The following is a 114329-nucleotide window of genomic DNA, read 5'->3' on the forward strand; positions in this document are numbered from 1 at the left end:
ATAAAGTAGCCTTTTGTGGTTTTTTGTGATGATATTAATGATGCCTATTGATCATGATTAAATGAGCAATTGGAGGAATGAATATGAATAGACTAGAATTAAAGCAGTTAGCCAATCATCACGGATTAGATATTTCAGAGAATACCGTCAAAATAAATGAATCAGGTGTTGATTTCCGTGTCGCACATGTCAAAGATTTTCATGGTGATCAATGGATATTAAGAGTGCCTCGCAGACCTGAATCAATGAAACATACTTTACAAGAAAAAAAGACATTAGATCATATGAGTAAGCAGGTTCAATTTCAGGTCCCTCAGTGGTCTATCTTTACAGAAAGTCTGATTGCTTATAAACAATTAGAGGGGGTACCGGCGGCTAGTATTGATGTGGAGAAGCAATCGTATGTGTGGAGTTTTGACCAAACGAATGTACCGCACGCCTATTACGAATCATTAGGAAGAGTTCTAGCGAATGTACATTCCTTAGATCAACAGCCTTTTAAAACAATCGGTGTGGAGATGCTCAGTGCTCATGAATTAAGAGGATCAATGAAACAGCGAATGGAACGTGTCAAATCGCAATACACCATTAACAGCGATTTATGGGAGCGCTGGCAAGATTGGCTAGCTAAAGATTCTTTATGGCCGCCTTTCGTGGGAGTGAAGCATGGAGATTTGCATCCTGGCCACATTCTGATTGATGAAAATCAATGTGTGACGGGTGTGATTGATTGGTCTGAAGTGGGGATTGGTGATGTATCTGTAGACTTTTTGTCGCATCAGCTTCTCTTTGGGAAAGAAGGGTTAACAAAACTTATCCATGCGTATGAAAAAGCAGGCGGGAGAACTTGGCCAGGAATGGATGAACATATAATAGAACTTCTGACGACAAGTGCGATCACTGTGGCCGAGTACGCACAGAGATCAGGATTGAAAGATATGCATGAAACTGCAGCGTACATGTTGGCAAACGAGAGCTAATCAATCAGAACGAATCCAAAAAAAGCCCCTGAAAAGGGCTTTTTTTAATCTAATTCATGAAAAAAATGTTTGAGTTGATCGATCAAATGATCCATAGTCAAAGAAAATAAAAGGCATAAGCACCTTTATCTGTCTTGAGGTATGAGTTACAATCTATCCAAAATCCATTAGAATAAAGAAAATGGATAAAGGAGCAACCACATGAATTTCAATTTAAATGAAGCTTTGGATATGTTGAGTCGAACTCCTCACACGTTAGAAAGTCTTTTGTCGGGTTTATCGAAGGATTGGCTTCACAGCCGGGAAGGGGAGGGAACGTGGAATCCAGTTGAAGTCATTGAACATTTGATTGAAGCAGAGAAATTCAATTGGATTCCTCGATTAAATGTGATTCTTGCTGATGGAGAGAATACACCATTTCCTGCGTTTGACCGCTACTCCCATTTGAACCAATCTGAAAGACAGATAGAACAAGCACTTTCTGAGTTTCATCATGTGCGGATGGAGAATGTGGCATACATTCAGCGTATGACACATTCAGGCCTTGATTTAGAGAAAAAGGGCGTTCATCCGGAGTTTGGGGTCGTGCAAGTGAGCGAATTACTTTCTGCGTGGGTTGTCCATGACTTCACACATATGTCCCAGATTGTTCGGGTCATGGCGGAACGATATCGAGCCGATGTGGGTCCATGGAGCGCTTATTTAGGAATTTTGAATAGGAAATAAATGTTTAATGACGCTTAGCGGCCCACTCAGATTGAAGCATGGCATATTGATATTCATCAACCCAATGTCCCTTAGACATATAATTTTGCAGCAAATGTCCTTCGCGTCTCATGTCTAAACGTTCCAGCACTCGAATGGATTTTTCGTTGCGCACATCGGTAAAGGCAATGATTTTATGTTTGTTTAGTGTTATAAAAATATATTCGAAAATTGCACTCAGAGCTTCATGAATATAGCCCATTCCTTGGTATTCAGGCGCGAGTGTAAAACCTATTTCAACAATTCTTGGCTCACTGTCAAGCGTATGAATGGCGCAATCTCCTATCAGCTGATTGGAGTCAGATAAGGCAATAGCGTATTGAAACCACGTCCCCGGTTGATTAGGTTTTTGTGTCATTTGATGTTGAACAAATGTTTCAGCATCTTCGTATGTGTAGTTTTCCCAGGATTGAAATTTTGCAATTGTGGGATTTGCTCGGTATTGATAAAATGCTTCAATATCCTGTCTATCGAATTGGCGAATAACAACTCGGTTTGTTCTTGTAAATATGCTGTTTGCATTCTTCATGTGTTAACCTCACTTTTTAATTTGTTCTTGATTTGAAAAAGTCTATCAGCCATTCAGATAGCTGCTGTTGTGCTTTGCTGACAAATCGATCTGCATAATAAATTAATTCCAAGTGACGGACAGGTGCTGGCTCAGCAATAGGAATCGAAACAATATTGGGCCACGTCGAATGTTGTTTTAGTAATCCTCTTGGCTGAATGGTTGCGCCGATTCCCGCTTCAACCAGCTGCAATAGCGAAGATGCAGACCCAACCTCCATGGCAGTGTCCAGTTCAACACCCTGTTCTTTACATACGTCATCTACTAAATCTCTTCCAAGATATCCCTTCGGATACATGACCAACGCATGCTGAGCCAGCTCTTTTAATGTCACTTCACTTTTTTGAGCCAAATCACTTTCTGAATGAACAAATAATTCGTAAGGCTCACTTCCAAGTGGAATTTGAACGAGACGCTTATCCGCAGGCCCTCGCAGTCCGATGGCGAGGTCTACTTTATGTGAAAGGACTTCTTCACGAACGAAGATATTTGAATATGCCTTCAGATTGGTTTCGGGATAAAGGGTTTTAAATTCTACAAAAAGTGGAACCAGCTGAAAATCAAGATCGGATGGGAGTACTGCGAGACGAACGGTTCCTCGTTTTTCTGATAATAGTTCTTTCATCGCATTTTTTGCATCTCTTTCAGCTTGAAGCATTTTCATGCCATATTGATAAAGAAGCGAACCAGCTTCGGTGGCCACGACTTTTTTGCCGATTCGATCAAAGAGCGGCATCCCAACTTCTGCTTCAAGCAGTCGAATTTGCTGGCTAAGTGTAGGCTGTGATATGCCTAGCTGCTCAGCAGCCTTTGTAAAATGCAAATGATGATATACAGCCATAAAATAGGTAATATGCCGGGTATCCATTTGTCCTCCTTTCATAAACGATAGTCTTTTCCTATCATCATAATACGATTTATTGTATTGATCAATGAATGCAGCAGATTTATACTCAAAGTAACCTTAACAAGATGAGAGAGAAAGAAGGGTATTGATGAAAAAAATATATTATTTAGCCGCTTTATTTTTAGCGGCATTAAACTTACGTCCGATCATTACTTCCGTAGCTTCCATGATGAGCATGATCCAATCGGAGCTTGGCGTAAACGCACTGACAGCAAGTCTTTTGACCACTTTGCCTGTACTTTGTATGGGGGTATTTGCTCCTGTTGCGACGATACTCAGCCGGCGTTTTGGTTTAGAAAGAACGCTGTTTTTCTCAATTCTGCTTATCACGATTGCCACCGCACTGCGTGGTACAAGCCAATCGGTTGCTATCCTTCTCATGACTGCGTTTGCAGGAGGGATAGGGATTAGCTTTGCGGGTCCTTTATTGTCTAGTTTTATTAAAAAATATTTCCCGAGAAATCCTGGTATCGTCAGTGTGTATTCAATTTCGATGACAATAGGTGCAGCGCTCGCTTCCGGCTTCACCATTCCGATTTATCTGCGCAGTCAGCATCATCTTCCATTTGCATTGTCCTGCTGGGCTATTCTAGGGGTGATTGCCCTTATTCTATGGGTAGGTTTAGCTCGCAGATATGAGCAGAGTGACCTTGTAACCTTGCCGTTAAAATTGCCGCTGAGAAATAAAAAGGCCATTCAATTCACCTTGTTCTTTGGCTTTATGTCCAGTATGTTTTATTCTTTGACGGCATGGATTTCACCGATTGCTCTTAGCTTTGGAAACAGTCCGCAATATGCTGCCATGCTTCTGACCATATTTACACTCATTCAGATACCGGTGGCACTACTCGTTCCAGCGGTCGTTACTCGATTAGGAAAACCGAAATTATTTCTCATCTTATGCAGTCTGTCTGAACTCATTGGGCTTATCATTCTTCTTCTGCCAATGCCGATCTTGCCAGCCGTCATTTTCCTAGGTATGGGTGCAGGTGGATTATTTCCTTTAGCGCTTATGCTCCCGATTATGGAGACGAGTACTCCGGAGGAAGCTGGGACCTGGTCCGCGATGTCGCAGATGGGCGGGTACATCGTGGGTGGATTCGGTCCGTTTTTCATAGGTTTGGTTTTCGATCTAAGCGGACATTTTTATGCTTCCATTGTGGCAATGCTTGTCATCGTCATGCTGATGATTGGCGTTCAGTTATCCATGAATCTCGGTAAAAAACGCGAAGTGGGATCCAATTAAAGATCAATTGATCGGCTCTTTTATATAATTGCACAATGGAAATCGCCATAGCCTATTCCTAAATAAATAGGCTATGGCGATTATTTTTTTAGAAGCTGCACCTGAACCATTTATCGTGCAAGATATTTTTCAACTTTACGGGTGGCCATTTCTGCAGCTTCCATGATCATTTCACCTAATGTTGGGTGAGGATGAATCGTCATTGCTAAATCTTCTGCTGTAGCGCCAATTTCTATAGAGAGTGCTAGTTCTGATATAAGAGTAGATGCTTCAGCACCTACGATTTGTGCCCCTAGAATAAGACCAGATTCAGCATGGGCTACAATCTTCACAAAACCTTCTGGTTCTTTTAATGCAAGCGCTCGGCCATTAATGGAGAACATTGCTTTCCCAATGACAGTCGGAATGGATTGTTGCTTGCAATCTGTTTCGCTTAGTCCAACACTCGCCAATTCTGGACTTGAAAAAACAACAAGTGGGATCGCTTTATAATCTATAATAGAAGGTTTACCAGCGATTGCCTCTGCTGCAACCTTCGCTTCATAGGAAGCTTTATGAGCCAGAGCAGGACCCTCGGTGATATCACCAATCGCATATATGTGCGGGATGGATGTTCTGCATTGTTCATCAATTTCAATACGTCCGTGAGGGGGAATAGACAACCCGATAGAATCAAGACCTAATGTTCCATCTGTATTCGGTTTTCTTCCGACAGTAATTAGGGCATATTCCGCTTTCACCGTGTAGCTTTCTTTCTGTTTCTCATAATGAAGATCAATTCCGCTCATATGCTGCTCGGCATCTGTGACGTTTGCTCCTGTAATCAGCGTGATGTTATCTTCTTTCAATTGACGAACGACAGGCGAGACAAGTTCACTTTCAAAGCCAGGCAATACTTGATTGCCACCTTCCAAGATGGTGACTTTTGTTCCAAATCTTGCAAACATCTGCCCTAGTTCAACACCAATATACCCGCCCCCAACTACGACAAGGCTTTTAGGGGTCTCGGGAAGGGAGAGTGCTTCAGTTGAAGACAATATACGACCTCCGAAAGGGAGTGATTTAATTTCAATTGGACGGGAGCCGGTTGCTAGTATAAGGTGTTTGAAGTTGATTCGCTTCTCACCTTTTGCAGAATGTTGAATGACCGCTGTATGCTGATCGATCAAGCTGGCCTCGCCTTCCAGTATGGTAACTCCCGCTGACTTTAACAAAAATTGGACGCCTCCCGCTTGTTTTTCCACAACAGCTTTTTTGAACGCTTGAGCTTCCTTGAAAGAGCCGCCTTCTTGAAAACCACCCCATTGTGTGCGGAGTTTGAACCGCTCTGCTTCTGCTATTAGCGCCTTAGAAGGGATACAGCCTACATGGGTGCATACTCCACCTAACTGATCACGCTCTACAATCGCTGTCTTCATGCCGAGATGAGCTGAACGTAATGCAGCCACGTAGCCTCCCGGACCTGATCCAATTACTAATGTATCTACTGTTTCTAAATGAATCATTTCTTGCACCTCCGCTTTTAAAATATGATGTTCATAATATATTATAGTCATCATATTTTGGAGAAGTCAATTCCATTTGAGTGAGGAAAGATGGTTTCCAGTCAATTGACACATGATAATATGATGAATATAATATTTTGATAAATACACTTAGAAAGAGTTAAAGTGAAGGAGGGGAGTGAGAAAATGCCTTATCCGAAAGGTCATAAGTCAAAAGTGAGAGAGCAAATCATTGCAAGTGCTGCACGAGCATTTCGAACAAATGGCATTCGTAATATTAGTTTGCCATTTATTATGAAAGGGGCAGGTCTAACTCATGGAGGGTTTTATGCTCACTTTAAGAACAAGGATCAGTTGGTCATAGAGACTTTTCATTTTGCTATTAATGATACGATCAAGCTGCTGCAAAGTGTTGCAGACAAGAAAGCAGACCAGCCTCGAATTCAGACGATCATTGAATTCTATTTAAGTTCTGTTCACCGCGATCAGACGGAGGTCGGTTGTATACTGCCTGCGCTCGCAGGGGAGATTTCTCAATTATCGCATGAGGTACAAAAAGCCTATACAGATGAATTGAAACGATTTATGATGTTTATAGCTGATGCAGGAAACATAGATCTCTCTAAGAGTTACGCACTAGTAAGCAGCATGATTGGTACAATCGCTCTTGCACGTGCTGTCAATGATTCGCATTTCAGTGATCAATTGTTACTGGCAGGGATAATGCAGGCAAAACGCGTTCTAGAGGAGAATTAACATTCAAATAAAAACATAGGGGATGTTGCGATGTTGATTAGAGAAGCAAGCATAGAAGATTATCCAGAATTAAGACAAATCTATTTAGAATCCCGACGCCAGAGCTTTCACTGGCTCAATCCAGAAGAACTCAATCTGCAAGATTTTGATCAAGATACGCAGGAAGAGCAAATTTTCTTAGCTGAGGAGAACAATAAAATCCTCGGCTTCATTTCTCTATATGTACCAGATCGTTTTATTCACCTCTTGTTTGTACATCCAGAAACTGCGGGCCAAGGGGCAGGCGATCTGCTGCTCAAACAAGCGATAAAAGTTTTGGGAACACCGGTCACCCTCAAATGCGTCTCCGAAAATCACAAAGCTTTATCTTTTTATCAAAAAAGAGGGTGGAAGGCTGTTGTAGAAGAAGGAGAACCTGGGGCGGAATACTGGGTGCTTATTTATGAATAGAAGTCTTTTTATCTTATCATTCACAGGGCCCTTTATAGGGCTTTTTTGCGGTTTCTTTTCGGTGTCGAATGGTTCATAAAATGATAATATATGTCATTATAGGGAAAATAGAGGAAGGGGTAGGGGCTGATGGAGAAAGTGCTTTCTTCTCACGTCGGTTTGAAAATCAATGAATGGTATTATCATATTCAAAGATTTAACGTACCGGACGCCGAAGCATATAAAGAGGAAATCAAATCAATGCTTGATCATATGGAAGAAAATCAAGATTTATTATTGTATTTCTCACTCATGGAGTTCAGACATAAATTAATGCTTGATTACTTGAATCCTTTAGAAAATGGGAAAGAGCGGGCCAACTTCAAGGAGCTCGCAATGAAGATCAAAAGGGACCAAGAGAAATTAACAGGATTACTCGAGTATTACTTCAATTTTTTCTACGGCATGTATGAATTTGAAAACTATGAATACCTAAATGCGATTACCTTCTATAAACGGGCAGAAAAAAAGCTGTCTCTTGTCAGTGACGATATTGAACGGGCCGAGTTCAATTACAAGATGGCTGAAATCTATTACCACATGAAACAAACCCACATGTCCATGCACCATATCGCACAGGCGATAGAATGTTATCGAGAAAAAGATACATACACTGTAAGAGAAATACAATGTTCTTTTGTAATCGGATTGAACTATATAGATATGGGCTGCCCCGAAAAAGCAATACCCCATTTTCAACACGCACTAGAAAAAGCCGCCGACAACTCAACAAAACGATTAAAAGGATCAGCACTCTATAATTTAGGGTTGAGTTATTTTCATCATAACGACCTTTCAATGGCAATTAAATATTTTAATGAATCTATTCATTCGTTTAAAGAACAAGGTTATGAGCATTTAAACAAAATTCTTGATCCGCTGGTCATGTTGACAAAATCATACTTTAAAAATGATCAGAGTGATTTAGGTTTATATGCATTAAACTATGGGTTTGAATTAGCTGAAAAATTAAAGGATGATATTTTTATAAATACATTCATTATGTTGAAATCACTATATATAGATAACAATGTGAATCGTATAACAGAGTCAATGGCTTATTTGGAATCAAAGTCTTTTTTTGCAAATCTTGAAGATTTAGCGAAAGATGCAGCGAAGCATTATAATAAAGCAGGAGATATAGAACGCTCAAACGAATTTTATGAGAAGATTCTATATTTCCAACACCAAATTAAAAGGGGAGACTGTCTTTATGAAATTTAAGTCAGTAGCAACCGTATTTATAATTGTCAGTGTGTTAGGTGCTTTTAGCTATGTTTCGTCAAACGATATCCATAATGAAGCCCAAAGAGGACATACATCTAGTATCGGTTATTTTGCTTAAACTAAAAAAGCCTTTTCAATGGCTTTTTTAGTTTTCAATGTGCTAAGCCTCAAAAAAATGAATCGTAATAGAAAGTGAGCGGCCGTTGTCCGTTCTTTTTTATTTTAAAGATTCAAATCTTGAAAAAATATGTATTTTCCATCATACATTCAATTATTTTTAATATCCTACTGCATTATATTTTAAAGGATGTTACCGTTGGTTGTAAGGAATGATTGGCCAGTCTTCCAATAAAAATTGGAGGGAAATCATGAATGACAAAATTGAAATGTTAACGAATATGAAAATGGTGTATATGAGAAATATAGGATCATATGGCAGCAAAGAGAATTTTGAGATGATGAAGAGATTTAAAAAATGGATCAAGCAACATCATTTAAATGATGAATTAAAGGAATATGGTATATATGGTGTTCTTCAAGATGATCCTGAGAAAATAACATCAGAAAGATGCAGATACGATCTCATGCTTATGACAAATAGAGATTTCTCAAAAGATCAAATGGTTCAGACTGGTCATTTTGAAGGGGGAACGTATGCTGTGTTTACAGTGACACATACAACCGAAAAAGTGAATTTGTTCTGGAGACAATTGCCCCAAATGATCCAAAACAATCAATTGAACATGCGTCAGGAACCTATCATAGAGCGATATAGAGAAGAAGAAGGCGTGTGTGAGTTCTTACTACCTATCTTTTAAACACTTTATCGAACTGCAATGAAAACAGACCTCTTATGGTCTGTTTTCATGATAATATATGTTTAAATATTCTACGACTCGCTCCTTTAAATAACGATACTGATCCTCATTCGTATCTTGAAATGCTTCTTCTCGATTTGAAGGTACATCCATATAAACGATTTCCTCAGAGAATTGTGAAGAAGTAAAGTCGATTCTTGTTCCATTCACTACGTTGTAAAAATGCCATCCATTGGGTAATGCAGTTTTGTTTATTTTTCCGCCTAAAAGATCATGTACGACTAAAGAAGTGACGCCACATTGTCCGTTTGCCGGGTTGTCTTTACTCCATTTTGAACTAGATTGAGAAGACCATGCTTTAAAAAGAGCATCAATGATTTCGTCTGTCGTGTAGAGGTTCATCATAAAAATCCTTTCTATTTAAAAAGTGAAATGAATGTAGTATCTGTTTAGTCTATAGTAGATTTTTTTTCAATCAAAATCCAGATATACTATGGCTAAACCAATATAACAATGAAGATTCATGACAGGAGGAGCTCGGTGTGGTATTTATCATAGGTATTGTAATCGCTTATATTGTTGCTATTTTAGGCTTTACTGTTTTCGTAGATGTAGGGAATGGGTTGGGGACGGCTCTCAGCATCATCGGGGGAATGGTCATTTTATTCATAGCTGGTAGATTGCAAAGACAAAAAGAAAAGAATGATCCAAACATATTATTAGATAAAATGATGATGCTTTTTCAAGAAGACGGTTTTCAGGCTTCAACATACATCTTTTCGCAAAATGTGGATAAAGGCTTTGCGATTGATGATGTGCGAAAGGTCATGCGCTTTATTACACATCAACCTGGCAGCTCATCTCGAAAATTCAGGTTTGATGTTACTGAGCTTTCCATGAAAGAGTTGAAACAAGTTGACATGTTAGAAGATGGTGTGCCGATTGAACAATCTGTTGAGAGTGATAATAATGAAGAGATCTCGACACTTGAATTGAGATTAACTATGAATGATCAGGAATCATCAACGATCACGCTCACCTTTCTGGCTTTTGATGTGCCTGTTCGTAAGAGTGACGCCGAATATTTGACTGAACGAGAAAATCTGAAGGAGATTTATCATGAAATTGATTCAATGATGAAATCTGCGGTTTAATAAATGACTGTCCCATAAAGAAGAAATCACCATTTGAGGTGGTTTCTTTTTTATGTCCATCAAGACAAAAGCTGGTTCAATCATTGCGGTTGAATGTTTTTCTCAAAAATGAATAAAGATAGACTAGACACGAAAACGAACATTGATATCGAAATGACTGGAGGAAACATACATGCAAAAGCTTTGCAGGGAAGTCTGGATCGAGGTCAATCTTGACGCGATTAAAAGAAATATCGAAGCCATTCAAGCGCATATTCCAAGGAAAAGCAAGATCATGGCTGTCGTAAAGGCGAATGCTTATGGACACGGTTCAGTTGAAGTAGCGAGGCAGGCACTAGAAAGCGGTGCGACAGAGCTTGCGGTTGCCAGCTTGGAAGAAGGCATTGTATTGCGGAGAGCAAAAATTGAAGCACCGATTCTGGTCCTTGGATTTACCCCGCTCGACTGTGTGAAAAGGGCTGCAGCCTGGAGAATTGACCTATCCGGCCTTCGAGAAGACTGGATTGTTCAAGCAAATGAGATCTTAGAGGAAGAAGAAAGTCAGCATCGCCTTGGGATTCATGTCAATGTTGACACAGGGATGGGACGATTAGGTGTACGGACAAAGGAAGAGCTGTTAGAGGTGGTGGAGGCGCTTGAAAAGAGTGAAAACCTGAGGTGGGATGGAATATTTACGCATTTCTCCACTGCGGATGAGCCTGACCCTGATTTCACACTGCTGCAGCACAGCATTTTTATTGATTTTCTTCGTTTCTTAAAAAAACAAGGCATTACACTGCCGACAGTACATATGAACAATACAGCGGCTGCCATCGCATTTCCTGAATTTAGCGCAGATATGATTCGGCTCGGCATCGGATTATATGGACTGTACCCTTCGCAATACATTGAGAGTTTAGACGCTGTTAAGCTGGAGCCCGCTCTCAGTTTAAAAGCAAGGATTGCATTCGTGAAGGAAATGGTGACAAAGCCAAGGACCGTCAGCTATGGGGCAACCTATGTAGCAAAACCTGATGAAGTAATAGCAACCATACCAATCGGTTATGCAGATGGGTACTCACGAGCATTATCCAATCGAGGATTTATGCTTTTCCGTGGAAAACGAATGCCGATTGCTGGCCGCGTCACCATGGATATGACGATGATCAGTTTAGGAGAAATGAAAGCAAAGCAAGGCGAAGAAGTTGTTATTTACGGCCGTCAAAAGGGCGGAGAAATTTCTGTCGATGAAATCGCCGAAATGCTCAATACGATCAACTACGAAGTCATCGCCACCTTAAGCCGCCGCGTCCCAAGATTTTACCGTCGAGGCGGAAAGATTATTAAAATATCAACGCCGGTGATGTATGTGTGAGGGTAAATAACAGGTGCAATTTGAGGATATTTGTTCTGGTGTACAATGATAAAAATTAAATTTTATTACAAATATGTCGATAAAAGGAGGGATATTTAAGATTTGGAGGAATGAAATAATGAAAAAAGGTTTATTCTTAGTGCTTTTGACCATTTTTATGATGGTCACAATTCATCCGTTAAAAGCTCATGCTGCTGAAACAAATGGGTGGACGAAGCGAGCGGACTTACCGGAAGAGCGTATCGGAGCAAGTGTAGGAGTAGTTGAGGGGAAAATATATGTATTCGGTGGAGCAAGTCAGCAGTCTAAATTCAACAATTCGACATATATGTATGATCCTAAAACTGATTTGTGGTCAGAAAAAGCAAGTATGCCTAGATTAAGAACAGGAGCTGCCTACGCAACAGTAGGTAAAAAAATCTATGTTATTGGCGGTCTTACTGATACAACTAAAACAGTTCACAAAACCATCGATGTTTATGATACGGAACTAGATCAATGGACAGAAGAACCGATTCAGATGCCTGAGAAATTTATATATACATCCTATATAAATGGTTCCTTAAGAGCAGTTACAGTTGGAGAAAAAATTTTTATAGTGGCATCTTTATCAAGCTCTCAAGTAAATTTTTACTCCTATGATACGGTAAGTGGAGAGTGGGAAAGCTTAGATAATTCTCAATTAACTTCTCGTCAAGGGAGAAGTATTGCAGAGATAAATGGAAAGTTATACATTGCTGGTGGTGAGGCTAATGTTAGCCGAACGAATGATAAAGATATTTTAGAATATGATATGACGCTAGGGAAGTGGCAACGCTTAAAGGATATTCAATTAAATTCTTTTGCTTATGAAGCTGCATATGCGACATACAATCATAAATTATTTATGATTGGTGGTCAGAGAATTGGAGATAGATCGAGTAAATTATTAAAACAAGTCCAGATATTTGATCCACAAACTAGTCAAGTCCAAGATTCTTTATATGAAATCCCTGAAGGTAGAGTTGGATCTGTGGCAGTTATTGCTGATGATCAATTATATGTTATTGGTGGAAGAGATTATGCTGAATCAATTGGTAGTTATTCTGTCAAAAACAATTTTAAATCTGTAATCTCAATTTCATTAAAAGATCTTCAAAAAGTGTCTAAGGATCAGGATGAAACAAAACCAGGTGATGGAACAAGCGAAGAACCGAAAGATCAAGACGGGACAAAGCCAGATGATGGCACAACCGAAGAACCAAAAGATCAGGACGGGACAAAGCCAGGTGACGGCACAACTGAAGAACCGAAAGATCAGGACGGAACGAAGCCAGGTGACGGCACAACCGAAGAACCAAAAGATCAAGACGGAACAAAGCCAGGTGACGGCACAACCGAAGAACCAAAGGATCAAGACGGAACAAAACCTGGTGAAGAAGCAACAAAAGGTATACTTTCAATTACGATGATAAATGGGCTTCAAAAGGATTATTTGCTTTCAATGAAAGAAATCAACGATTTTTTTAACTGGTATAAAGAAAGAAGTTTTGGAATTGGGATGAATTTCTATGAAATCAATGATGAACATAATAAAGGACCTTTCACAAGTAAGAAGGATTACGTCGTGTACCAAAATATCTTAATGTTTGATATCAAACAATACTGATATTCATAAATTGTAAAGCTGCTGATAATAGATCAGCAGCTTTTATTTTGATAAAATTGTTAAAATTAGGATCAACGTCATGAAAAAAAGCGGTATTTTTTAAAAAATCTGCTAAACATCCTATAAACACATCCGATAATAGAATTGTCAGGGTTGATAAGCCCTAGAATAAAGGACTTTTTTCAGACAAGGACGTCTGTCAGGTCCCACATACATGGAGGTAATAGGAAATGAGAATTAACCACAATATCGCAGCACTTAACACATTAAACCGTTTGTCTGCAAACAACGGTGCGAGCCAAAAGAACATGGAGAAGCTTTCTTCTGGTCTTAAAATTAACCGTGCAGGAGATGACGCAGCAGGTCTTGCCATCTCTGAAAAAATGCGTGGACAAATCCGCGGATTAGAAATGGCATCTAAAAACGCACAAGACGGTATCTCTCTTATCCAAACAGCTGAAGGTGCATTGACTGAAACTCACTCAATCCTTCAACGTGTTCGTGAACTAGTCGTACAAGCTGGAAACACTGGTACACAAGATAAAGGTACTGACCTTCAATCAATCCAAGATGAGATTAAAGCTCTACAAGAAGAAGTAGACGGTATCTCAAACCGTACAGAGTTTAACGGTAAAAAATTGTTGGATGGTACATTTAAAGATACTGGTGATCCTGCAACTACTAAAAGTTTGACTTTCCAAATTGGTGCTAACGCAACTCAACAAATTGATGTTAATATCGAAGATATGGGTGCGGATGCAATTGGTGCAAAAAATGCTGGAGTAATTGTTGCTGGTCAAAGTGTTAAAGACATTGATGTGACTAAATTTGCAGATGTAGCTGCTACTGCTGCGGGCGGTTTTGATGAGCAATTAAATATTGTTGATTCTGCAATCAACCAAGTATCTGCTCAACGTGCTAAGCTTGGTGCAGTCCAAAACCGTCTAGAGCACACAATCAACAACCTTGGTGCTTCTGGTGAAAACTTAACAGCTGCTGAGTCTCGTATCCGTGACGTTGACATGGCGAAAGAAATGAGTGAGTTCACGAAGAACAACATTCTTTCTCAAGCGTCTCAAGCAATGCTTGCACAAGCGAACCAACAGCCACAAAACGTACTTCAATTACTACGTTAATAACGGGCCCCTTTATGGGGCTTTTTTGTATTTATTAATTAAAAAATATGGATAACATTTAATTTTTTAATAAAATTTAGGAGTAAGGTATTAAACAGAATTGTGAATTTAGACAGATAAATTAATAAATTAATCTTAAATTAAGCTAAACATCCTTTGGAATAAACCGATATTTTAATTGTCAGGGTTGATAAGCCCTAGAATAAAGGACTTTTTTTAGACAAGGACGTCTGTCAGGTCCCAAATACATGGAGGTAATAGGAAATGAGAATTAACCACAATATCGCAGCACTTAACACATTAAACCGTTTGTCTGCAAACAACGGTGCAAGCCAAAAGAACATGGAGAAACTTTCTTCTGGTCTTAAAATCAACCGTGCAGGAGATGACGCAGCAGGTCTAGCAATCTCTGAGAAAATGCGTGGACAAATCCGCGGTTTAGAAATGGCATCTAAAAACGCACAAGACGGTATCTCTCTTATCCAAACAGCTGAAGGTGCATTGACTGAAACTCACTCAATCCTTCAACGTGTTCGTGAGCTTGTCGTTCAAGCTGGAAACACTGGTACACAGCAAGGTGAAGACTTAACGGCAATTAAAGACGAAATGGATGCTTTAATTGAAGAAATTGATGGTATTTCTGATCGCACAGAATTCAATGGTAAAAAACTTTTAAATGGTGCTTTTAAAGCTTCTACCCCACCAGTAAATACTGACCCATCTTTAGTTTTCCAAATTGGAGCTAATGCAACCCAACAAATCAAAGTGAACATCCAAGATATGGGTGCAGATGCATTAGGTGTTGATAATGGAACTGGTGGTATCGTTGCAAACCAATCAATTAAAGATTTAGATGTAACAGCCTTTGCAACTAATGCAGCAGATGCAACAGATGTTGGATTTGACACTCAACTAAAAATTGTTGATTCAGCTATCAACCAAGTTTCATCTCAACGTGCTAAACTTGGTGCGGTCCAAAACCGTCTAGAGCACACAATCAACAACCTTGGTGCATCTTCTGAAAACTTAACAGCGGCTGAGTCTCGTATCCGTGACGTTGACATGGCGAAAGAAATGAGTGAGTTCACAAAGAACAACATTCTTTCTCAAGCGTCTCAAGCAATGCTTGCACAAGCGAACCAACAGCCACAAAACGTACTTCAATTACTACGTTAATGACAGGCCCCTTTATGGGGCTTTTTTTATGCTTTTTTCTTCGCGTTTTCTCCAGTCTTATGATTCTTAACCCCCTATTATAAATCATGAAAAATGACCTTTAAATTTGGCATACTCTAGCGAAACGATCATAGTGAATGAGACTTTATCCTTATTTATTCCTTTTTTGTTAAACATATTCCATTAAAGTTCGATAAATGGATTGTAAGGCTTACAAAAAAATTCTAATTTAGAACTTTTGGATAAGGACGTCCAATTGGTTCAAACACACGGAGGTCATTTAACATGAGAATTAACCACAATATCGCAGCACTTAACACATTAAACCGTTTGTCTGCAAACAATGGAGCAGGGCAAAAGAACATGGAAAAGCTTTCTTCTGGTCTTCGAATCAACCGTGCAGGAGATGACGCAGCAGGTCTTGCCATCTCTGAGAAAATGCGTGGACAAATCCGCGGATTAGAAATGGCGTCTAAAAACGCACAAGATGGTATTTCTCTTATTCAAACAGCTGAGGGTGCATTAACTGAAACACATGCGATTCTTCAACGTATGCGTGAATTGACAGTTCAAGCGGGTAACGTTGGTACTCAACAAACAGAAGATTTAACAGCTATTCAAGAAGAACTCACTGCTTTGGTGGATGAAATTGATGGTATTTCTCAGCGTACAGCATTTAACGGAAAGAATCTGTTGGATGGTAGCGTTGAGGAAGGATTCCAATTTCAAATTGGTGCAAACATTGAGCAAAATATCAACGTACAGATTGGCAAAATGGATGCAGAAACTTTAACTGTAAAAGATATTGTAGTTAATGAAGAAGGCTTTAACTTTGACACCGAAGTAGCAAAAATCGACGCAGCAATCGGCGCTGTATCTAAACAGCGTTCAGCTCTTGGTGCAGTCCAAAACCGTTTAGAGCACACAATCAATAACCTTGGTGCTTCTGCTGAAAACTTAACAGCTGCTGAGTCTCGTATTCGTGACGTTGACATGGCGAAAGAAATGAGTGAGTTCACAAAGAACAACATTCTTTCTCAAGCATCTCAAGCAATGTTAGCTCAAGCAAACCAACAGCCGCAAAACGTACTTCAATTATTACGTTAATGAAAAAGCCCCTTAAAGGGGCTTTTTTGATTCAATTTAATGACAGAAAGTGCTCTAGACGGAAGTCAGGAACCGCTTCATGGAAAAAAGCTCGGTTGCCTTCATCGTTCTTTTGCTCCCATTGCTTCCACCATTCGGCTGTTTCTCCAGAGGGGTCAGCTTGAATCATGTCGTGCAGCTGTTCTAAGTTGATGATTTCTCTCGGTTCTGTTAAGAAAGAATGCATCCGGTGATACGCTTCAAGTCGTTTAGGCTGTTTTGTGACAATGGCGTATTGTACGTAGCGATTTAAAAATTCCTGTACGAACGTCAAGTGGGGGATGGTTGTTTCTCCTTTTAACTCGACACCGTCCCACTCCATATCAGCAATTGCACAAAGCCACCAGCCAAGTTCACTCGCTTGCTGCATTTGTTGTAATGTGTCCTTTTCAAAAGACAGCCGCTCATTTTTTTGTGCTTGTTTGAGCATTCGGTCAAGAGTTTGTGCTTCGAGGGCTGCCTTTGTCATGCCCTGTCCATGAATGGGATCTAACGTACACAAGGCATCGCCCATCACCAATAATCCACTTGGCCAATCCTGCATGTGTTCATAGTGATGTCTCACGCAAGAAGGAACTCTAAATCCTTTTGGTTTTGTAAAGGGCGTTAAATGGGTGATGGCTTCTGCTATCGCTGGATGGGTCAGTGCAGCGGTTTCTGAATCAAATTGATCTGCATCCGTTGTTGGATAATGTGAACCGCCAGCTGCAGAAAGAAGCACAGCTACTAAATCATGATCAACCCGTTCAAACAGTCCTGTTGGGATTTGCTTGTCTGGCTGGCCAACTACAACCATTGATTGCATGTACCGCGCACCTGGTGGTATTTGGTAGTATCTTGTGCTGTAGCCTAGAAACACACTTAACTCATCAGTCTGTGGTAAAGTGAGTCCAGCGTCTTTCAGCCATTTTGGCAATTTGGACATTCTTCCAGACGTATCAATCACTAAGTCTGCTTTCATTTCGTGAATGCTTCCAGGCTTTACTTGCCGGTTCTTCACGATGAGACCCATGACTTGATTTGTTCCTTCTTTAAACTGAAGCGAGATGGCTTCATGTTTATCTAAAAACTGCACACGGTCCTCTTTTACCATTCTTTGCATCAGCACCCACTCTAGCATCGCGCGTCTTGTGACGGCAGTTTCTTCTGTATCAGTGAGCGTTAATTCGCCATCTTTTGTGATAAATCGAGAGGTTTGATCCCTTGTATTAAATCCGCCCATTGCCAGTAACTCTTTTGTATAACCAGGGAATAGACGTTCAACGATTTGCTTGCCAAGTGGCAGCATTCTATGTGGATGAAAGGCTTGAGGAGTGCCAAGACGATTCTCAGGAGAGTCTGGCAGTTCATCCTTTTCAATAATCAAAACTTGATCATAAAACGTTGATAAAACTTTTGCAGCGAGCATCCCGGTGATACCTCCACCAATGACGATTGCCCGCTCATATTTCATGGGTTGTGTCACAACATGCGCCTCCAATGAATACACAAAATGGTTACATGACCATTTCATCATATGTTGATTCATTAATTATAGCAAATATACGTTTGAATATAGAAAGGAAATTACTTCTTTTTACTCGTAAATATGAAGAATTTCTTCTAATCATCATGATTATTTTAAAAAGTAACTATTAATTTAAGAAGAACGACCGATAAACTATATAAGGGGGTAGAGAATTTGGATATACTACAGAGTATTGTGACAGCAGCACCTTATATGATGCAGATTTTAAAAAACGAAGTGACGATGGGTGTCATTGATCGAGAGAAATTCTTGCTGTATTTGCCATCGAAAGATGTGGATTTTCAAATTCGAGCTGGAGAACTCATTAAGCCAGATGATTTAAATATGAAAAAAGCGCTCAGAGGTGAGACATCAAGTATGTTTGTGCCTGAATCGGTTTACGGAATACCGTTAAATGCAATGGGTCTGCCAATTTTTGATGAAAATCAACAGGTTATTGGCGCACTCGCTTTAGGTTTTCCACTTAAAAATCAATTAGAGCTTGAAGCATATATGGAGTCATTAAATGACATCATTCAAAGTATTCAAGAAAAGGTCCATGTGGTGGCGGCACATTCAGAAGAGCTTTCTGCGACAAGTGAGGAAATGACCTTACAAACGCAGCAAACACTTGAAAGCTCGAAAAAAACATCTGATATTACAAAAATGATTAAGGGCATTTCGAAACAAACGAGTTTGCTAGGATTGAATGCGTCAATCGAAGCAGCCAGGGCAGGAAAAGAGGGGGCTGGATTTAGTGTTGTAGCCAGTGAGGTTCAAAAGCTTTCAAGTGAAACTTCACGTGCAACAGAAAATATTGAAAGTTCACTGCAAGGGATTTCCTCTAATATACATACATTACTTGAGAGTATGGATCATATGAAAGGTTCATCATCAGAGCAGGCTTTACTTGTGACAGAGTTTAGTGAAATTGTGGAACGACTGACGAGCGTAAGTAAAGAAATGAAAGAATTCATGCAGCATGTGATGTCAACGTAAAAAACGAATCCAAAAGGGATTCGTTTTTTTGATACGCTATTTTCTTTTGTTACGGTCAAAGCGATAATCGTATGTTTCTCCCTTTACCACATTTAAAAATTCATGCCCAATTTGAACAAGCTGTCCATTTTTCCATTTGATGAGAGGGTCTTTATCAGGGTATTTCCAGTAAATCGTTTTCTTTCGGTGGGTGAGTTTGTTTTCAATTTCTGCTCTAACTGCGTTCTCCTTTAGTTTCCCTCCGCTATGTCGATAGGTGTTGATGATATATGTTCCGTCAGGTGATGTCATCGAGCGGATAAAGGTTCCGTGAGATACGCCTTGAAGAGAAAAGCATTTCCAGTAAATGATGCCAGCGAAGCTAAGGATTAAGATGACAAAGGTGATGGTGGTTTTCTTTTTTAACATGAATTCCTCCAGATGTAGATCACAATATTTCTAATTTATGAGAGAGAATACAAAAAGATTCATATAGTCCAAAAGTTCTATTCATTTCAATTATCGGTCATTTTTTCTCAAAATTCAACAGATAGCCGAAAAGATAAGGAAAATTTAAGGATGTATTAAGTCGATAGGTCATGCGAACTCCCTTTACAAAAGAATTTAAGATCAGTAGACTTATGCTCATATAGAGAAATGGGGAAGATGGAATGACGCAAATCATTGATACATATCAAAGTTATGAAGAGCTTGCCGCTCATGAAAGAGAGGGAATCGACTATCAAATTCTTCACGAGCGGAAAGGAGATCAGCTTTTGGTTTTGTCCCCTCATGCTGGGGGAATTGAATCTGGCGTGAGTGAGCTCATTCATGAAATCGCAAGTGATGATTCTATGTATTTATTTGAAGGCCTTAAAGTGAAAGGCAATCATGTGCTTCATATTACAAGCACACGTTTCAATGAGCCGGTCTGCCTTTCTCTAGTGCATGCCCATCATTACACGTTTGCGCTCCATGGCTACGGGGAAACGGAGGTGCTTCAAACATTAGTGGGCGGGACAGACAGAGAAAAAGCGGCAGAAACAGTGAAACGTTTAACGCTTAATGGATTTCCCGCAGTGCTGCTATCTGAATCTGATCGCTATTCTGGAACACATCCTCACAATATTAATAATCAATGTCTGACCGGAAAAAGTGTACAACTTGAAATTAGTCAGGCGCAAAGAAGAGCATTCTTTCAAGACTTCAGACGGCGCTATCGCCGTGAAACGCAAAATGAGCAATTTTATCGGTACACAAATGTACTCAAGCAAGTATTAAATCTTTATGGATAAACCATGTCGTCCTATGCAGAAGAGGCTTACGTTTGATAAACAGCTTCTTTTTCCGCGACCTTCTCGGCTTTCATTAAATAAGATGTAAACTCTTGTTGGAAGCGAATGCCTGCTTTCCGCTGTTCGAACAAGGCCAGCCGCTTTTCAGCGAAAGCCCAGGTGACATGAAATGTTTGCGCAATGTGCAAAATGGCTTGCTGCCGAAGGTTTGGAAGCTTCATTTGCATCAGCATAAAGGTCGGCACACAAAAGTGATACATGAATTGTTTAGCCTGAAACTCTTGCAGTTCTCGAAAGAGTTTGTGCATCTTGAAATGATTGCCTGCATGCTTCAGCACATGACAAAGCTCGTGGGCAAAATCCTGCCATTGTTCCTCTGACGATAGAGATCTGTTTAATATAATACTGTAAAGACCTTGATGTTTGATCATCATGCTGCCAGTATCCTCATAGTGGACCCATACATGAAATTCAGAAGCGATCCTTTGCATGTCTCTATAAGCAGGACCGCTTATTTGTAATTTGGCATATAACCGCTTAATCTCTTCTTCTAAATGGGTTAAAAAACCAGTCATTTAAAAACCTCCAAGCAAACGTATGTTCTGTTTTTGGCGTAAAAGAAAAGTCCATATAGGACTAAATAGCTAATGAAGCTATTACTTACTTTTAATATCGGCTTATTTTTAACAATTTTAACATAAAATCAAGGAAAAATGGAATTAATTCCTGTTTTTTTCTTCATTTTTGCGTTTTCCATTACTAAAAAGAGTGGATTGAATTCAAATTTTACCATAGTCTTATCACTAAAACAAACACAAGTTGTCTTACGAACGCCACCAATGGATGAGAAAGATCAATTCAATCTAGCAAAAGGGAGTGCAGAACATGGTAGAAATTTATCAAGATTTTATTCCAGTTGGAAACGGAAACCGCCCAGGATACGCCATGACACCGATGTATGTCACGGTGCATAACACAGCAAACACGTCAAAGGGAGCGGATGCAAAAAGTCATGCGGCATATGTGAAACGCCCAACGACAGCGGAAAGCTGGCACTTTACAGTGGATGATCATGAAATCTTTCAGCATCTGCCGTTAAATGAAAATGGCTGGCATGCAGGGGACGGAAATGGAGATGGGAACAGAAAGTCGATCGGCATTGAAATTTGTGAAAATGAAGATGGGAATTTCCAGCAAGCGGTCAAACATGCGCAATGGCTCATTCAAAAGCTGCTGAAAGAGCATCATATTCCACTAGCGAATGTGGTCACACATCAGCACTGGTCTGGAAAAACATGCCCGCGTCTGCTTCTCGCTACATGGGATGAATTTAAAAAAGGAATTGAAACGGCAGGAGAGCCTGAGACGGTCATCACGTATGTTGTCAAAAGCGGGGATACGTTAACGAGTATTGCCAAAGCTCATGACGTCACAGTTCAAGATCTTCAGAAGTGGAATAACATTAGCGACCCGAACAAGATTCAAATTGGACAGGTTCTCAAAATTTATCGAAATGATGGAAAAATGATGTATGAGCTGCCAGATGGGATTTTAAAGGTGACTTCGCCTCTAACGAAGGGAGAGCACGTACGCCTCGTCCAAAAAGCACTTGCTGCTGTTTATTTTTATCCTGATAAATCGGCTGCAGATAAAGGCATCGATGGTGTTTACGGAGAAAAAACGGCGAATGCCGTAGCGCGCTTTCAACTGGTGAACGGTCTGACAAGTGATGGGGTATACGGTCCTAAAACGAAGGAGAAGCTGCTTAAACTGTTAAATCAGTGAGTGTTTCTGTTTGTATGATTGGATGGCTGTTTCACTCTTTTCAATTAAACGCTTCGTATATGGGGACGGCTGATATTCGGCAAACTGAACATATCTCAGTTGTTTGATTTTCTTTTTCATTTTGGCACCTCAATCGTTGCAGCGTATAGTGTATTGTATGCAAGTCTATGTGAAAATGGAAGCAGGACGCGGATTTCGTTCCGCGTCCTTTAGTGTAATCAAGCCTTTTTATTTTTATACTCATCCAGAAGCTGTTCATTCTTTTTAAAAATTCGCTCAGTATGGGGGCTTACCTTATAATCGGCCATACTGATATGGCGTTTTTTCTTTAAAATCTTAAAAGGGTTTTTCTTAGGATTGTTGTTATCCCCTTGAAGTGCGTGGTCCATCTTCATCACCTTCCTCTTCGTCAGGCAAGATTAGGTCATAAATTGTTGTAAGTGATGTCATTAATAAATAGTCGAACTCCGTGACAATCTCATCGGAGGTGAGCTTAATGACAAAATGAGCATCTGCTACAGAAAATGGGATGAGCACCAAATGACCGAAATCATCGTAATATACTTCCTGCCTGTCAAGCTTCGCCTGAATAAGAGCCCGCTGGTCAAGTGTCCGAAGCAGGTCGTCTTTTTGTTCCTGCATATCGTATGGACAAAGCACCGCTTGAATATTCATCTTGTCGGCAAAAGAATAAATCAGCCGCTCAATTCCCTCTATATATGCCTCTACACTTCCATAATATACATGGATCGGTTCATTTTTCAATAGGTATTGGTACGTTTTTAGTTTATTGAGGTAAGAATGAAGCAGATCGTTATTTTGTTCAAGGAGTTGATGGGTGTCGGTTTCCAGCTCATGATTTCCGAGTTTCTTAATATAGGAGCTAAGAAAGATGAAAGCATCAGTTAATGCGAAAAATACGGCAATGATCAAGTAGTGCATCCAATCGGTGAAGATAGAAGAAGGGTCATTTGTCCAGTACACAACAGCTCCCGCTACATAAATCCAATACCACGTTTTACGAATGGCAAACATCTTTTCTTTTACTTTTTGTTCAAAGCGCCAAACCGCAAATACATACACTGCAAGAGCACCTAGCAATAACCATACAGTCAATTGAAAAAATAATAGCATGTTCTTCTCTCCCATAGACAGATGAATACTTGTTTATTTCTATGGATATGATTGGAAACCCTGCTTCATGAAAAAATGTCCTGCAGAAAAAGGGTTTTAAGTGTGTGGGCAAATAAAAAAAGACCTGTTAGACAGGTCTTTGATATTAGAGAATCGCATTTAACACAAAGTATATAAGAGCTCCTAGAGTTCCTGAAATCGGTAATGTAATCACCCAAGTGACAAGCATACGTTTTGCCGTACCCCAGTTAACCCCTTTGACTCTGTGTGCAGAACCTACACCTAGAATAGAAGATGAGATCACGTGAGTCGTACTAACAGGTAAGTGAATAAACGTCGCACCGAAGATAATAGCTGCACCCGTTAAGTCGGCAGATACTCCGTTTACTGGACGAATTTTCATAATTTTACCGCCGACTGTTTTGATAATCTTCCAGCCGCCGATAGAAGTACCGAGTCCCATTGCAAGCGCACAAGAGAATTGTACCCAGAAAGGAATGTCGTCTGTTGTATGCAAATTACCTGCAATTAAAGCCATCGTAATAATTCCCATCGCTTTTTGCGCATCGTTTGTCCCATGGGTATACGATTGCAGTGCAGCCGTTAAAATTTGAACACGTCGGAATTGTTTATTTGTTTTTGCGAGATTGTTGTTTCTAAATATAATTTTGATAATGGTATACACGATATATCCCAATACGAAAGCTAGGATAGGTGAAAGCAAAAGTGCTTGAATGATTTTAATGAATCCCGAATAGTTTAAAGCGCCAAAACCGGCAGAGGCAATAACCGCTCCTGCAATTGATCCGATTAATGCATGTGAAGAACTACTCGGAATCCCGTAATACCAAGTAAGCAAGTTCCATGTGATGGCCGCAATTAAAGCAGCCAAGATCACAACAGAGCCGTTTTGAAGTGTAAATGGATCTGCGATATCTTTTGTAATGGATTTTGCCACACCTGTAAATGTCATTGCTCCTAAGAAGTTCATGAACGCTGCCATGATGATTGCATGTCTAGGCTTTAATGCCTTCGTTGAAACTGAAGTCGCAATGGCATTTGCTGTATCGTGGAACCCGTTAATGAAATCAAAAGCAAGTGCACAAATGACAATAAGTATGGTAAGGATGAGTAATGTGTCCATGTTTAACTAACCCCGTTACGCATTCTTCATAATGATTGTTTCTAGATTGTTGGCAACACTTTGACAGGAATCAGCGATTTCTTCAAGTGTTTCGTAAATTTCTTTGTATTGAATCACTTTAATTGGATCTGTTTCTTTTCCAAACAAGTTCTTTAATGATTTACGATGAAGATTGTCACAATTATGTTCAATCTCTTTGATCTTGATTGCGTGCGGATGAATATCTTTCAAGCGATTTTCAGCTAGTAGATCAATTGTGATTAAAATTTCTTTCGCACACTCTCTGATGTAGTGGCTGAATTTGTCGATATGTTCGTCAGAGCTTGTAATTGAGTAAATTTCTAATGTTGCGGAAAAATGCTCAATTCCATCTAAAACATCATCGAGGCTATTCGTCAATTGAAGAATGTCTTCACGTTCAATCGGTGTAATAAAGGCTTTGTTCAGCTCTTTAATCATGGTATGAACATGATTATCACCTTTTGTCTCATATTCCTTCAATGTGTCAGAAAATTCTTTCAGAGTGGTTTGATTTGTTACTTTATAGCTAACAAAATACTCAGCAGTTTCATCTAAATTTTTAGCAATTTCCGTTAACAAGACGGAAAACTTGTCTTTTTTCCTTTTTAACATGTAAAAACCCTCCATTGTATAAATGAGACAATGCACACATCAAATAATTATATATTCTTTTGTCGAAAAAAAACAGGTGTAGTCGAAAATTTCTTCACTTTTTCTATTTGATCTTATTCTGACCTAAAGATGTGATCTCAACACACCTTTTTCTAAAAGGGGAAAAGCAACGAAAAAAGCGGGCCATATTTGGCGCCGCTTAAAGGCTAAGAAGCTGAATGAATCAGCTTAAACCGTTCACAAACAAGAAGCATATCCTCTTTGAATTCTAAACCGTATGATTGGAGTGCTTCTGTGAAAAATTCTTTATGTTCTCTGTACCAATAGTCATAAGATAAGTCGCCTTCACCCTCTGCTTGTGCAAATGATACGGGGACTTCATTCATTGGCATGACATCAACATGTGTAATTTCAATGATGGCTTTTGGCTCTTCTTGGCTGTCCAAAATGACCGCATATTGTCCGGGTTGTGGAAGCGGCTCCTGTTCCTTTTCATAAAAAAGGTGTCCAGAACAAGTGGCTGTTTTTTTTCCTTGCTTTACAAGATCAAGCAAATGATCAGGATCTGAGCCGAATGCCCACGCCGAAACAAACGCGTCAGCAGGTGCTTTTTCTGGTTTCTCTTTCCAATAGTCTTCCCAAAATAATCTGCATTTGTTGTTCAATGTTTTTCCCCCTCTTTGTTGTGTTTATTATACCTTGAAGCTGAATCGTTGGAAATGATGTGTCTTTATTCCTAATGAGTGAGTGCGTCATATGTTTTGAAAAACAATGTTTGATTTGGAAAATGTAGGATGATAGGATGAAAATTTTTGAAATTTTAGAATAATCTATTGTATTCTGGTCAAGAAGTCGGTAAGGTCAAAGTAAGAATATGGAAGGGGTGTTGTTCATGAAACGCATTTCTCTAACTGTTTTGTCCATATGTCTGTTTGTTTTCTCGTTTTTTCTGCCTGTCAGCCAAGTCAATGCGAACGAATCTCATGGGAGTAAAGTAGCTGTTGGTAAAGATGGCATGGTGGCTACTGCTCACCCGCTGGCATCAGAAGTAGGTGCTGATGTATTGAAGAAAGGTGGAAACGCAGTGGATGCTGCTGTTGCCATCCAGTACGCACTGAATGTGACAGAGCCAATGATGTCTGGAATTGGCGGCGGTGGTTTTATGATGGTTTATGATGGAAAGACAAAAGAAACATCCATCATCAATAGTAGAGAACGAGCACCACAGGGCGCAACACCTGACATGTTTTTAACGGATGAGGGAAAAGTCATCCCATTTGCTGAGCGGTCCACACACGGTAATGCGGTTGGTGTTCCAGGGACAGTAAAAGGTCTCGAAGCAGCATTAGATAAGTGGGGAACCCGTTCGATGAAGGAATTGATTGAGCCTTCCATTCAGCTTGCAGAGGATGGATTTGAAATCGATTCTGTTCTGGCAAAAGCCATTGAAGATCATCAAGAAAAGCTGAAAAAAACGGCCGCAGCGCCAATCTTTCTTCCAGATGATCAGCCGCTCAAAGAAGGCGATCTGCTTGTACAGCCAGGTCTTGCGAAAACATTTAAGCTCATTGCAAAAAAAGGAAGCAAAGCATTTTATGAAGGAAAAGTAGCAAAAGCATTTGCAAAGACAGTCCAAGATTTTGGCGGGACGATGACAACTGATGACCTCGGTCGTTATGAGGTCAAGACTGACAAGCCTATCTGGGGGGACTATAAAGGATACCAGCTTGCCAGTATGCCTCCACCAAGCTCAGGCGGTGTGTTTATGCTGCAAATACTCAAAATACTAGATCACTTCAATCTATCACAATATGACCCCAAATCATTCGAAAAATATCAGCTGCTAGCTGAAACAATGCATCTCTCCTATGCTGACCGTGCTGCATATGCAGGCGACCCCGAATTCGTAGATGTTCCACTAAAAGGACTACTAGACGATGATTACATTTCAAAAAGAGCTTCTCTCATTCAATTAGATCAAATGAACAAAAACCCGAAAGAAGGAGATCCATGGGCGTATGAGGAGGAAAAAAATCCATCCCCAATTGTCCCGCAGCCAGAAGATAAAACCATTGGCGAGACCACTCATTTTACTGTTGCCGATCAGTGGGGAAATGTCGTGTCATTCACAACAACCATTGAACAGTTATTTGGTACAGGGATCCTTGTTCCGGAATATGGCTTTTTCTTAAACAATGAGCTAACAGATTTTGACGCAAGACCAGGCGGAGCAAATGAAGTCCAGCCGAATAAGCGTCCATTATCCAGTATGACTCCAACCATCATATTCAAAGATAACGAGCCGGTCATGACTGTGGGCTCACCTGGTGGAACGACTATTATTGCTTCTGTTTCACAAACTATCCTAAACTTGCTTGAATACGACATGGAGCTGCAAGATGCGGTGGAAGAGCCGCGGATTTATACAAACAGTACAACTTCTTACCGTTACGAAGTAGGTGTTCCCCTTGATGTGAGAACGAAGCTAAATGATATGGGTCATCGTTTTGGCAGTTCACCTATTGATATAGGAAATGTGCAAGCCTTACTCATTGATCGAAAAGCAGGGACATTTACTGGAGTAGCTGACTCCTCGAGAAATGGAACCGCTGTTGGTGTCAATTTAAAGCTTTCTGCCGATTAAAAACCATTTCCCGGGAAAAGAAGCGCCTCTTCAAGATGGCGTTTCTTTTTTTGTTTAAATGAAAAAAACAGAGTTGACACCTGTGAATAGTTTGAATAATATATAGACTAACATCAATCATACATAGCTGATCGGACAACCGAAGGCTCTTGGCAATTTGAAGTACAGGACTGTGATGTATTTCAGGTGGCTAAGGGTCTTTTTTGCGTATGAAACGGCAAGGTTGGTGTCACTATTTTTAATAACGGGGGAGCGGGATAACATGAAAAAGTGGAAATGGGTCTGGGTCGTGACCATTATATTCGTCTTGGCTGTGACGAGTACTGCATGCTCAAACGCAAACGAAGCCTCGAGCCAAAAAGGAAAGGTTGAGCTGTTAAATGTTTCGTATGATCCTACACGTGAATTGTATCAGGAATACAATCAAGCCTTTCAGACGTATTGGAAAGACAAAACAGGTGAGGATGTCACGATCAAGCAGTCTCACGGTGGATCAGGAAAGCAGGGAAGATCGATTATTGATGGACTCGAGGCAGATGTGGCAACACTCGCTTTAGGGTATGACATTGATGCGATTGCAGATCGCGGACTGCTTTCAAAAGATTGGCAAAAAGAATTTCCAAATCAGTCAACACCGTATACATCGACCATTGTGTTTCTTGTGAAGAAAGGGAATCCTAAAAATATTAAAGATTGGGACGACTTGATTCGGTCAGGTGTGTCCATCATTACGCCAAATCCGAAAACGTCCGGCGGTGCGAGATGGAATTACTTAGCTGCATGGGCCTACGCCGATAAAACATTTCATGGGAATGAAGAAAAAACAAAGGATTTTGTCAAAAAGCTATATGAACATGTCGAAGTCCTTGATTCAGGTGCACGCGGAGCCACAACGACCTTTGTTGAACGCGGGCTTGGGGATGTGTTAATTGCATGGGAGAATGAAGCCTATTTAACGCAGCACGAACTAGGCAAAGACAAATTTGAAATTGTCACCCCATCAATTAGTATTCTAGCGGAGCCGCCTGTTGCGGTCGTTGATCAAAATGTGAAACGTAAAGGAACAGAGAAAGTGGCGAAGGCTTATTTAGATTATTTATATTCTGAAAAAGGGCAGGAAATTGCGGCGAATAACTATTATCGCCCTAGAAATCAAGAAGTCTTAAACAAATATAAAGACCAGTTTAAAAAGATTGATATGGTGACGATTGATCAAGCGTTTGGCGGGTGGAGAAAGGCGCAGAAAAGATTTTTTGATGATGGCGGATTATTTGATCAAATATACATCAGACAAAAATAGGGGGTGATGTGATGAAGAAAGCACATGCAGCCGCCAATAAAAGAAAACGTATATTGCCTGGATTTGGGCTGAGCCTTGGGGTGACGCTCGTTTATGTGAGTGCGATTGTCGTCATTCCTTTATCCATGGTATTTATTTGGACGGCTTCATTAGGAGCAGAGGGGATTTGGAAGGTTTTTACCGATGCAAGAGTATTGAAGTCGCTTCAGTTGACCGTGACGACTTCCTTTGCAGCTGCTCTCATCAATGCAGGGTTTGGTGTACTGATTGCCTGGGTTCTCGCCAGGTACACATTCCATGGAAAGAAAATCTTAGATGCTCTCATTGATTTGCCTTTTGCTCTCCCAACAGCTGTTGCGGGTATTGCCCTGACCACCCTCTATTCTCCTAATGGATGGATTGGTCAATTTCTGCATATAAAGGTGGCGTACACACCGATTGGGATTATTTTGGCACTGATTTTTATTGGCATTCCATTCGTTATCCGAACCGTTCAGCCTGTGATAGAAGGGCTGCAGCAGGAAGTTGAAGAGGCTGCGGCGATTCTTGGTGCGACAAGGAGACAGACCTTTTTTCACGTACTGCTGCCGGCCTTGTTTCCTGCGGTGATGACTGGATTTTCACTTGCGTTTGCAAGAGCGCTAGGTGAATATGGCTCTGTTGTGTTTATTGCTGGAAATATTCCGTTTAAAACAGAAATTACACCGCTGATGATCATGTCCAAGCTTGAACAGTATGATTATCATGGTGCAGCAGCGATTGCCTGCTTGATGCTGCTTCTTTCGTTTTTCATCCTGTTATTGATTCACGGCATTCAGTGGTATGTTGAGCGGAAAAAACAAGTATACGTGAGGTGAAACCATTGGAGAGAGAGCTTAGTCATCAGCACCATGTTCAGTATAAAAGTCCTGTAACCGAATCTAAAGGGGTGAAAATCCTCTTGATTACGGTCGTGTATGCTTTTTTGATTTTATTTTTACTCATACCGCTGATCGCCGTTTTTTCAAAAGCATTTGAGAAAGGATGGAGTTCATACCTTCTGGCCATCTCACATCCAGATACACTCGCGGCGATCAAATTGACTGTTTTCATTGTCGTCGTCACCTTGCCGCTTCAAATGATCTTTGGGGTGAGTGCTGCATGGCTTATCACAAAATTTAATTTCCGCGGAAAACGTTTGTTAACGACTGTGATTGATCTCCCGTTTGCCGTTTCGCCTGTGATTGCTGGACTTGTATTTGTGCTTTTATTTGGTTCAAACGGGCTTTTAGGACCTTGGCTTATGGCGAATGGATGGAAAGTCATTTATTCTGTACCAGGCATGATCCTAGCCACCATATTCGTTACATTTCCGTTTATTGCTAGAGAATTAATCCCGTTTATGCAGCATGAAGGCATTCATGAGGAGGAAGCATCGCTCACACTTGGTGCAAACGGATGGAAGACTTTTTTCTTTGTGACACTGCCGAATATCAAATGGGCTCTTTTTTACGGTGTCATTTTAGCCGGGGCAAGAGCGATTGGTGAATTTGGTGCCGTGTCAGTTGTATCAGGTCATATTCGAGGGATGACCAATACGATGCCGCTTCATATCGAAATTTTATACAATGAGTACCAATTTCAAGCCGCTTTTGCTGTGGCATCTCTCATGGCGTTTGTGGCAGTCATTACTTTAATCATTAAGCAAATCATTCAGCAGAGGGATCACCGGCTTGGCAAGCGGTCAACATAAATGGAGGGATCGGCCTTGGGGATTACAGCAAAACAAATTTCAAAACAATTTGGTCAGACAAAGGTATTGCAAAACGTGGATTTATCGATAAGAAATGGTGAATTGATTTCTTTACTAGGACCGTCTGGCTCTGGGAAGACGACGTTATTAAGAATCATTGCAGGTCTTGATTACGCCAATAACGGGCAGGTTTTATTCGGAGATCAGGATTACACACACATTCCAGTACGAAAACGGCAGATCGGTTTTGTGTTTCAGCAATATGCGCTTTTTCGAAATATGACGGTTTTTGATAATGTGGCATACGGGCTGAAAATGAAACCTAGAGGAGAAAGACTGCCTAAAAAAGACATCAAAGAGCGGGTACATGAGCTTTTAGAGGTTGTTCAGCTTACGCAGTATGAGCAGCGGTATCCAGATCAGCTGTCAGGCGGGCAAAAGCAGCGTGTAGCACTGGCGCGCGCACTTGCCGTTCAGCCGAAGGCACTCCTCTTAGATGAACCCTTTGGTGCTCTTGATACAAAGGTAAGGAAAGAATTAAGGCATTGGCTGAAAAAAGTTCATCGTGACTTTCAAATGACCACCATTTTTGTGACACACGATCAAGAAGAAGCATTCGATATTGCTGATCGTGTTGTGGTGATGAATGAAGGAAGAATCGAAAAAATTGGCACAAAGGAAGAAATGGCAGTGCAGACAGACAATCTATTTGTATCAGAATTTTTAGATATAGGAAGCCACATTTAACAAGCAGTATAGAAGATTAGAAGGAAGAGACGCGGTGATGACTGCGTCTTTTTTTATTTAAATTTCCCTAGGGAGATTGACTTATAATTTTGAATATTATAATATCTTTACAAAGGTAACAGTATTGAACATTTTTCAGAACGCATAATTGTAAGCGCTTTATAAAAGGTTCTATTCTAAAAATGTTCTTTCTTTTGTTACATGTGTTCATATTTATACCAAATGAAAGGGGTGGTTGTTTGAACAGCTTGTTTGAGTTAGATGAACAACTGATTAAGCTGCAGTTCGAAGCATCTTCGAGAGAGGAGGTGACCACATATTTAGCAGGGCGGTTAGAAGCTGGAGGGTACATTAAATCGAGCTTTTTACCAGCAGTGCTTGAAAGAGAAAAAACATATCCTACAGGCCTTCCACTTGCAGCCTTTGGGGTAGCGATTCCGCATACAGATCCTGAGCATGTGAACAAACCAGCGATTAGTGTAGCTACTTTAAAGGAACCTGTCATTTTTCATAAGATGGGAAGCCCTGATGAAACAGTGCAAGCCAAAATTGTGTTTGTCCTAGCAATCTCTGAGCCTAGCAAACAGCTTGTGATGCTGGAGAAGCTGATGACACTTTTTAGAAAAGAAGAAGTGATGACAAAGCTCTCACACATGACATCTTATGAAGAAGCAGTTGACGTGCTTCAGCAAGAACTAAACCAATAGTTATTCACGAAAATATGTAAGCGCTTTATCTGAAAAATTCAGGAGGTGGATGTATGATCAAGCAAGCCGTCGATTTTATATTAGACCTTGGACCAACTATTATGCTCCCGATTATTATGACGCTTTTCGGTATGATTTTAAGGCAGGGCTTTAAGAAATCCTTCAGGGCCGGTATTACGATCGGAATTGGATTTGTCGGTGTCAATCTTGTCATTAATTTGCTCGTGAGCGGACTTGGGCCAGCAGCAAAAGCCATGGTTAATTCCCTTGGGCTAAAGCTCGATATTTTGGATGTTGGATGGCCGATTGGAGCTGCCATATCCTTTGGTACACCTGTTGCCCCGCTCATGATTCCTCTTGTGCTTTTATTAAATGTCATCTTATTGTCCGTAAACTTTACGAAAACGCTGAATGTGGATATTTGGAACTTCTGGCATTTGATTTTCGCAGCCTCTGTTACTTACTACGCTTATCATAATATGTTCTTGGCTCTTGCTGTTGGCTTGATCGTCTCTGCGATCACGCTAAAATTAGCCGATTGGACGGCGCCGACAATCGAACACCATTTCGGATTAAAAGGCGTATCGATGGCTCATGCTGAAACGGTCAACTTTGCCCCGCTCATGTATGCGTCCAACCGCATCATTGATAAGATCCCTGGTTTAAACAAAATTCATGCTGATCCAGAAACATTGAAGAAACGCTTTGGCATCTTTGGCGAACCGCTTGTGATGGGTCTCATACTTGGTATCATTATTGGTCTTCTCGGCGGCTATGATGCAAAAGGTGTGATGACGCTCGGTATTCAAATGGCGGCAGTTCTTGTCTTAATGCCAAGAATGGTTGCGTTATTAATGGAGGGACTCATTCCAATCTCTGAGGGCGCTCGTTCTTATATTCAAAAGCGTTTCCCAGGGAAAAATGTCTATATTGGTTTAGATACAGCGATTGTGATTGGTCATCCAGCGAATATGGCGGTAGCCCTTTTAATGGTGCCAATTACGATTTTGCTCGCTGTTGTTCTGCCTTACAATGGCATGCTCCCGTTTGCTGACTTATCGGTTCTGCCATTTACAGTTGTCTGGGCAGTAGCAGCTGCTCGTGGAAACATTATTCGCGGTCTTATTAACAGTATTTTTACATTAATGATTGTCTTCTTTATCGCAACGAACCTTGCACCGCTTGCGACAACCATGGGGAAAGCAGTCGGCTTTGATTTCCCAGAAGGGGCAAACATGATTTCAGGTATTGATCTTGGTTCTCACGTCATTCCTTGGATCATGGTGAGACTTCTTGATCCGAGCAACCCTTACTTTATTGCAGCGATTATCTGTGCTTTGGCTTATGCACTTCTATGGTACTGGGTACGAAATGATATTAAAAAGCAGTATGCGAAAGAAATGGGCTTAGATCAGAAAGAACAATAAATGAGCTGGAGGGATTCTAATGGCGAAGAAAATATTAGTTTCATGCGGAACGGCAGTTGCAACATCAACGGTTGTGGCTAAAAAGGTAGAAGAGACATTAAAGGAAAAAGGATATGATGTCGTCGTGGAACAGTGTAAGGCATCTGAAGTCCCGCAAAAAGCGGAAGGCGCCGATTTAATTGTGACGACAACGCCTGTAAGTGATACCAAAGGGACACCTGTGATTCAAACATTATCCTTTTTAACTGGATTTGGTATTGAAGATGATATCGAGAAAATCATCGATCATATCAAGTAGAAGACTATTTCAAGGGGGAGCTTTCGGGCTCCTTCTAGTGATCTGAAAGGAGGAAGTCTCATGCAGCATCATGCTTATAGCCGAACGTCTGCAATGTTGTCTATTTTTCTTCCGGCTGTGCTCATCTGTCTGTTTTTTCTCTGGTCTCTTTATACGTTATGGTCAGCAGGACCTGAGCCTTTAGCTGTGTTAGGCGTTTATACGCTGCCTATTCTCATGCTCTCTAGTATCACAGGACTGAACCAGCCGACAAATGTCGTCATTAGTGAAGATCAACTGAAGATAGGGGCTTTTGGCAGATGGCACACATATGCAGTTTCTGATATTAAAGGAAAGCTATTTTTAAAGCCTTATCCTCATATTGGGAAAGTATATGTCAGGGTGGGGTCATCTCGTATATTCGGAGGGCGCTACTGGATATCAAGTGAGATGAGTGAGTACAAGCAGCTTGTTCAAACGTTACAGGATTTTGCGAAGGGTGATGAAAAGGAGGATGCTGCTACATGAAATCAGCTGTCTTTTATTCTTCAGAGGACATTCGGTATGAGGAGCGGAACCGGCCAGTCATCGGTGATGATGAAGTTCTGTTAAAGCTGCGAGCCTGCGGCTTATGCGGAACGGATATTTACAAAGCAACGCATGAGACAGTACCTCCTGGGACAGTGCTGGGGCATGAAATCGCTGGTGATATTGTCGAGACTGGCAAGCGCGTGACAAATGTCCAAACGGGAGACAGGGTTTATGTGGCGCATCATGTGCCTTGTTTCACCTGTGACTTTTGTCAAAAGGGATTTTATACGATGTGTCCGCAGTTTACAGCCACAAATGTAGAGCCAGGCGGGTTTTCAGAATATATCCGTGTACCTGCTTTGCATGTCAAGCACACGATGGGCAAGCTTCCAAAAGACGTATCGTATGAGCAAGGGGCGATGGTAGAACCGGTTGCCTGCTGTCTGCATGGGTTTGAACGAGCTCCTGTTCATCCAGGAGATTCCGTATTGATCCTTGGAGCGGGGCAAATTGGCTGTATTCAATTGCAGCTCGCCAAATATTATTTGGCTGGGAAAGTGATGATAACAGATGTGAATGAGAACAGGCTGCTGCAAGCGAGGAGTTTAGGTGCAGACGCCTCCTTCCATCCAGCAGCTGAGCCGGTTGAAAACCGGGTGATGAAAGAAACAGATGGAAAGGGAGCAGACCTCGTTATTATTTCTGTTGGGAGCAGTGCGCTTTTAAAAGAGGCGTTTCAGACTGTAGCGCGAGGCGGGACGATTTTGGTGTTTGCTCATTTTCCAAAGGGAGATGTGGCCATTCCTGCTGAACGATTTTTCAATGATGAAGTGAAGGTAGTAGGAGCCTATTCCTCGCATCCATATCATTATCGTGAAGCCCTTGAGCTTTTGAAAGCAAAAGTGGTCAACACTGAAAAGATGGTGACGCATCGTTATCCGTTAAGCCAGCTGCTTCAGGCGATAGAATGTGCAAGGCATCCTGAGGGTGAGAGCGTCAAAATCATGATGTATCCAGATGAATGAGTGTATGAGATTAAAAGAGAAAGAGAAGTTCTTTGGAAAAGGGCTTTGCCTTTCTCTTTTTTTCTGATAAAAGATGAAAACGCTTAAAAATGAGAGAGAAATGCTTGACTTCGATGACACTTAAACGTATGATAATTACAAATGTAACACATAAGAACAAATGTAAAGGGGAGAGAAGAAATGCAAAAACAAATCACTTTGCCTGAACAGATTAGTCATGAGAAATTAGCAGATTTATATAAACAAATGTGGTTAGTGAGATATTTTGATGAAAAGGTCGATCAATTTTTTGCAAAAGGACTTATCCATGGCACCACTCATTTATGTGTTGGACAGGAAGCGTCAGCTGTTGGATCGATTGCCGTATTAGAAGATAAAGATAAGATCGTCAGCACACACAGGGGACACGGTCACTGTATTGCAAAAGGGGCCGAGGTTAATAAAATGATGGCTGAATTGTTTGGACGTGAAACCGGCTATTGTAAAGGAAAAGGCGGCTCCATGCATATTGCGGACTTAGAAAAAGGAAATCTTGGGGCAAATGGAATCGTTGGCGGCGGTATCCCGCTGGCAACAGGTGCAGCGCTCACATCTAAAATGAAGCAGGAAGGCTTTGTTGTTCTTTGTTTCTTCGGAGATGGTGCCACAAATGAAGGCAGCTTCCATGAAGCATTAAACCTTGCGTCTATTTGGGATTTACCAGTTGTGTTTATTTGTGAAAATAACCAGTACGGCATGTCTGGCCCTGTGAAAGAAATGATCAACATTGAAGACATTTCAACAAGAGCAGAAAGCTACGGAATGCCAGGAAAAACGGTTGATGGAAATGACATGGTCGAAATTATGAACACAGTTGATGAAGCAGTCAGCCGTGCGAGAGCGGGAGAAGGCCCATCACTCATTGAAATGAAAACATACCGCTGGAAGGGTCACTCTAAGAGTGATGCGAAAAAATACCGTACACGTGAAGAAGAGACAGAGTGGAGACAAAAAGACGGAATCAAACGCTTTAAGTCTCTCTTAATTGAACTGAATGTTTTGACAGAAGAGCAGGCAGCAAGCTTACAGGAAGAAGCAAAGCAGGAAATTGAAGCGTCTGTCGAATTCGCCAAAAACAGTAAAGAACCGTCAATTGACACACTATTAGAGGATGTATACGCCTAATTAGGAGGGGAATCACGTGACAAAAACAACAGTGAGAGAGATTTCATATTTAGAAGCTGTTCGAGAGGCTATGAGTCAGGAAATGAGAGAAAACCAAGATGTCTTCATTTTAGGTGAAGATATCGGCGTATATGGAGGTGCTTTTGGGGTCACGCGCGGCATGATTGAAGAATTCGGTCCAGAGCGCGTTCGCAATACACCTATCTCAGAGGCTGCCATCGCAGGTGGGGCAGTCGGAGCGGCTTTAACTGGTATGCGTCCTATTTTAGAACTTCAATTCTCTGACTTTATCACAATCGCAATGGATCAGCTTGTGAACCAAGCAGCCAAAACACGATACATGTTTGGCGGAAAAGGAAAGGTGCCGCTTGTCGTAAGAACACCAGCAGGTTCAGGAACGGGTGCAGCGGCGCAGCACTCACAAAGCTTAGAAGCGTGGATGGCGCATATTCCAGGACTTAAAGTGGTTCAGCCTTCAACAGCCTATGATGCAAAAGGACTTTTAAAAGCGGCGATGGATGATGACAATCCTGTCATTTTCTACGAGCACAAGCTTTTATATAAAACAATCGGTGAAGTGCCTGAAGAGCAATATTCCATTCCTCTAGGGAAAGCAGATGTGAAAAGAAGCGGGAAAGACGTCACGATTGTAGCAACAGCGATTATGGTACACAAAGCGTTAGAAGCGGCGAAGGAACTAGAAGCTGAGGGAATCGATGTTGAAATCATTGACCCAAGAACACTTGTGCCATTAGATGAAGAAACGATTATCGAATCTGTGAAGAAAACAGGTAAATGTATTGTCGTTCATGAAGCGGTAAAACGAGGCGGCTATGGCGGAGAGATTGCAAGTATGATAGCGGAAAGTGAAGCCTTTGACTACTTAGATGCTCCAATTAAACGACTTGGCGGTCTTGCGGTTCCAATACCATACAACCCAACGCTGGAAAAAGCGGTCATTCCACAAGTGCCAGATATTATTGAAGCAGCAAAAGAGCTTGTGCGCTCTTAAGTAAAGGGGAGAAGATCATGCCAAAAGAGATATTTATGCCGAAGCTGAGCAGTACGATGGAAGTCGGCACCTTGCTTCAATGGTTTAAAGAAGAAGGGGATTCGGTTGAAATCGGTGAGCCTCTTTTTGAAATTATGACAGACAAGATCAATATTGAGGTGGAAGCCTATGATGATGGTATTTTTCTAAAGAAATATTATGAAGCCGATGATCAAATTCCAGTTAATGCTGTCATTGGATACATCGGAGAGGCAAATGAACAGGTGCCAAGTGAACCGCCAGCACAATCAGATGAAGATTCACCAGGCAGCAGCGAATCGTCTTCATCAGACGCGGGTTCATCCAGTTCTAGTGAAAGTGAAGCCCCAAAAACACCTAATGAAAAAGTACGTGCCACACCTGCGGCGAGAAAAACGGCAAAGGATCATCATGTAGCGATTCATGAGGTATCTGGCACAGGACCTAAAGGCAGAGTTCAAAAGCGTGACGTCGAGGCGGCCGTCCACTCTAGTGAGAAAGATCAGCGCGTGTCACCACTTGCAGAAAAAGTGGCTGCTCGTGATGGAATCAATTTAGCGAATGTTGCTGGATCTGGTGCACACGGAAAAATTATGAAGAGTGATGTAATGGCAGCAGCTGCACAAACAGCAGAGTCTTCTCCAGCGAAAACACAAAAACTAGCTGGCATGAGAAAAGTGATTGCTGACCGCATGTCACAAAGTGCCTTTACAGCACCGCACGTGACATTAACAAGTGAAATCGATATGACAAAAGCGAAAGAAGTACGCAAACAGCTATTGCCAGCGATTGAAAAAGAGACAGGCTACAGACTGTCGTTCACAGAAATTATCATTCATGCGGTCAGCAACGTACTCACACGCCACCCGCAGATCAATATGACGTTTGAACAAAATGAGCTCCATTTCCATGATGATGTGCACATTGGTCTTGCTGTCGCTGTAAAAGATGGCTTAATGGTTCCAGTCATTTCTCATGCGAACCAAAAAGGGTTAAAACAGCTGACAAAAGAGGCAAAAGAAATCGGCCGAAACGCACGTGACCAAAAACTGCTGCCAGACCAGCTGAAAGGGTCCACTTTTACCATTAGTAATTTAGGGATGTATGCCATTGATACCTTTACCCCGATTATTAATCAGCCGGAAGTGGCGATCTTAGGGGTTGGGCGCATTCAAGAAAAACCTGTTGTAGTAGATGGAGAAATTCAGGTGCGGCCGATGATGGGCGTTAGTTTATCGTTTGATCACCGAGTGGTAGATGGCGCACCAGCGGCTGCCTTTTTAACAGATCTTAAAAAAGTGCTTGAACAACCATTTGAATTGCTAATGTAGGAGATGAATCGGATGACGAAAACGTATGATCTGACAGTCATTGGCGGAGGGCCTGGCGGGTATACTGCCGCCCTTCAAGCAGCTGAGCGTGGACGGAAGGTCGCATTGATTGAAGAGGATTTTCTAGGCGGTACTTGTTTAAATCGGGGCTGTATTCCTTCAAAGACGCTGCTCAAACATGCAGAAGTCATTGAATCAATTGAGAAGGCGAAAAGCTGGGGAATTGAAACAGGTGACTTGGTCCTTTCCTTCGATAAAATGAGAAAGCGCAAAGATGACGTCATTGAAAAGCTCAGAGGCGGAATTGCCTTTTTATTAAAGCAAGGAAAGATTGATGTATATAACGGCAGAGGTACAGCTGTTACAAAGCACCGGATTGAGATTGAAAAGCAAGATGGGGCAGAATCGATCGAAACGAAAGAACTCATCATTGCTACTGGATCTTCACCTGCCATTCCGCCAATACCAGGCCTTAAAGACATTCAATTTGACACAAGTGATACGATCTTTGACATCCCAGATATTCCGGCTTCTGTCGTCATCATTGGCGGCGGTGTCATTGGACTTGAGCTGGCTTGTATCTTCCAGAGTCTTCAATCAAAAGTCACGATTATCGAAGCGGCTCCGTCTATTATTCCGCAAGAGGATGAGGAAGCATCTAAGCTGCTAGAAAGAGAATTAAAGAAAAAAGGCATCCATATCGCGAAAAAAACCACTGTGACAGAGGTGACAGAAAGCGAGGGAATCAAAGCAGTTCATGCATCAGACGATAAAGGAGAGACGCATATCTTTACGGCTGAAAGACTGCTTGTTTGTGTAGGAAGAAGACCTAGCGTTTCTGCTGTCAGCCAGCTTGACCTTCAGCTGGATGGTCCTTTTATCAAGGTGAACGACAAGATGCAGACAAGCGTGGAAGGTGTCTATGCAGTTGGGGATGTCGCTGGCGGCTATCAGCTTGCTCACGCAGCAATGGCAGAGGCCGCTGTTGCGGTCAGTAATATTTGCGGTGTGTCTGAAAAAATGAATGCTGATATCATGCCTAGATGTATTTATACATTACCAGAGGTAGCAAGTGTTGGTTTAACTGAAAAAGAGGCAAAAGCCAAAGGACTTAACGTGCGGGCAGAACGATTTGATTTAGCAGCAAGTGGTAAGGCACTAGCGGCAGGCGAGCAAACAGGTTTTATTAAATTGGTATATGATACAGCCTATGGTGAAGTGATTGGTGCGACGATGGTTGGCCCGCACGTCACAGAGATGATTTCAGAAGCTTCCTCCTTTATGTATTTAGAAGGAACAGCAGAAGAGATGGCGAAAATGATTCATCCGCATCCGACCATCTCAGAAGGTTTTTATGAAGCAGCACTTGATATCGTGAGTAAGCTGAGAAAATAATTGCCAAACAAGGGATAGGGAGGAGATGCATGTGCACGTCCAGCTTCATCAGAAAGCGGCACTTGTGACAGGTAGCACAGATGGATTTGGAGAAGCCATCTGCCTGGCTTTAGCCCGGGCAGGTGCACATGTTTTTTTACACACGTTTCATGATGAATCAAAGGCTAAAACCATTCGTGAAGACATTCAAAAAATGGGCGGTCAAGCGAGTATCATTCAGAACCCGCTGGAAACGCCGCGTGATGCCACACGGATGCTGAGGCAAGTGATTGATACATGCGGTAAACTGGATATTTTGGTCAATCAAGCTGAACAAGGAGCGGACGCGGAGCTTGATGACGTGAGTCCAGATGAGTGGGTAGATGAAGTGGAATCGGCTGTAAATACCGTCTTTCTTTCCAGTCAGGCTGCTGTATGGCATATGGTTGATCAGAAGCAAGGCTGCATCATTAATATATCGTCATCAGGCAGTATCACAGGTGATGGCGGGATCTCACATGCTACATCGAATTCTATGCTGAATGCCATGACAAAAGGGTTAGCAAGAGAATTTAAAGACAAAGGCATTCGGGTGCTTGCGCTGCTGCCTCCGCCTCTCGATTTGGTTCCTGATACAGAGCAAATCAAGGAGACTGTGGCCCATATGACGGTATTTCTCAGTACATCCTATGGTGCATTTACAGATGGCGCGGCGATTATGCTTGATGGAGGTGAGAGTGCTGGCTAATGTGCAAAAACCAGTTCTCATCGTTGGCGGAGCCCAAGGGATCGGAAAAGAAATTGCTGAGCGATTTTTAAAAGAAGGGCACCAAGTCGCCGTGTCAGATATAGACGAAAAGGGACTTTCGCTCTTAAAGACACAGTATCCTCAGCTGCTGATATTTCAAGCTGACGTTTCATCGTGGGAAAGTGTTCAGCAAATGATATCAGCAGCTGAAAGGGAGCTGGGCGGTATTGCTCACCTTGTGTATTCAGCAGGAATGACAAAATCACTGCCTTTTTTAGAAGTCGATTTTTCACTTTGGAAAAAGACACTGGCTGTGAACTTATATGGTCTTTACTATTGCATCAAAGCGTTGGCACCCTATATGTGTGAGCGGCAGGAAGGCAGTGTTGTCATTATTGGATCGGGATCGGCAATCACCGGATCAGGCGGTGGTATTCAATATTATGCATCAAAAGCAGGGGCTTTTGGATTGATGCGTTCGCTCGTAAAGGAACTAGGCTCGCATCATATACGCATCAATGTGATTGCCCCCCGTGTCATTGAATCTCAAATGCTTGATACGCTCTATCCTACTGTAGAGGAGAAACGGCAGCTGCAATCACTCATTCCCATCGGAAGATTAGGAAAGCCTGAGGATATTGCCGGACTCACTTTATTTCTCACACGTAGCGAGGGAAGTTATTTGCACGGACAAATTATCCTGTTAGACGGAGGGAGAACGTATCAGCCGAAATATACTGAGGGAAAAAGAGCGGAGAGTTAATCGCTCTTTTTGTCATTTTCATAACAATTGTTCCAATTGGAAACGAATGTTTGGTATACTGGTAATCATAGTATATTAAAAGGATGATGTCACATGCTGAATTGGGAAGAAAGACGACAGCTCGTCAAAGTTGCTCATCTTTATTATACAGACGGGTGGACGCAGCAGGAAATTGCAAAAAAGCTCAATGTCTCAAGACCAGTCATTTCAAAGCTCTTACAAAAAGCAAAAGATGTGGGAATCGTTGAAGTGTACATTAAAGACGAAAGCATTCATACGGTGGAACTTGAAAAGCAGCTAGAAACAACCTTTCAATTAACAGATGCGGTCGTTGTCCCAAGTGTCGGGACAATGTCTGAGATGGTGAAGCGGGCAGTCGGTCAAGCAGGCGCCTATTATTTGTCTAAAAACATGAAAGATGCGGAGAAAATCGGTATTTCATGGGGCACGACGCTTGCTGAGCTTGTCAAAGAATATCCTTTTGAACGAAGAAATGATGTGAAGGTCATTCCTTTAGAGGGCGGAATGGGCAGGCAGGCGGTCGACATTCATGCCAATCAGCTGGCATATGAGCTGGCAAAGAAAATGAACGGCACGTGTTCCTATTTATATGCCCCTGCGATTTTAGAAACAGAAGAATTAAAAGAACGGCTTATGGCGATGCAGGACATAGAAGCTGTGCTTGAAGAAGGTAGAAATGTGGATATTGCCCTCATCGGTATTGGCAACCCGCATAAAGGGTCAACTTTAAAAACAGTCGGTTATTTAAAAGAAGAGGACTTATCTGGTTTAAGGCAATCAGGGGCTGTCGGTGATATTGGCTTTCGTTTCTTTGATGGAGAAGGAAAACCTGTTCAAGATGAACTGAATCAAAAGGTCATTGGCTTATCGCTGGAACAATTAAAGAGCATCAAAACGGTCATCGCTGTTGTAGAAGGAACCCATAAAGCTGAGAGCATTTTAGGGGCTTTAAATGGGGGCTTCATCCAAGTACTGGTGACAGACGAACTAACGGCGGCAGCCATTTTAAAGGAAGCATCCGTTCAATAAAAGACTGGCAGCGTTCGAATGGTATAACAAGAGCAACATCAAACGAGAAAGGAGCTGTGTATCTTGAAGCAAACCGAAATGGAAGCAAACCTACACTGTACTCGGTGCCAAGAAGAGACCCTCCACAGCATCGTTTATGTGAATGATCAGATGAAAAGCGTTGAGTGTACAGAGTGTCATCAAAAGATCAGTGTGCAAGTCGACATCATGAAGGAATTTTACAAGGAAGTATACGAGAAAATAGCAACAAAGCCAAAGCGGATCACGCAGGAATATAAGTCGAACCTGAATGGATTTATCTCAAGACTCCCAATCCGCGTGCTTAGTAAGCCATACCGGCTCATGAGATATTTAAACGAATCATACAAAGTGATCAAACAATATAAAAAATGAAGCAGAGACCGTTTAGCGCTCTGCTTCAGCGTGTAGGCAAACCCTCGCATTTTTTGTCAGTCCTCTGTTCCTGTGCTCACGAATGTCACATTCTCTCCACTCCGGTACTCGTCTTTCCTAGACTGCAAAGGTTTTCTATTACGCTGAGAAGAAGGAAAAAAAGCAGAGCACTGATTAGTGCTCTGCTTTTTTCATATAATAATAAATAGGCAGTCCGGCCATCCCGATCAGCATGGAGATCAGGCAGCTTTTCCAATCGGTGATCATGGTGCTGATTAAAACGAATAATGAACCGATAATCGCAATGATCGGCGTCAGCGGGTAAAGTGGTACACTGTACGCACGCTTCATTCCGCTGTTTTGTTTTCTCAGCTTAAAGACGGCGAAAAAGGCCATGACATAAAAGATGTAGATCATGAAAATCGACACCTCAGACAGCTTCTCTGGATTACTGACGATCATAAACACAATGGCGATCAAAATTTGCACAAATACAGCGATCCAAGGTGTTTTAAACGTTGGATGAATCCGCGAAATCGCGTTGGCGAAAGGAATCTGCTTTCGTTCTGCCATCGCAAAAATCACACGTGGGAATGAAAGAACCTTTCCGTTCAAACAGCCAAAGATACTGATGATGATCCCAATACTAATGATTTTTCCGCCAATTGGTCCAAAGAGCATGGTAGCAGCAGTGCTTGTCGCATTTTCACCTAACTGGACAATTTGATCAGCTGGCAGCACGTGCAAAAGTGCGACATTAATAAAGAGATAACAAGCCGTCACGATTAAAATTCCGCCTGCCATCGCGCGAGGAAGCAGTTTCTCAGGGTTTTTCATTTCACCCCCAAGCGCAGCAAGTAAAATCCAGCCATCATAGGCAAACAGCGTAGCCAAAATCGCTGCACCGAAGTTCATTTGAGCGATACTATCGTTGACGGCCATCAAGATGTTTTCGTTACCTTTCCATATGCCAAACACAATAATCGCGGCAATTGGGACAAGCTTTCCGATAGTAGTCAGCCCCTGAACAAATCCGCCGTATTTTGTTCCCATGATGTTAATGATACATAATAATAAAACGGTGATAATGCCGATCGTTGTAGACCACAAAGTCGAAAGAGAAAATAAATTGGCTAATAATGAACCAAAATAAAGACCAAGTGCACCAATGATGGCGGGTCCGTAAATAATAATCTGCACCCAGCCGCATAAGTAGCCCCAAAATTCACCATACACTTCTTCAAGATAGGCGTACAAACCGCCGGTTCTCGGGATTTGTGTACCAATTTCAGCGACAGTCAGTCCGCCTGCAAGGGTTAAGATCCCACCTAACAGCCAAGCGAATAATGCGATGTCTGAGCTTCCTGAATAGGAAAGGACGTTGCCTGGCTTCATAAAGACGCCTGACCCGATAATGGTCCCGATGACAAGAGATAGGGCGAAAAATAAGCCGATGTCTTGTTTTAACGCTGGTTGTTCTTTGTTCATTACACACGACCTCCTGCATCACTTTCGTACGTTACTGTGACATGTATTTTGTTCATTGTAATACGATTTTAGGAAAACAAGAATTAAAAAAATTTTCTGATTTTCGTATTTGTATTTAAAAGTGTTCTTTTATTGGAGATATTAGGGTAAATGTTGTGTTAAAAACGAACAATGAAAGTTTATTTTTGATTTAATGTTAATTTAATGACCGAAAACCGAACATCTGGTAAACGTGCGATCAAATGGTTGACTTTTCTTGAAAAATGAACTATTTTATTCATAAGGATATTATCTCGAATTCGAGATAATTTAAAATAGGAGTGAAAATAATGAAAATCAATGGGATTCACCACGTATCTGCGTTAACAGCCAATGCTCAGAAAAATGTTGATTTCTACCGCCAAATCCTTGGCTTGAAACTTGTAAAGAAAACAGTCAATCAGGATGACCCGTCTATGTATCATTTGTTTTATGGAGATGAGGTCGCTTCACCAGGAACAGAGCTAACATTCTTTGAAATTCCAATGCTTGCCCGCCGTTTGGAAGGGACAAATGCGATCACAAGCACAGGTCTTCTCGTTTCTTCTGAAGAGGCACTCACGTTTTGGGAAAAGCGGTTTGAAGATAAAGGCGTGCAGCAAGAAACAGCTTCCTTGAGAGGCGGAAGACCTGCTTTGCGTTTTAAAGACCCAGAAGGGCAGCAGCTGTTTTTAACAGTAGAACCGAACGCACAAGAAGAAGGCTCACCGCCAGTGCATGACGATATTCCGGCAGAGTATGCGATTAGAGGTTTAGGTCCAGTTGAATTAACTGTTGCAGAAGCTGATAAGACGATCCGTGTTTTAACAGACATCCTTGGATTCACTGAAAGAGCACGTGAACAATCAAATGATGGTGAGATCGTGACCATTTTTGAATCAGGAAATGGCGGTGCTGGAACAGAAATTCATGTGATTGAAAAAACAGAAGGGCCTTCTGAACGTTCCGGCAGAGGCAGTGTGCATCACGTCGCATTTCGCGTGAAGGATGCAGAGGAGCTTGAAAAATGGTATGAAAAAATCTCAAAAGCAGGCTTTACGAACTCTGGTGTTGTAGAACGCTTTTACTTTAAAGCTCTTTACTTTAGAGAGCCAAATGGTATTTTATTTGAAATTTCAACCGATGGCCCTGGGTTTACAGTGGATGAAGGGGTGGACGAACTTGGTGATCAATTAGCCCTTCCACCGTTCCTAGAGCATAAACGAGCAGAAATTGAACAAAGACTAACGCCAATTCAGTCTTCATAAAAAAAACAGCTCATCAACTGAGCTGTTTTTTTATTAGGAACTGACCTGCTTAGATTCAGATTGTGTTAATGTGACCTGCTTTGTTTTTTGTTTTCCGTTTCGAATGAGGGTGATGCTCACGGTGTCTCCTACTTTTGCATTCGTGTATAGCTCATGACGTAATTCACTGCCAGTTTTGATTTGTTTCCCATTGATGCCGGTAATGACATCCTCTGACTTTAAGCCAGCTTTGGCGGCAGGTGAACCTGCGGCGATATCTTTGACGTACACGCCTTGATCGAGCTGACTGCTTTTAAGTCCGAGAGTTTCTTTTTGATACACATCTGGAACTTGTTCGAGATCCAGCATGCTGATGCCGATATATGGACGTTCAATTTTTCCTTTTGTGAGAAGCTGATCAGCGATTGGTTTGACATCATTGATTGGCAGTGCGAACCCAATGCCTTCAACACCTGTTTCAGAGATTTTCATACTCGTGATCCCCACAACCTTTCCGTCTGTCGTCAGAAGCGGACCGCCGCTGTTACCTGGGTTAATAGCTGCATCTGTTTGAATGACATTAATGCTGCTTTCGCCTGCTGATGTGTTCATAGAGACTGTTCGGTCGACGCCGCTGACAATTCCTTGTGTCACCGTTCTTGAAAGATCTTCACCAAGCGGGTTTCCGATCGCAATGACGGTTTCTCCAGCACGCAGTGATGAGGAATTGCCTAATGCCGCCACCTTCGTCACATGACTGCTGCTAATTTCTACAACGGCTAAGTCAGTGAGCGGATCAGCTCCAACCAGTTTTCCTTCAATGGTTTTGCCATCGTGTAAGGATACGGTTAGTTTATTTGCGCCTTCAATGACGTGGTTGTTTGTTAAGACATAGGCTTTATTGCCTGATTTTTTGAAAATGACTCCTGAGCCTGTACCGGTTTCTTCCTCTTGACTGCTTTTGTTTTGCTGTGATTCATCGAAAGGCGTACTGAAATCGCCAAAGCTCGTGTCTGTTTGAGTTTGCGCTTGGTAGTTTGTAATGCCGACAATAGCTGGTGATACATTTTCGACCATGCTGGAGATGCTGCTTGATGAATTTGATGTTTGGACGGCTGTTGCTTTTGACGAATTCGTGTGATTTGTCGATACTGCTTCTGTTTTTGCTGCCGAATCATTTGCGGTGCTGTCTGATGAATGCTGAGCATATGGCGTAAGAACGTAGACACCTAACGCTAATGTACCGCCTACAACACCGCTGACAAATGGCTTAAACCAGCCGTTTGGCTTTTTCTGTTTTTGAGGTTGTTCAATTATTTGTTTGTCATCTTTGTGCTCTGTCATTTCAATCACTCTCTTTCAATGATTTTTTCATGTATGTGTTTGGGTGTTTTACCGTATGTGGTGGGGACTGACTTTATCGTATGAAAAAAGTGTGGGATAAAAATGAAAACATTGTGGGAAATTGTTAAAATAAGTAGTAAATCTAAGCAAGATAGAGGAGATTAAACTGTGGAGACAATTGGAATCATTGGATATGGAAGTATGGCTGATATGATGGTCCAAAAGTGGCTGGAAAATGGGGTGCTGGATGCTCATCAAATCATGATCCATACAAGAAGTGAAACGGAGCGCCTTCATCAGCTCAAAGAAAAGCACCAAGAAATCAACATTTGTTCATTAGAGGAACTATCTGCGTCATGTGATATATTGTTTGTCTGCGTGCCGCCGCTTGCTGTACTAAATGTTCTGGATCAGCTGCCTTCTAAAGGGAGAGCGGTACATATTGTGTCAGTAGCAGCAGCTGTGACCTTAGAAAAGTTACAGGCGCATACAGCGCAGCCAGTATCCAGATACATCCCAACGCTCACGTCAGCTGTTGGGACAGGCGTATCACTTGTTGCGCATGGTGCAGCTCCAGGACGTGAGGACAAGGAGCGTTTGCACCGGCTGCTTTCAGCTTTTAGCATCGTGAGGGAGGTAGAGGAAGACCGGTTTGATGCGGCGAGCAATTTGACAAGCTCATCTCCTGGTTTTATCGCTGCTCTTTTTGAAGAAATGGCGAAAGCGGCTGTGAGAAATAGTGATCTTTCCTTAGAGGAAGCGAATGAATTTTTAACGTATGCCCTTTTAGGAACTGGCCAGGTCCTCGTAGAACGAGGCCTAACCTTTGCTGAAACTGTCGATAGAGTGGCGACAAAAGGGGGAATTACAGGAGAAGGTGCTGAGGTCATTCAACAGCAGGCACCTCAGATGTTTGATGATTTATTTACACAAACTATGAAGAAATATGAACAGCTGAAATCGCAGATTAACGAAGCGGATAAACACCACTAAAGACATAGTTAGTGGTGTTTTATTTGTTAAAAAAATCCTTTCTAAAAAAGCCGTTTGACCTGTATTATCTGAGTCTAAACTCCTTATTTTCAGACATTGTATTGAAAAATCAATCAAGTTCTCATATAATTTTTTAGAAAATTTAGAAAAATATACACAAATTTTATGTTTAATTAAAGGGGGATGGGAATGAAGCTCTATCTATCTGTCGATATGGAGGGAATTACTGGTCTAGCTGATCATACATTTGTTGATTCACGCCAGCATAACTACGAGCGGGGCAGACGCATTATGACGGGTGAAGTGAACGCCTGTGTAGAAGCGCTTGTCCAGCATGGTGCCACCGACATTTTGGTGAATGACAGTCATTCTAAAATGAATAATCTTTTGATTGAAGAACTGCATGAAGAGGCAGTTCTCATATCAGGTGACGTAAAGCCTTATTCAATGGTGCAAGGATTGGATCAAACCTATGATGCAGCTGTTTTTTTAGGCTATCATGCAAGGGCATCAATGAAAGGTGTGATGTCACACAGTATGATTTTTGGGGTCAGACATTTTTACATAAATGATCATCCAATTGGTGAAATGGGCTTTAATGCGTATGTTGCAGGCTACTATGGTGTGCCGGTGATTCTTGTTTGCGGGGATGATCAAGCAGCACTTGAGGCAGAAAAGCTGATGCCTGGTGTGAAAACAGTGGCAGTGAAAGAGACCATCTCAAGATCTGCTGTGAAATGCTTACCTCCTGCCAAAGTCAATCAACAAATCTCGCAGCAAGTGGAAGCCGCGATGAAACAGATTGATCAAATGACGCCGCTGACGCCTCCTGATCAGCCGCTGCTTAAGATTGAGTTTGCCAATTATGGACAAGCTGAATGGGCGAATTTAATGCCCGGTACTGCCATCATAGAAGGAACAACGACGGTGACGTACCAGGCAGACAATATATTAGAAGCCTATCAAGCGATGCTTGTCATGACAGAGCTTGCCGCACGTACAACATTTTGTTAAGCGAGGGGGAGACAGCAGATGGCCAGCTTTTTGCTCAAGCGTTTTATTGCGATGATTGCCACGATCTTAACGATTACGACTTTAACGTTTATTTTAATGAAGGTCATCCCAGGATCGCCTTTCAATGAAGAACGAAATACAAACGAAACCGTCCAGCGAAACCTCGAAAGCTACTATCACTTAGACGAACCACTCTATGTTCAATATGTCATCTATTTAAAATCCATTGTTACCTTTGATTTTGGTCCTTCCATTAAAAAGCCTTCTGAAAGTGTCAATGATCTATTGGCGAGAGGCTTCCCAGTCTCATTAGAACTTGGTCTTATCTCAATATTGATTGCTGTTATCTCTGGTATCCTGCTAGGGGTTATGGCTGCCCTCCGGCATAATGGTTTGATTGATTACATCGCCATGACGATTGCTGTATTCGGTATATCCATTCCAAACTTTATCTTTGCTACCTTATTAATTCAGCAGCTTGCTGTCAATTTGAAGCTCTTTCCTACAGCGATGTGGACAAGTCCAATGCATATGGTGCTGCCTACAATCGCCCTTGCTGTCAGCCCAATGGCCATTATCGCCAGGTTAACGAGGTCAAGCATGATTGAAGTGCTGTCGCAAGACTATATCCGTACGGCCAAAGCAAAAGGACTTTCTCCCTTTAAAATTGTATTTAAACATGCGCTTCGAAATGCACTTTTACCCGTTGTAACCATTCTTGGAACACTTGTCGCAAGTATTTTAACAGGAAGTTTTGTCATTGAAAAAATATTTGCCATTCCTGGAATGGGAAAATACTTTGTCGAGAGCATAAACAACCGTGATTATCCTGTCATCATGGGAACCACTGTTTTTTACAGCATTATTTTAATCACACTTCTCTTCATTGTCGATGTGGCGTATCGTCTCCTTGATCCAAGGATTCAGCTGCATCAGAAAGGAGGAAAGGCATGAGTATACACCTTCAGCATGATCCACCGAACAGGCATCCTGAAGTGCCGGACGAATGGTTTTCTCCACGAGAGCAAAAGAAAACAGAAGCCCATGCCATTAAAAGACCCTCTCTTTCCTATTGGGCAGATACATGGAGGCGGCTGAAGCAAAATAAGCTTGCGATGTTTAGTCTATCGGTTCTGATTTTTCTTTTTGTCATGGCAGTCTTAGGCCCATTGCTTGCGCCAAATAGTGTGACAGAGCAGCGTCTTTCGATGCAAAATCTGCCGCCCTCAGCTGCTCACTGGTTTGGAACAGATGAGCTTGGACGAGATGTGTTTACTCGCACTTGGTACGGAGCACGCATTTCGTTATTTGTGGGTGTCATGGCAGCCCTGATTGATTTTGCCATCGGTGTGATTTATGGGGGCATAGCCGGCTATAAAGGCGGACGCTATGACCATGTCATGATGCGGATTGTCGAGGTGCTCTACGGACTTCCTTATTTACTTGTCGTCATTTTATTGATGGTGCTCATGGGGCCAGGGCTTGTCACCATTATTGTAGCGCTCACTGTCACCGGATGGATTGGAATGGCAAGAATTGTGAGAGGTCAGGTTCTTCAGCTGAAAAGCCAGGAATATGTCCTTGCCTCAAAGACCTTTGGTGCCAAAAGCCTGCGGATCATTCGCCGCAACCTGCTGCCGAATACGATGGGGCCGATTATCGTCCAAATGACCCTGACTGTGCCGACCGCGATATTTGCTGAAGCGTTCTTAAGCTTTCTCGGTTTAGGTATTCAAGCACCATTTGCAAGCTGGGGCGTGATGGCCAATGATGCTTTGCCGACTGTGCTGTCAGACAATGGACATTGGTGGCGTTTATTTTTCCCGGCATTTTTTATTTCACTTACGATGTTTTGCTTTAACAATTTAGGTGATGGCTTGCAAGATGCGCTTGATCCAAAGATGAAGAGGTGATGGCGCTTTGAAAAAAGTTCTACAAATCATCGATCTGCACGTCAGCTTTCGGACATACGGCGGTTCAGTTCAAGCAGTACGCGGAGTGAATGTCGATGTATATGAAAAAGAAACCTTAGCCATTGTGGGAGAATCAGGCTGCGGAAAAAGTGTGACATCACAAAGCATTATGAGGCTTCTGCCTGCATACAGCGCGCAAGTCGATCAGGGAGAAATCTGGTTTCAAGACCGCAACTTGCTTTCAATATCTGAGAAAGAAATGCGCGCCATACGAGGTGTCGATATTTCGATGATCTTCCAAGATCCGATGACAGCACTAAACCCAACCTTGACAATAGGAGATCAGCTGATGGAGGCGGCGAAGGAGCATCAAAAGCTGACGAAAAAAGAAGTGAAAGAAGCCGCCATACAGATGCTTGATTTGGTTGGTATTCCGCAGCCGAAGGAGAGATTAAAGCAATACCCGCACCAATTCAGCGGGGGAATGAGGCAGCGGCTCATGATTGCCATGGCACTGATTTGTGAGCCAAAGGTGCTGATCGCAGATGAACCGACGACCGCACTTGATGTGACCATACAGGCACAAATTTTAGAACTGTTTAAAGAGATTCAGAGGAAAACAGGGGTTACCATTATCTTAATCACACACGACTTAGGGGTCGTAGCCCAAGTTGCCGACCGGGTAGCAGTCATGTACGGAGGGAAAATAGTTGAAACCGGAACAAGGCAAGATATTTTTTACAGTCCGCAGCACCCTTATACAAAAGGGCTCCTGCAATCCGTTCCAAGACTTGATATGAAAGATGAACTGATTCCGATTGAAGGAAGCCCGCCTGATTTATTTGCACCGCCAAAGGGCTGTCCGTATACCGATCGCTGCCCGGCTGCCATGAAAGTGTGTGATCATATCATGCCGCACGAAACGCAGCGATCACCTACTCATACAGTGCATTGCTGGCTCCAGGATGAGCGAGCGAACCAAGCGATGTTATCTTCAACACAAAGGGGGAGTTTTTGATGAGAAAAAAAGGGTGGATCATTAGTGTTTGTTTGTTCATCATCATGCTGCTCGCAGGATGTACAGCCAATGAGCAAGCAGGTAAAGGATCATCAAGCAACAAGAATGAAAAGAAAGTATTAACCTTAAATAACGAAAACGAACCGACGTCATTTGACCCGCCGATTGGTTTTAATAATGTATCGTGGCAAGGTCTGAATAACTTAATGGAAGGATTAACAAGACTGAATGAAAAGCACGAACCATCTCCTGCAATGGCGGAAAAATGGGAGATTTCAGAGGATGGAAAAACGTACACATTTCATTTAAGAGACGGCATCAAGTGGTCGAATGGTGATCCAGTGAAAGCGAGTGACTTTGAATATGCGTGGAAGCGTCTGCTTGATCCGAAAACAGGCTCTTCTGCATCGTTCTTAGCTTACATGATTGAAGGCGGAGAGGCATTTAACAGCGGAAAAGGAAAGAAAGAAGATGTAAAAGTCAGTGCTGAAAATGACAAAACGCTAAAGGTCACACTGGCATACCCGCAGAAATCGTTCTTAAATATGACCGCAAACCCTGCCTTTTTCCCTGTCAATGAGAAGGTAGCAGAGAAGGATCCAAACTGGGCAAAGGATGCCAAAACCTTTGTTGGGAATGGACCGTTTCAGCTGACAGAATGGAAGCATGATGAGAGCTTCACTATGGAAAAAAGTGAGACGTATTGGGACAAAAAATCAGTCAAGCTGGATCAGGTAAAGTGGCTGATGATCAGCGATCGAAACACTGATTATCAAATGTATCAATCGGGAGATTTAGATACTGCCTTCGTTCCAGCAGAACAAAGTGAAAATTTGCTGAAAAATAAAGATGTACAAATTGAAGATCAGGCTGGACTATTCTTTTATCGTCTGAATGTGAACATGGAACCTTTTCAAAATAAGAACATTCGCAAAGCCTTACAAATGGCGATCAATCCGCAAGATATCGTGGATTATGTAACGAAAAATAAAGAGAAGCCAGCTCGCGCCTTCGTTTCACCGGGGATTCTAGATTCAAAGGGTGAGGATTTCAGAGAAGCTGGCGGTGATCTTGTCAAACAAGATACGAGTGAAGCTGCGAAGCTATTAGAAAAAGGGCTGAAAGAAGAGAACTATTCAAAGCTGCCGCCCGTCACATTAACATATAGCACAAAGCCTGAGAACAAGAAAAAAGCTGAAGCCATCCAGCAGCAACTAAAAGAAGCGCTGGGTGTGGACGTGAAGCTTGCAAACATGGAAGCCAATGTATTTGCAGAAGATCAAAAGGCACTGAAATTCCAATTCTCACAAAGTTCATTTTTAGCAGACTATGCAGATCCGATCAATTTCCTAGAGAGCTTCCAAACAGGGAATGCGATGAACCGGACTGGATGGTCAAATGACACCTATGATCAGCTGATTAAAAAGGCGAGCCAGGAAGCAGATGAACAAAAGAGAAACAGCATCCTTCATGATGCAGAGGCACTTCTCATTGAAGAAGCACCGATCATTCCAATTCATTTTTATAACCAAGTTCATTTGCAAAAAGAGGGCGTGAAGGGAATTGTCCGCCACCCTGTTGGGTATATCGATTTGAAATGGGCACAAGTAGATGGAGAGTAATTGAAGGGAATGAGGGACACGGACGTTTTGAACAAAAGCGTCTCAGCACGCGGACAAACCCTCGCATTCTCTGTCAGTCCTGCGCTTCGGTGCTCACGAATGTCAAATTCGCTCCGCTCTGATGCTCGTCCTTCCTAGGGCTGCAAAGGTTTTCAGGTCACGCTGAATAGAAGACAAAGGACTAAAATAAAGATCATTTTAGCCCTTTGTCAACAATATAGGACGCTTTGAACAAAAGCGTCTGTTTCCTTTATTTGTTCATGTTATGGAGAAAATGCCCATAGATTGTAAGAAATAAAGAGAAAGAGGGGATTGGCATGAACCAGCTGCCAGCGGCGCTTCAAACAGGGGATACGGTGGGGATTATCGCACCAGCAAGCCCGCCTGATGAATTGAAATTAGCAAAAGGGATTGCCTTTTTAGAGAGCCTTGGGCTGAAGGTGAAAAAAGGGAAGTATCTCGATTCCCGGTACGGGTATTTAGCAGGGCGTGATCATGAAAGAGTGGAAGATCTTCATGGCATGTTTCAAGATCCAGAAGTCAAAGCAGTTATTTGTGCCTGCGGAGGGTACGGAACTGGAAGACTTGCGGAAGCCATTGATTATGACCTCATTCGCCGGAATCCAAAAATCTTTTGGGGTTATAGTGACATTACGTTTTTACATATGGCCATCCAGCAGCAGACCGGTCTTGTGACCTTTCATGGTCCAATGCTTTCCTCTGATGTGGGACTTGAAGAGGTTCATCCGTATACGAAGGATACCTTTTTGCAGCTGTTCACGCCGAAGGCCTTTACGTATACGCATCACTTGTCACCTCTTCATACCTTCTACCCCGGCACCGTGTCAGGTGACATCATAGGAGGGAATCTTGCCCTCATCGTGACAACACTTGGGACACCTTTTGAAATTGATACGAAGGGAAAGCTGTTGTTCATTGAAGATATTGACGAAGAGCCTTATAAAATCGATCGCATGATGCAGCACCTCACCTCTGCTGGAAAATTGGATGATGCGGCTGGATTCATCATTGGAGATTTTCATCAATGTGAACCAAAAAAGAAAGACCAGTCTTTAACGTTGGAACAGCTGTGGGAAACCTATATTGTGCCGCAAAAGAAACCTGCACTCGGCGGCTTTCGGATCGGTCATTCATCACCGAACTTTGCCTTTCCGATGGGCGTGCAGGCTGCACTAGATGCCGCAGGGAAAAAACTGCACATTTCTCCAGGCGTTGCAGCGAAAGAGGCGATCAAATGAAAATTGTCGATGTTCATACATGCAGAACGAGTGTACCGCTAAAAAAGCCTTTCAAAACCGCTTTAAGAACGGTGTATGACGCAGCATCTCTGATCGTCATCATCACATATGATCAAGGTGACGTCAGCTACGGAGAGGCAGTTCCCACATCGGTGATTACAGGAGAAACGCTGGAAAGCATCGACTATGCCATCTGTGAAGTGATCAGACCCATTTTGCTCGGGGTTTCCTTGGCAGAGTATGAACAAATCTTTTCTGCTATGAACCGCGTGCTCGCAAGCAATACAAGCGCAAAAGCTGCAATCGATATGGCCATTTATGATGGCTTAGCAAAGCAGGCAGGACTTCCGCTTTATCAATACCTTGGCGGATATCGTCATCAGCTTGAAACCGACTATACGGTCAGTGTAAACCGGCCGCTTGAGATGGCGGAAGATGCGAAGCAATACGCAGCCGAAGGTTTTCAGACGTTAAAGATCAAAGTAGGAAAAGATGATATACACACGGATATACAGCGGATCAAGCGGATTCGAGAAAAGGTCGGGCCAGACATTCAGATCAGGCTCGACGCCAATCAGGGCTGGACATGGAAGGAAGCGATCACAGCCATTCGAAAAATGGAAGCGCTGAATATTGAACTAGTAGAACAGCCAGTGCCGAAAGAAGATATCGAAGGTCTGCGCCGTGTGACAGAAGCAGTTGATCCATTGATCATGGCAGACGAAAGCATTTTCAGTTTTCATGATGCAATCAAGGTGCTTGAAACGAGAAGCTGTGATCTGATCAATTTAAAATTAATGAAATCAGGCGGCATAAAAGAAGCATTAAAAATCAATGCCCTTGCCGAAGCATACGGTGTTCAGTGCATGGTTGGCAGTATGATTGAGTCAAAGCTTGGCATTACAGCAGCGGCACATTTCGCCGCAAGCCAGCCGAATATCACCCGCTGCGATTTTGATGCCCCGCTTATGCTGAAAGAGGACATGATAGACGGAGGAATCGTGTACAAAGGAAAAGATATATTTTTACCGCTGCATCATGGGTTAGGCATTCAAGGGGTGAAAGGAGTCTCATGATGATATACGAATCAAAGGTTCCAGTCGCTAACGTTTGGACAGCGCCGCAGTCTCCCCGAGAAATCGATCGAAAGGTACTTCAGGACTCCATCAACATCAAAGAATGGATTGACCAGCAAACATATGAAGAAAAGCTGGCTTTATGTGAAGAAAATTTGATTCAATCTCAAGTACTGCTCGGCGGACAAGTGATTGGATTAGAAGAGACAGATGGCTGGATGAAAGTCGTCATACCACAGCAGGCCAGCCGGAAACATCCGCAAGGCTATCCAGGCTATATACCTGCTGAGCAATTAAAACAAGTAACAGAGGGAAGTGCGTCAGCTGCATCTCTTATCGTTTGTCAGAAAAAAGCCACGCTCTATCAAAACGGGGAACCTGATATGGAGATTAGCTTTTTAACAGAGCTGGCAGCCGCCAAAGAAACAGATGATCAATTTCATGTTGTCACGCCATTAGGAATAAGAGAAATCAACAAAGCGGATGTACGCCCAGTATCGCAAGCTTTCTCTATGACCGGCAAAGATGTCGTAGACGCAGGAAAACAATTTATTGGCCTTTCTTATTTATGGGGAGGCATGAGCAGCTTTGGCTATGATTGTTCAGGCTTTGCTTACAGCATGTACAAAGCGTGCGGATATCTTTTGCCGAGAGACGCAAGTGACCAAGCAGTTCAAGGAACGCCGGTTACATCAAGCCATTTAGAACAAGGCGACTTGCTGTTTTTTGCAAATGAAAACGGAAAGGGAGCGGTCCGCCATGTAGGAATCTACGCTGGGGACGGGATGATGCTTCATTCGCCTAAAACCGGCAGACAAATTGAGCTTCTTTCCCTTTCTGGCACTTCATATGAAAAGGAATGGGCAGGTGCAAGGCGGTATTTACCAAGTGAGAGGAGGAGCGATACATGACAGTTGAACCACTTTTACAAGTAAACAACCTTAAAAAACATTTTCACCTTTCGAAAGGGAGAACCTTAAAAGCGCTGGATGGTGTCTCTTTTCAGCTGAAACAAGGTGAAACCTTTGGTCTCGTTGGTGAGTCTGGCTGCGGCAAATCCACACTTGGAAAAGTGCTCATGCGTCTTTATGAACCAACAGATGGTGAAGCCTTATATGAAGGGAAAAGTCTTCACCACCTTTCTAAAAAAGAATCATTTGATTTCAACCGGCAAATGCAAATGGTCTTTCAAGACCCGTATTCTTCGTTAAATCCAAGACTGTCAGTAAAAGATATTATGCTGGAGCCAATGGAGATTCATCAGCTTTATGGCAGTCAAAAGAAAAGGATTGCCCGCGTGAAAGAACTGCTCGAAGCGGTAGGATTAAGCTATGATTTTGCCACCCGCTATCCGCACGAATTTAGCGGAGGACAGAGGCAGAGAATCGGCATTGCAAGAGCACTTGCCTTAGCGCCAAAGTTTATTGTCGCAGATGAGCCGATTTCTGCACTAGACGTCTCCGTTCAAGCGCAGGTCGTGAATCTGCTGAAAAAACTGCAAAAAGAGGAAGGATTAACATTTCTCTTTATTGCACATGACTTGTCAATGGTGAAATATATTAGTGACCGGATCGGTGTCATGTATTTAGGTCATCTCGTCGAATTGACGACCAGTGATGCACTATATCAAACACCGCTTCACCCATATACACAAGCCTTGCTGTCTGCAATCCCCATTCCAGATCCTGACGTAGAGGACAAGCGCAAAAGGTTTATTTTAAAAGGAGAAATTCCAAGTCCAGTGAACCCGCCAAGCGGCTGTGTATTTCGAACAAGATGTCCTGCCGCGATGGATGTGTGTGCTGAAAAAAAGCCGACATTACAAACGGTGGAAGAAGGACATGAAGTTGCCTGTCATTTATATAATAGAAAATAGGACAAGCTAGACAAAAACCAGCAAGTAGACAAGCTGTTCTACATGCTGGCTTTTTTAATAGATGAACGCCGAATAGGCAATGTGCAGCATCTGAAAGAGCCGCCGGATTTAATAATTTCAGAAAAGTCCACTTCAATAACGGTGTATCCGTGAGCGGTTAACGCAGCATTTGTTTCTTGGTTGCTGGGCAAGCTGATCACTTTTTTCTGCCCAATGGATAAAACATTTGGTCCAAGTGTGAATTGCTCTTGTTCGCTGATTTCAATCAAATCATAATACGTTTTGAGCCGCACGAGATCCTTTTGCTTGAACGCTTCAGGATAAATGATGATCTCGTCATGAGACAGAATATTCATCACACAATCAAGATGCAAAATGTGAGGAGGAAGGTGAATCGGAATGATGTCATGATCCGGCAGCTCCTTTTTGAGCTGGTAGATAGCGGCTGGACTAGTTCTTTTGCTCGTGCCAACAAACACACGGTTCTGATCCACAAGCACATCGCCGCCTTCAATCGTTCCGTCTGTCAAAGTGACAGCTGACCACCCTTTTGCCTGTGCCCATTCTTTTAGGTATTGTTCTTCCCCTTGCCGAACCGGAGCGGCCATACTTGAAACAAACAGTGTATGTCCAATCGTAAACCCAATATCCCGAGTGAAGACTTGCTCAGGGAAGCGGTCATTCGCCGGAAGCAGGATGGGCCGTACTTGATGATCTTTAAGGGTTTGGATCAATTGCTTATGCTGAGCGACTGCTTTCATTTGAGAAATATTTTCTTTCGCAAAATGTTTCTGGGTTTCGTTAATAATTTGTTTGATTTCCATATAAATAGGACTGCATAAAAGAACTTCTTCTAAATCGTTGTATTCACTCATGCATTGCGGCATTTTGTATAATTGCTCTGCTCTCATAGAATCCATTAAATGGCCTCCTTGTTCATTCATAGTTCTATTATTCCTTCTTCTAGCCATGGTTGAAACATTTCCGAAAGAAAATCTCTCACATAAGACTAAAGCAAAAAGTTTAGACAAACCTAAAAGAATAGTGTTTAATAAAAGTCGTTCCGCATCCACGAAAACAGCAAGAAGGAGCTATGATGATGAGTGAAGAAAATTTCAAATACTGCAAGGAATCGAAAGTTGTTAAAACAAGCAGGGTGTTCCCTCTCGATACGAATAACCACCAAACGTTATTTGGCGGGAAATTAATGAGTTATATAGATGACATTGCCTCCATCTCGGCAGCAAGACACAGCCGCAGTGAAACGGTCACAGCTTCAATGGATTCTGTTGACTTTTTAGAGCCGATTGGACAAAAGGAGTCCGTATGCTTGGAATCCTATGTCACATGGGTGGGTACGTCTTCTATGGAAGTGTTCGTCAAAGTCATTAAAGAAAACTTGATGTCTGGAGAGCGCAGACTCGCAGCAACTTCATTTCTGACATTTGTCTCATTAGATGAAAACGGAAAGCCTAAACGAGTCCCGCAGGTGATGCCGGAAACAGAGGAAGAAATCATGCTTCATCAAACAGCGAAGCAGCGGGCAGAGGAAAGAAAAAGCCGCCGAAAACATAGTAAGGCGCTTGCTGACGCACTTGGGACAGATAAGCCTTGGGCGTAAAAATCACCCTTTAAGCGGTGATTTTTTTCTGTGCCAGTATCTTGCAAGGCAAGATACTGTGTGGTAAGATAATGCTATCTTGTGATGCAAGGTACTGGAATCGGAGGAACAATCATGACAACATCCACACAAATGCTAAAAGGAATTTTAGAAGGCTGCCTGCTGTCGATTATTTCTGAGGGTGAAATTTATGGGTATGAAATGACGAAGAAGCTCGCGCATTATGGGTTTGATCAAATAAGTGAAGGCAGCATCTATCCGATTTTGCTGCGTATGCAAAAGGAACAGCTGGTGACCACCGTCACAAAAGCGTCAGCGACCGGCCCGAAAAGGAAATACTATACGCTCACACAAGCGGGAGAACAAGCGCTCACAGAGTTTATTGACCGCTGGAATGAGCTTTCAAAAAATGTAAACCGCTTATTACAAAAAGGGAAGTGAGATTATGGTATCAAAAGAAACAAGACACATTCTACTAGAGCTGCAACTTTATCTCATATCAAAGGGAAAAAATCAGGGTGAAATCGATGAGCTGATGGACGAACTGACAGCACATGCGGTTGAGGCTGAAAAAGATGGGAAAACAGGTGAGGATGTGTTCGGTGGAGATCCGCGGGGCTATGCTGATGAACTGGCAAAAGAGCTGTCAGGGAATCATAAAGACTGGGTGCCATTCGTCAGTGCTTTCTTAATTGGATCGCTTTTTTACATGATTTTAGCAGATGCAATCAGCCAAAACTTATCCTATTCTTGGTTTGCTTTGATTGGATATCCGCTCGTTTTAGTGGCCAATGTCATCATGATCATTGTGATGTTTAGAGCGTCCGCCTTTCAAACAAGCAGCCGGGTATTTCTCTACTTTTGGATGTTAGGAATCTTTCAGCTGACAGCGATGGTCACAATCAAACTATTGGATCAAAAAGTCGGCACACCACTACTTGTCCTTACTTCTGGCCAGAGGTGGGGCGTCATTTTGCTCATGCTGCTATGTATCGTTGTATTTAATGCAATCTTAAAGGCTAATGTCGTTTCATTGATTCCGATTATCTTTTTCGGACCGCAGCTCATCTTCGAATGGATTGGCTGGACGTCACCAAGTGTGATTTTGCTGCAAAGTCTGCTATCTATTGTGATTTTAATAGGGCTTATATTCATTGTACTGCGCCGGACAAATAAGAAAAATGAAAATACGAATGTAAACTGAGCACATCCTATCCGATGTGCTTTTCTTTTTCTAAAAAAATGTAGAAATGGAATTGTCTTTTTCATTACAATGGGGAGAGGACAAAAATGAAAAGGGGTTCTGTTTTTGGATATTGTATGGGGATATGTACTCGTTTTTGTATTGGCTGCCTTGCCTTTTTTTGAAGTGATTGGTGTCGTTCCATTCGCAATCTTAAGTGGGCTGCATCCTGTGACAACGGCTGTGATTGGATTCATCGGCAACTTTTTGACAGTCTTGCTTCTCATTGTGTTCGTCGACCGGTTTAAAGCATGGTGGTTAAAAAGAAAAGAGGAAAAAGGTGATGAAAAAGGAGAGAAAAAGCAGCTGCGGGCGAGAAAAATTTGGGAACGATACGGTCTGCCTGGGTTAGCACTCATAGGACCTTTTATCATCGGCAGTCATTTAGCAGCCTTGATGTGCATGAGCTTTGGAACGAAAAGAAAGCAAGTCGCGGTGTGGATGACTGTCAGTTTAATGATGTGGACAGCGCTGGCTGCAAGTTTAACCGGTGCGGGCTTCCATTACTTTGCCCCAGATTCAAATGGATTGTTCGGAGATATTTTTAGCAAGTAAAAAAGGGGGGATCATTAATGACAGTTCAAACAAGAACAGTATTTGAAACAGAGCGCCTGAAACTGAGAACGATGAATGAACATGATGCGTCATTTTTATATGACGAGCTGTTCCAGGATGAAGAAGTGATGAAGTATTATCCTTCTTTGAAGGATGAACAGCAGACAAAAGAGTGGATTGCATGGAATCAAAAAAATGACCGCATGTACCACACCTCACTATGGATCATTGAAGATAAAGAAACAAATGAACGACTTGGACAAAGCGGCATTGTCCTGCAAAACATTGAAGGACAAACCGAGCTTGAGATTGGCTATATGCTAAAGAAAGCGGCGTGGGGGAATGGCTATGCTGCTGAGGCTGCAAAAGGCTGCCTTACCTATGGATTTGAAGAAATGAAGGTCAGACGGATGGTCAGCCTAATTCGTCCTGAGAATGAAGCGTCGGTGAAGGTCGCTTTAAAAATGGGCATGAAAAAAGAAAAAACCATTTCAAAATGGGACCAAATCATTGATGTATACAGCATCACCCGTAACGGAGAAAACGGCTCGCTTACCGAATAAGCAGAGCCGTTTTTTTATGCACGCTGTTCTAACTGAAGCAAATATTTCTTCCGTTCAATCCCTCCGCCGTAGCCTCCAAGCTCACCACTTGTTTGAATCACGCGGTGGCAGGGAATGATAATCGCCAATTGATTGGCACCATTTGCATTACCAACGGCACGAACCAAATGCGGATCGCCTAGTTTCGTGGCTAGATCTCGATAGGATCTCGTTTCGCCTGCTGGAATGCGTGAGAGCTGGTCCCACACCTTCATTTGAAAAGGGGTGCCATGTAAAGAAAGCGGTACAGTAAACTTGGTCAGCTTTTTCTCAAAATATAAGGCCAATTCCTTTGCTAATTGCTGATGGACGTTTGTTTCTCCAACTAAAATGCGGGCATGATGCTTCTTTCTTAATGTTTCAATTTCTTTTTCGAGTCCCCGCCTGTCCATAAATTCCAGTAAATACACATGTGTGGCATCTGTCACACTCATCATGCGCCCGATCGGTGTGGAAATAAAATTAGCATAGAGAATGTGAATCTGCGCTTTTTTAGGGGGATTTCCCATGATTTTAGTAAATGCATCATTGAAGGCACTTGAAGATTCATAGCCGAAAGTGACCTGCTGATCGATTACTTTTTTTCCGTTCAAAATTTCTTTAAAGGCAAGTCCCATTCGGCGTGATCTTGCATATTGAACAAAGGTCATGCCGTAAATGTCTTTAAACTTTCTTCGAGCTGTGGCAGAGTGAATCCCTAATTGGCGGAAGTCCTCTTCCTTCCAGCGTTTCTCAGGATTTTTTTCTACTGCTGAAACGAGTGTTTTGACTTCTTCAGGAATGCTGTTAGGGTATGTTAATGGTGTGCAGCGCTTGCACGGGCGATACCCTGCCAGCAGTGCTTCCTCCGCTGTAAAGAAAAACTCACAGTTTTCAAATTTTGGCTTTCTGGCCGTACATGTGGCATGACAGAAGATACCGGTTGTCTTAATACAGGCAAAGAATGTGCCGTCATATTGCGGATTCTTGTCAACAAGTGCTTGATAAAATTCATGTTTTTGTTCATCGGTCATCATCATATGAAGCCACCTCTTGATTTTCTATAAAATGTTTTTCAGCATTGTTTGGGGTACGACGGATGATCTGTAAATACATCATCCTAAAGTTGGACGTTCATCGCATCAATCTGATTTCATTATATCAGCGATGTGATCATTGACGTATCCGTGCTTTAAGGAACAATCAAGCATCATAAACATGTCAATCTCCTCCTTTTCTCATTCCTGTTTTAGTTCATATATTTTAGCTGCTTCTGTTTCATTTCTTCATAAAATGCTTCAACTTCTTGTTCGTAAAGTACGGTCTCCATGTCCTTGTATTTACGCTTGATCGTCAATGTCATAAAAAATAAATGGATTGTCATATACGCTCATTTCCCTTCAGTCCGCAGCACGCGAACAGCCCGCAAATCTTCTTTATCAGTGGACCTGCTTCTAACACTTAGTATACGGCGGCTCCATAAAAATTCTTTCGAAAAATTAACAAGTATATTTGCATGTGGAAAGCAAAGCGGTAGACCGGTATTTCGGGGTGTGATACAATTTTGACACACAGAATCTGCTTTAAGTCAGATCTGCTTATTAAGAAATGGTTTTCTAGGGTTCCGTGCGGGTGGCGCAGTCTGGACCGAGAGAAAACACATAGGGTCTAGACAATAGACCGTATGGACACGGAGGGATAAAAGCCCGGGAGATTTGATCAAACGATCGATTTCCGGGCTTTTTTTATTGCTTGGAATCGTTCAGAAAGGAAGAGAATCGGATGAAATGGGGAAATGTATTGATTGCAGCCATCTTTGAAGTTGGCTGGGTGATGGGGTTGAAGTATGCTGACTCTTTATTGGAATGGGCCGCAACCATCGTTTGTATTGTCGTCAGCTTTTATTTACTCCTGAAAGCCACGACTGTACTGCCAGTTGGCACACTTTATGCTGTTTTCACCGGACTTGGGACAGCAGGTACTGTCATAGTAGGTATGGTACTGGGAGAGCCAGTACAGCTGGTGAAATTACTTTTAATCATGGTGCTTTTAAGCGGTGTATTAGGGCTTAAACTAACCACAGGTGAAAAGAAAGGAGAGACTGAATCATGAGCTGGCTTTTACTCATTGGTGCAGGCATTTTAGAAATGCTTTGTGTCACCATGATGAATCAATTCCAGAAAGACCGGCATGTCAAATGGATTTTATTCATTGCAGCTGGATTTTCGCTGTCCTTTCTCATGCTCTCTCTTGCGATGAATACAATTCCGATGGGAACGGCATACGCCATTTGGACTGGCATTGGAGCTGCTGGAGGAGCCATTGTCGGCATGCTGTTTTACGGTGAGTCGAAGGACGCAAAACGTATATTCTTTATCGCACTGATTTTATCTGCGGCGGTCGGGTTAAAAATCATTGAATAAGAAAAGGCTGTCATCTGTCTGCCAGCCTCAGCATGTAGACAAACCCACACATTCTTTGTCAGGCCTGCAATGGTTGTCTATCACGCTGAAAAAGAAGAAAAAGGGCTAAAATAAAAATCATTTTAGCCCTTTTTTGTTACATCGAATGATGATTGGAATCGTTTTCATTTTTGCGGTAAAGCTGACTCACTAGAAGAAAACAGACACCAAATGTGAGCAAAGGAATGAGTCTCTCACCGGCCATAAAAAGATAAATACCTGTGATCAGACATACGATGCCGAGCCAAAAGCTCACTTTACCAAACAAAGTCATGCTTTTCATCTCCATCACTCCTTTTGTGATAAAAGGTCTACTCACATTATATCACGCTAGGTGCAGAATTGAATGAATATTCAATAAAAAATAGACTCTTCATTGCTTTTTCTCTTTCCAGTCCAGTATAATATTTCATTAGAATGAAAACGCAAATGAGGTCATGATACATGAGAACATTGATTACAGAGAAACTTGAATTACACAGACAAAAGCACGAGCAAAAAGGCAGATTACTTGTCAGCTGCCCAGATCAGCCTGGTATTGTATCAGCTGTTTCTTCCTTTTTATTTGAGCACGGAGCGAACATCATTGAATCGAGCCAATACACAACCGATCATGAAAGCGGCAGGTTCTTTTTAAGAATTGAATTTGATTGGAAAGACATCTCGGCGAATATGGATCAATTGAAAAATAGTTTTGAGCCAATCGCAGCCTCATTTCAAATGACGTGGAGCATGTCGCGTGCAAGTGAGCTTAAAAAGCTGGCAATCTTTGTCTCAAAAGAGCTTCATTGTCTGCATGAGCTGCTGTGGGAATGGCAAAGCGGAAATTTAATGGCTGAAATCGCAGTTGTGATCAGCAATCATGAAACGGCAAAAGATACAGTAGAATCGCTTGGAATCCCATTCCATTTTGTAAAGGCGAACAAAGACATTCGCAAAGAAGCTGAAAAAGAGCAGCTCGCCTTATTAGAAGAGTACGACATTGATGTGGTTGTGCTTGCTAGATACATGCAAATTTTAACGCCTGGATTCATTGAAGAGCATCCGAACAAAATCATTAATATCCATCATTCCTTCCTGCCAGCGTTTATTGGTGCAAACCCATACAAGCGGGCATATGAGCGGGGAGTCAAATTAATTGGTGCGACTTCTCATTATGTCACCAATGATTTAGACGAAGGCCCGATCATTGAACAGGATATTGAGCGGGTCGATCACCGGGATGATGCGGAAGCCCTAAAAAATATTGGCCGGACAATTGAGCGCAGTGTGCTTGCACGTGCTGTCAAATGGCACCTTGAAGATCGCATTATTGTTCATGAGAATAAAACGATTGTCTTTAATTGACCGCTTGACTTTTCTTTAGCAATTGGTGATAATATAAAAAAATTAACGAGCGTTGAAAAGGAATAGTAAGCAGGAACTGATGCGTAAAGAGAGCAAATGATGTGCTGAAACATTTGCCGCAGACAGCTGCTGAACCTGCCCTTTGAGCCTTAGAGGAAAAATCTAAGCGCGTGCCTGGCGTTACAGGAGTTGAGTGGAATAAGCAGATCGCATGCTTATTCAATGAAGGTGGTACCACGGAAAATCCCTTTTCGTCCTTTACATAAGGAGAAATAGGGATTTTTTTGTGCCTAAAGGTATAGCGGAGGGAATCAAGGATGAAAAAGCAAAGGATCGTCATAAAAATTGGCAGCAGTTCATTAACAGAGCAAAAAGGAGCCATTGATGAACAAAAGATGCAGGATCATGTAAGAGCCATAGTAAAGCTCAAAGAAGCAGGTCATGAAATCATTTTAATTTCATCAGGAGCCGTTGCAGCAGGATTTGGCAGTTTAGGCTATCCATCAAGACCTGTGACCTTAAAGGGGAAACAGGCAGCCGCTGCCGTTGGTCAGGGTTTGTTAATGCAGAAATATACAGAGCTTTTTTCACAGTTTCATATGACACCTGCTCAAATGCTTTTAACACGTAATGACTTTTCAGATCGAACAAGATATCGAAATGCTTACGCAACGATGATGGAGCTGCTTGAAAGAAAAATCTTGCCGATCATAAACGAAAATGATTCAGTCTCCATCGAGGAGCTTACCTTTGGGGATAATGACATGCTGTCAGCTCTTGTCAGTGGATTAATCCATGCAGACCAATTGATCATATTAACAGACATCAATGGCCTTTATGATGCAAATCCAAATGAGCATCCTGAGGCGAAGCGATTTGATGTCCTGACCCACATTTCAGAAGAATTGTTTTCATATGCAAAGAGCACCGGTTCAAAGGTTGGAACAGGCGGAATGAAATCGAAGCTGTCTGCTGCACAAACGGCACTTTCACTTGGCGTGAAAGTCTTCATTGGCACAGGCACTGGAGAAGACAAGCTTCTTCGTATTCTTGCGGGTCAAGGCGACGGAACGTATATCGGTGAACAGGATTTATCAGCTGTGAACAACCGCCGTCAATGGATTCAATTCCACTCACCGGTCTCTGGGAAGATCATGATTGATGCAGGAGCGGAAGCGGCGATTTTGCATAATGGCAGAAGCCTTCTTCCGGCAGGAGTCATTGATGTCGCTGGTGACTTTTCTAAAGGAGAAGTCGTAGAAGTCGTCGGTCCAAACGGATTAGTTGGTAAAGGACAAACCTTGTACGCCTCCGATGAGCTTCTCGGCATTAAAGGAATGCGAAGTGACGAGCTTGCAAAAGAGAAGCCTGAGGTCATACACCGAGATCACTGGGTACAGCATGTACAAAACTGAGGAGGGAATACGATGAATGAAGTTCTTGAAAAAGCAAAAAAAGCAAGTGCAGCCAAAGATCAGCTGCTTCTAAAAACGACGGAACAAAAAAATGCTGCCCTGCACGCCATTGCCAGTGCACTAAAAGCATCTTCAGCTTATTTAATAGAAGAGAACCAAAAGGATGTTCAGGCTGCTGAAGAAAAGCAGTTCACGCCATCTGTCATTGACCGGATTACACTCACGGAAGAGAGAATTGAAGCCATTGCAGATGCGACCCTTCAACTCATTCAGCTAAAAGATCCAATTGGTGAAACGTTAGAAACCATTCAAAAAGAAAACGGTCTGTTCATCGAAAAGGTTCGTGTACCGCTTGGAACGGTTGGAATGATTTATGAAGCAAGACCAAACGTGACAGTCGATGCTGCGACCCTTTGCTTGAAAACTGGGAATGCTGTGATTCTGCGCGGAAGCTCCTCTGCTATTCATAGTAATAAAGCGATTGTAAAGGTGATTCATGAAGCGCTTCATACGACGGATATTCCAGTAGACAGTGTGCAATTGATTGAAGATACTGGCCGTGAAACGGCGAAAACGCTGTTCACCTTAAATGAATACCTGGATGTCCTCATTCCACGCGGCGGGAAGAATTTAATTGATCTTGTTGTGAGAGAGTCAACTGTGCCGGTGCTTGAGACAGGTGCAGGAAATTGTCATATCTACATTGATGAAACAGCGAAGAATGAAATGGCTGAGCGGATTGTGCTGAATGCCAAAACCCAAAGACCTTCTGTTTGTAATGCGATCGAGAGCATTGTCATTCATAAAAAATGGGCAAACAACTACGGTGCTTCCTTATTTGAAGCCCTTCAATCCAATGGGGTAGAAATACGCGGTGATGAAGCCGTTTGCGCGCTTGCTCCTAGTGCTACATTAGCGACAAATGAGGACTATGCAACGGAGTTTTTAGCACCGATCGTCAGTATTAAAATTGTAGAAAACATAGAACAAGCGATTCAGCATATTCAAACATATAGCTCTAAGCACTCTGAAGCGATCATTACGGAAAACGATGAGCATGCAGCCCTTTTCTTAACAGCTGTCGATGCTGCCGCTGTTTATCATAATGCCTCTACTCGTTTCACAGATGGATTTGAATTTGGCTATGGAGCGGAAATAGGAATTAGTACGCAAAAACTTCATGCAAGAGGGCCAATGGGTCTGCCAGCCTTAACGTCTGAAAAATTTGTCATTCGTGGTCAAGGACAAATAAGAGAATAACGAATTTAAAAGAGAGTCTTGTGACAACAGGCTCTCTTTTTCCTTTCATTTTTGTATTTTTCCGGTCAAGTATGATAAAATATGGTAATGTTTTATATTTTGAGAAGATTGGAGAAGGCAACGTATGGCGAAAATCATTCCCTCTTCGGATATTGGAGTGAAAATCAACAAGTGGTATGAATTAATCCGCAGATTTGATTCCGAACAAGCAGAACAGTTAAAGCAGGAAATTCGCACCTCTCTTGATTCAATGGAAGAAGATCAGAATTTGCTTCTCTATTTTTCTTTAATGGAATTTAGGCATGAGGTCATGCTCGATTATTTAAAGCCATTAAAGGAAGGAAAGCTTCGCGCCAACTTTTCCGAGCTTTCGAAAGAAATAGATGAGCATCAAACGCATGTCACAGGCATGCTTGAATACTACTATCATTTTTTTAGAGGCATGTATGAATTCGGGCGGAGGGAGTATATTGCTGCCATATCGTCTTATCAAAAGGCAGAGCATAAGCTTTCTTTTGTATCAGATGATATTGAACGTGCGGAATTTCATTTTAAAATGTCAGAAATATATTATCACATGAAACAAACTCATATCTCGATGCACCATGCTAAACTAGCGCTGGATGTTTATGTTCAGCATGAACTGTATGCGCTTCGCACGATTCAGTGTGAATTTATTGTGGCCGGTAACTACGATGATATGAGAAGGCATGAAAAAGCATTACCACATCTCGAAAGAGCACTTGCGAGATCAAGAGAGTTTCAAAATGTGCGTTTTATTGCCTCCTCTTTGTTTAATATGGGCAACAGTTATTACCGAATGGGAGACTTGGGCCGCGCACTCGAATTAATGAAAGAATCCATCTCGTTATTTGATCAAAATCAATCCGATCATCTTCGTCGATCTATAGACCCTCTTTATACAGCCGCTCAGATATTATACAAACAAGGAAAACACGAAGAAGCATTACACTACAGAGAAGAATGTATGAAGAGAGCAGAAGCTCTTCAAGATGACATTCATATTCAGAAAACCATATTTCTAAAGGCATTGTATTTAAGACAAGATGCTGAGCATATTAAACGGATTTTCCATTTTTTAGAGTCTGCCTATGCATATCCAGATATAGAGGAGCTGGCATTAGATACCGCAAAGTATTATAATGAAATGGGGGATTATGAAAAATCTTCCATGTTCTATGGGGAAGCGGAACATGCTCGAATCTATATTCAGAGAGGGGATTGTTTATATGAATTTTAAAAAATGGGCAGTCGTCTGTACAAGTATCACCATTATGGCATTGTGGCTGGCAGCAGCAAATGCCGACCCAGATAACAGAAACCATACGCTAGAACAACCGAATCCGCAGCATGACACGATCTAAAAGCCCTTTTTAAAGGGCTTTTTTTACTGCCTAACAATTTCCGGACATACTCATAAAAAGGGTTCAGGCAGGAAAACTTAAAAAAGAGTATTTATTGATTGACTCTGTAATTTAAATTGTGTACAATTCAATTGTAGAAAACATTATTGGAGAGAAAGAGGGTTATATTCATGTCAGACGTTTTATTTACAGCAACGGTATCAGCTGTCGGAGGAAGAGAAGGTAAGGTTGTTTCAACAGATGGTGTACTTGAACATGATGTAGCAATGCCTGGAACACCAAGAGCAAAAAAACTTGAAAAAGCAACAAATCCAGAGCAATTATTCGCAGCAGGCTACTCTGCATGTTTTGATTCAGCCCTTCAAATGGTAGCAAGACAAGAGCGTATTCGCTTTGAAAGTGAAGTTACAGCACATGTCAGCTTATTAAAAGACAGTTCAGATGGCGGCTTCAAACTAGGCGTTCAATTAGAGGTAAAAGGAACTGGAATAGAGCAGTCAGCATTAGAAGAACTTGTTCATAAAGCACACGGCGTTTGCCCATATTCAAAAGCAACTCTAGGAAACATCGAAGTAGAACTAGTAGCTGTCGCACAATAATAGACATTATAAAAGGCTGAGGGAACATTCCCTCAGCCTTTTGATTGTGTTAAATTTTGCAAAAGCTCATGTAAAGAGGCACGCAGTGTTTTTAGCTCTTCTTCCGATCTGCCTGTCCCAGTCAGCATGTGAGACGGAATCGCAGTGGCCTTTTCTTTTAGCTGCTCTCCATATTCCGTTAAACGAATTTGTACAGACCGCTCATCCTCTTTTGAACGTTCTCGGATAATGAGTCCATTTTGCTCCATTCGTTTCAGCATGGGCGTGAGTGTACCGGAGTCTAAATAGAGAAGCTCTCCCATTGTTTTCACATTTAATGTTCCATGCTCCCACAATAAAAGCAGTGCCAAATATTGCGGGTACGTAATATTTAATTCTTCTAACAACGGTTTATACTGCTTCGTCATCTCTCGTGAACTTGCATATAACAAGAAACAAAGCTGATTTTCCAGCTTCATATGTTCAAATTCATTTGTCATGTCAGTCACCAACTATTTTTTGTCATACTTATCATTGTATAAGATTTTCTTCCTTTTTAAAATAAATACAGACGAAAAATGAAAAATTCTTCAATGTGCGATAAATGTTTGAGAAATGAATAGAACGTGAAAAGGATGAATAGATGAAGGAGGAGATGAAGATGAAACCATTATTCACAGCAAAAGTAAAGGCGCAGCATGGAAGAGCTGGACATGTTCGTTCAGAGGATGGTGTGCTCGACCATAACATTGTCATGCCTAACGCAAAGAAAGATGGAGAGACTGGTACAAATCCAGAGCAATTATTTGCAGCAGGCTATGCAGCTTGTTTCGGAGGAGCACTTGAGCACGTAGCGAAGAAGCAAGGGATAGAAATAGAATCGGAAGTAGAAGGACATGTCAGTCTTTTAAAAGATGAAAGCGACGGCGGCTTTAAGCTTGGCGTAAAGCTGATTGTGTCTGCGAAAGGTCATGATCATGACAAAGTGAAAGAGCTTGTCCATGCTGCCCATGAATTCTGTCCATATTCAAAAGCAACAAGAGGGAACATTGAAGTAGAGCTTGAAGTGACGGAGTAATAGTAGAAGACACCTGCTTACGAGCGGTGTCTCAGCGTGTAGACAAACCCTCGCATTCTTTGTCAGGTCTGGGCTCCGGTGCTAGACTTCAAAGGTTTTCTATCACGCTAAAAAGAAGACAAAGGGCTAAAATAAAGATCCTTTTAGCCCTTTGTCAACAATTCAGAACACCTGCTTACGAGCAGGTGTCTTTTTTTAATATTCTTTCTTTTTATCATATGCTTCCCATGCTTCAAATGGCGCAAGGGTTTTTTGAGGTGTCAGCTTGTAAAATGGTATATTTCTTGATTCGTATTCTTTGTTGATTTCTTCATAAATAAATGAGTCATCAAAACCAGAATCCGCTGCATCCTGATGTCCAGCAGCAAAATACACAGCTTTTGGTCTAGCCCAGTAAATAGCGCCAAGGCACATCGGACAAGGTTCGCAGCTTGTGTATAGAATGCAATCTTCTAATTGGTATGTATGTAGAGTTTGGCACGCTTTGCGAATGGCTGTGACTTCTGCATGTGCGGTTGGATCGTTACTCGTTGTCACGTTGTTGCTGCCCTCTGCAATAATCTGACCATCCTTGACAATGACTGCTCCAAAAGGACCGCCAGTACCACTATTGACTCCTTCTACTGCAAGATCAATTGCGCGTTGTAAAAAATCTTCGTGATTCATTGTCTTCCTCCCTTTGTTCGACTGACTTCTCTAGTATAAACGAATCATGCTAGAAAAGAAATCATCATAGCAGGAGATCGAACAGGCCAATTTGCGCATAAAAAACCCCTGCCGAGTTCAGCAGGGGAGAGACATTCAATTAAGCGTGCTGCGCCAGCTTTTTACGAGCGACTTCAGCAGCTGTGACCATGTTTTTCAAAGCAGCAATGGTTTCAGGCTCTTGTCTAGTTTTTAGACCACAATCCGGATTCACCCAGAAGCGATCTGTTGGACAAACGTTCAGCGCATCATCAATAATTTCGCTCATTTCTTCAACAGATGGAACACGCGGGCTATGGATGTCATAAACGCCTAGTCCAAGTCCTTTCAAATACGGGTGTTTTTCTAAGTAATCGAGGAATCCGCCATGACTGCGTGAATGTTCAATTGTAATCACGTCAGCATCCAAGTCTTCGATTGTATCGACAATATCCTCGAAGTTACTGTAGCACATATGTGTATGAATTTGTGTTTCATTTTGAACGGATGATGTGGATAAACGGAATGACTCTGCTGCCCAGTTTAAATATTCTGCCCAATCACTTTCTTTGAGCGGAAGTCCTTCTCTTAGCGCAGGCTCATCCACTTGGATCACTTGAATACCAGCTGCTTCTAAAGCTTCTACCTCTTTACGCAAAGCGAAAGCGATTTGGAAAGCAATGTCTTTGCGAGAGATATCCGTTCTTGGGAAAGACCAGTTTAAGATGGTAACAGGTCCTGTCAGCATGCCCTTGACTTTTTTCTCTGTCAAACTTTGTGCGTAAACCGTCTCTTTCACTGTCATTGGCTCTGTAAACTCTACATCTCCATAAATGATTGGCGGCTTCACGCAGCGTGATCCATAGGATTGAACCCAAGCAAATTTTGTAAAGGCAAATCCGGCTAGCTTCTCACCGAAGTATTCAACCATGTCTGTACGTTCAAATTCCCCATGTACGAGCACATCCAGACCAATTTCTTCTTGAATATCAATCCATCGTTTTGTTTCTTTTTTAATAAACTCATCATACTCTGCATCTGTCCACTCATTTTTGCGCCACTTTTGACGAGCACTGCGCACTTCGGCAGACTGCGGGAAACTGCCAATTGTTGTTGTTGGAAGAAGCGGGAGCTCAAGAGATTCGTTTTGGATACGAAGGCGTTCTTCAAAGGCAGCTGGACGTTTAAAATCTTTCGATGAAAGATTGTTGCGTTCCGCTGTTAGATCCGCATTTGTTCCTTTTGCGAACTCTTTTAAGGTAAGAAGTGCTTGTGCTGCTTCGTTAATATCAGCATCAATGGCAGCTGCTCCTTTTGTTAAACCTTCTTTTAGCAGTGTTAATTCAGCCAGCTTTTCAGTAGCATAAGACAGTCCGTTTAATAGTTTTTCTTCAAGCTGTTCGCTTGGGTGTTTGGCAACTGGCACATGCAGCAAGCTGCTTGATGGCTGCAGCCACACTTCTTTCGGCTGAACGTCAGCAATGACTTCAGAAATAAAGGATAATCTTTCGCCAAGGTCTGATCTCCAAATATTTCTTCCATCAATGACGCCTGCTGCTAAAATTTTATCTTTCGGGAAGCCGTGCTTTTTCACTTGATCAAGGTTGCGCCCTTGATCATGGACAAAATCAAGACCGATTGCTTCAACAGGATATGTGACAAGCTCTTCATACGCATCTACTGAATCAAAGTATGTTTGAAGAAGAATGTTCAACCCAGGTACGGCTTCTTTGATCGTTTGATAGATTTCTTTTACTGCTTTTACGTCTTCACTGGAAGCTGTGACAAGTGCAGGTTCATCAATTTGAACCCATTTGACGCCTGCTTCTTTAAGTTCTTTTAAAAGCTGAGTATAAAGCGGCACTAGACGCTGCTGGATTTCTTTTACTTCATTTGCTTCATAACCTTTAGAAAGTGAGACAAATGTATATAGACCAAGTACAACCGGTTTTGTTTCAACACCAAACGCCTTTTTCACCTTTTCGTAAGCTTCAAGCGGTTTGTTGTGTGTGAGTTTAAATTCTGTGCTTTTTTCGTATTCTGGAACGATGTAGTGATAGTTTGTATTAAACCATTTTGTCATTTCACTTGAGACGGCATCTTTTGTTCCTCTTGCCATCGCGAAGTATGTATCTAGCGGGTCTTTTAAGCTGCGGAAGCGCTCTGGAATCCAATTGAACATAACAGCGGTATCCAGCACGTGATCATAGAAGGTAAAGTCTCCAGAAGGAACAACATCAATTTGTTGATCGATTTGTGTTTTAATGGCAGTTAAAAATTGTTCATCCAGTGTGCTTAAGAGGGTTTCGCGGTCTGTTTGACCTTTCCAGTAAGACTCAAGTGCTTTTTTCCATTCTCTGTTTAAACCAATTCGCGGAAAGCCTAGATTACTTGTTTTAACAATTGTCAATTCCAATTCCTCCTCTAAATATAAAAAGACATTTACGCTCATGATCATGATTGATGAGGTAAATGTCTGGTTTAAAAGACAAAATGTGTGTGCGAAATAAGGCGTGAGTATCACTGACGCTTTTCCGACATCTCCTATCAACCGTAGGGGGTTTGATGTGATAGAGCGGCTGGTATCCTGGCTGGTGAATCTGCAAGCTTTTCATCCTTCCCATCCTCATGACAGTGGATTCCTGAGAAAAGCTCTCCTCACTCACAGTGGCGGGACCGCGCCGGATTTTCACCGGTCTTCCCAATTAAAATTCGACGTGTAATCGAATTACCGACTCTCAAACTATGAATTTATTGTGTTCGATTATATAACGTTCACTTCATTTCGTCAAAGTAAATTTTGAATAATTTTAATTAAAAAAATCCTGAGAAAATTCTATCTTTTCTCAGGACCTCTATTTAAGCTATAGAGATAAAAGATCTGCTTCCAATGTTTTTTCTAAAAGGACATCAGGCGCAGTTAAATATAAAAATCCATTCCCTACAAGGGCTTTCGACTGCTTTAATGGAAGGGTTCTTCTGACAAGCTGAGCATAAACCTCAGGCTCTGTCAGCTTGCGCTGGAACGCTTCTTCTTCAGCATTTTTAATAATGGCTAGTGCACCGCTTACGTGAGGGGCAGCCATTGAAGTTCCTGTGAGCCTGCCATATTTATGGTTAGGGAGAGTGGATAAAATGTCTTCTCCTGGAGCGACGAGGTCGATTTCTTTATTGGCGTTAGAAAATTCAGAGGATTCTCTAGCAAGGGAAACAGAACCGACGGCAATGACTTCATTGTATGCTGCTGGGTAGGAGAACTCTTCCGTACGCTCGTCCCCGTCCCCTTCATTTCCTGCTGCGCACACAACAAGCACACCGCTTTTTACCGCATTTTGAATGGCTTCCTGCAGGGCAGGCTCATTGCTTGGACCACCGAGAGACATGGAGATAATATCCACCTTCTGCTCTGCGGCATAGTTGATGCCATCAATGATCCACTCATATTTTCCGCTGCCATTTTCACCGCCAAGAACTTTCACGATGAGAAGCTTGGCTTCAGGGGCAACCCCTAAAATTCCGCCATTTTGATCTGTTGCGGCAATCGTTCCTGCTACATGGGTACCATGCCCATTGTAGTCTTTTACATTTTCAGCATCTCCATCGTCATCATCGGTAAAGTTCTTCCCACCGATAATCTGATCTTTTAAGTCGGGATGCTCTGTGTCACAGCCTGTATCAAGGACAGCAATGGTTATGCCTTTTCCTTTGAAGCCACTTGACCAAAGTTCGGGTGCTTTAATCTCCTGAATACTTTCCGGCGTCTCTTTCGCTTCCATCACATTGGCTTTTACTTCATACGGAATTAAGCGAATTTCACCTTTCATAAGAAAGCCCTCCTTATTTTGTTTTCAAAGTAGATTCAGGCTGCATAATGTTATTGTATAAAAGAAACTTTTGATCGGAAAGGGTCAATTGTAATAATTTTTCAAATAATCAATCTATTATCAAAAGTGCAGTTCTCCTCACATATTGACGAAAGAGCTCACCTTTTGAAGAAAACTCTTGATATCATATGAAAAAGAAGGAAAAGCTGCATAGTGAGGTTGCACCTGTACAGATGAAAATGGGTGAATAGAACTAAAAGAGGCAGACTAAAAAATAATGAGATGAAGTAACAAATTGAGAAGAAGGCTCAAGTTAAATGTTTTTTCTCAAAAATAATTCCCTCCATAAAAAAATAGATGTGAAGATTGTGACTGTTCCAAATAAGAAAGGCAACATATAATAATGGAAAGACAAGCTTGCCTTTTAGATAGGAGAGATAGAGATGAACAAAGGGAAGATACTCGTAGTCGAAGATGAAAAGAAAATCGCAAGGGTGCTGTCACTTGAGCTTGAATATGAAGGATATGAGGTGACAGTCAAAGAGACAGGAATAGACGGGCTTCAGGCTCTTGAAGAAGATAGCTTCGATTTGGTGCTGCTTGACGTCATGCTTCCAGAGTTAAGCGGTCTTGAAGTGCTGAGAAGGGTTCGGAAGACAAATACAGCGACACCTATTATTTTGATTACAGCAAGGGGAAGTGTTCCTGATAAAGTAAGCGGGCTCGATCTTGGGGCGAATGATTATATAACAAAACCTTTTGACATAGAAGAATTATTAGCACGAATTCGCGCACAGCTAAGGTTGAATATACATGCACAAGAAGAAAAGGAGACAGAGCTGAGCATAGCAGACTTAACGGTCAACGAGAAAACAAGAGAAATACAAAGGGCTGGGCAAATGCTTGAACTCACACCGAGAGAATATGACCTGCTTGTTCACTTACTGAACCATCAGCAGCAAGTGCTCACAAGAGATCAGCTTTTAACAGCGGTTTGGGGTTTTGATTATTTCGGTGATACAAACGTGGTAGATGTCTATATCCGTTATTTAAGGAAAAAAATCGATTACCCATTCGAAAAACAGCTGATTCACACAGTGAGAGGTGTGGGTTATGTGATGAAAGGATAAAGAATGAGATTAAAAAATAAGATTCAGCTTTATACGTCGTTGTCTTTGTTTTTAATGGTGCTCTTGTTTCATACAGCCATTTATTTTATTTTTTCGATGACCTTGACGCAAAAAGATATGTCCCGCTTGTCTGAGGTGGCTGAAAATATTGCGATTGCTTTAAAAAAATCAGAGGAAGAGGGTCTTCCGTCCTCGGAGCTGCTGAAGGCGTACCTGCCTCAAAATGGTATGATCCGTGTCGTGACAGAAACGGGAGAGTCAAAACTGACTGTCACAAAGGAATCAACGTTTAGCTCACTGCCTTTTACATACGAATCTGGCCAGACAGCAGAAATCAAAGAATACAATAAGCATATGATTGCGTTCGCTGCTATTCCGGTCATTTGGACAAATGGTGAGATTATGTCACTTCAAGTATATGAAGAAATCGAAAATACGGAAGAGAACTTAGCGTTATTAAAAATGATTTTAATCGCTACCGGCGTTTTGTTTATTGTGCTTTCCTATTTTGCAGGCCACGTTTTAACAAAGCAAATTGTCCGGCCGATTAGCAGAATGACGAATACCATGAAGGCAAGTATGAAAGAGAAGGCGTTTAAACGAATTGAATTAACAGGCGATTCAAAGGATGAACTATATCAAATGGGACAAACCTTTAATGAAATGTCCGAGATTCTCGAGAAGCATTATGAAAAAGAACAGCAATTTTTGCATGATGCCTCCCATGAATTGAAGACACCGATTACCGTCATTATGAGCTACAGCAATTTACTCAAACGCTGGGGGCAAACACGTCCAGAGGTTGTAGAAGAATCCTCCCAAGCGATTCATGATGAAGCGAAAAAAATGAAAAGACTGACAGATCAATTACTGACATTGGCGAAAAACGGCCAGCCGTTATACTTGGATATGAAGCCGGTTGATCTTGGTCATTTGTGCAAGCAGCTATGTCATACACTTGAAGTGGCTACCAATCGAACGATTCAATCTCATGTGCAGACAGAACAGCCGCTGATCGCAGAAGGAGACGAAGAGAAAATCAAACAGCTTTTGACTATCTTAATTGATAATGCGGTCAAATATAGCAGAGAGCCAGTTGATGTGACCTGCGGATGGACAGGAGACAAGCCATTTATTTCAGTGATTGATCAAGGAATTGGCATAAAAGAAGAGGATCTGCCGAAAATCTTTGACCGCTTTTTCCGTGTGGATGAAGCGAGAAACAGTGAGACGGGCGGAACCGGACTCGGTCTTTCAATTGCGAAGCAAATTGCAGAAGAACATGAGGCCGAGCTGAAGGTAGACAGCCGTATCGGCGAAGGAACAGCCATGACCATTCTTTTTCAGAAATAAATGGGTCTTTTCTCATCAATTTCTCATTTCCTCCTTATAAAATAGGAAATAGGAAGGAGGCGCTGCATGTCTAGAAAAACGAAAATGGTGCTTGCGCTCGCAGGATGTCTTGTAATTCTTGCGGCCTTTGCAATGCTCATGATTCAAACCATTGATCAAAAAATATTAAGTGAAGCAGAAATGAAAAAAATGATCTCAAAAGACTATAATGGAAACATTACACATATTGATTTAATCAATCATAAACAGGACTACACAATGACGCTGGAAAATGCAAATGGCATCTATCAAATCATTGCATCTTCTGCAAGCGGTCAAATGAAAGAAATTAGACAGTTAAAAAGCTATCAGAAGCCAAATGAAAAAAATGCTGAGCTCCAGGCAGAAGAGGCGGCTGTTAAAAAGGTGAGCGGAACCGTCATTCAAAAAAAGGAGACGTCAGATCGTTTCATTTTTACCATCCAATCAAAAAAAGAATTGTATCAAGTTGAGGTCGGCAAACAGTCATTTAAGGTGCTTGAAGCAGAAAAGAAAAAACCAACCTCTAAAGAAAAGAAGCTCACGAAAATCACCGTCGAGGAAGCTATCCAAATTGCCGTCAAAGAAGTTGGCGGAACAGTGGATGATGCTGATCTTGAAACATTCAGCGGTATGCTCGTATTTGAGGTGGAGCTGGATTTGCCTGACGGCAGAGAGGCAGAGGTGCTTGTGAACGCCTATACAGGAGACATTGAGGGCATTACGTACGAAAACTAATCCTTTTCTCATGATATTCTCATGTTTCTTTCCTTCCTTTATCATCTTGTTTTCTTAAGATATAGAAGAAATCAAACAGAGGAGGAAATGAACATGATGAAAAAAGTACTAGTAGCTACAGCATTAACGGGAACTCTTGTCGCAGGTGGTTTCACACTTCAAGCGCAAAATACAAATCAAACAGCAAACGCCGAGCAAGTCGTGCAAAAGAAATCGTCATTTGTTTCAAAGAAACAAGCTGAAAAAGCAGCCTTAAAAGTGGTGAAAGGCTATGTGGATGATGTGGATCTTGAGCGTAAAAAAGGAAAATGGGTGTATGAGGTCGAGATCAAAAAAGGCGGCTTTGAATATAAAGTATATGTCGATGCAAAAACTGGAAAAGCGTTGAATGATCCAGTCAAAGAAAAGAAACAGAACGTGAAGATCACGAAAAAACAGGCTGAAAAAATTGCTCTTGCAAAAGTAAAAGGCACAGTCACTGATTCTGATCTAGATAAAGAAAATGGTGTGTACATTTACGAAATTGAAATCACAACACCAAGCGGCGAGGAAGTTGATTTTGAGATTTCTGCTAAAACAGGCAAAATCCTGAAGCAAGAGTGGGATGATTAAGCTATGACCAAACCTTACACTTTCATGTGTAAGGTTTTTTCATTGGGACAAACTACGGGAAAGGAGGCGAGAGAATATGAAGAAAAAAGAAGAAGAGCAAACAATGGATCACGCGGAATACGTTCCGCATCCTGATGGAGAAGGATATGCTTTGTTTTTGCATGATTCCTTTCATCTCCTCTCCCAAGAGGATATGAATCAGCCGGAAGAGGAATAAAAAGACATGAAAAGGGCGATGGCTGAGCTGTCTATCGCTCTTTTTTTGAAAAGTAAGCGAATACATAAGGATACTTGGCATCTTGCTTATTGACATCATTCCGCTTTTTCTGTAATCTCAGTGTGTTAACAATATGAGACTTCGTTAGGTGAGGCTCCTGTATGGAGATACGCTGCTGCCCAAAAATGTCCAAAGACGCCAATGGGTCAACAGAAATCATCGACATAAGGTGATTTTTAATGCAGCTGGATTTGATCCTATGCCATACAGTGCTAAAGCTCTACGATTGAAGGAGCAAGTGTTTATTTTGTCATGCTTACAAAGCGCCTTCATTCGGTTGAAGGTGCTTTTTTATGAGAAAAGGAGGTGTGGGGATGGATCATCCCGATTCGAGACACATAAAGAGTATGTCAAAAGATCAGATTGACGCATCAGACAGAGGAGATCCTGACCCCCGCACATTCTAAGGGATTCGGGTATCTCCTGACTTTGGGGAGGTAACAGCGATGATACAGAACATTACGTACGATGAACTCATTTTAAGAATCATTATTTTATTAAGAGATGGCAAACGCAAAGAATTTAAAAACATTATGGAAGAACTTCAGCCATATGATATGGCCTATTTATTTAAAGAACTTCCAGAAAAACACCGCGGCCGTTTCCTCAGCTTTTTAACAATCGATGATGTGACGGAAATGATGGGTGAGCTTGAGCGCGAATACCAAGAAATTGTGCTTGAAAAAGTAGGAAAAGACAAAGCCACCTTCGTCACAAACAAAATGGATAACGATGACCTAGCCAACTTGTTTGATGAAATGGATGATGAGCTGAAAGACCAGCTTTTATCAAACATGGAGGCAGAGGAATCAAAGGCCGTCCAGCTTCTCATGAATTATCCTGCTGAGACAGCAGGCCGGATCATGACCAACCGGTACGTTTGGATTCCTCAGCACTATACGGTTCAGGACGCGGTTGTAAAGCTGAAAAGCTTTGCTGAAATTGCAGAATCGATCAACTATTTATATGTCATTAATGATCAAAAGCAGCTTGTGGGGGTTCTGTCGTACCGGGATCTCATTTTAGGTGAACCAGATGAAAAAGTGCAGGATCTTATGTTTACAAGAGTCATTGCCGTTGGAGCTTTTCAAGATCAGGAAGAAATCGCAAAGCTGATTGAACGGTATGATTTTCTTGCCATTCCTGTTGTAGAAGAGAACAATGTCCTCGTCGGAATCGTCACAGTCGATGATATCATTGATGTCGTTATTCAAGAGGCAGGAGAAGACTATGAGAAGTTCGCTGCCTCTGGTAAAGATATTACATTCGACACGCCCGCTTTTGTTGCGGCATACCGCCGTCTCCCGTGGCTCATTTTGCTCTTATTCATTGGGCTGATTTCAGGCAGTATCTTAAATTACTTTGAAGATACCCTTCAGCAAGTCGTCGCCTTAGCCTTCTTCATGCCAATGATTGCCGGGATGACAGGGAATACAGGCACACAGTCGCTTGCCGTCGTCATTAGAGGACTTTCAAAAGAAGAATTAACGAAAAAAACCATTATGCGCCTAATTTTTAGAGAGCTCCGAACAAGTATTTATATTGGGATTGTCTGTTCTATCATTATTACAGTCGTCGCAATGGTGTGGCAGGGCAATATGATTTTAGGATTTGTTGTCGGTTCCTCACTGCTTGCCACACTGATTATTGGAACGATGGCAGGTACGATCGTGCCTATTATTTTACACAGATTAAACGTCGATCCTGCGATTGCATCTGGGCCGCTCATTACAACATTGAATGATATTTTATCACTGCTTATCTATTTTGGTATTGCGACAGCGTTCCTTCATACACTTATGTAGCAAGAAGACTTTAAACATGACGTTTTGCAGTCTCAGCGCGCTGACAAACCCTTGCATTCGGTGTCAGTCCTTGCGTGCCGGTGCTCACGAATGTTCAATTCGCTCCGCTCCGGTACTCGTTCTTCCTTGACTTCAAAGGTTTTCAGATCGCGCTGAAAGGTAGACAAAGGACCATCCTTTGTCCATAATCTAAGCCTGTAAAACATGACGTTTTACAGGCTTTTTTTGTATAAAGATTGCATATAGCGCTTCCATCCTTTACATTTTAAGGAGAAGGTGGGAGAGAAACATGAAGAAATTCTTATTCATTTTGATGTGTATGTTTTTGCTGAGTGCATGTCAAAGGGAGGACGAGGGGAAAGACCGAAGGCTAGTGGCTGCAGAGCATATGCTTGAAGCCATCACCGAAGGAAATAAAAGAAAAATGGAAGATATCTACGTCGAAGGTGCGGTCCCGAGCCCGGATGACATTCTGAAACTGAAAAAAGAATGGGGCATAGACACGCTTTCTTATGAGGATTTTCAATTGGAAGAAGCCAGCATTCATGTGTTCCATGCGAATTACGAAGATGCAAAAACCGGGAAGAAAAAGGCACTTGCCCTGCGGGTGAAAGAAGACCCTGAAAGAGGTGGCGTGCTGATTGACTTTGTAGGGGTTGTAGAAGGTACTGAAGCTTCCTCTAAATAAAAAGAATCGTTCAAAAGAGCGATTCTTTTTTTGTTTAACGATTTTTATACCGAAAGTGTGCGTTAATCTGACCTTCCAGCATTTTTTTCTTAAATTGTCCGCTTTTTAGCGCTTGTTCTTTTTTCTTCATGTCCTTTAAAATTTCAGCTGTCTGCACACCGTCTTCCCGTTTATTGGCGATATCCATCAAACGTTCAACATCTGCAAAAGAATATTTCCGTGTGCCTCTTGTTGAGCGCTGGGGGTAAATGAGTTTACGTTCCTCATAATATCGGATTTGCCTGACGGAAAGCCCTGTTAGCTCACTGACAATCCCGATTGAAATGACTTTTTTATCTTTATAAGATACATCTTCCTGCGTCATATACTCACCCCTGCAAGTCTTTTCTTCATATTATATAGAACGAGAAGTGAAAAAACCTATCGTTTGTTAGAAAATATAACACAAAAACGAAAAAAATGAAAAAACCATGGGAGGAAAGATTACAGGGAGTGTGCAATACATCTTACGGCGGCATATAATCATGGTGAATTGACATAGGAGGAGGAGCATATGATGGAGGAAGCACAGATCATTCGTATGGCAAAAGAAATCATCGCATTAGATGTGAAGAGGGATGAATTGCTCGAGCAATTCATGCAGGCTGCAGGTCAGAATGCACATGCGCTTCTAAGAGCCATGCAAAATGATTTGTATAAGAAGTCTTCATAAGCACCCGATCCAAATCACTTGATAGGAGGGATAATCGGTGCGGCGTATATTAAAAGAAGCTTTAGCAAAGGAAAGACATTATTATACGAAGCAGCTATGTTCATTAGGGGTTTACAGCCCTGATGCGGCCAAGAACATGACAATTAGTGACTTAAAAAAAGAGTATCATTTCTTTTTCAACAAAACAGAACGCTGTCTGTAAAAATCCCTTGAAATGTGCGTATGTCACATAAAGGGTTCTTTTTTTTGTTTAATATTATAGCAATATTGAATTTTGTAGAAATTTGGCGAATGAAGTGCAAGAAACCATAGATTCTTTACAGATTTTGTTAAAGTGTGTCGCATCTTGATGGTTTGCTGAAAAAGCTTTTTTTCGAGATGATTGTGAAAAATAAGAAGGATTTTAAAAGTTTATATCGAAACCTTATACATAACACGAATGGAGTCACTTATGTGGTTGAAAGGGTTTTCAAAAACGTACTTCTATTTTTTACGAAAGGCTCCAACTGCACCGCAAGACAGCCTTGAAGTTAAAAAAATATTATAAGAGGTAGATATGTGATGAGACTATCGTTTAATGAAGAAGAAGTAGAACGCTCAATGACGCTTTACAAGGTTTTTGCAAGAGCATTTAAAAGCGTTTCAGAACACAGTATTAGAGACAGCAAAGAGCATGGGTTTAATCCAACTGAATTTGCCGTTCTTGAATTACTGTACACAAGAGGTGCTCAAAAGCTTCAGCAAATCGGCTCAAGACTCCTGCTTGTCAGCGGGAATGTGACGTACGTAATTGACAAATTAGAACGAAATGGTTTCATTGAAAGAGAACAGGACCCCAAGGATAAACGGTCGGTTTATGCCCATTTAACGGAAAAAGGGCGAAGCTATCTTGACAAGATTTATCCGATCCACTCTCTTCGGATTGCGCGTGCATTCTCTGGTCTGACACGTGAAGAGCAAGAGCAATTGATTAGTCTATTGAAAAAAGCAGGTATTCACAGTCAGCATTTATTATTTAGATAAAACGAAAAGGTGCCAATAATGGCACCTTTTAAATTGTTGACAAAGGGCTAAAGTGATCTTTATTTTAGCCCTTTGTCTTCTTCTCAGCTCAGCGTGACAGAAAACCTTTGAAGTCTAGGAAGGACGAGTACCGGAGCGGAGCGAATTGAGCATTCGTGAGCACCGGCACGCAGGACTGACACCGAATGCGAGGGTTTGTCTGCACGCTGGAAGGTGCCCTCATTGGCACCTTTTTTATGTGTCAAGCAGCGCCGGATAGGCGATGAATTTTTCAATATCGCTTGCTGGCAGCGGTTTGGCATAATAAAACCCCTGCAGGTCGTCACAGCCCTGGGCAGATAATAGCTGAGCCTGTGCAAACGTTTCAACACCTTCTGCTATCACTTCGAGAGATAACTGGTGTCCCATCGCTATAATAGCCCCTGTAATCTGTTCAGACTTTGAATCACTTAAAATATCCTCAATAAAGGATTTATCAATTTTCAGTCGATGAATCGGTAAATCCTTTAAATAGCTTAATGAGCTGTGGCCTGTACCGAAATCATCAATACTAATGCGGACGCCAAGCTGTTTTAGCGATGTTAACACCTGTTTTGATTGCTTGATATTGTCCATTGTCATACTTTCTGTGACTTCAAGCTCCAAGAGTGACGGTTTCAGGTCGTATTTTTTCAGTGTGAGCTTGATCAAATCAATTAAGTCTTCAGAATTGAATTGTTTCGCAGATAAATTGACAGCCACAGGAATCTTCAGCCCATCGTCATACCACATTTTTGCCTGCTTGCCAGCCGTATCAATGACCCATCTGCCAATATCAATGATCAGACCTGATTCCTCTGCCAGCTCAATAAAAGCCTCAGGTGATTTTAAGGAACCATCTGGTGCCTTCATTCTCAAAAGGGCTTCAACCCCAGTCATCTTTCTTGTTTTGGCACTGACTTGCGGCTGGTAGTGAAGGACAAATTGCTCTCTTTGAATGGCATCCCTCAGCTCCAGCTCCCGGTTTAACCTGTCCTCACTTAATCTTTCCATGGATTCGGTAAAGAACTCATAACGGCTTTGCTTATGTTTTTTGGATAAATACATGGCCATATCGGCTTTTCTCATCAGCTCCATCCCGTCTTTGCCATTTTGCGGAGAGATGGCGATCCCAATGCTGATCGATGTAATGAGCTGATGGTTCTGGATGAAAAAAGGACGTTCAAATTGATGGATGATATTTTTAGAAAATTGTTCGACTTTATGTGTATCATGATCCATGTGGGGAAAGATCATTAAAAATTCATCACCGCCAAGTCTTGCGATAAAGCCATTGTCCGGTAAACATTGTGTCAGTCTATTTGCGGCAGCTTTCAGCAGTAAATCTCCGATGTTATGCCCAAGTGCATCATTAATAATTTTAAAACGATTTAAGTCAAGAAACAGAACCGCTGTTGATGTTTTTGACTTTTCTTGAGCGGAGAGAACATCATTTAAATGATTGATGCCGTGGCGGCGGTTAGGAAGCTCTGTTAGTGCATCATAATGTGCCATCACATGAATTTCTTTTTCTGCAATCCGCTGCTGCGTTAAATCTTTTAAAACAAGATAAATGCTGTCGAGTGAATTGTTCACATGAACAGGTATGTAAGTGACATGATAATAATAAAAACGATCTGCTGCTTTCAGTTCTGCTTCGCGTGTGATAGCTTTTTTTGACTGAGAAATAAATTCTTCCCACAACTCAGTCGGCATCACATATTGGCTGACATCATCACCAATCTTAGAATTGCACAACTCTAAGATTTGTTTACCAGAGTCATTTGCAGAAAGAACCTTTCGATCGACAGATAACACGATAATGCCGTCTATATTATGTTTGATAAGCGATTGAAACCGCTGTTCATTTTCTTTCAGCTGATCTGACTGCGTCATGATCCGGTGATCAATATAGGCACCAAAAATCATCAGTGTTTGGACTATAAGTGTCATTAAGCCGACAAAAATCGACAGACTGAATGGCGACATTTCAAGAGATCCACCTATAGCAGCCTGTCCATTTGAATGATAAAACATGGTAGAGGCAGCCATACCAGTATAATGCATACCTGCTATAGCACCGCCCATCAACATTGAACCAAGACCCTTTAAAAGATAATTCTCCCGTTTACTTTTCGTGCGGTCAACACGAAAGAAGAGTTTCAATGAGAAGTAGGAGGTAATGGCAGCAATGAAAAACGAAAGAAAAAAGAGGACTGGATCATAGCTGATTGAGACATTGGCCATTGATTCCATTCCAAGATAATGCATGCTGCAAATAGCTGAACCCATGGTGATTGAACTAATGAGCAGCCGTCTTCTAGAGAGCTGCTTTTGAATGCATATTGAAAAAGCGATCAAGGATCCGATAAATGAGGCCAAAATCGATAAAATCAGTAAGTATGTATCATATGTGATGCCAACACGCATTTGAAATGCCATCATGCCAATAAAATGCATCGACCATATCCCCATTCCCATGATCATTGCACCAATGAGCAGCCATACCTTTTTCTTTGCACCGCTTGATTGTGCTACCCTGCTGGCTATATGAAGAGCTGAGTAGGAGGCAACAGCGGCGACAGCGATTGACAGAAAGACAAGCCATCCATTGTAGCTTCCTGTTAAATGGGTCATGTAAGAAAACCTCCTGTATCTTAAAACAGACATATACTTAATATATCGGATCGAATGGCTTCTGTGTTCACCTTTCCTTCACTTAAATACAATAATCAACGTTTTTTTCACCCTTCTTTTATAGTAAAATCAAATTTAATGTAAAAAAACGACGAAAAGCGAATCGTTTCTTCGGTTTTATTCGTTTAATATATGGTGTGATTCTAAAAGAGATAGAATCAGTCAAATGATTATGTTTGAAAGGGATTGATAAACATCGAAGATTTTATTATTTCTTTAGCTGATGCCTTTAAGAACTTGTCATACTTTGGCATCTTCCTCGCATTATGCATTGAATTTGTACCTGCTGAAGTGGTTTTGCCTCTTGCGGGTTACTGGGTCTCAGAAGGGGACATGGCTTTTATCGGTGTTGTGGCGGCCGGCTCTATTGGCGGCGTGGCTGGCCCTTTGACCTTGTACTGGTTAGGACGTTACGGCGGCAGACCCTTTTTAAATAAATATGGAAAGTACTTTTTTATAAAACCTGAGGCGCTTGATAAATCGGATGCTTTTTTTGAAAAGCATGGCGGATTCGTCGCATTCAGCGGCCGGTTCATACCAGGAGTCAGAACGTTGATCTCCATCCCGTGCGGTATTGCCAAGATGAATGTGTGGGTCTTTTGCCTGTATACGTTTTTGGCAATTACACCAATTACGTTTGTGTATGTGTATCTTGGGTTTATGCTTGGGGAGAACTGGAAAGAGGTTGGCGCCATGATAGATCCTTATCTTTTACCAATTGGGATCGGTGTTGTGTTATTGTTTGTTCTCTACTTATTGCTAAAACGAAGAAAAAGAAAAACAGAAACGCCAACTGCCTAATCAATGGATCGAAGTGAAAGTCACCTGTTGACAATCGAGTGTCTATTGATTATGATATAAGTAATCTAAATATTCTAAATCCCGCCAAAGGGGAGTAGCGTCCGGTTTTTACCGGAAACAAAGTCGTCATTACATGGACTGATGTTCATCGGCTTTGTTGGCATGATTCTACATATCACATGTCTAGCAAGACCTTTGCCATTACAGGCAAAGGTCTTTTTTGCATTCATAAGCCTTTGTCTGTTGTGGGACAATAGATAAAAACAAGGAGGAATGATGATGGATGCAGCTATTATTTTAGAGTACGGGTGGGTTCTGCTCGTACTGATTGGATTAGAAGGGATTTTAGCAGCTGATAACGCGCTGGTCATGGCCGTGATGGTCAAACACCTTCCTGAAAAACAAAGAAAAAAGGCATTGTTTTACGGACTTGCAGGTGCGTTTGTCATGCGGTTTGGTTCTCTGTTTCTTATTTCGTTTTTAGTGGATGTGTGGCAAGTTCAAGCCATTGGTGCAATTTATCTTCTTTATATTTCCATTCACCATATTTTAAAATCGCACGTATTTAAGAAAAAGGAAACTGAAACAAATGTGAAACAAAGCGGCTTCTGGGCAACAGTCGTGAAAGTAGAGCTTGCTGACATTGCTTTTGCTGTAGATTCCATTTTAGCGGCCGTCGCTTTAGCTGTGACACTGCCAAAAACAAGTCTTCCGCAAATCGGTGGACTCGATGGCGGTCAATTTATTGTCATTCTTTTAGGCGGTATCATTGGTCTTGTTATTATGCGATTTGCAGCAACGGTCTTTGTGAAACTGCTCAAAACAAGACCGAGCCTAGAAACAGCAGCATTTGTCATTGTCGGATGGGTGGGTGTGAAGCTCACGCTTTATACACTGTCACATCCAGCTATTGGGGTCGTATCGTCTCATTTTATTCATTCAGCATTATGGAAAGTCATTTTCTGGACAGTGCTTCTCGCAATTGCAGCATTTGGCTGGTTTTTATCAAGTCCATCAAGAAAAGGCGGGCAGGAAAACGAGGAGAAGCAAGAGGCACGCCTGGGAGAGTAGGTTTTTTGAAAGAAATATCATTTCATTTTCATAACACGTATATTACAAATAAGGGGGAGATACCCCCTTATTTCTTTGCTTTTAGACGAAACATTGTAAAGTAGATGGTGACATACATGTCATAATTGAGTAACAGGAAATGAATTCCTCATTTCTTCCTTTGCGCTTCCCTCATAAATTAGCTATCATAAATGAGTAATATAGGGAGAACTGAGGTGAAACCATTGCTTAGCCTTTTGTTTAAAAAAGGAAAGAAAAAGCAAACATTAGAGCAGTCGGCTATCAGTATTCAACAAGGTGATATCGAACTGCAAAATGCATTAATAGAGCAATACAAACCATTTGTCGCTAAGACGGTTTCATCCGTTTGTAAACGATATATAGATGAAAAAGATGATGAATTCAGCATAGGCTTAATCGCCTTTAATGAAGCGATAGAAAAATACTCTGCCGAAAAAGGAAACTCACTGCTTGCTTTCGCAGAATTAATTATTAAAAGAAAAGTGATTGACTATATTCGAAAAGAAGCAAGAAATGCGCCAACGGTTCAAATGGACCTGCAAGAAAGTGAGAACGGCGAATACTCTCAAAGCATGATTGAAGCCGAGCTCTCTGCAAATGAATATAGGCGTTTAATTGAACAAGAACATAGAAGAGAAGAGATTGAACATTTTAAAGAACGATTGAAAGTATACGGTCTCACGTTTCAAGAGCTGCTTGAGCATTCACCAAAGCATGCAGATGCCAGGCAAAATGCCATTAAAGTAGCCCATACACTCGTTGAACACGATGAGCTGAGAACCATTTTATTTCAGAAAAAACAATTGCCCGTCAAACAGCTGGAAAAGCTAGTGGAAGTCAGCCGCAAAACGATTGAGAGAAATAGAAAATATATCATTGCGATGGCGATCATTATGACAGGTGATTATGTGTATTTGAAAGATTACCTTAAAGGGGTGCTTAATTCATGAGAAGAGGCATTATAGTAGAGAAAAACAAAAAATATGTCACGCTGCTGACCCCTGATGGACAATTTCTGCGGACAAAATATGAAGAGCAAAACTATGAAATCGGCCAAGAAGTGACATTTCCGAATGAATCACGTCTCGAAAGAAAAAGAGCCGGTTTTTTTGACCTGCTTCGTTTACGTCCGTTAAATGCAGGAATCCTATCGATAGCAGCGATTATTGTCGTAATTTTTACTATGATGCCATCTTTCTCAAGTCAAAAAGCATATGCGTATATGACAATTGATATTAATCCAAGCTTTGAGCTGAAGCTTGATCATAATTATCAAGTGATCGGTGTCACACCGCTGAATAAAGATGCAAAGCAAGTACTGGCGAGTATGAAGGATTTAGAAAAAAACGACATGACCAAAGTCGTGCAGGAAATTATAGATGACTGTGACAAAAAAGGATATGTGAACCATTCTAAAAGTATTTATATTTCAACCGTTTATGAAAACAAGCAGGACAATACATATAAAACAAACGTAAAAAGCAAAATTAACACCATTTCTGGTGAATATCAAAAACGCAATTATAAGCTGGAAACTGTGGAAAGTGACATGGAAACAAGAGAAAAGGCTCAAAAGGCAGGCATTTCAACAGGAACATATATTAGAAATCAAGAAATGCAAGATCAAGAACATGAAGACATCAAAAAGGATGAAGACGGAGCAGATAACGATGCTGTGAAGGAAGAAGATCCTAAGAAACATGATGAAGAACAAGCAGATAAAGACAAACAAGAAGACGTAAAGACAGACGATAGCGAAGAGATGCAGCCAGATCAAGAGGCTCCTGAAGCTGAGGACAAAGAGCAGAAGGAGGCAGAGAGGGAAGAGCAAGGATCTGTTCAAAAGCCTCAAAAACCTGATGATGCAAGCAAAGACAACAAGATAAAGGAAGAAAAGGATCATTCTTTCGATAAAGAGCAAAAAAAAAATCAATCAACCGATCCTGATGAAAGAAGACACTGGAACGGCACATCACGTGGTGATGCGGAAAAACATGCAAAAAAAAACGGCAGGGATCAGAACAATCCATCCGCTGAACAAAAAAGAGAACATGCGAAGCAAAAAGGGAAAGGTGCACCGTTTCCTTATCGCGAGAACCGGCATGAGCACACATATGAACAATAAAAAACGCCAGATTAGCTCCGGCGTATTTCACCATGTCTTTATTTAGATTGATTGCCCATTTGTGATTGAGCCTGTTGAACGAGTCTTTTTGTGATTTCACCGCCAACAGAACCGTTTGCACGTGAGACTGTATCTGAACCGAGAGTGACGCCAAATTCTTGAGCGACCTCGTATTTAAATTGATCTAAAGCTTGTTCTACTCCAGGAACAAGAAGTTGATTTCGATTTGCCATGTTCATATTCCTCCTTTCACCTCATGTTTGTTGCGCCTTCTTATTTTGAAAAAAAAGCCGTACATTTATGCTGGCAATTGCTGTACAAAAAAACCGAGATGATGAAGGTCACCTCGGTTCTTATTTATCCCTTATTCAGCTGCAGCGTATTATACATCATTTCTTGAGCTGTACTTTGCAAATGAGAAGTAAATACAGAGAAGACGGTAGAACTGATAATTCCTTTAATCAAATTCCATTGGCTCTTCGTCAATTCTGTAAACTCGTCATGGAGTTTGTCTGTCTGCTCCTCAGTTATTTCTCGTAAATTTGTTTCCTTTAATGGAAATTGTGTATGGTGATAAATAAAATCAAGGACGTGCGCATATGCTTCATAAAAACGGATTGGACTAATAATATCATCTGTTCGATCTGTGATGGTGTTAAATAAGGCAGATAAGATCATACGAATGCTATCGAAGTCAAAAACTGATTTTAAATCCCTGACAATTAATAAAATAACGACCTGATCAATAGAGTACTTCTTGCCAAGCTCTGGATGGCCAATCATATCTTTAATATCACGTTTGATCCAATTTTGAATCGCCGTCGATTTAAGAGAAGTCAGCTCACACAAGTTGCCAAGCTCAACAATTTCATTTGTAGAAAGGCCATGCTCTGATTTTTGCTTCCGCCGTTCAAGCTTCTCAAAAAAAGACGGGATCTTTAATTCATCATAGTCATGATCCTTGCCATTTTTTACAGATAGTTTCAAAAGCTGAAGCGGAGTCAGATCTCCCTCTCCTTTTAGAGAATACAGAAGTCTTGTCATGTCAATTCTCGTTAATTTAAAAGTAACCATGTTCCACCTCATTTGTACGTCAAAACGTGATTATTGATCTAATTCAACATCATAGTCTCTTTTTGATGAAAATGCAAAATAAACTCAAATTCAAACCTGCGCGTCACAATTTGTTCACTTTTCTGCTGGGGCGAATGTCGTAAATATTGATGTGATGGGGCTTTAGCCGTTATGATAAACAGAGAAAGTGATTCCTTTTTCCTTGCAATTTGAGACGTTTATTTTTATAATTTTATTAATAAGTTCATTTGAACTTAATATGACAGCGGAGGTTATGTATGGGTAAGAGAATATTTCTGTTTATATTAACGAACATTCTTGTTATCACTACGATTGGTATTGTACTGTCGGTTATTAGTGCAGCAACTGGTGTTGGTTCTTATATAGGAGCAGACGGAAGACTTAATATCCTTTATCTTCTTGTATTCAGTGCAGTTGTTGGTTTTGTTGGCTCGTTTATGTCACTTGCAATGTCTCGCTGGATGGCAAAAATGATGATGGGTGTACGTGTGTTAAATCCAGAAAAGGATTCATTAACATATGATGAGCAGCAGCTTGTTGACCGCGTGCACAGACTTTCAAGAGCAGCAGGCCTTTCTAAAATGCCTGAGGTTGGTATTTATCAATCATCTGAAGTCAATGCATTTGCAACAGGTCCTTCTAAGAGAAGATCACTTGTTGCGGTATCAACTGGATTGCTTCATGAAATGGATGATGCAGCAGTTGAAGGTGTAATCGCCCACGAAGTCGCTCACGTTGCGAATGGTGATATGGTGACGATGACGCTGCTTCAAGGAATCGTCAACACGTTCGTTGTGTTCCTTTCAAGAATTGCGGCATGGATCGCAAGCCGTTTTGTTTCACGTGAAGAGCTTGTGCCGATTGTTCACTTTATCGCTGTGATTGTTTTCCAAATCATTTTCTCTATCCTAGGAAGCCTTGTCGTGTTTGCATATTCTAGACACCGTGAATTCCATGCAGACCGCGGCGGAGCCGACCTTGCAGGTAAAGATAAAATGATTCATGCGCTTCGTTCACTTGAGGCGTACACGTCAAGAATCAAAGATGATGATCAAACAGCAGTCGCTACGCTGAAAATCAGCGGTAAACGAAAAGCTTCTCTTTTCTCAACACACCCTGATTTGAACGAAAGAATCAGAAGACTAGAAGCAAAATAAGAAAGACGAAAAGACATTCTTTAACAGGATGTCTTTTTCTTTTTGATGAAAAAGAAAATAAAGCATAAAATAGCTTTAAAATCATGTCTCTTTTCATTAAAATGATAAAGGTATTCGAAAAGATAGATAAAAGAAGGAATGACAATGAATCCTATAAAAAAGCTAATTGACCGGCTGTCAGCGTTTCAGTTGATTGCCCTTTATTATTTTCTTGCTGTGACCGTATCGTTTATTCTTCTCAGCCTTCCAGTGGCTCATCAAGAGGGAGTCAAATGGACATTCATTGATGCCTTATTTACAGCGGTGAGTGCTGTAAGTGTCACAGGACTGACTGTTGTCGACACCTCACAAACATTTAGTGTGACAGGGATGTGGATCCTTGCGTTTGTTCTGCAAATTGGAGGCATAGGCATCATGACGCTCGGTACCTTCGTATGGCTTGTCATGCGAAAAAGAATTGGAATTAAAGAAAGAAAGCTCATCATGGCAGATCAAAATCAAAGCAATTTATCAGGAATTGTGAAACTAATGAAGCAGGTTTTATATTTAATTTTGCTGATTGAGTTTGTCGGCGGGCTGATTTTAAGCATGTATTTTCTCAAATATTACGATGTGCAAGGAGCTTTCTTACATGGCTTCTTTTCGAGTATTAGTGCGACAACCAATGGTGGCTTCGATATTACAGGGAGTTCTCTTATCCCTTACAAAGATGATTATTTCGTCCAGTTTATTACGATGCTGCTGATCATCTTTGGAGCGATTGGTTTTCCTGTGCTCGTGGAAGTGAAGGATTATTTGTTCAATCAGGACCGTAAGCACGCATCGTTCTCATTGTTTACAAAAATCACCACGCTCACGTTTGGCGGCCTTGTCGTTGTTGGAGCGATTGGAATCTATGCACTTGAAGCCGGGTTTAGCTTTGTAGGGAAAAGCTGGCACGAAATCTTGTTCTATTCTTTGTTTCAATCGACTGCAACAAGAAGCGGGGGGCTGACAACGTTAGATATTACGCAGCTGACGGAACCGACGCTTTTATTTTTATGTATGCTCATGTTTATCGGGGCTTCCCCAAGCTCTGTGGGGGGCGGAATTCGGACAACTACGTTTGCCCTTAATTTACTCGCATTGTTTCATTATGCTAGGGGAAATAAGTCCATAAAAATCTTCAAGAGGGAGCTTCATCAAGCGGATATTAATAAATCCCTTATGGTGACCATGATGGCCTTTATTTTGGTTTTTGGCGCTACGTTCCTGTTATCCTTAACAGAGCATAATACACTTCTTGAAAATTTATTTGAAGTTTGCTCTGCTTTCGGAACAACGGGGCTGTCGCTTGGGATCACCTCAGATCTCACTGTGTTTGGTAAATGTATCATCATGGTTGTCATGTTTATTGGCCGGATCGGCATTCCAAGCTTTTTATATTTAATCGGCCGAAGAGAAAGCGAAGCAAATTATCATTATCCGAAAGAGCGCGTCATTATTGGTTAAACAGCATTCCATTTGAATGCTGTTTTTTTATTTCCATTATCTAACTGGCTAAATCATATGGGATGTTCGCAATCTATAGGTAAGAGGTGAACGAGACGTGCTTGATGTATTATGGAAAGCAATTGTCATGCTGCTAGTTGGTACCTTGCTGCTGAGAATAGCAGGGCCTAAATCCATTAGTCAATTAACTGTACAACAAACAGTCATCATGATTTCAATCGGATCGATTATTATCCAACCCTTTATTGAGCATAATTTACTTGAAACCATTTATGCAGCTACCATCTTTATTGTGGCACTTGTCATTATGGAAAAGCTGTCAATTCAATCGGATTTTTTTGAAAAATTGCTTTCAGGCAAATCGGTTGTGATTTTACAAGATGGCGAAATGCTTGATCATAAGCTGAAGAAAACAAGGCTCACAAGGGATCAATTTAAAATGCGTTTAAAGCAGCAAGGCATCACTGACATCAGCTGTCTCAAAAAAGCCACGCTAGAAGCCAATGGGCAAATTGGCTATGAGTTAAAACCTGAGGAAAAGCCAGTGACGGTCAAGCAAATGAAAGAACTCCTTGACCAATTAAGAGAAGAACTAAACCTGTCAAAAAAGGACTGAATGTAGATGAAAAGAAAAGCAGCGAAAAATGAAGCATTAACAAATAATATGACGCCGACAGAAAGCATGGCACATGATCAAGGACAAACCCAATTTGACGAACAATCAAGAGATCGTCAGGCAAACCGAAATTCTCATAAAGGGAAACAAGGGGGAGCATCTCGTGACTAAGAAGCATATGAAGAGCAAAGAGATGAAGGACCATAAAAAGCCAATGGACCCAGATATTTTAGAAGAGGAATTTGGCAGTGAGCTTGGAGATATTAACAGCAGCAAATGGATTGATACATTGGTGAAGCCAAAGAAAGATGCTGCATGTCAGCAGAATAAGAAATAGAAAAAAACGATCCATGAAGGATCGTTTTTTATTTGATATAACTCCCCTGCCTGCCAGTGATCGTTCGCATGAAGTTGTTCATTTTGAGCTCAATCACTGGCTGTGCAACGGTTTTGACAAAAGTGCTAGACAGGGTAAAGGTTAACAAAATGGTCAGCAGCAATAAAATGAGTACACTTGCTGCATTTAGCGCCCAGTCATCAAACCAAGTGGTTCTTAGCAGTTTGATCACAAAGCCATGTAATAAATAAACATATAACGTTCTTGTTCCCCATTTTGTAAAGAAGAAACGGCGTGTTGGAACTAATGCAAAGAAGCTGAATGTAGCGCCAAATGCAAGCAAATACCATGCCATTCGTTTCATCGCCGCAATCATTCCTTCATCTCCAAGAGAAGCATACGACTTTGAGCCAAATAAGAAGGAATAATCAAATTCATAGAAGTAGCAAAACAGGAACACAGCCATTAATACAAAAAGTGCTGCCAGCTTTCCTTTGCTTGTACGGATGAATTCAAAATGCTGCTTTTTTAAATAGAATCCAGCTAAAAACATAGGCAAAAAGACAAACGTACGTGATAAGCTGAGTGTATCGCTGATGCTGTCCACATAACCGACAAGTAATGCAATCGATAAACTGACAATCATCGCCCAGTGGAACGGCAGTTTTGAAAAAGGAATGAGCAGCAAGTTCCAAAAGAATAAACTAATTAAAAACCATAAGGACCATTGCGGATCAATTGGATTTAAATTGGCCATGCTTTGATCCTGTAATAGATAATAGTAAATCGAATAGATCACCTGAAAGATTAAATATGGGATGATCAGCTTAACGGCGACTTTTTTCATAAAGCCCGGTTTTCTAAACCCTTTTGCAAAAAAGCCAGAAACTAAAATAAAGGCGGGCATGTGAAAGGTATAAATAAACTTGTATAAATAGAGCATCCAGTCATTATCATGAATGAATGATCGTAACAAATGACCAAAAACAACTAGAAAAATCAGAAGGAATTTCGCATTATCAAAATAACTATCTCGTGAAGATGCCATAACATCACCTTTCCTGCTCGTTTTCGAACATAAATGTTCTAAGTGCACTGTTCCCTTATTTGCCTCATTCTAAAATACATTTTGGCTTAATTCGCTATTTGATGTGAAATTGTAGAACGGTTGTAAAAGAAGCGTAAGAAAAGTGAATCGTTATACAATCCTGTCATCCAAATGAAATAAATGAGACAGTCTTCGTGTAAAAAGTTATCTTTTTTTATGAGTCGAATGAAGGAACAATGAAAATATTGTAGAAATATTGTAGAGGAATGAGGCTGGAAAAGGAGTGTAAGAGAATGACTGAAACGCTCGATGGCAATAGGTTAACCCCTGCGGGAGATATCAGAAAATTAGAAAAAGAGAATGAATATTTGCGAACTGAGTTGATGCAGCAAAAAATGCTGTTAAATAAGACGCTCGATGCCATTTTTATATTTGATCAGCACCTCAACATCATCCAAGCCAACGAAGCAACATGCAGGCTTGTCCAGACACCGAAAGAAGACCTCCTCAATAAATCCGTTCTAGATTTCCTATATGGCATTCCGAAAGATAAAGTTGAATGCTCACTCGATCTATTTTTTCGAAAAGGTACGTTAAAAAGAGAAATCTCTATTCAGCTGGAAAATGGCGAAACAAAATACATTGAATTTGTCGCAGAGCACGACACCATGAATCAGCAGTATATAGTCGTTATGCGAGATATTTCATCAAAGAAAATATTAGAACGAGAACGCTCCATGAATGAGCAGCTGTTCAAAGATTTGTTTGACCGAGCCATTGACGGGATGGTCATTTTTGATCAGGATGGCTGCATGATTGATGCGAATCATTCTTTTTGTCAGAGCTTTGAGCTGCAAAAGACTGATTTAACCGATCGCTATTTACATGAATTTGTCGAAGAAGAAAATCTTCCCGCCTTGCAGCACCTTTTAACGTCACTTAAAGAAACAGGGAAAGCAAAAGGAGAGCTTCCTGTTACTCTACAATCTGGCCAGCACAAATTATTCGAACTCACCATTACATCAAATGTGATGAGTGGTTTTTATATGTCCATCATGCGGGATATTACAGAAAAAAGGCTGATGGAAGAGAAGCTGTTAAAAAGTGAAGAACGCTTTAGAGAAATTTTCGAAAATGCAATGGATGCCATCATCATATGGGCGGACGATGGAGAGATTGTGAAAGCCAATGAATCAGCCTGCCGAATTTTTGAATTACCTATGCACTCGCTGATTGGTAAAAAACTTACCGACTTTCTCGTCAAATCTGATAAGAGATATAGACCAACAAGAAGACGCTATATCCGGAATCATGAAATAAGGGAAGAGCTATTGTTCAAAATGGCAAATGGACAGTATAAAGAGCTTGAGTTTACATCAAAGCATGCGGTATTAGAAGGACAGCACTTAACCATTTTACGTAATGTAAGTGATCGAAAAAGAATGGAGCAGGAGCTGCGCGAAAGTGAGCTTAAATTCCGCAAAGTATTTAATGGATCAATGGACGGCATTGTTCTTTTTGATAATCAATATCGAATCATTGAAGTCAATCCATCTGCCAGCGAGCTGCTTCAATTGAAGGACGATCATTTAACAGAAATGAATCTTTTCCACATCCTTGCCCCTTATCAAATAGAAAATTTGGCTCAGCCTGCCGAGGCGATGTCATTAGATGAAATGGATAATGAGGTTCCGTTTGTACTGAATCATCCAGATCAGCGTATCCTGGAATTCTCTTTTAAACGCAACATTATCCATAATATGAATTTGGCGATCTTTAGAGATGTGACAGAGCGGAAGGAATTAGAAGAGCGGGTGAGAAAATCAGATACCCTTCATGTGGTCGGAGAGCTTGCCGCTGGAATTGCTCATGAAATTAGAAACCCGATGACAGCCTTAAAAGGCTTCATTCAGCTGTTAAAAGGAAATATAGAAGGGGAGTATTCGCTCTATTTCAATGTCATCACATCAGAGCTGAAAAGAATTGAATCCATCATCACCGAATTTTTGATTTTAGCGAAACCGCAAGCCATTGTATATGAAGAAAAAAATGTGGTGCAGATTGTGAAAGACACGATGGATCTTCTGCACGCACAGGCGAATCTTGGCAATGTTCAAATGCATCTCAATGTGCTGGATGAGATTCCGCTCATTTATTGTGAACAAAACCAATTAAAGCAGGTCTTTATTAACATTTTAAAAAATGCAATTGAAGTCATGCCGCGCAAAGGAAATGTCTATGTGAGCATTCAGCGGAAGGGTGAGGAGCATATTGTCATTTCACTGCGTGATGAAGGCTGCGGAATGGCAGAGGATAAGCTAAAGCGTCTAGGTGAGCCTTTTTATACAACGAAAGAAAGAGGAACTGGACTTGGCTTAATGGTTAGTTATAAAATTATTGAAGAGCATCAAGGAACCATTGAGGTAGAAAGTGAGGAAGGCGTAGGAACCGTCTTCCATCTCACGCTGCCACTTAGGCAGCAGAAACAAGAAGGAGAGCAGTAACGTGTATTATACCGTCTATCACGCACCTATCGGGGAATTATACATACTAGAAAAGGATGGTGCCATCATCGAGGTGATGTTTGATGATGAACCGTTTTTAGCAAAAAAGCAGGCAGCGAATCTAAAGCAAGCAGATACGCCTGTCTTACAAGAAGCGAAAAAGCAGCTAGATGAATATTTCAAGGGTGAGCGTCAAGTATTCGATCTCCCGCTCAAGCAAGCGGGTTCCCCGTTCCAAGAGCAGGTGTGGGGAGCATTGTCGGCCATACCATATGGTGAATCAAAAAGCTATGCAGACATTGCAGAAGCGATTGGCAATCCAAAGGCTGTAAGAGCCATCGGACAAGCTAACAGACGAAATGCATTACCTATTTTTATTCCATGTCACAGGGTGATTGGAAAAGACCGGTCTCTGACGGGCTATGCAGGATCGAAGACAGACATGAAAGCGGTCCTCCTTGAATTAGAAGGCATCCCATTTGTTCAAAAATAAATCGATTGACCTGTTCCAAATGTTTGTCAAGCGACATATCCTTTTATTAAGCTAAAAAAGTTGGTTGAGGGAAAAAGGAGGGCGCTGGCATGTTTTGGGGCAAAAAAGGTAAAATGTATGCCGTTACGTCACTATGTGTCAAAATGAACGTTTTGACAGAAGAACAAAAAAAAGAAATCTTAACAAAAACGAATCAAGAAACAAAAAAGCGCGGTGCTCTTAAATGACAAGAACACGGCGCTTTTTTGCGATCATTGGGAGATGCTTTCGGCGAAAAAAGCATCAATCTCTTCTGCATAGTTCGATGTGATAATTCCCTTTTCTGTAATGATGCCTGAAATAAGATGATGAGGAGTGACATCAAAGGCGGGATTGAATACCTGAACATCAGGCGGTGCAATGGGGACGCCGTTTAATTCCTTTACTTCCAGCGGGTCGCGCTCTTCAATTGGAATATCTGACCCGTCGCGGGTGGATACATCAAAGGTTGAAAGCGGTGCTGCTACAAAAAACGGAATGTTAAAATGCTTGGCTAGAACGGCAAGACCTAACGTTCCAATCTTATTCGCTGTATCTCCATTACGGGCGATACGGTCAGCACCAACAATGACAGCAGAAATTTGCTTTTCCTTCATCGTATGGGCTGCCATGTTATCTGTAATGAGCGTCACATCCACGCCGCCTTGCATAAGCTCCCATGTTGTCAGACGAGCACCTTGAAGAACAGGGCGTGTTTCACATGCATAAATGTGAAGATCAAGATTTTTCTTTTTGGCTAAATAAAAGGGAGCAAGGGCTGTTCCGTACCGGCTCGTTGCGATGGAGCCTGCATTACAAATGGTCATGATACGGTCACCTGATTTAAAGAGCTGAAGAGCATTTTGACCGATTTGTCTGCATGTTTCTTCATCTTCAATTTGAATTTGAATGGCTTCATGGACAAGGTCTGTTTTGGCTGCATTCACTGATGCTGCACGCTGAATGCGCTGCAGCATCCGGTCTAATGCCCAGGCGAGGTTTACAGCAGTTGGACGAGCACTGTTTAAATATTCTTTGATTCGAATGACTTCTTGTTTAAACACATCCATTTCTTCTGTCTCAATGGCTTGCGCACTAAGCGCCAGCCCAAAAGCTGCTGTAATGCCAATCGCAGGCGCTCCGCGTACTTTTAATGACACAATCGCATCATACACATCTTCTTTCGTATATAAATGCTCAAATACGGTTTCGGTTGGTAATTTTTGCTGATTTAAAATGTTGATACGGTTTTCTTCCCATTCGACAGAACGGGGGACTTCAAATTCTTTTGACAAAACCCGTCACTCCTTTACAGATGGCTGGAATAATGCGACGAGGTCAGACGCTGTTTCCACTGTATGATATTGTTTGATAAATGTTTTTCCGAGTGTTAGTGCTGCTTTTTTCTGCTGAATCCGTCTAGTTGGTGATGGAATCGCATCAAGATCAGCGGCATGAGCAAGACCGATTGTTCGGCGGACAAGCTCACAGCCGGCAAAGCCTGTCGCTTCTTTTAAAATCCGGTCAAAGGTTGTTTCTAAAAAGCTGTCCGATACACTAAACGCTTCAATGCTGTCCTCTTTCCAAGCTTTTGTGAACACTTCTTTGAAGGTTGCCCATACATTGACGACATGGTCAAAAAGGTGCTGCTGCTCGTGTTCATTCTCGCGAGATAAAGCATTCAGGAACAGATTGGCGATAAAGTGGCCGATATCGAATCCAAAGGGACCGTAAAACGCGAATTCTGGATCAATGATTTTCGTTTCAGTCTCATTTGCAAAAATACTGCCTGTATGAAGATCTCCATGAACCAATGTTTCAGCTGATGTCAGGAAGATACGCTTCAATTCCGCTGCTTTGGCTTGCAGCTCAAGATCTTTCCAAAGCGCTTCTGCTGATTCTCTTAATTCTTCTTCGAAGTCATTTGTTTCACTATCAAAGAAAGGGTCTGTGAAGACGAGTTTTTCTGTAATATCACACAGGTCAGGGTTCGTAAACTGCTTCACAAATTGTTTTTTGATTTTAGGATTTGTAGCAAAGTCAGATGTGTAAAAAAGTGTTTTTCCTAAAAATTCTCCAACATGATCAGATAAATGTGGATATTGTTTTCCGGCAATTAGCCCTTTTCTGACGATTTCTAAGTGAGAGAGATCCTCCATGGCTGTCACTGCAAGAGCTGTATCTGAATAGTAGACTGCTGGTACGAGGTGCGGCGCATATTCTGACTGCTTGATCAGGGCGGCACTTTCAATTCTTGCCCGGTCTAATGTAAGCGGCCAGCTCTCCCCAACCACCTTTGCATAAGGCAGCGCCTGCTTGATGATCAATCCTTTTTCTTGTTTGTGATCATAAATATGAAAGACGTAATTTAAATTCCCGTCACCAATTTCAGTACATGTCAAATGGCTGCTTTCTTGGATCAAACCAAGTCTAATTGCGAGTGCAACTGCCGAGCTTTCTGTTAGTTCTTCATATGATGCCGTAAGTGTAACCAATTGCTTCCCCTCCAAATCATATAAAAAAGCCTCTTTCTCCTGAGAGAAAGAGGCTTGATGGTGTGTATGCTCAAAGCCTCTCTTATCTCTCAGCACATACGTCTGATGGAATTAGCACCGTGCCCTATAAGACAATTGTCTTGGCGCGTTACTTGCTGCGCCCCACTTCACAGTGGTATTAACGGTCGGTTGCTGTTGGGGTCAAAAGGCCAAATCCCTCGCCCAACTCTCGATAAGAGAAATCAATATGTAATTGTTTCGTGTCTGTTTGCATTTCTTAATTCAAGATATTATCAGAGCGGCGCTTTACATGTCAATCTTTTTTCAAAATTGCTTTACAATTCATAAAACAATCCATTACAGTGATTGTATTGTCACGTAACTTGAATAGAAGGTGAAGAAATGGAATTCCAGCAATCAGATGTGTTGAAACAATTACCGAAACAATTTTTTGCGTCCCTTGTCCAAAAGGTGCAGAAAAAAGTGCAGGAAGGGGCAGATATCATTAATTTGGGGCAGGGAAATCCTGATCAGCCAACTCCTCCGCACATTGTAAAAGCCATGCAGGAAGCGGTAGCAAAACCTGAAAATCATCAATACTCCTCATTCCGTGGAACAGCGAAATTAAAAAAGGCTGCTGCCGCTTTTTATGAAAGAGAATATGGCGTCACACTTGATCCAAAGACGGAAATTGCGATTTTATTTGGCGGAAAAGCAGGGCTTGTTGAGCTGCCGCAATGCCTGCTGAATCCGGGTGATACGCTTCTTGTCCCTGATCCTGGCTATCCTGATTATTGGTCAGGCGCTGTGCTTGCTGGAGCGCAAATGGTAACCATGCCACTTCTTGAAAAAAATCATTTTTTACCTGACTACGATTTGCTGCCTGAGGATGATAAGAAAAAGGCAAAATTAATGTACTTAAATTACCCCAACAATCCGACGGGGGCTACGGCAAGCCGTTCATTTTTTGAAGAAACCGTTACATTTGCGAAAGATCACAAGCTATGTGTTGTCCATGATTTTGCATATGGCGGCATTGGATTTGATGGAGAAAAGCCGCTCAGCTTTCTGCAAATAGAGGGAGCGAAAGAGACGGGAATAGAAATTTACACCTTGTCTAAAACGTACAATATGGCAGGGTGGAGAGTAGGATTTGCAGCCGGAAATTCGTCTGTTATTGAAGCCATTGAGCTTTATCAGGATCATCTGTTTGTCTCCCTGTTTAAAGCCACTCAAGATGCAGCAGCGGAAGCGCTATTAAGCGATCAAACGTGCGTACAGGTGCAAAATGATCGATATGAGAAAAGGCGGAATGTATGGATTGCTGCCTGCAAAGAAATTGGCTGGGAAGTCAGTGCACCAAAGGGATCATTTTTTGCTTGGTTAAAGGTGCCGGAAGGATATACATCTGAAGCCTTTTCTGACTTATTATTAGAGAAGGCACATGTTGTGGTTGCGCCAGGTAATGGCTTTGGTGATCACGGTGAAGGGTACGTGAGAGCAGGGCTTCTAACAAGTGAGGAGCGGTTACAAGAAGCTGCTCAGCGCATCGCTGCCTTGAATCTGTTTGAAAAAAAGCCATTGACAACATAAAAAAATGGTGCGATAATTCAGGCAATATTTAAGAAAATTGAATATTCTTATCAAGAGTAGGCAGAGGGACTAGCCCAATGAAGCCCGGCAACCGACTTCCATGAAGCACGGTGCTAATTCTTGCAGCAAGCGCTGAGAGATAAGATTCGGATGAATGACACGAAACAACCTCTTTAAGGCGCTCAAGAAGCACTTGAAGAGGTTTTTTTATTGAACATATGCATGACGCAATCGAAAGGGGATTCCTAGTGAGTGAATTACTGGCAACATACGTATTAACACATCGAGAGGATGAACAAATAAATCGAAAAGCGGAGCAGATCGCGCTTGGTTTAACAGTGGGATCATGGACGGATTTGCCGCAGCTCAAAAAGGAGCAGCTTCAAAAGCATAAAGGCCGAGTTGAAAAAGTATTAGAAAAAGCTGCTCCAGCCGAAAATGGTCTTTATCAATCAGAGGTGACGATTGCTTATCCTGAGGCAAACTTTTCAGCTGATTTACCAGCAGTTTTCACGACGATTTTTGGAAAGCTTTCACTAGATGGAAAAGTGAAGCTAGTCGATATCCAATTTTCTGAAGAATTTAAAAAAAGCCTGCCAGGACCTGTATTTGGAATTGATGGCATTCGAAAAAAGGTAAATGTGTTTGATCGTCCATTATTGATGAGTATTTTTAAAGGCGTTATCGGCCGTGATATGCAGGATTTAAAAGAGCAGCTCCGTTTACAGGCATTAGGCGGGGTTGACTTCATCAAAGACGATGAAATTTTATTTGAAAGTCCATTAGCTCCTTTTGAAGAGCGAATCAAAGAAGGAAAAGCGATTTTAAAAGAAACCTATGAAGAGACAGGACACCGCACACTGTATGCTGTCAATTTAACGGGCAGAACCTTTGACCTGAAGGATCGGGCGAGAAAGGCCGCTGAACTTGGGGCAGATGCGCTCTTATTCAATGTCTTTGCTTACGGCCTGGATGTTATGCAAAGCCTAGCTGAGGACCCAAACATTCCACTGCCGATTATGGCGCATCCCGCTGTGAGTGGTGCTTTGACATCCTCTCCTGAATATGGATTCTCGCATTCTCTTCTTTTAGGCAAATTAAATCGATATGCTGGCGCTGATTTGAGCCTTTTCCCCTCACCTTATGGGTCGGTTGCACTTCCGAAAAAAGATGCCCTTGGAATCTATGAAGCTTGCGTGAAAGAGGATACGGTTCAAAAAACATTCCCTGTCCCGTCAGCAGGCATTCATCCAGGAATGGTTCCAGTATTGATCAAAGATTTTGGAATTGATCATGTGATAAATGCAGGCGGAGGCATTCACGGACATCCGCGGGGAGCCATCGGCGGAGGGAAGGCATTTCGTTCGATCATTGATGCCGTGATTCATGAAGAGTCCATCCAAGATAAGGCGGCTTCCTGCCAAGACTTAAAAGCGGCACTTGATCTTTGGGGAAGGGTAGCAGAATAATGAAAAAACCAATTGTGTGTTGTGATTTTGATGGAACAATTACAAAAAATGATAATATCATCCGCATCATGAAACAGTTTGCACCAAGTGAATGGACGAAGTTGAAGGATGGTGTCCTGTCAAAGGAAATCACCATTCAAGAAGGCGTCGGGCAAATGTTTCAATTACTGACAAGTGATCAGAAGGATGCCATTCAATCATTTATTTTAGAGGATACAGAGATTCGAGAAGGATTTAAGCAATTTGTGGATGAGGTAAAAAAAGCAGATATTCCTTTCTATGTACTTAGCGGGGGGATGGACTTTTTTGTCTACCCTATCCTCGAAGGCATTGTCGATCGAGACGATATTTATTGCAACCATGCATCATTTGGGGAAGACCATATTCAGATTGAATGGCCGCATGCCTGTGATACGCAATGTCAAAATGGCTGCGGATGCTGCAAGCCCTCAATCATTCGAAAGCTGACTCATGAGGATGACTTCATCATCATGATCGGAGATTCAGTGACTGATGTGGAGGCGGCGAAGCATGCGGATCTTACGTTTGCGCGAGACTACTTACTCAATGAATGTCAAGAGCTCGGGCTCGTACATAAGGAGTATGACACATTTATTGATCTACACGCGCAATTTGTTCAAATAAAGGAAGTGAAGGAATGGCAGACGCAAAGAGCAAACGCTGGCAGGAGCTAGCAGACGTTAAACGTGAACTGGCCCAAAGAGATTGGTTTTTCGGAACAAGCGGTAATTTATCGATCAAGGTGTCGGATGATCCAATCACGTTTTTGGTGACGGCAAGCGGCAAAGATAAACGAAAAGAAACAAACGAAGATTTTGTGCTAGTAAATGCAGCAGGCCAGCCCCATCATCCGAACGAACCGCTTAGACCATCAGCTGAAACACTGCTTCACACGTACGTGTATGAACGGACGAAAGCAGGCTGCTGCCTCCATGTCCATACAATCGATAATAATGTGATGTCAGAGCTGTATGGGGATAAGGGAGAGATTCGTTTTAAAGGCAACGAAATCATCAAAGCGCTTGGTTATTGGGAAGAGGATGCAGAAGTGTCGATTCCGATTATTGAAAATCCAGCTCATATTCCGCAGCTTGCAGAGCAATTTGCCAAACATCTGACACTAGAGGCGTCATCTGGTGCTGTACTTATTCGCAATCATGGCATCACGGTCTGGGGAGAAACAGCCTTTGAAGCAAAACGAGTATTAGAAGCATATGAATTTTTATTTAGCTATCACTTAAAATTAGCGCTTTATCAACAGCAGCTTGTAAGATAAAAAGGAGGAAAAGCACATGGCGACGATTTTGATTCATAACCAAGAGAACACATTACTTGAGAACGAACAAGAGGTAGCATCATATTTAGAAAACCAAGGGGTCATTTATGAGCACTGGGATATTGAAAAGCTGCCAAACCGTTTATCAGAAAAGTATGATTTAACTGATGAGGAAAAGGAAGAGATTTTGACTGTTTTCCAAAAGGAAATCCAAAGTATTTCTGAAAAAAGAGGGTACAAAGCGCAGGATGTTATTTCATTGTCTGATGCCACTCCAAATCTTGATGAGCTGCTCCAAAACTTTAAACGTGAGCATCACCATACAGATGATGAAGTACGCTTTATTGTGAGCGGGCACGGAATCTTTGCTATTCAAGGCAAGGATGGCGTCTTTTTTGATGTGAGATTGAATCCAGGTGATTTAATTTCTGTGCCGCCAAACATTCGTCATTACTTTACACTTCAAGAGGATCGCAAAGTGGTCGCAGTTCGCATATTTGTCACAACTGAGGGCTGGGTGCCGATTTACGAGGAAGAAACGGTTTAATGATAGAGCTGATCATTCCGCATGAGGCGGAAGATCAGCTTTTTTTTAGGAAATTAGACATAAAATGAGAAAGAAAATAGTTGATTTTGATCTTCTGCATAGGATAAAATTCTGTTTAATCAATGTGTCAGTCCTGTCCAAATTTGAAGTTTACCCCCAAATTTGATTGGGTAAAAGGTCTTTAGGCTGTAAAAAATTAAATAAAATAAGCATATTTAATTTAATTTACAAATAAAGTATAATTTTGGTGTCGGATCATTTTGAGCATAGACAGTCGAAATCATTGCGGGAGCTGAGATCATGAATATTTATGTAAGGAAAGAACAATTGCTGATGTCCATTGATGAGAAGAGAAAACAAATGGTAGAAGCTGCTCAAGTGGAAGGGTACACTGGTGAGAAGACAATTAAATATAGTCAAGAACTGGACAACCTGATGAATGAGTATCAGCATCTTCTTTTTCATGAGAAACAATCTGCCCCCTCCTTTCATGATCTTGTGTCTCAAATGAGTCTTTTATCTGTGAACCGCCCCTCTTATTGACATGAAAAACCGGTCTTGCATAAGCAAAACCGGCTGACATCTTCAGTTATGCTGAGTGAGCAGAAGGAAGCATGATCATAACAGTCGTTCCTTTATTCACTTCGCTATGAATATCAATTGTTCCGCCATACATCGAAATGATTCGTTTACACACGACAAGCCCAAGACCTGTGCCTTTTTCCTTCGACGTAATAAAGGGGAGGAAGATGTGCTTTAACATCTCTTCTGGTATGCCTTCACCTGTATCCTCTACTTTAATGATGACATGTTCTTTTTCAGCTTCGATCACAATCTTCAAATGACCGCCGTTTGGCATCGCTTCTAAAGAGTTCTTTGCTACATTTAAAACGACTTGTTTAATATGATCCTTTGTGCAATACACGCCCACATCTTGAATCGTATTGATTTGCAAATCCACTTCCACATTATAAAGGTTTGCCTCAGAGAAAACGATCGGCATGATCTCACTTACAATTTCTTTTACAGAGTTATTCTGCCATTTTTCTGCCGTTGGTTTTCCTAATACAAGAAATTCACTGACGATTTGGTTGATCCGTTTAATTTCTTCCTCGATGACAGAAAAATAGAGCTGATCTTCTTCTGAATGATACTTCTTTTGCAATAGCTGGATAAATCCGCTAATCCCTGTTAATGGGTTGCGAATTTCGTGTGCTGTACTTGCTGCGAGTGTTCCGATCAATTCAAGCTTTTGCGCTTCATTTTCATGACGCTCCTGCTGAGTTTGCCGCCTTAACACGATATATTGGACGAGTGTGAATAAAATATTTAATAAAATAAACGCACTGGATAAAGGGATGAGCATCACAGACAGCACTTCACTAGTTGAAGCACGCTGCGGAAAGACCTCCAGCTTCCAGCTGTTTTCATCTAAATATGTAGACACGGTGCTGCCGCCCTCGGGTACTGGCTGTGGACCGCTTGTAAACACAACATGTCCATTTTGATTCAGCATCTTAAAATGAAGATCAGGGTTCAATACATTCATAATATTTCTTAAATAATCAATTTGAATGGCGGCAATCAGTACATTGGTGACCTCTTCGTTTTCATCGAGAACAGGCACACAAATGGAGAGAATCCGCTGTTTTGTAATTCGGCTCACATAGTTGTCTGTGATCACGGTCTGCTTGGTCACTTGAATGCGTTTAAAGTAATCTCTGAATGATAGGTTGATTTTTTCCTTTAACGGGGTGGTGCTTGCTGTTACATTTCCTTTTTTGTCTAGGAGATACAGACCTGAAAAACGAGGTTCTTGTTTATAGATTTTCTCTAGGATGTTTTGTACTTTTTTCGTCTCAAGCGGCTGGTCAAATCCCATGGCAAGGGAAGTTAATCTCGCTTCTGTCTCACTTATTAAATAATTCATTTGGTTTTTGTGAATATTTAACATAAGTGTAGCGGTTTGTTTGTTCTTTAAATCGATTTTTTCAGTTTCTTTTTCGTAGATAAAATAACTAATGATTAGGGTTGGAAGCATGACCAAAATAAGGTAAAGCCTGATCTTCTTCCAAAACCCTTTCAGTATACTCATCATTCATCGCTCCAACGTATTACCTAATAGACTTATTATAGCATTGAACCTATCTTTATTACGATGACTTGTGTGATTTTTAAAAAATTAGGTGATTCGTTCTGGTCTCATTTTCGTGCTAAAGATGGATCAAAATGTTGACATTTTACTTATTGTTTATTAATGTCACATTAGTAGGTTGCATTTCATAAAGGATGATAAAAAATGGAAAATCATAATGTTGAAAAATCATTGAAACTATTTATTGTATTATCACGTGCCTATCGCTCAATTAATCATCACATGAACAAACATATTGTGAAGCACGGGCTGAATCCAACTGAATTTGCTGTGCTAGAATTGCTATATCATAAAGGTGATCAGCCGCTTCAGCAAATCGGTGATAAGATTTTACTTGCAAGCGGCAGCATCACGTATGTGGTCGATAAATTGGAGAAGAAAGAACTTCTCAGTCGCAAGGCTTGTGCAGAAGACCGCAGAGTGACATTTGCGCATATTACCAAGCAGGGACGAGCTTTGCTTGATGACATCTTCCCAGATCATGCGAAAGAAATTCATGAGATGATCAGTGTCCTGAGCGAAGAAGAGAAAGATGTCTGCATTGATATGCTCAAACATGTAGGGCTGCGTGCAAAGCATTTATATGATCATCAAGACTAAATAAAAAGGAAGCCGCTGGCTTCCTTTTCAGCGTGCAGGCAATTCCTCGCATTCGGCGTTAGTCCTGCGTGCCGGTGCTCGTTCCTAGACTGCAAAGGTATTCTATCACGCTGAAAAGAAGACAAAGGGCTAAAATAGAGATCATTTTAGCCCTTTGTCAACAATCTGTAAAGAAGCCCCTGGCTTCTTTTTTTATTTCGCTTTTTTCTCAATCGGTAAAATGAGTACTTCTACACGCCGGTTTTTACTTCTGCCTTCTGCTGTATCGTTTGAGGCAATCGGTTTGAATTCGCCGTATCCTTTTGTACTAAAGTTCTCTTGGTTTAGATTGCTGTTTTCAAGAAGAATATTTAAAAAGTTCACAGCGCGAATGGCGCTTAAATACCAGTTTGATTCAAATTCTGAATTTCTGATCGGTACATTATCTGTATGTCCGCTAATGACAATGTCACGTGCGGGATTAATGACGAGCAGTTTTGAGATTTCTTTTGCTAACGGGACATCTTGAGGGCGAATAACTGCCCGCCCAGAATCAAAGAAGATACTGTCTTCAATCGTAATGAGAAGTCCTTCATCCGTAAGCTTTGTTTCGAGCTTGGCACCAAGTTTTTTATTTGCAATGAATGAATCGACCTGCTTTTTGACCTTTGTGAGAACCGCTTGGTCCCTAGCCTTTGCTTTGGCTTCTTCATCTTTCTCTTCCTCGGCTGCTTTCTTGACCTGGTTGCTGTTTTCAGTTTCTTCCGTGCTTTGCATGCTGGATTGATCCATAACACCGGTACCGCCAGTAAAAACTACATTAAAAGACTTAGCCATCTGTTCATATTTTGCCGCATCAATTGAACTAGATGCAAAAAGCACAATGAAGAGGGCGAGAAGAAGCGTCAGAAGATCGGCATAAGGGATAAGCCAAGATTCATCTACATGGTCTTCATGATCATGGTTTTTACGTTTCCTAGCCATTTTGATTTTCTCCTTCTTCAATGACAAGATTTGCACGTTCTTTTGCTGGTAAGTACATAAGAAGTTTTTGTTCAATGACTTTTGGAGACTGACCTTCAAGAACAGACAGAATACCTTCGATCATAATCAGACGAAGCTTTACTTCTTCCTTTGATTTACGCTTCAGCTTGTTGGCAAATGGATGCCATAATACATACCCGGTAAAAATCCCAAGCAGTGTGGCGACGAAGGCAGCACTGATTGCATGCCCAAGTGCCTCAATATCTCCCATGTTGGCAAGTGCGGCAATAAGTCCGACAACGGCGCCAAGTACCCCTAGCGTCGGAGCGTATGTACCAGCTTGTGTAAAGATTAATGCACCTGACTGATGTCGTTCAGACATGGCGTCAACTTCTTCTGTTAAGACGTCTCGAATAAATTCAGCACTTTGGCCGTCAACTGCCATGCTTAACCCGTTCTTTAGAAAATCATCATCGACTTCCTCAAGACTTGCTTCTAATGCCAAAAGACCTTCACGACGCGCAATTTGTGCCCAGTTTGAAAATAGAGGGATCATTTCTTGAATCGTTGGAAGCTGGCTGTCTTTGAAAATTTTTCCGAACAATTTTGGTGTTTTCTTAATTTCACTAGAAGGGAATGCGATGACAACAGCTGCAACCGTTCCAACAATAATGATTAATATAGCCGCCGGGTTGAGAAGAGCAGTTAGACTCACACCTTTCAAAACCATACCGACACCCAGTGCAATAAATGCTAAAATAATACCAATTAACGATGTTTTGTCCATTATCTCACCAAATCCTTTAACTATCTTTTTCTATAGTTAATATCGGTGTGTTCTAGAATGGTTTTAGTCAGAATATAAAATTAAGACAGTTTCTGTGAAGAATTTTTGACGAAAGCGCTTTCTAAATATGTAAAAGAAGAAACTCCCTCTCATATAAAGGGAGTCTCCATTTAATCGTTTTGAGCGGGTTCATCTAAATCAAGCAGCTCTTTTAATTTTTCTTCATATATGATTTTGACAAGATCGTAGCTCCAATTCATCATGTGATCCACCTCTTTTTCTTTTATCGTAAAGGAAAAGAGGCGGGGGAGCGTCGGCGTTCAGATGGAACTTAGACGCCGCAACATGATGGAGGTGCATATCATCCTGAAGATGTAGTTATCCTTTTTTTACGACGATTTCGTCATGTTCAACATCCACAGTAAATCCAGAAAGCTGCTCCTCTTCAAGCAGGATCTCCGTCATTTGGTCTTCAACGTGCTCTTGAATGGTTCTTCGAAGTGGACGAGCACCAAATGCAGGATGATATCCAAGCTCTGCAATCTTTTCTTTTGCTTCATTTGTGACATGAACTGTTAAATTCTGCTCTTTTAATTGCTCTGACAGCTCATTGAGCAGAAGATCAACAATCTTCACTAAATCCTCTCTGTCTAGTGAATCAAATTGAATGATGCTGTCAAAACGGTTCAAAAATTCTGGTTTGAAGTAGCTGCTCAGTGAATCAATGAGTGATTGTTCCTCAAACGCTTCTTCCTGATCAGATTGGAAGCCCACTTTGACTGTTTTATCTGCGGTGCCTGCGTTACTTGTCATGATGATGACTGTATCTTTAAAGCTGACCGTTCTGCCTTGGCTGTCTGTTAAGCGGCCGTCTTCCATGATTTGCAGGAACATGTGCTGTACATCTGGGTGTGCTTTTTCGATTTCATCCAGCAAAATGATGCTGTATGGTTTTCTGCGCACTTTTTCAGTCAGCTGGCCAGCTTCATCATGTCCAACGTAACCAGGAGGAGAACCGATGAGTTTGGACACAGAGTGTTTTTCCATGTACTCACTCATATCTAAACGAATGATCGCATCTCTTGAACCGAATAATTCTTCAGCTAACGTTTTAGACAATTCGGTTTTCCCGACACCTGTTGGGCCAACGAAAAGGAAGGAGCCTGTTGGTCTATGTTTCGATTTTAATCCAGCTCTGCTTCTTTTCACGGCTTTGGCCACTTTATCAACCGCATGCTCCTGCCCAATCACTCGTGCTTTTAGACGGACGTCAATCTCTTTCATTTTGGTTTGTTCGTCTGCTTGGAGTTTCCCGACAGGAATGCCTGTTTTTTGTTCCACAATGGCCTGAATGTCCTCTGCTGTAACGATATGCTCTTTTTCAGTTGTTTTGTTTTGAAGTCTTGCTTCAATGGCTTCTTCTTCATCGCGAAGCTTCGCTGCTTTTTCATATTGTTCTTCTTTTAGCGCAGCTTGTTTTTCTGCGGCAATTTCCGTTAATCGATTTGTCAGCTCATCTTCACTTGCTGCATCAATGGAGAGGTTCGCTTTTGAACCAGCTTCATCCATTAAATCAATGGCTTTATCCGGTAAATGACGGTCTTGAATATACCGCGAAGATAATTGAACACACGCTTTGATTGCTTCATCTGAATAGGTGACGCCATGATAAGCCTCGTATTTATCTTGAATGCCTTTTAAGATGTCGATCGCTTCATCTTGTGTTGGCTCATCTACGATGACGGGCTGGAAGCGCCGTTCGAGTGCAGCATCTTTTTCAATTTGGCGATATTCTTTTAATGTCGTCGCACCTACTAGCTGCAGTTCACCTCTTGCAAGGGCTGGTTTTAAAATGTTTCCAGCATCCATTGATCCTTCTGCAGATCCTGCGCCCACAAGAAGGTGGATTTCATCTACAAATAAGATGATATTTTTACGGCTTTGCAGTTCTTTGATTAACTGCTTCATTCTTTCCTCAAATTGACCGCGTATCCCTGTGTTTGCGACAAGTGAGGAGACATCTAATAAATAGATTTGTTTGTTCTTTAATTTATTTGGCACATCGCCGCTCGCAATTTTG

General features: G+C 41.6%; 121 protein-coding genes, 1 pseudogene, 6 riboswitches and 1 other annotated feature (1 of these 129 running past the window's edge). Of the genes and pseudogenes, 88 read left to right on the top strand and 34 right to left on the bottom strand.

The genetic code is table 11. The features are described 5' to 3' along the window. The first annotated feature begins 83 nt into the window (after window positions 1-83). Together MHB67_RS05885 and MHB67_RS05890 are read left to right on the top strand one after the other, a co-directional pair. On the top strand, window positions 84-980 hold the full coding sequence (locus tag MHB67_RS05885; protein ID WP_103132074.1) for a macrolide 2'-phosphotransferase: 897 nt from the start codon (window positions 84-86) through the stop codon (window positions 978-980). A 201-nt stretch (window positions 981-1181) separates the two neighbouring features. Continuing rightward, a complete protein-coding gene (locus tag MHB67_RS05890) occupies window positions 1182-1706 on the top strand; it encodes a DinB family protein (RefSeq protein ID WP_103132073.1) in 525 nt (174 codons plus the stop codon). A gap of 4 nt (window positions 1707-1710) precedes the next feature. Here the strand turns inward: MHB67_RS05890 and MHB67_RS05895 are convergent, their stop codons facing one another. Beyond that, on the bottom strand, window positions 1711-2274 hold the full coding sequence (locus tag MHB67_RS05895; protein ID WP_103132072.1) for a GNAT family protein: 564 nt from the start codon (window positions 2272-2274) through the stop codon (window positions 1711-1713). A gap of 16 nt (window positions 2275-2290) precedes the next feature. Continuing rightward, on the bottom strand, window positions 2291-3196 hold the full coding sequence (locus MHB67_RS05900; protein WP_103132071.1) for a LysR family transcriptional regulator: 906 nt from the start codon (window positions 3194-3196) through the stop codon (window positions 2291-2293). 112 nt (window positions 3197-3308) lie between these two features. Here MHB67_RS05900 and MHB67_RS05905 point away from each other — a divergent pair, with 112 nt between their 5' ends. Then, window positions 3309-4466: an MFS transporter gene (locus tag MHB67_RS05905; protein ID WP_133743927.1), complete on the top strand. Its 1158-nt coding sequence runs from the start codon at window positions 3309-3311 to the stop codon at window positions 4464-4466. Window positions 4467-4576: 110 nt separating this feature from the next. Here the strand turns inward: MHB67_RS05905 and lpdA (MHB67_RS05910) are convergent, their stop codons facing one another. Further along, a complete protein-coding gene (gene lpdA, locus MHB67_RS05910) occupies window positions 4577-5971 on the bottom strand; it encodes a dihydrolipoyl dehydrogenase (protein ID WP_133743926.1) in 1395 nt (464 codons plus the stop codon). Between the two features lie 186 nt (window positions 5972-6157). Here lpdA (MHB67_RS05910) and MHB67_RS05915 point away from each other — a divergent pair, with 186 nt between their 5' ends. The 4 genes from MHB67_RS05915 (at window position 6158) to MHB67_RS05930 (ending at window position 9261) form a co-directional block, all read left to right on the top strand. Beyond that, entirely contained in the window at window positions 6158-6727 is a 570-nt protein-coding gene (locus tag MHB67_RS05915) for a TetR/AcrR family transcriptional regulator (protein ID WP_133743925.1), read from the top strand. A gap of 30 nt (window positions 6728-6757) precedes the next feature. Further along, a complete protein-coding gene (locus MHB67_RS05920; protein WP_133743924.1) occupies window positions 6758-7177 on the top strand; it encodes a GNAT family N-acetyltransferase in 420 nt (139 codons plus the stop codon). 129 nt (window positions 7178-7306) lie between these two features. Beyond that, window positions 7307-8440 carry a Rap family tetratricopeptide repeat protein gene (locus MHB67_RS05925; protein ID WP_099663169.1) on the top strand — a complete coding sequence of 378 codons (1134 nt, stop codon included), beginning with the start codon at window positions 7307-7309 and terminating at the stop codon, window positions 8438-8440. A 371-nt stretch (window positions 8441-8811) separates the two neighbouring features. Next, on the top strand, window positions 8812-9261 hold the full coding sequence (locus tag MHB67_RS05930) for a GyrI-like domain-containing protein (RefSeq protein ID WP_133743923.1): 450 nt from the start codon (window positions 8812-8814) through the stop codon (window positions 9259-9261). 33 nt (window positions 9262-9294) lie between these two features. Here MHB67_RS05930 and MHB67_RS05935 read toward each other — a convergent pair whose 3' ends face one another. Then, window positions 9295-9663, bottom strand: a complete 369-nt coding sequence (locus MHB67_RS05935; protein WP_133743922.1) for a hypothetical protein — start codon at window positions 9661-9663, stop codon at window positions 9295-9297. Between the two features lie 140 nt (window positions 9664-9803). Here MHB67_RS05935 and MHB67_RS05940 point away from each other — a divergent pair, with 140 nt between their 5' ends. From MHB67_RS05940 to hag (MHB67_RS05965), 6 genes are all read left to right on the top strand, one after another. Beyond that, window positions 9804-10415, top strand: a complete 612-nt coding sequence (locus MHB67_RS05940) for a hypothetical protein (protein ID WP_073204831.1) — start codon at window positions 9804-9806, stop codon at window positions 10413-10415. 172 nt (window positions 10416-10587) lie between these two features. Further along, window positions 10588-11769 carry an alanine racemase gene (alr, locus tag MHB67_RS05945; protein ID WP_073204833.1) on the top strand — a complete coding sequence of 394 codons (1182 nt, stop codon included), beginning with the start codon at window positions 10588-10590 and terminating at the stop codon, window positions 11767-11769. Window positions 11770-11887: 118 nt separating this feature from the next. Then, window positions 11888-13417: a kelch repeat-containing protein gene (locus MHB67_RS05950; protein WP_073204834.1), complete on the top strand. Its 1530-nt coding sequence runs from the start codon at window positions 11888-11890 to the stop codon at window positions 13415-13417. Between the two features lie 230 nt (window positions 13418-13647). Then, entirely contained in the window at window positions 13648-14553 is a 906-nt protein-coding gene (gene hag / locus MHB67_RS05955; protein WP_081124282.1) for a flagellin Hag, read from the top strand. A gap of 264 nt (window positions 14554-14817) precedes the next feature. After that, a complete protein-coding gene (hag, locus tag MHB67_RS05960; RefSeq protein ID WP_133743921.1) occupies window positions 14818-15729 on the top strand; it encodes a flagellin Hag in 912 nt (303 codons plus the stop codon). Between the two features lie 285 nt (window positions 15730-16014). Beyond that, complete coding sequence (hag, locus tag MHB67_RS05965; RefSeq protein WP_025093449.1) at window positions 16015-16836, top strand: flagellin Hag; 822 nt, start codon at window positions 16015-16017, stop codon at window positions 16834-16836. Window positions 16837-16867: 31 nt separating this feature from the next. Here hag (MHB67_RS05965) and MHB67_RS05970 read toward each other — a convergent pair whose 3' ends face one another. Next, window positions 16868-18340, bottom strand: a complete 1473-nt coding sequence (locus MHB67_RS05970; RefSeq protein ID WP_342492851.1) for an FAD-dependent monooxygenase — start codon at window positions 18338-18340, stop codon at window positions 16868-16870. Window positions 18341-18556: 216 nt separating this feature from the next. Here MHB67_RS05970 and MHB67_RS05975 point away from each other — a divergent pair, with 216 nt between their 5' ends. Next, a complete protein-coding gene (locus tag MHB67_RS05975) occupies window positions 18557-19381 on the top strand; it encodes a methyl-accepting chemotaxis protein (protein ID WP_034281469.1) in 825 nt (274 codons plus the stop codon). A 36-nt stretch (window positions 19382-19417) separates the two neighbouring features. Here the strand turns inward: MHB67_RS05975 and MHB67_RS05980 are convergent, their stop codons facing one another. Next, complete coding sequence (locus MHB67_RS05980) at window positions 19418-19789, bottom strand: DUF5412 domain-containing protein (RefSeq protein ID WP_024426772.1); 372 nt, start codon at window positions 19787-19789, stop codon at window positions 19418-19420. Window positions 19790-20031: 242 nt separating this feature from the next. On the opposite strand from MHB67_RS05980, the gene MHB67_RS05985 reads away from it, so the two are divergent. After that, entirely contained in the window at window positions 20032-20655 is a 624-nt protein-coding gene (locus MHB67_RS05985) for a poly-gamma-glutamate hydrolase family protein (RefSeq protein WP_103132237.1), read from the top strand. 26 nt (window positions 20656-20681) lie between these two features. On the opposite strand, the gene MHB67_RS05990 is transcribed toward MHB67_RS05985, so the two are convergent. Further along, on the bottom strand, window positions 20682-21230 hold the full coding sequence (locus MHB67_RS05990; protein WP_024424963.1) for an ImmA/IrrE family metallo-endopeptidase: 549 nt from the start codon (window positions 21228-21230) through the stop codon (window positions 20682-20684). A gap of 310 nt (window positions 21231-21540) precedes the next feature. Between MHB67_RS05990 and MHB67_RS05995 the strand changes: the two genes are divergently transcribed. Continuing rightward, window positions 21541-22440, top strand: coding sequence for an N-acetylmuramoyl-L-alanine amidase (locus MHB67_RS05995; protein WP_025093453.1), 900 nt, complete (start codon window positions 21541-21543; stop codon window positions 22438-22440). Here MHB67_RS05995 and MHB67_RS06000 read toward each other — a convergent pair. The 6 genes from MHB67_RS06000 to MHB67_RS06025 form a co-directional block, all read right to left on the bottom strand. Then, window positions 22429-22560: a type II toxin-antitoxin system SpoIISB family antitoxin gene (locus MHB67_RS06000; protein ID WP_120207232.1), complete on the bottom strand. Its 132-nt coding sequence runs from the start codon at window positions 22558-22560 to the stop codon at window positions 22429-22431. The two genes, MHB67_RS05995 and MHB67_RS06000, sit on opposite strands and share 12 nt — an antisense overlap. A gap of 98 nt (window positions 22561-22658) precedes the next feature. After that, complete coding sequence (locus MHB67_RS06005) at window positions 22659-22835, bottom strand: type II toxin-antitoxin system SpoIISB family antitoxin (RefSeq protein ID WP_080652934.1); 177 nt, start codon at window positions 22833-22835, stop codon at window positions 22659-22661. Further along, window positions 22804-23574, bottom strand: a complete 771-nt coding sequence (locus MHB67_RS06010) for a type II toxin-antitoxin system SpoIISA family toxin (RefSeq protein WP_024424960.1) — start codon at window positions 23572-23574, stop codon at window positions 22804-22806. The genes MHB67_RS06005 and MHB67_RS06010 overlap by 32 nt, the downstream gene beginning before the upstream one ends. Window positions 23575-23719: 145 nt before the next feature. Next, a complete protein-coding gene (locus MHB67_RS06015; RefSeq protein WP_017359158.1) occupies window positions 23720-24718 on the bottom strand; it encodes an inorganic phosphate transporter in 999 nt (332 codons plus the stop codon). Between the two features lie 15 nt (window positions 24719-24733). Further along, window positions 24734-25351, bottom strand: coding sequence for a DUF47 domain-containing protein (locus MHB67_RS06020; RefSeq protein ID WP_024426775.1), 618 nt, complete (start codon window positions 25349-25351; stop codon window positions 24734-24736). 206 nt (window positions 25352-25557) lie between these two features. Then, on the bottom strand, window positions 25558-26016 hold the full coding sequence (locus MHB67_RS06025; protein WP_133743917.1) for an ASCH domain-containing protein: 459 nt from the start codon (window positions 26014-26016) through the stop codon (window positions 25558-25560). Window positions 26017-26243: 227 nt separating this feature from the next. Between MHB67_RS06025 and ggt the strand changes: the two genes are divergently transcribed. The 18 genes from ggt to MHB67_RS06115 all read left to right on the top strand — a co-directional run bounded on the left by ggt (window position 26244) and on the right by MHB67_RS06115 (window position 43594). Further along, a complete protein-coding gene (gene ggt / locus MHB67_RS06030) occupies window positions 26244-27995 on the top strand; it encodes a gamma-glutamyltransferase (RefSeq protein ID WP_133743916.1) in 1752 nt (583 codons plus the stop codon). Between the two features lie 262 nt (window positions 27996-28257). Beyond that, window positions 28258-29295 carry a sulfate ABC transporter substrate-binding protein gene (locus MHB67_RS06035; protein ID WP_342492852.1) on the top strand — a complete coding sequence of 346 codons (1038 nt, stop codon included), beginning with the start codon at window positions 28258-28260 and terminating at the stop codon, window positions 29293-29295. 11 nt (window positions 29296-29306) lie between these two features. Continuing rightward, the gene (gene cysT, locus MHB67_RS06040; RefSeq protein ID WP_024424955.1) at window positions 29307-30152 is read left to right on the top strand and encodes a sulfate ABC transporter permease subunit CysT; all 846 of its coding nucleotides are present in this window, start codon (window positions 29307-29309) and stop codon (window positions 30150-30152) included. A gap of 5 nt (window positions 30153-30157) precedes the next feature. Then, on the top strand, window positions 30158-31027 hold the full coding sequence (cysW, locus tag MHB67_RS06045) for a sulfate ABC transporter permease subunit CysW (protein WP_024426779.1): 870 nt from the start codon (window positions 30158-30160) through the stop codon (window positions 31025-31027). Window positions 31028-31042: 15 nt separating this feature from the next. Further along, a complete protein-coding gene (cysA, locus tag MHB67_RS06050; protein WP_192929552.1) occupies window positions 31043-31774 on the top strand; it encodes a sulfate ABC transporter ATP-binding protein in 732 nt (243 codons plus the stop codon). Window positions 31775-32013: 239 nt separating this feature from the next. After that, a complete protein-coding gene (locus MHB67_RS06055) occupies window positions 32014-32481 on the top strand; it encodes a PTS sugar transporter subunit IIA (protein WP_024424952.1) in 468 nt (155 codons plus the stop codon). Window positions 32482-32534: 53 nt separating this feature from the next. Next, a complete protein-coding gene (locus MHB67_RS06060) occupies window positions 32535-33908 on the top strand; it encodes a PTS transporter subunit IIC (protein ID WP_024426780.1) in 1374 nt (457 codons plus the stop codon). 19 nt (window positions 33909-33927) lie between these two features. Then, the gene (locus MHB67_RS06065) at window positions 33928-34206 is read left to right on the top strand and encodes a PTS sugar transporter subunit IIB (RefSeq protein WP_003212259.1); all 279 of its coding nucleotides are present in this window, start codon (window positions 33928-33930) and stop codon (window positions 34204-34206) included. Between the two features lie 60 nt (window positions 34207-34266). Beyond that, window positions 34267-34713 carry a hypothetical protein gene (locus MHB67_RS06070; RefSeq protein WP_342492853.1) on the top strand — a complete coding sequence of 149 codons (447 nt, stop codon included), beginning with the start codon at window positions 34267-34269 and terminating at the stop codon, window positions 34711-34713. Continuing rightward, the gene (locus tag MHB67_RS06075) at window positions 34710-35741 is read left to right on the top strand and encodes an alcohol dehydrogenase catalytic domain-containing protein (protein ID WP_342492854.1); all 1032 of its coding nucleotides are present in this window, start codon (window positions 34710-34712) and stop codon (window positions 35739-35741) included. The genes MHB67_RS06070 and MHB67_RS06075 overlap by 4 nt, the downstream gene beginning before the upstream one ends. A 180-nt stretch (window positions 35742-35921) precedes the next feature. Beyond that, window positions 35922-36905 carry a pyruvate dehydrogenase (acetyl-transferring) E1 component subunit alpha gene (gene pdhA, locus MHB67_RS06080; RefSeq protein WP_024424949.1) on the top strand — a complete coding sequence of 328 codons (984 nt, stop codon included), beginning with the start codon at window positions 35922-35924 and terminating at the stop codon, window positions 36903-36905. A gap of 31 nt (window positions 36906-36936) precedes the next feature. Next, window positions 36937-37917 carry an alpha-ketoacid dehydrogenase subunit beta gene (locus MHB67_RS06085; protein ID WP_034281944.1) on the top strand — a complete coding sequence of 327 codons (981 nt, stop codon included), beginning with the start codon at window positions 36937-36939 and terminating at the stop codon, window positions 37915-37917. Window positions 37918-37934: 17 nt separating this feature from the next. Further along, complete coding sequence (locus tag MHB67_RS06090) at window positions 37935-39266, top strand: dihydrolipoamide acetyltransferase family protein (protein WP_342492855.1); 1332 nt, start codon at window positions 37935-37937, stop codon at window positions 39264-39266. Between the two features lie 12 nt (window positions 39267-39278). Further along, on the top strand, window positions 39279-40661 hold the full coding sequence (gene lpdA, locus MHB67_RS06095; protein ID WP_044334570.1) for a dihydrolipoyl dehydrogenase: 1383 nt from the start codon (window positions 39279-39281) through the stop codon (window positions 40659-40661). Window positions 40662-40686: 25 nt separating this feature from the next. After that, complete coding sequence (locus tag MHB67_RS06100) at window positions 40687-41388, top strand: SDR family NAD(P)-dependent oxidoreductase (RefSeq protein ID WP_175579094.1); 702 nt, start codon at window positions 40687-40689, stop codon at window positions 41386-41388. Continuing rightward, window positions 41366-42151, top strand: coding sequence for an SDR family oxidoreductase (locus tag MHB67_RS06105; RefSeq protein ID WP_342492924.1), 786 nt, complete (start codon window positions 41366-41368; stop codon window positions 42149-42151). Before MHB67_RS06100 ends, MHB67_RS06105 begins: the two co-directional genes overlap by 23 nt. Window positions 42152-42244: 93 nt before the next feature. Then, window positions 42245-43201, top strand: coding sequence for a sugar-binding transcriptional regulator (locus MHB67_RS06110; protein ID WP_342492856.1), 957 nt, complete (start codon window positions 42245-42247; stop codon window positions 43199-43201). 63 nt (window positions 43202-43264) lie between these two features. Continuing rightward, window positions 43265-43594, top strand: coding sequence for a bh protein (locus MHB67_RS06115; RefSeq protein WP_034281483.1), 330 nt, complete (start codon window positions 43265-43267; stop codon window positions 43592-43594). Between the two features lie 174 nt (window positions 43595-43768). Here the strand turns inward: MHB67_RS06115 and MHB67_RS06120 are convergent, their stop codons facing one another. Then, entirely contained in the window at window positions 43769-45082 is a 1314-nt protein-coding gene (locus MHB67_RS06120) for an amino acid permease (RefSeq protein ID WP_342492857.1), read from the bottom strand. A 329-nt stretch (window positions 45083-45411) separates the two neighbouring features. Here MHB67_RS06120 and MHB67_RS06125 point away from each other — a divergent pair, with 329 nt between their 5' ends. Continuing rightward, a complete protein-coding gene (locus MHB67_RS06125; protein WP_163115240.1) occupies window positions 45412-46368 on the top strand; it encodes a ring-cleaving dioxygenase in 957 nt (318 codons plus the stop codon). Window positions 46369-46401: 33 nt separating this feature from the next. On the opposite strand, the gene MHB67_RS06130 is transcribed toward MHB67_RS06125, so the two are convergent. After that, entirely contained in the window at window positions 46402-47691 is a 1290-nt protein-coding gene (locus MHB67_RS06130; RefSeq protein ID WP_103132230.1) for a trypsin-like peptidase domain-containing protein, read from the bottom strand. Window positions 47692-47859: 168 nt separating this feature from the next. On the opposite strand from MHB67_RS06130, the gene proG reads away from it, so the two are divergent. From proG to MHB67_RS06180, 10 genes are all read left to right on the top strand, one after another. Next, complete coding sequence (gene proG, locus MHB67_RS06135) at window positions 47860-48684, top strand: pyrroline-5-carboxylate reductase ProG (RefSeq protein ID WP_103132229.1); 825 nt, start codon at window positions 47860-47862, stop codon at window positions 48682-48684. 189 nt (window positions 48685-48873) lie between these two features. Further along, the gene (locus tag MHB67_RS06140; RefSeq protein WP_103132228.1) at window positions 48874-49698 is read left to right on the top strand and encodes a M55 family metallopeptidase; all 825 of its coding nucleotides are present in this window, start codon (window positions 48874-48876) and stop codon (window positions 49696-49698) included. Window positions 49699-49716: 18 nt separating this feature from the next. Beyond that, window positions 49717-50652, top strand: coding sequence for an ABC transporter permease (locus tag MHB67_RS06145; protein ID WP_024424621.1), 936 nt, complete (start codon window positions 49717-49719; stop codon window positions 50650-50652). Next, complete coding sequence (locus MHB67_RS06150) at window positions 50649-51611, top strand: ABC transporter permease (RefSeq protein WP_024424622.1); 963 nt, start codon at window positions 50649-50651, stop codon at window positions 51609-51611. The genes MHB67_RS06145 and MHB67_RS06150 overlap by 4 nt, the downstream gene beginning before the upstream one ends. A 7-nt stretch (window positions 51612-51618) precedes the next feature. Further along, window positions 51619-52629 (top strand): ABC transporter ATP-binding protein, encoded by a 1011-nt coding sequence (locus MHB67_RS06155; RefSeq protein WP_103132226.1) that lies wholly within the window; start codon window positions 51619-51621, stop codon window positions 52627-52629. Beyond that, window positions 52629-54251, top strand: a complete 1623-nt coding sequence (locus MHB67_RS06160; RefSeq protein ID WP_103132225.1) for a peptide ABC transporter substrate-binding protein — start codon at window positions 52629-52631, stop codon at window positions 54249-54251. Before MHB67_RS06155 ends, MHB67_RS06160 begins: the two co-directional genes overlap by 1 nt. A 317-nt stretch (window positions 54252-54568) precedes the next feature. Continuing rightward, window positions 54569-55510, top strand: coding sequence for an LD-carboxypeptidase (locus MHB67_RS06165; protein ID WP_103132224.1), 942 nt, complete (start codon window positions 54569-54571; stop codon window positions 55508-55510). Next, window positions 55507-56586, top strand: a complete 1080-nt coding sequence (locus MHB67_RS06170; protein ID WP_103132223.1) for a dipeptide epimerase — start codon at window positions 55507-55509, stop codon at window positions 56584-56586. The genes MHB67_RS06165 and MHB67_RS06170 overlap by 4 nt, the downstream gene beginning before the upstream one ends. Beyond that, complete coding sequence (locus MHB67_RS06175) at window positions 56586-57497, top strand: C40 family peptidase (RefSeq protein ID WP_103132222.1); 912 nt, start codon at window positions 56586-56588, stop codon at window positions 57495-57497. The genes MHB67_RS06170 and MHB67_RS06175 overlap by 1 nt, the downstream gene beginning before the upstream one ends. Beyond that, complete coding sequence (locus MHB67_RS06180) at window positions 57494-58462, top strand: oligopeptide/dipeptide ABC transporter ATP-binding protein (RefSeq protein ID WP_044331824.1); 969 nt, start codon at window positions 57494-57496, stop codon at window positions 58460-58462. The genes MHB67_RS06175 and MHB67_RS06180 overlap by 4 nt, the downstream gene beginning before the upstream one ends. 38 nt (window positions 58463-58500) lie before the next feature. Here MHB67_RS06180 and MHB67_RS06185 read toward each other — a convergent pair whose 3' ends face one another. Further along, window positions 58501-59382, bottom strand: a complete 882-nt coding sequence (locus MHB67_RS06185) for a dimethylarginine dimethylaminohydrolase family protein (protein WP_103132221.1) — start codon at window positions 59380-59382, stop codon at window positions 58501-58503. Window positions 59383-59561: 179 nt separating this feature from the next. Here MHB67_RS06185 and MHB67_RS06190 point away from each other — a divergent pair, with 179 nt between their 5' ends. The 5 genes from MHB67_RS06190 to MHB67_RS06210 all read left to right on the top strand — a co-directional run bounded on the left by MHB67_RS06190 (window position 59562) and on the right by MHB67_RS06210 (window position 62444). Then, entirely contained in the window at window positions 59562-60083 is a 522-nt protein-coding gene (locus MHB67_RS06190; protein WP_008346212.1) for an acyl-CoA thioesterase, read from the top strand. 114 nt (window positions 60084-60197) lie between these two features. Beyond that, window positions 60198-60524, top strand: a complete 327-nt coding sequence (locus tag MHB67_RS06195; RefSeq protein ID WP_024424630.1) for a PadR family transcriptional regulator — start codon at window positions 60198-60200, stop codon at window positions 60522-60524. A gap of 4 nt (window positions 60525-60528) precedes the next feature. Continuing rightward, entirely contained in the window at window positions 60529-61287 is a 759-nt protein-coding gene (locus MHB67_RS06200; RefSeq protein ID WP_198456772.1) for a hypothetical protein, read from the top strand. A gap of 105 nt (window positions 61288-61392) precedes the next feature. Then, the gene (locus tag MHB67_RS06205; RefSeq protein WP_025092307.1) at window positions 61393-61881 is read left to right on the top strand and encodes a small multi-drug export protein; all 489 of its coding nucleotides are present in this window, start codon (window positions 61393-61395) and stop codon (window positions 61879-61881) included. Between the two features lie 17 nt (window positions 61882-61898). Beyond that, window positions 61899-62444, top strand: a complete 546-nt coding sequence (locus MHB67_RS06210) for a GNAT family N-acetyltransferase (RefSeq protein WP_024424633.1) — start codon at window positions 61899-61901, stop codon at window positions 62442-62444. 14 nt (window positions 62445-62458) lie between these two features. Here MHB67_RS06210 and MHB67_RS06215 read toward each other — a convergent pair whose 3' ends face one another. Together MHB67_RS06215 and MHB67_RS06220 are read right to left on the bottom strand one after the other, a co-directional pair. Continuing rightward, window positions 62459-63502, bottom strand: coding sequence for a trifunctional transcriptional activator/DNA repair protein Ada/methylated-DNA--[protein]-cysteine S-methyltransferase (locus MHB67_RS06215; RefSeq protein ID WP_025092309.1), 1044 nt, complete (start codon window positions 63500-63502; stop codon window positions 62459-62461). 209 nt (window positions 63503-63711) lie between these two features. Further along, window positions 63712-63846 (bottom strand): YrzI family small protein, encoded by a 135-nt coding sequence (locus MHB67_RS06220; RefSeq protein ID WP_073204910.1) that lies wholly within the window; start codon window positions 63844-63846, stop codon window positions 63712-63714. Window positions 63847-64067: 221 nt separating this feature from the next. Then, window positions 64068-64177, top strand: a riboswitch (guanidine-I (ykkC/yxkD leader). Window positions 64178-64244: 67 nt separating this feature from the next. Between MHB67_RS06220 and MHB67_RS06225 the strand changes: the two genes are divergently transcribed. Both MHB67_RS06225 and MHB67_RS06230 read left to right on the top strand, forming a co-directional pair. Further along, window positions 64245-64574, top strand: coding sequence for a multidrug efflux SMR transporter (locus MHB67_RS06225; protein WP_025092310.1), 330 nt, complete (start codon window positions 64245-64247; stop codon window positions 64572-64574). Next, entirely contained in the window at window positions 64571-64885 is a 315-nt protein-coding gene (locus tag MHB67_RS06230) for a multidrug efflux SMR transporter (RefSeq protein WP_024424636.1), read from the top strand. Before MHB67_RS06225 ends, MHB67_RS06230 begins: the two co-directional genes overlap by 4 nt. A gap of 136 nt (window positions 64886-65021) precedes the next feature. Here MHB67_RS06230 and MHB67_RS06235 read toward each other — a convergent pair whose 3' ends face one another. Further along, on the bottom strand, window positions 65022-65207 hold the full coding sequence (locus MHB67_RS06235) for a hypothetical protein (RefSeq protein WP_024424637.1): 186 nt from the start codon (window positions 65205-65207) through the stop codon (window positions 65022-65024). A 161-nt stretch (window positions 65208-65368) separates the two neighbouring features. Here MHB67_RS06235 and purU point away from each other — a divergent pair, with 161 nt between their 5' ends. From purU to MHB67_RS06265, 6 genes are all read left to right on the top strand, one after another. Beyond that, window positions 65369-66271 (top strand): formyltetrahydrofolate deformylase, encoded by a 903-nt coding sequence (gene purU, locus MHB67_RS06240; protein WP_024424638.1) that lies wholly within the window; start codon window positions 65369-65371, stop codon window positions 66269-66271. A 43-nt stretch (window positions 66272-66314) separates the two neighbouring features. Beyond that, window positions 66315-66533, top strand: a binding site (T-box leader). Window positions 66534-66588: 55 nt separating this feature from the next. After that, entirely contained in the window at window positions 66589-67686 is a 1098-nt protein-coding gene (gene proB / locus MHB67_RS06245) for a glutamate 5-kinase (RefSeq protein WP_342492858.1), read from the top strand. 12 nt (window positions 67687-67698) lie between these two features. Continuing rightward, a complete protein-coding gene (locus MHB67_RS06250; RefSeq protein WP_286099060.1) occupies window positions 67699-68946 on the top strand; it encodes a glutamate-5-semialdehyde dehydrogenase in 1248 nt (415 codons plus the stop codon). A 124-nt stretch (window positions 68947-69070) separates the two neighbouring features. Beyond that, entirely contained in the window at window positions 69071-70207 is a 1137-nt protein-coding gene (locus MHB67_RS06255) for a Rap family tetratricopeptide repeat protein (protein WP_257802714.1), read from the top strand. Continuing rightward, complete coding sequence (locus MHB67_RS06260) at window positions 70197-70331, top strand: hypothetical protein (RefSeq protein WP_024424642.1); 135 nt, start codon at window positions 70197-70199, stop codon at window positions 70329-70331. The genes MHB67_RS06255 and MHB67_RS06260 overlap by 11 nt, the downstream gene beginning before the upstream one ends. A gap of 170 nt (window positions 70332-70501) precedes the next feature. Continuing rightward, a complete protein-coding gene (locus MHB67_RS06265; RefSeq protein ID WP_257802713.1) occupies window positions 70502-70930 on the top strand; it encodes an organic hydroperoxide resistance protein in 429 nt (142 codons plus the stop codon). A gap of 32 nt (window positions 70931-70962) precedes the next feature. On the opposite strand, the gene MHB67_RS06270 is transcribed toward MHB67_RS06265, so the two are convergent. Beyond that, entirely contained in the window at window positions 70963-71409 is a 447-nt protein-coding gene (locus tag MHB67_RS06270) for a MarR family transcriptional regulator (RefSeq protein WP_024424644.1), read from the bottom strand. 161 nt (window positions 71410-71570) lie between these two features. On the opposite strand from MHB67_RS06270, the gene MHB67_RS06275 reads away from it, so the two are divergent. After that, entirely contained in the window at window positions 71571-71987 is a 417-nt protein-coding gene (locus MHB67_RS06275) for an organic hydroperoxide resistance protein (protein ID WP_151039381.1), read from the top strand. A 195-nt stretch (window positions 71988-72182) separates the two neighbouring features. Here MHB67_RS06275 and MHB67_RS06280 read toward each other — a convergent pair whose 3' ends face one another. From MHB67_RS06280 to MHB67_RS06290, 3 genes are all read right to left on the bottom strand, one after another. Then, window positions 72183-72653: a nucleoside deaminase gene (locus MHB67_RS06280; RefSeq protein WP_024424646.1), complete on the bottom strand. Its 471-nt coding sequence runs from the start codon at window positions 72651-72653 to the stop codon at window positions 72183-72185. Between the two features lie 139 nt (window positions 72654-72792). Beyond that, window positions 72793-75081 carry a 5-methyltetrahydropteroyltriglutamate--homocysteine S-methyltransferase gene (gene metE / locus MHB67_RS06285; RefSeq protein ID WP_024424647.1) on the bottom strand — a complete coding sequence of 763 codons (2289 nt, stop codon included), beginning with the start codon at window positions 75079-75081 and terminating at the stop codon, window positions 72793-72795. A gap of 149 nt (window positions 75082-75230) precedes the next feature. Then, window positions 75231-75422: riboswitch (cobalamin riboswitch) on the bottom strand. 113 nt (window positions 75423-75535) lie between these two features. Then, window positions 75536-76495, bottom strand: a complete 960-nt coding sequence (locus tag MHB67_RS06290; protein ID WP_024424648.1) for a S8 family peptidase — start codon at window positions 76493-76495, stop codon at window positions 75536-75538. A 443-nt stretch (window positions 76496-76938) separates the two neighbouring features. Between MHB67_RS06290 and MHB67_RS06295 the strand changes: the two genes are divergently transcribed. From MHB67_RS06295 to MHB67_RS06325, 7 genes are all read left to right on the top strand, one after another. Continuing rightward, window positions 76939-77625: a response regulator transcription factor gene (locus MHB67_RS06295; RefSeq protein WP_024424649.1), complete on the top strand. Its 687-nt coding sequence runs from the start codon at window positions 76939-76941 to the stop codon at window positions 77623-77625. Window positions 77626-77628: 3 nt separating this feature from the next. Then, a complete protein-coding gene (locus MHB67_RS06300) occupies window positions 77629-78978 on the top strand; it encodes an ATP-binding protein (protein ID WP_198456766.1) in 1350 nt (449 codons plus the stop codon). A gap of 66 nt (window positions 78979-79044) precedes the next feature. Beyond that, a complete protein-coding gene (locus tag MHB67_RS06305) occupies window positions 79045-79734 on the top strand; it encodes a PepSY domain-containing protein (RefSeq protein WP_024424651.1) in 690 nt (229 codons plus the stop codon). Between the two features lie 93 nt (window positions 79735-79827). Continuing rightward, complete coding sequence (locus tag MHB67_RS06310; protein WP_024424652.1) at window positions 79828-80346, top strand: PepSY domain-containing protein; 519 nt, start codon at window positions 79828-79830, stop codon at window positions 80344-80346. A gap of 76 nt (window positions 80347-80422) precedes the next feature. Next, on the top strand, window positions 80423-80563 hold the full coding sequence (locus MHB67_RS06315; RefSeq protein WP_003212346.1) for a hypothetical protein: 141 nt from the start codon (window positions 80423-80425) through the stop codon (window positions 80561-80563). Window positions 80564-80696: 133 nt separating this feature from the next. Beyond that, window positions 80697-80861, top strand: a riboswitch (M-box (ykoK) riboswitch). Between the two features lie 208 nt (window positions 80862-81069). Then, complete coding sequence (gene mgtE, locus MHB67_RS06320; RefSeq protein ID WP_024424654.1) at window positions 81070-82428, top strand: magnesium transporter; 1359 nt, start codon at window positions 81070-81072, stop codon at window positions 82426-82428. 289 nt (window positions 82429-82717) lie between these two features. Next, window positions 82718-83116 (top strand): hypothetical protein, encoded by a 399-nt coding sequence (locus MHB67_RS06325; protein ID WP_024424655.1) that lies wholly within the window; start codon window positions 82718-82720, stop codon window positions 83114-83116. Between the two features lie 34 nt (window positions 83117-83150). On the opposite strand, the gene MHB67_RS06330 is transcribed toward MHB67_RS06325, so the two are convergent. Then, window positions 83151-83480, bottom strand: coding sequence for a MerR family transcriptional regulator (locus MHB67_RS06330; RefSeq protein WP_024424656.1), 330 nt, complete (start codon window positions 83478-83480; stop codon window positions 83151-83153). A gap of 192 nt (window positions 83481-83672) precedes the next feature. On the opposite strand from MHB67_RS06330, the gene MHB67_RS06335 reads away from it, so the two are divergent. From MHB67_RS06335 to MHB67_RS06345, 3 genes are all read left to right on the top strand, one after another. Further along, a complete protein-coding gene (locus MHB67_RS06335; RefSeq protein ID WP_087977671.1) occupies window positions 83673-83828 on the top strand; it encodes a hypothetical protein in 156 nt (51 codons plus the stop codon). A 37-nt stretch (window positions 83829-83865) separates the two neighbouring features. Then, on the top strand, window positions 83866-84030 hold the full coding sequence (locus MHB67_RS06340) for a hypothetical protein (RefSeq protein WP_024426818.1): 165 nt from the start codon (window positions 83866-83868) through the stop codon (window positions 84028-84030). 356 nt (window positions 84031-84386) lie between these two features. After that, a complete protein-coding gene (locus MHB67_RS06345) occupies window positions 84387-84851 on the top strand; it encodes a MarR family transcriptional regulator (protein ID WP_087975546.1) in 465 nt (154 codons plus the stop codon). Between the two features lie 234 nt (window positions 84852-85085). Here MHB67_RS06345 and MHB67_RS06350 read toward each other — a convergent pair whose 3' ends face one another. Continuing rightward, window positions 85086-87506 (bottom strand): EAL domain-containing protein, encoded by a 2421-nt coding sequence (locus MHB67_RS06350; protein WP_151039387.1) that lies wholly within the window; start codon window positions 87504-87506, stop codon window positions 85086-85088. Window positions 87507-87752: 246 nt separating this feature from the next. Between MHB67_RS06350 and MHB67_RS06355 the strand changes: the two genes are divergently transcribed. The 4 genes and pseudogenes from MHB67_RS06355 (at window position 87753) to MHB67_RS06370 (ending at window position 91584) form a co-directional block, all read left to right on the top strand. Continuing rightward, the gene (locus MHB67_RS06355) at window positions 87753-88367 is read left to right on the top strand and encodes a DedA family protein (RefSeq protein WP_133743894.1); all 615 of its coding nucleotides are present in this window, start codon (window positions 87753-87755) and stop codon (window positions 88365-88367) included. A gap of 77 nt (window positions 88368-88444) precedes the next feature. Continuing rightward, window positions 88445-88551, top strand: a riboswitch (yybP-ykoY riboswitch). Further along, window positions 88547-89438, top strand: a pseudogene (locus MHB67_RS06360) (TerC family protein). It overlaps the preceding riboswitch by 5 nt. A gap of 215 nt (window positions 89439-89653) precedes the next feature. Next, window positions 89654-90409, top strand: a complete 756-nt coding sequence (sigI, locus tag MHB67_RS06365; protein ID WP_003210952.1) for an RNA polymerase sigma factor SigI — start codon at window positions 89654-89656, stop codon at window positions 90407-90409. Next, entirely contained in the window at window positions 90406-91584 is a 1179-nt protein-coding gene (locus tag MHB67_RS06370; RefSeq protein WP_185854362.1) for an anti-sigma factor domain-containing protein, read from the top strand. Before sigI ends, MHB67_RS06370 begins: the two co-directional genes overlap by 4 nt. A gap of 38 nt (window positions 91585-91622) precedes the next feature. Here MHB67_RS06370 and MHB67_RS06375 read toward each other — a convergent pair whose 3' ends face one another. Next, window positions 91623-91817, bottom strand: coding sequence for an alpha/beta-type small acid-soluble spore protein (locus tag MHB67_RS06375; protein WP_342492859.1), 195 nt, complete (start codon window positions 91815-91817; stop codon window positions 91623-91625). Window positions 91818-91941: 124 nt separating this feature from the next. Next, entirely contained in the window at window positions 91942-92658 is a 717-nt protein-coding gene (locus MHB67_RS06380; protein ID WP_024424663.1) for a DUF1836 domain-containing protein, read from the bottom strand. Window positions 92659-92936: 278 nt separating this feature from the next. Between MHB67_RS06380 and htpX the strand changes: the two genes are divergently transcribed. The 5 genes from htpX to MHB67_RS06405 all read left to right on the top strand — a co-directional run bounded on the left by htpX (window position 92937) and on the right by MHB67_RS06405 (window position 96280). Then, on the top strand, window positions 92937-93836 hold the full coding sequence (gene htpX, locus MHB67_RS06385) for a protease HtpX (protein WP_024424664.1): 900 nt from the start codon (window positions 92937-92939) through the stop codon (window positions 93834-93836). Window positions 93837-93980: 144 nt separating this feature from the next. Next, window positions 93981-95327 carry a TrkH family potassium uptake protein gene (locus tag MHB67_RS06390; protein WP_080696318.1) on the top strand — a complete coding sequence of 449 codons (1347 nt, stop codon included), beginning with the start codon at window positions 93981-93983 and terminating at the stop codon, window positions 95325-95327. Window positions 95328-95424: 97 nt separating this feature from the next. After that, window positions 95425-95943 carry a YetF domain-containing protein gene (locus tag MHB67_RS06395; RefSeq protein ID WP_024424666.1) on the top strand — a complete coding sequence of 173 codons (519 nt, stop codon included), beginning with the start codon at window positions 95425-95427 and terminating at the stop codon, window positions 95941-95943. 6 nt (window positions 95944-95949) lie between these two features. Then, complete coding sequence (locus MHB67_RS06400) at window positions 95950-96114, top strand: hypothetical protein (protein WP_087975542.1); 165 nt, start codon at window positions 95950-95952, stop codon at window positions 96112-96114. Continuing rightward, the gene (locus MHB67_RS06405; RefSeq protein ID WP_166644678.1) at window positions 96107-96280 is read left to right on the top strand and encodes a hypothetical protein; all 174 of its coding nucleotides are present in this window, start codon (window positions 96107-96109) and stop codon (window positions 96278-96280) included. The genes MHB67_RS06400 and MHB67_RS06405 overlap by 8 nt, the downstream gene beginning before the upstream one ends. 28 nt (window positions 96281-96308) lie before the next feature. Here the strand turns inward: MHB67_RS06405 and MHB67_RS06410 are convergent, their stop codons facing one another. Further along, window positions 96309-97328, bottom strand: a complete 1020-nt coding sequence (locus MHB67_RS06410; protein WP_122631248.1) for an acyltransferase family protein — start codon at window positions 97326-97328, stop codon at window positions 96309-96311. 293 nt (window positions 97329-97621) lie between these two features. Between MHB67_RS06410 and MHB67_RS06415 the strand changes: the two genes are divergently transcribed. From MHB67_RS06415 to MHB67_RS06425, 3 genes are all read left to right on the top strand, one after another. Next, window positions 97622-99832, top strand: a complete 2211-nt coding sequence (locus MHB67_RS06415) for a PAS domain-containing sensor histidine kinase (protein ID WP_257802712.1) — start codon at window positions 97622-97624, stop codon at window positions 99830-99832. A 1-nt stretch (window position 99833) separates the two neighbouring features. Further along, complete coding sequence (locus tag MHB67_RS06420) at window positions 99834-100325, top strand: methylated-DNA--[protein]-cysteine S-methyltransferase (protein ID WP_122631249.1); 492 nt, start codon at window positions 99834-99836, stop codon at window positions 100323-100325. 89 nt (window positions 100326-100414) lie between these two features. After that, entirely contained in the window at window positions 100415-100552 is a 138-nt protein-coding gene (locus tag MHB67_RS06425; protein ID WP_162860203.1) for a hypothetical protein, read from the top strand. A gap of 24 nt (window positions 100553-100576) precedes the next feature. Here the strand turns inward: MHB67_RS06425 and mtnA are convergent, their stop codons facing one another. Further along, the gene (gene mtnA, locus MHB67_RS06430; RefSeq protein ID WP_342492860.1) at window positions 100577-101638 is read right to left on the bottom strand and encodes an S-methyl-5-thioribose-1-phosphate isomerase; all 1062 of its coding nucleotides are present in this window, start codon (window positions 101636-101638) and stop codon (window positions 100577-100579) included. 6 nt (window positions 101639-101644) lie between these two features. Continuing rightward, on the bottom strand, window positions 101645-102838 hold the full coding sequence (gene mtnK, locus MHB67_RS06435) for an S-methyl-5-thioribose kinase (RefSeq protein ID WP_056766282.1): 1194 nt from the start codon (window positions 102836-102838) through the stop codon (window positions 101645-101647). 79 nt (window positions 102839-102917) lie between these two features. Beyond that, window positions 102918-103077: riboswitch (SAM riboswitch) on the bottom strand. Window positions 103078-103240: 163 nt separating this feature from the next. Here mtnK and MHB67_RS06440 point away from each other — a divergent pair. The 6 genes from MHB67_RS06440 to MHB67_RS06465 all read left to right on the top strand — a co-directional run bounded on the left by MHB67_RS06440 (window position 103241) and on the right by MHB67_RS06465 (window position 108287). Next, window positions 103241-104431, top strand: a complete 1191-nt coding sequence (locus MHB67_RS06440; protein WP_024426831.1) for a pyridoxal phosphate-dependent aminotransferase — start codon at window positions 103241-103243, stop codon at window positions 104429-104431. Between the two features lie 44 nt (window positions 104432-104475). After that, a riboswitch (SAM riboswitch) is annotated at window positions 104476-104577 on the top strand. Between the two features lie 102 nt (window positions 104578-104679). Continuing rightward, window positions 104680-105900, top strand: coding sequence for a 2,3-diketo-5-methylthiopentyl-1-phosphate enolase (gene mtnW / locus MHB67_RS06445; protein ID WP_073204952.1), 1221 nt, complete (start codon window positions 104680-104682; stop codon window positions 105898-105900). Next, window positions 105900-106595, top strand: coding sequence for a 2-hydroxy-3-keto-5-methylthiopentenyl-1-phosphate phosphatase (locus tag MHB67_RS06450; RefSeq protein ID WP_061109754.1), 696 nt, complete (start codon window positions 105900-105902; stop codon window positions 106593-106595). The genes mtnW and MHB67_RS06450 overlap by 1 nt, the downstream gene beginning before the upstream one ends. Then, on the top strand, window positions 106559-107197 hold the full coding sequence (locus tag MHB67_RS06455) for a methylthioribulose 1-phosphate dehydratase (protein WP_025092328.1): 639 nt from the start codon (window positions 106559-106561) through the stop codon (window positions 107195-107197). Before MHB67_RS06450 ends, MHB67_RS06455 begins: the two co-directional genes overlap by 37 nt. Before the next feature lie 16 nt (window positions 107198-107213). Then, on the top strand, window positions 107214-107744 hold the full coding sequence (locus MHB67_RS06460; RefSeq protein WP_103132201.1) for a cupin domain-containing protein: 531 nt from the start codon (window positions 107214-107216) through the stop codon (window positions 107742-107744). A gap of 300 nt (window positions 107745-108044) precedes the next feature. After that, window positions 108045-108287: an aspartyl-phosphate phosphatase Spo0E family protein gene (locus MHB67_RS06465; RefSeq protein WP_024424676.1), complete on the top strand. Its 243-nt coding sequence runs from the start codon at window positions 108045-108047 to the stop codon at window positions 108285-108287. Window positions 108288-108333: 46 nt separating this feature from the next. On the opposite strand, the gene MHB67_RS06470 is transcribed toward MHB67_RS06465, so the two are convergent. After that, window positions 108334-109839: an ATP-binding protein gene (locus MHB67_RS06470; protein WP_024424677.1), complete on the bottom strand. Its 1506-nt coding sequence runs from the start codon at window positions 109837-109839 to the stop codon at window positions 108334-108336. Window positions 109840-110043: 204 nt separating this feature from the next. On the opposite strand from MHB67_RS06470, the gene MHB67_RS06475 reads away from it, so the two are divergent. Next, complete coding sequence (locus MHB67_RS06475; protein ID WP_024424678.1) at window positions 110044-110499, top strand: MarR family transcriptional regulator; 456 nt, start codon at window positions 110044-110046, stop codon at window positions 110497-110499. A 192-nt stretch (window positions 110500-110691) separates the two neighbouring features. Here MHB67_RS06475 and motB read toward each other — a convergent pair whose 3' ends face one another. The 3 genes from motB to MHB67_RS06490 form a co-directional block, all read right to left on the bottom strand. Further along, window positions 110692-111462 (bottom strand): flagellar motor protein MotB, encoded by a 771-nt coding sequence (gene motB, locus MHB67_RS06480; protein ID WP_024424679.1) that lies wholly within the window; start codon window positions 111460-111462, stop codon window positions 110692-110694. Continuing rightward, window positions 111455-112249, bottom strand: a complete 795-nt coding sequence (gene motA, locus MHB67_RS06485) for a flagellar motor stator protein MotA (protein WP_024424680.1) — start codon at window positions 112247-112249, stop codon at window positions 111455-111457. Before motA ends, motB begins: the two co-directional genes overlap by 8 nt. Before the next feature lie 378 nt (window positions 112250-112627). Beyond that, a protein-coding gene (locus tag MHB67_RS06490) for an ATP-dependent Clp protease ATP-binding subunit (protein WP_133743886.1) crosses the window boundary here: on the bottom strand, window positions 112628-114329 show its 3' portion. 401 nt of this gene lie beyond the right edge of the window; only the last 1702 of its 2103 coding nucleotides appear in the window; its start codon lies off the right edge, out of view; its stop codon occupies window positions 112628-112630.

This window comes from Bacillus sp. FSL H8-0516 (assembly GCF_038635285.1).
Lineage (GTDB): Bacteria > Bacillota > Bacilli > Bacillales > Bacillaceae > Bacillus > Bacillus safensis.

What these genes read in the sequence shown, in the direction of transcription:
- MHB67_RS06265 (WP_257802713.1), top strand. Translation starts at nt 70,502, where the DNA reads ATGTCAGACGTTTTATTTACAGCAACGGTATCAGCTGTCGGAGGAAGA.
- MHB67_RS06225 (WP_025092310.1), top strand. Translation starts at nt 64,245, where the DNA reads ATGAAATGGGGAAATGTATTGATTGCAGCCATCTTTGAAGTTGGCTGG.
- MHB67_RS06215 (WP_025092309.1), bottom strand. Translation starts at nt 63,502, where the DNA reads ATGATGATGACCGATGAACAAAAACATGAATTTTATCAAGCACTTGTT.
- MHB67_RS06015 (WP_017359158.1), bottom strand. Translation starts at nt 24,718, where the DNA reads ATGGACACATTACTCATCCTTACCATACTTATTGTCATTTGTGCACTT.
- MHB67_RS06470 (WP_024424677.1), bottom strand. Translation starts at nt 109,839, where the DNA reads ATGAGTATACTGAAAGGGTTTTGGAAGAAGATCAGGCTTTACCTTATT.
- MHB67_RS06035 (WP_342492852.1), top strand. Translation starts at nt 28,258, where the DNA reads ATGAAAAAGTGGAAATGGGTCTGGGTCGTGACCATTATATTCGTCTTG.
- MHB67_RS06440 (WP_024426831.1), top strand. Translation starts at nt 103,241, where the DNA reads ATGGAATTCCAGCAATCAGATGTGTTGAAACAATTACCGAAACAATTT.
- proB (WP_342492858.1), top strand. Translation starts at nt 66,589, where the DNA reads ATGAAAAAGCAAAGGATCGTCATAAAAATTGGCAGCAGTTCATTAACA.
- MHB67_RS06465 (WP_024424676.1), top strand. Translation starts at nt 108,045, where the DNA reads ATGAATATTTATGTAAGGAAAGAACAATTGCTGATGTCCATTGATGAG.
- MHB67_RS06165 (WP_103132224.1), top strand. Translation starts at nt 54,569, where the DNA reads ATGAACCAGCTGCCAGCGGCGCTTCAAACAGGGGATACGGTGGGGATT.
- MHB67_RS06315 (WP_003212346.1), top strand. Translation starts at nt 80,423, where the DNA reads ATGAAGAAAAAAGAAGAAGAGCAAACAATGGATCACGCGGAATACGTT.
- MHB67_RS06350 (WP_151039387.1), bottom strand. Translation starts at nt 87,506, where the DNA reads ATGACCCATTTAACAGGAAGCTACAATGGATGGCTTGTCTTTCTGTCA.
- MHB67_RS06020 (WP_024426775.1), bottom strand. Translation starts at nt 25,351, where the DNA reads ATGTTAAAAAGGAAAAAAGACAAGTTTTCCGTCTTGTTAACGGAAATT.
- MHB67_RS06460 (WP_103132201.1), top strand. Translation starts at nt 107,214, where the DNA reads ATGGCGACGATTTTGATTCATAACCAAGAGAACACATTACTTGAGAAC.
- MHB67_RS06425 (WP_162860203.1), top strand. Translation starts at nt 100,415, where the DNA reads ATGTTTTGGGGCAAAAAAGGTAAAATGTATGCCGTTACGTCACTATGT.
- htpX (WP_024424664.1), top strand. Translation starts at nt 92,937, where the DNA reads ATGGGTAAGAGAATATTTCTGTTTATATTAACGAACATTCTTGTTATC.
- MHB67_RS06140 (WP_103132228.1), top strand. Translation starts at nt 48,874, where the DNA reads ATGAAGCTCTATCTATCTGTCGATATGGAGGGAATTACTGGTCTAGCT.
- MHB67_RS06200 (WP_198456772.1), top strand. Translation starts at nt 60,529, where the DNA reads ATGGTATCAAAAGAAACAAGACACATTCTACTAGAGCTGCAACTTTAT.
- MHB67_RS06120 (WP_342492857.1), bottom strand. Translation starts at nt 45,082, where the DNA reads ATGAACAAAGAACAACCAGCGTTAAAACAAGACATCGGCTTATTTTTC.
- MHB67_RS06145 (WP_024424621.1), top strand. Translation starts at nt 49,717, where the DNA reads ATGGCCAGCTTTTTGCTCAAGCGTTTTATTGCGATGATTGCCACGATC.
- motA (WP_024424680.1), bottom strand. Translation starts at nt 112,249, where the DNA reads ATGGACAAAACATCGTTAATTGGTATTATTTTAGCATTTATTGCACTG.
- MHB67_RS06325 (WP_024424655.1), top strand. Translation starts at nt 82,718, where the DNA reads ATGAAGAAATTCTTATTCATTTTGATGTGTATGTTTTTGCTGAGTGCA.
- MHB67_RS06390 (WP_080696318.1), top strand. Translation starts at nt 93,981, where the DNA reads ATGAATCCTATAAAAAAGCTAATTGACCGGCTGTCAGCGTTTCAGTTG.
- lpdA (WP_044334570.1), top strand. Translation starts at nt 39,279, where the DNA reads ATGACGAAAACGTATGATCTGACAGTCATTGGCGGAGGGCCTGGCGGG.
- MHB67_RS05905 (WP_133743927.1), top strand. Translation starts at nt 3,309, where the DNA reads ATGAAAAAAATATATTATTTAGCCGCTTTATTTTTAGCGGCATTAAAC.
- hag (WP_133743921.1), top strand. Translation starts at nt 14,818, where the DNA reads ATGAGAATTAACCACAATATCGCAGCACTTAACACATTAAACCGTTTG.
- MHB67_RS05985 (WP_103132237.1), top strand. Translation starts at nt 20,032, where the DNA reads ATGACGCAAATCATTGATACATATCAAAGTTATGAAGAGCTTGCCGCT.
- MHB67_RS06370 (WP_185854362.1), top strand. Translation starts at nt 90,406, where the DNA reads ATGAGAAGAGGCATTATAGTAGAGAAAAACAAAAAATATGTCACGCTG.
- cysT (WP_024424955.1), top strand. Translation starts at nt 29,307, where the DNA reads ATGAAGAAAGCACATGCAGCCGCCAATAAAAGAAAACGTATATTGCCT.
- pdhA (WP_024424949.1), top strand. Translation starts at nt 35,922, where the DNA reads ATGCAAAAACAAATCACTTTGCCTGAACAGATTAGTCATGAGAAATTA.
- purU (WP_024424638.1), top strand. Translation starts at nt 65,369, where the DNA reads ATGAGAACATTGATTACAGAGAAACTTGAATTACACAGACAAAAGCAC.
- MHB67_RS06310 (WP_024424652.1), top strand. Translation starts at nt 79,828, where the DNA reads ATGATGAAAAAAGTACTAGTAGCTACAGCATTAACGGGAACTCTTGTC.
- MHB67_RS06000 (WP_120207232.1), bottom strand. Translation starts at nt 22,560, where the DNA reads ATGAAAAAGAAAATCAAACAACTGAGATATGTTCAGTTTGCCGAATAT.
- MHB67_RS06475 (WP_024424678.1), top strand. Translation starts at nt 110,044, where the DNA reads ATGGAAAATCATAATGTTGAAAAATCATTGAAACTATTTATTGTATTA.
- MHB67_RS06275 (WP_151039381.1), top strand. Translation starts at nt 71,571, where the DNA reads ATGAAACCATTATTCACAGCAAAAGTAAAGGCGCAGCATGGAAGAGCT.
- motB (WP_024424679.1), bottom strand. Translation starts at nt 111,462, where the DNA reads ATGGCTAGGAAACGTAAAAACCATGATCATGAAGACCATGTAGATGAA.
- MHB67_RS06075 (WP_342492854.1), top strand. Translation starts at nt 34,710, where the DNA reads ATGAAATCAGCTGTCTTTTATTCTTCAGAGGACATTCGGTATGAGGAG.
- MHB67_RS06380 (WP_024424663.1), bottom strand. Translation starts at nt 92,658, where the DNA reads ATGGTTACTTTTAAATTAACGAGAATTGACATGACAAGACTTCTGTAT.
- MHB67_RS06065 (WP_003212259.1), top strand. Translation starts at nt 33,928, where the DNA reads ATGGCGAAGAAAATATTAGTTTCATGCGGAACGGCAGTTGCAACATCA.
- MHB67_RS06175 (WP_103132222.1), top strand. Translation starts at nt 56,586, where the DNA reads ATGATATACGAATCAAAGGTTCCAGTCGCTAACGTTTGGACAGCGCCG.
- MHB67_RS05885 (WP_103132074.1), top strand. Translation starts at nt 84, where the DNA reads ATGAATAGACTAGAATTAAAGCAGTTAGCCAATCATCACGGATTAGAT.
- MHB67_RS06125 (WP_163115240.1), top strand. Translation starts at nt 45,412, where the DNA reads ATGAAAATCAATGGGATTCACCACGTATCTGCGTTAACAGCCAATGCT.
- MHB67_RS06210 (WP_024424633.1), top strand. Translation starts at nt 61,899, where the DNA reads ATGACAGTTCAAACAAGAACAGTATTTGAAACAGAGCGCCTGAAACTG.
- MHB67_RS06300 (WP_198456766.1), top strand. Translation starts at nt 77,629, where the DNA reads ATGAGATTAAAAAATAAGATTCAGCTTTATACGTCGTTGTCTTTGTTT.
- MHB67_RS06130 (WP_103132230.1), bottom strand. Translation starts at nt 47,691, where the DNA reads ATGACAGAGCACAAAGATGACAAACAAATAATTGAACAACCTCAAAAA.
- MHB67_RS06230 (WP_024424636.1), top strand. Translation starts at nt 64,571, where the DNA reads ATGAGCTGGCTTTTACTCATTGGTGCAGGCATTTTAGAAATGCTTTGT.
- MHB67_RS06220 (WP_073204910.1), bottom strand. Translation starts at nt 63,846, where the DNA reads ATGACAATCCATTTATTTTTTATGACATTGACGATCAAGCGTAAATAC.
- MHB67_RS05995 (WP_025093453.1), top strand. Translation starts at nt 21,541, where the DNA reads ATGGTAGAAATTTATCAAGATTTTATTCCAGTTGGAAACGGAAACCGC.
- MHB67_RS06280 (WP_024424646.1), bottom strand. Translation starts at nt 72,653, where the DNA reads ATGAATCACGAAGATTTTTTACAACGCGCAATTGATCTTGCAGTAGAA.
- MHB67_RS06235 (WP_024424637.1), bottom strand. Translation starts at nt 65,207, where the DNA reads ATGAAAAGCATGACTTTGTTTGGTAAAGTGAGCTTTTGGCTCGGCATC.
- MHB67_RS06180 (WP_044331824.1), top strand. Translation starts at nt 57,494, where the DNA reads ATGACAGTTGAACCACTTTTACAAGTAAACAACCTTAAAAAACATTTT.
- MHB67_RS05900 (WP_103132071.1), bottom strand. Translation starts at nt 3,196, where the DNA reads ATGAAAGGAGGACAAATGGATACCCGGCATATTACCTATTTTATGGCT.
- MHB67_RS05925 (WP_099663169.1), top strand. Translation starts at nt 7,307, where the DNA reads ATGGAGAAAGTGCTTTCTTCTCACGTCGGTTTGAAAATCAATGAATGG.
- MHB67_RS05950 (WP_073204834.1), top strand. Translation starts at nt 11,888, where the DNA reads ATGAAAAAAGGTTTATTCTTAGTGCTTTTGACCATTTTTATGATGGTC.
- MHB67_RS06410 (WP_122631248.1), bottom strand. Translation starts at nt 97,328, where the DNA reads ATGGCATCTTCACGAGATAGTTATTTTGATAATGCGAAATTCCTTCTG.
- MHB67_RS05890 (WP_103132073.1), top strand. Translation starts at nt 1,182, where the DNA reads ATGAATTTCAATTTAAATGAAGCTTTGGATATGTTGAGTCGAACTCCT.
- ggt (WP_133743916.1), top strand. Translation starts at nt 26,244, where the DNA reads ATGAAACGCATTTCTCTAACTGTTTTGTCCATATGTCTGTTTGTTTTC.
- MHB67_RS06010 (WP_024424960.1), bottom strand. Translation starts at nt 23,574, where the DNA reads ATGCTATTATTTTTTCAATTGACTGTATGGTTATTGCTAGGTGCTCTT.
- MHB67_RS05990 (WP_024424963.1), bottom strand. Translation starts at nt 21,230, where the DNA reads ATGACTGGTTTTTTAACCCATTTAGAAGAAGAGATTAAGCGGTTATAT.
- MHB67_RS06110 (WP_342492856.1), top strand. Translation starts at nt 42,245, where the DNA reads ATGCTGAATTGGGAAGAAAGACGACAGCTCGTCAAAGTTGCTCATCTT.
- MHB67_RS05920 (WP_133743924.1), top strand. Translation starts at nt 6,758, where the DNA reads ATGTTGATTAGAGAAGCAAGCATAGAAGATTATCCAGAATTAAGACAA.
- MHB67_RS06335 (WP_087977671.1), top strand. Translation starts at nt 83,673, where the DNA reads ATGGAGGAAGCACAGATCATTCGTATGGCAAAAGAAATCATCGCATTA.
- hag (WP_081124282.1), top strand. Translation starts at nt 13,648, where the DNA reads ATGAGAATTAACCACAATATCGCAGCACTTAACACATTAAACCGTTTG.
- MHB67_RS06105 (WP_342492924.1), top strand. Translation starts at nt 41,366, where the DNA reads ATGGAGGTGAGAGTGCTGGCTAATGTGCAAAAACCAGTTCTCATCGTT.
- MHB67_RS06090 (WP_342492855.1), top strand. Translation starts at nt 37,935, where the DNA reads ATGCCAAAAGAGATATTTATGCCGAAGCTGAGCAGTACGATGGAAGTC.
- MHB67_RS06455 (WP_025092328.1), top strand. Translation starts at nt 106,559, where the DNA reads ATGGCAGACGCAAAGAGCAAACGCTGGCAGGAGCTAGCAGACGTTAAA.
- hag (WP_025093449.1), top strand. Translation starts at nt 16,015, where the DNA reads ATGAGAATTAACCACAATATCGCAGCACTTAACACATTAAACCGTTTG.
- MHB67_RS06270 (WP_024424644.1), bottom strand. Translation starts at nt 71,409, where the DNA reads ATGACAAATGAATTTGAACATATGAAGCTGGAAAATCAGCTTTGTTTC.
- MHB67_RS06450 (WP_061109754.1), top strand. Translation starts at nt 105,900, where the DNA reads ATGAAAAAACCAATTGTGTGTTGTGATTTTGATGGAACAATTACAAAA.
- MHB67_RS05980 (WP_024426772.1), bottom strand. Translation starts at nt 19,789, where the DNA reads ATGTTAAAAAAGAAAACCACCATCACCTTTGTCATCTTAATCCTTAGC.
- MHB67_RS06170 (WP_103132223.1), top strand. Translation starts at nt 55,507, where the DNA reads ATGAAAATTGTCGATGTTCATACATGCAGAACGAGTGTACCGCTAAAA.
- MHB67_RS06260 (WP_024424642.1), top strand. Translation starts at nt 70,197, where the DNA reads ATGAATTTTAAAAAATGGGCAGTCGTCTGTACAAGTATCACCATTATG.
- MHB67_RS06400 (WP_087975542.1), top strand. Translation starts at nt 95,950, where the DNA reads ATGAAAAGAAAAGCAGCGAAAAATGAAGCATTAACAAATAATATGACG.
- MHB67_RS06250 (WP_286099060.1), top strand. Translation starts at nt 67,699, where the DNA reads ATGAATGAAGTTCTTGAAAAAGCAAAAAAAGCAAGTGCAGCCAAAGAT.
- MHB67_RS06100 (WP_175579094.1), top strand. Translation starts at nt 40,687, where the DNA reads ATGCATGTGCACGTCCAGCTTCATCAGAAAGCGGCACTTGTGACAGGT.
- alr (WP_073204833.1), top strand. Translation starts at nt 10,588, where the DNA reads ATGCAAAAGCTTTGCAGGGAAGTCTGGATCGAGGTCAATCTTGACGCG.
- MHB67_RS06160 (WP_103132225.1), top strand. Translation starts at nt 52,629, where the DNA reads ATGAGAAAAAAAGGGTGGATCATTAGTGTTTGTTTGTTCATCATCATG.
- MHB67_RS06185 (WP_103132221.1), bottom strand. Translation starts at nt 59,382, where the DNA reads ATGGATTCTATGAGAGCAGAGCAATTATACAAAATGCCGCAATGCATG.
- MHB67_RS06330 (WP_024424656.1), bottom strand. Translation starts at nt 83,480, where the DNA reads ATGACGCAGGAAGATGTATCTTATAAAGATAAAAAAGTCATTTCAATC.
- MHB67_RS06195 (WP_024424630.1), top strand. Translation starts at nt 60,198, where the DNA reads ATGACAACATCCACACAAATGCTAAAAGGAATTTTAGAAGGCTGCCTG.
- MHB67_RS06005 (WP_080652934.1), bottom strand. Translation starts at nt 22,835, where the DNA reads ATGAAGATGGACCACGCACTTCAAGGGGATAACAACAATCCTAAGAAA.
- MHB67_RS06375 (WP_342492859.1), bottom strand. Translation starts at nt 91,817, where the DNA reads ATGGCAAATCGAAATCAACTTCTTGTTCCTGGAGTAGAACAAGCTTTA.
- mgtE (WP_024424654.1), top strand. Translation starts at nt 81,070, where the DNA reads ATGATACAGAACATTACGTACGATGAACTCATTTTAAGAATCATTATT.
- MHB67_RS06290 (WP_024424648.1), bottom strand. Translation starts at nt 76,495, where the DNA reads ATGAAAGGTGAAATTCGCTTAATTCCGTATGAAGTAAAAGCCAATGTG.
- MHB67_RS06190 (WP_008346212.1), top strand. Translation starts at nt 59,562, where the DNA reads ATGAGTGAAGAAAATTTCAAATACTGCAAGGAATCGAAAGTTGTTAAA.
- MHB67_RS06150 (WP_024424622.1), top strand. Translation starts at nt 50,649, where the DNA reads ATGAGTATACACCTTCAGCATGATCCACCGAACAGGCATCCTGAAGTG.
- MHB67_RS05930 (WP_133743923.1), top strand. Translation starts at nt 8,812, where the DNA reads ATGAATGACAAAATTGAAATGTTAACGAATATGAAAATGGTGTATATG.
- lpdA (WP_133743926.1), bottom strand. Translation starts at nt 5,971, where the DNA reads ATGATTCATTTAGAAACAGTAGATACATTAGTAATTGGATCAGGTCCG.
- MHB67_RS05895 (WP_103132072.1), bottom strand. Translation starts at nt 2,274, where the DNA reads ATGAAGAATGCAAACAGCATATTTACAAGAACAAACCGAGTTGTTATT.
- MHB67_RS06060 (WP_024426780.1), top strand. Translation starts at nt 32,535, where the DNA reads ATGATCAAGCAAGCCGTCGATTTTATATTAGACCTTGGACCAACTATT.
- MHB67_RS05915 (WP_133743925.1), top strand. Translation starts at nt 6,158, where the DNA reads ATGCCTTATCCGAAAGGTCATAAGTCAAAAGTGAGAGAGCAAATCATT.
- MHB67_RS06295 (WP_024424649.1), top strand. Translation starts at nt 76,939, where the DNA reads ATGAACAAAGGGAAGATACTCGTAGTCGAAGATGAAAAGAAAATCGCA.
- MHB67_RS05935 (WP_133743922.1), bottom strand. Translation starts at nt 9,663, where the DNA reads ATGAACCTCTACACGACAGACGAAATCATTGATGCTCTTTTTAAAGCA.
- MHB67_RS06415 (WP_257802712.1), top strand. Translation starts at nt 97,622, where the DNA reads ATGACTGAAACGCTCGATGGCAATAGGTTAACCCCTGCGGGAGATATC.
- MHB67_RS06070 (WP_342492853.1), top strand. Translation starts at nt 34,267, where the DNA reads ATGCAGCATCATGCTTATAGCCGAACGTCTGCAATGTTGTCTATTTTT.
- MHB67_RS06305 (WP_024424651.1), top strand. Translation starts at nt 79,045, where the DNA reads ATGTCTAGAAAAACGAAAATGGTGCTTGCGCTCGCAGGATGTCTTGTA.
- MHB67_RS06255 (WP_257802714.1), top strand. Translation starts at nt 69,071, where the DNA reads ATGGCGAAAATCATTCCCTCTTCGGATATTGGAGTGAAAATCAACAAG.